The following is a 112,006-nucleotide window of genomic DNA, read 5'->3' on the forward strand; positions in this document are numbered from 1 at the left end:
GAAACGGTCGAGCCGTTCGAATACGCCAAGGGCGATCTCATCCGCCGCGTACAGCAGCATGGCTTCGTCTCCATTCTTGGCCGCACCATGCGTTTGTGCAGGGCCTTCACAGGAAAATCCGTCGCCTTCAGGCCCACCGCCACAGACGGTGTCTTCGACGCCTGGTTCAGACATCAGAAAATAGAAACCATCGACCTCAATGTCCTGGCGCGATAGCATGCAAAACTGTTCGCGATGTCCTCGCACATCTGTTCGCGATGTCCCCAGTCCAAACACCCTTGTGGGAGAAGGTGGCCGAGCGAAGCTCGGTCGGATGAGGGGTGTTCCAGGGAACGCCAGCCTCTCACTCCGCTGGAACACCCCTCATCCGTCTCGGCGCTGCGCGCCGATCCACCTTCTCCCACAAGGGGAGAAGGGAAGACGCGCCAAGGCTATGCCAACTCCTCGCTGTGGCTGATCTCGACGCCATACTCGGCGGCAGCGTCCAGCATCGTATGCCACAGGCTTTCCGCGAAGGTGGCGAACACCAGAAGATTGAACACCGCCTGTCCGTCCGGCCGGTCATTGCCGCGCCAGAGATTGATGCTGGTGTGATCGACCGAGGTCGCCGCAGCGGTGCCGGCCGGGAACGCCGCGGGGTGCAGGTCTAGCGACGACAGTTTGGCCAGCATCGCGCGCGCCTTTTCTCCGGAAACGCTGATCAGCGCGCGGGCATGCGACTGGTCGGACAACGAGGCGGATTGCGCAAACGCCTGGCTCAGCGGTTCGCTCGCGTGCTTGCCGCCATTGGACAGGACCAGGAACTGATCCGGGCCCGACCAGATCAGCGTAGCGTCGGGAGTTCGGGTCGCCTTGGGCGTTTCCGGGGCGGCAACGCCGAAGCGGGTTTCGGCGGCCTTCGCCAGTTCTGCCGCTTTGCCGCGCCGCGCCATCACCTGGATCAGGTCGAAATTGCGGATCTCGGTGAGCGATACGCCGGCCGCCGTGCCGCGCGCGCCATAGGCGCCGACAACAAGCGCTTTCTCCAGCGGACTACGGGCAATCCAGGAAAACTCAGCCACGCTGGCGCCCTCCATCCGGATCGTAGAAGACCGGGCTGCACAGCTCGACATCGTAGTCTTCGCCGCGCAGCGGGTCTTGCGCATGGACGATTTCGCCGATGCGCTCGCGCCCGCGCTCAACCAGTGCCAACCCAATCCACTGGTCGAGCGTCGGCGAGAAGCAGACCGAGGTGACGTAGCCCTGGTCGTTATCGGGACCGGGCGTCTCGCCCTTCGGGATGATATGCGCGCCGGAACGCAGGCGGCGCGTCTTGTCGACCGGCTTGATGCCGACCACGACCTGGCGGTCCGGCGCAATCAGCGCCTCGCGCCCGGCCATGACGCGGCCGATGAAATCTTTCTTGCTGGACATCATCTTGCCCAACCCGAGGTCGGCGGCGGTCGTCGTGCCGTTCAGCTCCGGGCCGGCGACATGGCCCTTTTCGATGCGCATGACGCCGAGCGCCTCGGTACCGTAGGGCGTAACGCCGAACGGCTTGCCGGCCAGCATCAAATTGCGCACCAGCGCCTCGCCATAGCGGGCGGGAACCGAAATTTCGAACGCCATTTCGCCCGAAAACGAGATGCGGAACAGCCGCGCCTTGATGCCACCGCGAAGCGCGACTTCCCGCGCCCCCATGAAGGGAAAGCCCTCGTTCGATAAATCCTCCGCCGGATCGACCATTTCCCGAAGCAGGTCCCGGGTCTTCGGCCCGGCGATCGAGAACTGCGCCCATTGATCGGAGACGGATGTCAGCTGCACGTCGAATTCGGGGAACAGCACCTGCCGGCAGAATTCGAGATGCTGCATCACCAGCCCGGCCTTGGCGGTGGTGGTGGTCAGGAAATAGTGGTCCTCGGCCAGCCGTGACGTCGTGCCGTCGTCATAGACGATGCCGTCCTCGCGCAGCATCAGCCCGTAGCGGGCTTTGCCGACGGCTAGACTGGAGAAGGTGTTGATGTAGACACGGTCGAGGAAGGCGCCGGCGTCCGGGCCGTGCACGTCGATCTTGCCGAGCGTCGAGACATCGCAGAAGCCGACGCCGGAGCGCACCGCCTTGACCTCGCGGGTGACCGATTCCAGCCAGTCCTTTTCGCCGGCGCGCGGATACCATTGCGCCCGCTTCCACAGGCCGGTGTCGACGAACACCGCGCCCTGTTCGGCTGCCCAGTGATGCGACGGCGTCAGTCGTGTCGCATGAAAATTCTCGTCGCGATGATGGCCAGCGAAAGCGCCGATGGCGACCGGCACATAGGGCGGCCGGTAGATCGTCGTGCCGGTTTCGGGGATCGATTTGCCGCTGATTGCCGCCATGATGGCGAGACCGGCGACGTTCGAGGTCTTGCCCTGGTCGGTGGCCATGCCGAGCGTCGTATAGCGCTTGAGATGCTCGACCGATTCGAAACCTTCGCGCTGCGCCAGTTCGATGTCGGACGCAGTCACGTCATGCTGGTAATCGACGAAGGCTTTCCCTTTGCCGGCCACATACCAAAGCGGCGTCAGCGAAAACGCCTCTCTGTCGGCGACCGGCGATGTGCCGGCATTGCCGCTGCGTCCAGCACTCTGCGCTGCCGCAGCACCCGCGGCAAAGCCCTGGCGCAGGCAGTCGCCCAGCCCGAAGGCGCCGTTGGCGGCGCCGACGGCCACCATGCCGGGCGGCGCACCATCCGGTACGAAGGCTGCGATATCGTCCTGCCATTTCGGCCGGCCGCGATGATAGGAGGTCAGCCCGACCGCCGGATTCCAGCCGCCGGACAAGGCAAGCCCGTCGGCTTCGACTTCCGCCCGTGCGCCGCCGGTCAGCGACACCACGATTTTCCGGACCCCGTCCTTGCCGCTTTCGACCCCGCTGACCGAGCCGTTGAGCACGGCAAAGCCGCCTTTGGCGGCAAGCGCGCGATGCGCGGCGGAGACGTCCGGGCGCGCATCGACGACCGCCGCGATCTGCAAACCGGCGCCAAGCGCGGTCTCGACCGTGCGCCAGCCATCCTCATTGTTGGTGAACAGCGCGATCCTCTTGGCAGGGGTAACCGCGTAGCGCGCGACATAGGTCCGCATAGCCGAAGCCATCATCACGCCCGGCGTGTCGTTACCGGCAAAGACGATCGGCCGCTCGATGGCGCCGGCGGCGACGACGCAGCGCTTGGCCACGATCCGCCACAGCCGCTGGCGCACCTGGTGCTCGGGCGGCGAGGGCAGGTGGTCGTTGACCCGCTCGATGGCGCCATAGGTGCCGCCATCATAGACGCCGAACAATGTCGTGCGGGTCATGATGCGGACATCGGGCAGTGCGGCGAGTTCGGCCAGCGCGCGCGTAATCCATTCGGCCGCCGGCGCGCCGTCGATCATGCCGCCGTCGGCAAGCAGGCGGCCGCCAAGCGCGAAATCTTCCTCGCACAAGATGACGCGGGCGCCGCCGCGCCCGGCCGCCAATGCCGCCGCAAGCCCGGCCGGGCCGGAGCCGGCGATCAGCACGTCGCAATGCGCCCACGCCTTGTCATAGTGGTCGGGGTCGGCGACGCCAGCAGCGCGGCCGAGTCCGGCGGCGCGGCGAATCGTTGGCTCGTAGATCGTTTCCCAGAATTTCGCCGGCCACATGAAGGTCTTGTAGTAGAAGCCGGCGACGAAGATCGGCGCGAACAGCTGGTTGACCGCCATCAGATCGTGGCGCAGCGACGGCCAGCGGTTCTGGCTGGCGGCTTCGAGCCCGTCATAGAGTTCGGCCGTGGTCGCCTTGGTGTTCGGCTCGCGCCGCGCTCCGCTGCGCAGTTCGACCAGCGCGTTGGGCTCCTCCGAACCAGCGGTCAGGATGCCGCGCGGCCGATGGTATTTGAAAGAGCGGCCGACCAGCTTGACGCCATTGGCGATCAGCGCCGAGGCCAGCGTGTCGCCTTGGAAGCCGGCAAAGCTCTTGCCGTCGAAGCGGAAGGCCAGCGGCGCGGCGCGATCGATGAGACCGCCTGATACGAGACGATAGGGCTGGCTGGAGGTCACGTTTGCTGGCCCTTAAGCAGGAGCGCCGCGCTGCCCCTCATCGCCCTGCCGGGCACTTCTCCCCGTATAGTGACGGGGAGAAGGGGGCTGGCCGCAACCTCGGCGCCTTTCAGGGAACGTCGATGATTGGCGAAACAATCGATGACGGCGCCCCTCTCCCCGTCTCTATACGGGGAGAGGAGGCCGGCAGGCAGGTGAGGGGCGGCGCTAACCTGGACAGAATTCATCTTGCAGCCTGCCTTGCACCAACGCCTGCAGCCGGTTCGACCGCCGAAATCTCATGCGTCAGCGTGTTGCGGGCGACCTTCAGCCAGGCCCGGCAGCCGCCGCCATGATACCAGAATTCGCTCATCGGCCCGGCGACATTGTCGCGCAGATAGACGTAGTCGAAGATCTCGTCTTCGGTGGCGCCGGCCGCCGGACGCACCGGCTTGGCGTCGCCCAGATAGGTGAACTCGCCGAGTTCGCGTTCGCCGCAGAAGGGACAGACAATGCGCATGCTTCTTCAGCCAGCCTTCAATGCAGGTTCGGTTGGGCGCCCTGGCCCTTTTCGTCGATCATCGCACCTCGCCGGAAGCGGTCGAGGCGAAAGCGGATAGCCTCCTTGTGCGGCTCGTCGCGCGCCAGAAGATGGGCAAAGACCAGGCCGGAGCCGGGCGTCGCCTTGAAGCCGCCATAGCACCAGCCGGCGTTGAGATAGAGCCCGTCGACCGGTGTTTTGTCGATGATCGGCGAGCCGTCCATCGACATGTCCATGATGCCGCCCCACTGACGCAGCAGCCGTATCCGGCCGATCATCGGCATCAGCGCCATGCCGCCTTCGCAGACGTCTTCCATGACAGGCAGATTGCCGCGCTGGGCGTAGGAATTGTAGCCGTCTATATCGCCGCCGAAGACCAGGCCGCCCTTGTCGGACTGGCTGACGTAGAAATGCCCGGCGCCGAACGTCATGACATGGGGGATCAGCGGCTTGATCGCCTCGGAGACGAAGGCCTGCAGCACATGGCTTTCGATCGGCAGCCGCATGCCGGCCATCGCCGCGACGCGCGACGAGGAGCCGGCGACCGCCATGCCGACCTTGGCCGCGCCGATCCTGCCGCGGCTCGTCTCGACGCCGGTCACCTTGCCGCTGCCATCGCGGACAAAGCCGGTCACTTCGCAATTCTGGATGATGTCGACGCCGAGCGCGCTCGCCGCATGCGCGTAGCCCCAGACCACGGCATCGTGTCGTGCCGTGCCGCCGCGTCGCTGCAAGAGGCCGCCCTGCACCGGGAAACGTGCGTTGTCGAAGTTCAGGAACGGCATCATCTTCCTGACCGCCGCCAGATCGAGCAGTTCGGCATCGATGCCGTTGATGCGCATGGTGTTGCCGCGCCGCGCATAGGCGTCGCGCTGCGCGTCGGAATGGTAGAGGTTGATGACACCGCGCTGGCTGACCATGGTGTTGTAGTTGAGGTCCTGCTCCATCCGCTCCCACAGCTTCATCGAAAGCTCGTAGAAACCGGTATTGCCGGGCAGCCCGTAATTGGAGCGGATGATGGTGGTGTTGCGGCCGGCATTGCCGGAGCCGATCCAGCCTTTTTCCAGCACGGCGACATTCCTGATGCCGTATTCGCTGGCGAGGAACCACGCCGTCGCCAGGCCATGGCCGCCGCCGCCGATGATCACCACGTCGTAGTGGATCTTCGGGCTGGCGTCGCGCCAGGTGCGCTGCCAGTTCTTGTGGCCGGAAAATGCCGCCCGGGCGAGGGAGAAGATCGAGTATTTCATGAACCTGTTTCGCGCCGGGCGTGCAACAATTCCGGATCAGATGTCGAGCGTGTGGTCGCGCTCCCACTGGGTGAAGTGGGAAGCATAGGAATTCCATTCCTGCTGCTTGAGCTTTAGATAGGCCGACGAGAATTCCTCACCCAGCGCCGCCTTGAGCGATTTGTCGTTGTCAAACTCGCGCAACGCGTCGAGCAGGTTGAGCGGCAGCTTCGGCGCGCCCTCGACCGTATGGCCGAACTGGTACATGTCGATATCGTAGCGCCTGCCGGGGTCGGCCTTCGAGCGGACGCCGTCAAGGCCGGCGGCGATGATCACCGCCTGCAGCAGATAGGGGTTTGCCGCGCCGTCCGGCAGGCGCAGCTCGAAGCGGCCGGGGCCGGGCACGCGCACCATGTGGGTGCGGTTGTTGCCGGTCCAGGTCACCGTGTTCGGCGCCCAGGTGGCGCCGGAGATGGTGCGAGGTGCGTTGATGCGCTTGTAGGAATTGACCGTCGGGTTGGTGATGGCGGCAAGCGCGGACGCATGTTTCATGATGCCGCCGAGGAAATTCCTGCCCTTGGCCGACAGGCCGAGCTCCATCGCATTATCGGCAAAGACATTGGTCTTGCCATCTTTGTCCCACACCGAGATGTGCGCATGGCAGCCATTGCCGGTCAGGCCCTGGAAGGGTTTAGGCATGAAGGTTGCGCGCAGGCCGTGCTTTTCGGCGACCGATTTCACCATGAATTTGAAGAAGGAATGCTTGTCGGCGGTCGCCAGCGCATCGTCGAAGGCCCAGTTCATCTCGAACTGGCCGTTGGCGTCCTCGTGGTCGTTCTGGTAGGCGCCCCAGCCGAGCGCCAGCATGTGGTCGCAGATCTCGGCGATCACATCGTAGCGGCGCATCACCGCCTGCTGGTCGTAGCAGGGCTTCGACGCCGTGTCATATTCGTCGGAAATCGTCTTGCCATCCGGCGAGATCAGGAAGAATTCGGCCTCGACGCCGGTCTTGATGTGCATGCCGTCGCCAGCGGCCTCCGCGATCAACCGCTTCAGCGTGTTGCGCGGCGCCTGCTCGACCGATTTGTCGTCCATGATGCAGTTGGCGGCGACCCAGGCGACCTCCGGCTTCCAAGGCAACTGGATCACCGAGGCCGGATCCGGCACCGCCAGCATGTCGGGATGCGCCGGCGTCAGGTCGAGCCAGGTGGCAAAGCCGGCAAAGCCGGCACCGTCCCGCTGCATGTCGGCGATCGCCTGCGCCGGCACCAGCTTGGCGCGTTGCCCACCGAACAGGTCGGTGTAGGATATCATGAAATATTTGACGCCCTTCTCCTTGGCGAAGGCGGCGAGATCGTTCCCCATTATAGTTCCTCGCTTACTGGCATTTGGTTTGTTTTAGAAGCCGTTCTTGCCCGGTATCCAGTTGGTGCCGGCCAGCGGCACGCCGGCCATGGCGGCGGCTTCGATCGTCAAGGCGACAAGATCCTCGGGCTCGAGATTGTGCAGGCTGTTCTTGCCGCAGGCGCGTGCGATTGTCTGAGCCTCAAGTGTCATCACCTTAAGATAATTCGCCAGCCGTCGGCCGGCCGCAATCGGATCGACCCGTTTCATTAGCTCGGGATCCTGCGTGGTGATGCCGGCCGGGTCGCGACCCTCATGCCAGTCGTCATAGGCGCCGGCGGTGGTGCCGAGCTCGTTGTATTCCGCCTCCCAGCGCGGGTCGTTGTCGCCGAGCGCGACAAGCGCTGCCGTGCCGATCGACACCGCATCGACGCCGAGCGCCAGCGCCTTGGCGACGTCGGCCCCGTTGCGTATGCCGCCCGAGACGATCAGCTGCACCTTGCGGTGCATGCCGAGATCCTGCAGCGCCTGCACCGCCGGCCTGATACAGGCAAGCGTCGGCTGGCCGACATTTTCAATGAACACTTCCTGGGTCGCCGCAGTGCCGCCCTGCATGCCGTCGACGACGACGACATCGGCGCCCGATTTCACCGCAAGCGCGGTATCGTAATAGGGCCGCGCGCCGCCGACCTTGACGTAGATCGGCTTTTCCCAGTCGGTGATTTCGCGCAGTTCGAGGATCTTGATCTCGAGGTCGTCCGGCCCGGTCCAGTCGGGGTGGCGCGAGGCCGAGCGCTGGTCGATGCCTTTCGGCAGCGTGCGCATTTCGGCGACGCGGTCGGAGATCTTCTGGCCGAGCAACATGCCGCCGCCGCCGGGTTTGGCGCCCTGGCCGACGACCACTTCGATCGCGTCGGCGCGGCGCAGGTCGCGCGGGTTCATGCCATAGCGTGACGGCAGATACTGGTAGACCAGCGTTTTTGAATGGCCGCGCTCTTCCTCGGTCATGCCGCCGTCGCCGGTGGTCGTCGAGGTGCCGGACAGCGTCGCGCCGCGGCCGAGCGCTTCCTTCGCCGGGCCGGACAGCGAGCCGAAGCTCATGCCGGCAATGGTAATCGGGATTTTCAATTCGATCGGTTTCTTCGCATAGCGCGAACCGAGCACGACGCTGGTGTCGCAGCGCTCGCGATAGCCTTCGAGCGGGTAGCGCGAGATCGAGGCGCCGAGGAACAGAAGATCGTCGAAATGCGGCAGCTTGCGCTTGGCGCCGGCGCCGCGGATGTCATAGATGCCGGTCGCCGCGGCGCGGCGGATCTCGGAAAGCGTGTAGTCGTCGAAGGTCGCGGATTTGCGCGGCGTCGTCGGCGGGTTGCGATAGGTCATTGAGCCTCAATACGCGTCGGCGTTGTCGATATTGAAATTGTAGAGGGTACGAGCCGAGCCATAACGCTTGAACTCCGCCGCCTTGACGCCGGTCACACCGGCGCGGTCGAGCAAGCCTTGCAGCAATTCGAGATGCTCGGGCCGCATCTCCTTGGCGATGCAGTCGGCGCCGAGGCTTTCGACCTTGCCGCGCACGAAAAGCCGCGCCTCGTAGATGGAATCGCCGAGCGCATCGCCGGCGTCGCCCAGCACCACGAGGTTGCCGGACTGCGCCATGAAAGCCGACATGTGGCCGATATTGCCGTGGACGACGATGTCGATGCCTTTCATCGAGATGCCGCAGCGCGACGATGCGTTGCCTTCGATGACGAGCAACCCGCCCCGGCCGGTGGCGCCGGCATACTGGCTGGCATCGCCTTTGACGACGATCTGGCCGGACATCATGTTCTCGCCGACGCCGGGCCCGGCCGAGCCATGCACGGTGATGGTGCCGCCGTCGTTCATGCCGCCGCAATAATAGCCGACGCTGCCGCGCACATCGATGGCGACCGGCTGGTCGACGCCGACGGCGACCGAATGGCTGCCTCGCGGGTGGAGCACCTCCCAGGCGGTCTCGTTCGAACCGGGCGCCAGATCGTGCAGCGCCTGGTTGAGCTCGCGCAGCGACATTTCGGCCAGATCGAAGACCCGTGACGCATGGCCCGGCTCGCGAGCCGCCTTGGAGAGGTTAATTGCCGGCATTGGTTCAATGCTCCCAGAAATAGACGGTTGCGGGCTCGGGTTCCCAGACCTTCGCATTGTCTATGCCGGGCAGTTTGGTGAGCGCACGATATTCCGAGCCGAAGGCGACATACTGGTCGGTTTCGGCCATTACTGCGGGCTTGCAGGCGATCGGGTCGCGCACCACGCCGAAGCCGTTCTTGGTGCCGACGACGAAGGTGAAAAACCCGTCGAGATCACTCAGCGTGCCTTCCAGCGCCTCGCCGAGGTTCTTGCCATGCGCCATCTGCGAGGAGAGATAGGCGGCAGCGACCTCGGTGTCGTTCTCGGTCTCGAATGTCATGCCTTCGCGGATCAGCTCGCGGCGGACATTGTTGTGGTTGGACAGCGAGCCATTATGCACCAGGCACTGGTCGGCGCCGGTCGAGAACGGATGCGCGCCCATCGTCGTCACCGCCGATTCGGTCGCCATGCGGGTATGGCCGATGCCGTGGGTGCCGGTCATCTCGCGGACGCCGAAACGGTCGACGACCGCTTCCGGCAGCCCGACTTCCTTGTAGATTTCGACGACGTCGCCGGCGCCCATGATGCGGATGTCGGGGCGCAGCGTCTGGATCGCCTCGCGCGCTTCGTCGATCTTGGCAGGCATCGTCCGGACCACGGCATGCGTCGACTTCGCAGCAATGCTCACCGGCGCGCCGATCGCCTCGGCGAGTTCGGCGTCGAGGCCGCGGAAATCGCGCTCCGGCTTGGCCGACTGGATGGTGATCTTGGCTTCATTGGAGGACGCGCCATAGATGGCGATGCCGGCACTGTCGGGACCGCGATCGCTGAGCGAGATCAGCATCTCCGACAGCATCGCGCCAAGCTGGGGCTCGAGCGACTTGTCCTTCAAAAACAGTCCGACGATTCCGCACATGTCAGCCTCCGCGAGTTTGTTCCCTCCGAGATGTATCGAATGAGTCCCGGGAATTCAATTGGTATGAAAAAAATTTTCCTGTCGTTATATATCGGCTGAGGCGCTGCCGGCCGCACTGTCGCTGCGCTGGCCGCCATTGTGGACCCATTTGGCATAGCGGATGCGGGCGATCTTGTAGGCATCCAGGATCGACAGGGCATAGATCAGGAAGCCGCCGGCATGGCGTCCGACGAAGCTGGCGTCTGGCGGCGCGATCTTGGCGGTGACCCAGGCGAGGATCACCATGAAGAACAGGAATTGCAGGCCGCGCACCGGCACCCCGAGCACGACATGCCCGCTCGCCGGCAAGACAATCGCAGCGCCCAGAACCAGATAGGGGCTCGGTGGTGCGGGGGAGGTGGTGATCTGGCTGGTCATGCCGCTTGCCGTTCGCTTTGATTGATGGCATCGCGCAGCGCCGAAGCCGACGACAGCAGCCTCTCGATCAGCACCGGATCGAGCCTGACCGTGCCGAATTCGGCTTGCCGGAATACGCCGTAGCGCGCCCGCTCGGCCTCGGCCAGAAGCCAGACGATGCGCACGCCGTTCGGCGTGATCAACAATTCCTTGGCGCGCTCCTCAGCAAAGACATCGAGGTGGCCGGCGATGACGGTTTCGGGGAAGCGCACGCCCTTGCGGTCGCTCCGCAGCACCGCCTCGGCCGGAAATCCCGCCGCCTTCGGCAGCGTATGGTCGAGATGATCGAAATTGGAAAAGGTCGTCGGCGATCCCGGCCGCATCATCATATCGAAAGTGCCTGGTATCGCGACCTTTTCGGTGATCGAAACGCTCAGCCAGCGCGCCGGCAGCTTCCTGATCGCCAGCGTGTCGACGATGGTCCGCACCTGCACCCGCCGGCCGTTCCACGAGCCGGCGAAGGTGACGACGCCGGCAGTGCCGTCCGAGACGTTGGCCGCGTCGGGGACGACGGCGCGGACGCCGGCTTCGTCGGCGGCAAGCCCGGTCGAAGCCTTGGCGCGGCTGGCCCGCGCAAGCCAGGCTACGTGGAGGACGAGAGCCAGGGCAACCGCCCCGGCGAGCAATGCTGAGATCATTTCAGATATCTCGTCATGCACAGGCGCGCCCCATCCTGGGGCAGGGCTCTTCTATAGGAAGTCCCCCTTATCCGGCCGCGGAGCCTGTCCTCGGGCTTGCCGGAGGCAAGACCCGTGGGCGGCCACCTTCTCCCCGCTGGGGAGAAGAGGCTGGCATCAACGCCGGCGATCTCCTCTCCCCTCGGGGAGAGGTCGGATTGCCCCGAATTTCCCTTCGCAAATCGGTTTGGAATACCGGTGAGGGGGGACTTTCCCATATTCGATTGCGCTGCGTTTTGGGGGGAGCCTCCTTTACTCCTGTCAGTAGCCCTGCGGTTTCGGCCACGGCATGGTGAACTGGGCACCACGGCGCACGAATTTGTAGCGGTAGAAGTGGAACCATAGCGAGATCAGGAAGTAGAAGGCGACCATGGCGATCAGCTGCGAGCCGAAGCCGAGGAAGATCGCAAAGAAGGTGACCACGCAAAGGCAGAACAAGACGATAGCCGGCAGCGGATGGAACGGATGGGTGTAGCCGCGGCGGATCGAGCCGAGCGGCCACTTTTTCCTGAACATGATGATGTTGATGCTCATGAAGGTGTATTGCAGCACGCCCGACAGGATCGAGAAGGTGATCGCCTGGTTGAGGTCGGCGATGAAGGCGAAGGCGAGCGCGATCGGCAGCAGAAACAGGATCGAGCGATAGGGCGTGCGGTATTTCGGATGCACCGCCGAGAACCAGGTCGGCAGATAGCGGTCGCGGCCGAGCGAAAACCAGGCGCGCGCGGCGTCGTTGATGCAGCCATTGGCGGAGGCGAGTGCGGCAAGCAGCGTCGCGATGAACAACAGGTTTTCCAGCAGCGCACTGCCGGTCAGTTTGCCCGCGTCCCACAGCGGATAATAGGTGATGCCGAGATATTCCCAGGGCATCAGCGAGGCGCAGACATACCAGGTCATGGCGGCGGCGATCAGAAGCGTGATCATGCCGGCCATCGTGCCGTAGGGCAGCGAGCGCGCCGGCGAGCGAACTTCCTCGGCGGCCTGGGTGGTGCCCTCGATGCCGAGATAATACCAGATGCCGAACTGGAAGGCGGCGATGACGCCGATCCAGCCATAGGGCAGGGCGTTGCCCGGGGTCACCAACTCGTTCAGCTTGAGCACGGCGCCTTGCGTCCACGGGCTGACCGAGAAGAACAGGATGACGATCGAGACATAGGCTATGGCGGTGATGACGAAATTGACGTTGAGCGTCATCAGCACGCCGCGATAGTTCAGCCATGCCAGCACGACGATGGTCGCGGCGATGAAGGAATTGTGGTTGAGGCCCTCGACGCCGGCCTTGGCGACGATGGTGTCGCCGAGCAGGATCGCGTCCGACACTTCGAGCATGGTGTAGGCAAAGACCAGGAACAGCGCGACGTTGAAGGCCATCAGCGGCCCGACAATGTGCTTGGCCTGCGCATATTGGCCGCCGGCGGCGGCAACCGTCGAGGTAACTTCGGAATCGATCATCGCGACCGAGGTGTAGAGCAGCCCGACGATCCAGCAGACGATCAGCGCCGCCAGCGCGCCGCCCTTGTCCGCCGCGAAATTCCAGCCGGTGAATTCGCCGACCAGAACGATGCCGACGCCGAGCGCCCAGACATGGGCGGGGCCGAGCACCCTGAGCAGTGAAACCCTGTCGCCTTGCACTTGCACCGCTGGTTCAGCCGTGATCGTCATCGTTCAATCCCCCACTCAGATCCGGTGTTTTTCGGACACGGCTTCAAGTTCGCCTTCCCTGGACGAGGTCAGCATCTCTTCGGCATAGGTCGTGTCGATCTTGAACCAGTCGTAGAGCATCCACAGCGCGAGCACGATCGAGATGCCCCAGCATGCGTAAGAGAGTGCCACCCACATGACGATGCTTCCTATCTATTTGTCGCCGAACTTTTCGTCGATGACGTCGCGGTATTCGCGGTCCGATGCGCGGAACAGAAAGATGAAATAGCCGATCAGCACTGCCGCCATGATGATCAGCGTCGGCCAGTCGATGATGTAGTGGAACCGGTTCTGGATGACGTCGTGCGCGGTTTCCGGCGTGTAGCCGAGCTTTTCCCAGATCGAGGCCATGGTCGGGTTTTGGCCGAGCGCTTCCCACGTCTTGGCGTCGAGCGCGTCGATGGATTTTGCCGCCCCTGCCAGCCCTAGTTTCAGCGGCAGCCACAGCGCGACGAAAATCGCGACCACGACGACGGCGATATCGAAAACCTGTCCGGCCTTGCTCTGTTCGGGCGGTGTATAGCGGGCCATGCGTCTCCCCTCAGGACTTGCGGTTGCGGTAGGCGTCGGCATTCTTGATGTCGAGGCCGTAGATGAAGTCCTTGTCTTCCTTGTAGTGGTTGACCATCGCCAGGATCGCGGCCGTGTTGAAGATCAGCACGGCGGCGGCGGCGACCGCGACGACGAGCTTGATGCCTGCGTCGGGGACGTATGGCCATGTCATGAACAGGACAAAGAGGATCGTCGCCCACAGGCAGACGATCAGGAGCATGGATCCACGCACGTCGGAACGGTACAACGCTTCCACGCGCTGTTGCAGGTCGGACATCGGCTTTCCCCTTTTTCAACGCCGGTCCGGATTGGCCGGTCATTGCCCTCTTTCAAGAGAGTGAAATTTTTTTCATAAAATCCAGCCGAATTCTGGAATTGTCAAGACGATTTTACGCGACGTTAACCGTTTGTTTGGGCCCGCCGGATTTGCCTGACAATGAAATTATTTGCTTACGGGTATTGCAGGCTCCCGGCGTTTGCGATCAATATTCAAGGCAACGCTCCCGCCTGTGTGCAGGGAGCAGGGGAAAGCAAAAACGTTTCTTTCGAACGGAGGACAGCGGATGACGGCATCCTGGAGATTTTCGACGCTTGCGGATCGCCATCGCGCGCTCGGCTCGAAGCTCGAGGACTGGAGCGGCATGGGCACCGCCTGGACCTACGACAAGGACGCCGACGAAGAGTATATCGCCATCCGCACCAAGGCCGGCCTGATGGACGTGTCCGGCTTGAAGAAGGTCCACATCACCGGGCCGCACGCCTCGCACCTGATCGATCTGGCGACGACGCGCGACGTCGAAAAGATCTATCCCGGCAAGTCGGCCTATGCCTGCATGCTTAACGAGGCCGGCAAGTTCACCGACGACTGCATTCTCTACCGCACCGGCCCGAATTCCTGGATGGTCGTGCATGGCTCGGGCACCGGCCATGAAGAGCTGCAGCGCGCTTCCGTCGGTCGCGACGTGTCGCTGCGCTTCGATGACAATCTGCACGACCTTTCGCTGCAGGGGCCGCTAGCCGTGGATTATCTGGCAAAGCATGTGCCCGGCATTCGCGACCTCAACTATTTCCATCACATGCAGACGCAGTTGTTCGGCTTTCCGGTGATGATCTCGCGCACCGGCTACACCGGCGAGCGCGGCTACGAGACCTTCTGCCGTGGCCAGGACGCCGGAACGATCTGGGACAGGATCCTCGACGAGGGCAAGAGCGCCGGCATCATCCCGTGCCGCTTCACCACGCTCGACATGCTGCGCGTCGAGAGCTACCTGCTGTTTTACCCGTACGACAATTCGCAGAAATACCCGTTTGAGAACGAAGGCCCGGGCGACACGCTGTGGGAACTTGGTCTCGACTTCACCGTCAGCCCCGGCAAGACGGGCTTTCGCGGCGCCGAGGAGCATTACCGCCTCAAGGGCAAGGAGCGCTTCAAGATCTTCGGCGTGCTGCTCGAAGGCAAGGAGCCGGCCGACGAGGGCGCACCGGTCTATCGCGACGGCAAAAAGGTCGGCGTGGTGACCTGCGCCATGTATTCGCCGCTGGTCAAAAAATCGATGGGCATTGCCCGGCTCGACGTCGACTGCGCGGTGCAGGGCACCAGACTCGAGATCCGCAACAAGAGCGGCGCCATCAGCGCAATCGCCGAGCCGCTTCCTTTCGACGATCCGAAGAAGACCAAGCGCACGGCGAAAGGCTGAGGCATACTGCGGGTATGGCAGCGAAAAGCATCATCAGCCGGCCGGTCTATGGGACCCTGTCTCCGCAGCCCGGCAAGCATCATCTTTTCATAGCGGATGCAGAAGGAGCGCTGGCGATTGCCGATCTGGCCGCCAAGGCACCGGCGGATTTCTTCGGCGGCGCCCACATCATCTTCATTCCCGGCCGCGACGGCAAATACGCCGATGCGCTCGAAGCCCTGAAGCCGGCGCAGTTCTACCTCGGCCATTCCTTTGCCAGCGCCCTGCCGCGGCTGAAGCAGACGCTGGCCAACGCGCATATGGGCCTCAGGCTCTATCTCGCCGGCACCGAGGGGCTGATCGGCCAGGCCATGCAGGCGGCGCTCGAAGCCGGCATCGACCACACCTCGATCCAGACCGAGCATCGCGGCTCGCAGGCGCGCCGCATGCAGTGCGTCCATTGCAAGGGCATCACCGAGAACGTGACGACGCAGCCGGCAACCTGTTCGCATTGCGGCCTCTTGCTTCTGGTGCGCGACCACTATTCGCGGCGCCTCGCCGCCTTCCAGGGCGTCTGCATCAATGCCGAGGACCGCAGCGAAATTCCTCCGATCGAGGAGGTCTTTCGATGAGCACCGGCACCACCAAGCTCGATGTCGTCGTCAGCGATGTCGTCCCGGTCAACGAGCTGGTGACGCGCTTTCATTTCCGCAGGCGCGACGGCGAGCTTTTGCCGACCTTTTCCGGCGGCGCCCATGTCGTCGTCGAGATGCGCGATGGCGAACGCACCAGGCTCAATCCCTATTCGCTGATGGGCTCGCCGCTCGACACCCGCGAATACACCATCTCGGTGCGCCGCGACGACGCCGGCCGCGGCGGCTCGCTGTTCATGCACAGGCAGGTCAGGCCGGGCACGGAGATGGTGGTCAGCTATCCCGTCAACCTGTTCTCGCTCGATCTGCGCGCCAGGAAACATCTGATGCTGGCCGGCGGCATCGGCATCACCCCGTTCATGGCGCAGACCGCGCAGCTGGCGGCGGAAGGCGGCAATTTCGAATTGCATTACACCTGCCGCACCGCCTCGCTCGGCACCTATGCCGACCTGCTGAGAGAGCGCTACGACCGCCGGGTCAGGCTCTATCACGACGACCGCGACGAGCGCGTCGATCTCGGCCGGCTGCTGTCGTCGCAGCCGCTCGGCACGCATCTCTATGTCTGCGGCCCGTCCGGCATGATCGGCTGGGTGCGCGAGCGTGCCGCCGCCCTCGGCTGGCCTCCGGAGACCGTGCATTTCGAGCATTTCGCGGCCCCGCAGCCCGGCGCCCCCTTCGACGTGACGCTGGCGCTCAGCGGCAAGACCATCCGTGTCGACGAGCAGCAGAGCCTGCTCGAGGCGATCGAGGCGGCCGGCGTCGATCCGCCCTATCTCTGCCGCGGCGGCGTCTGCGGCCAGTGCGAGACCAACGTCATTTCGCATGACGGCAAATTCATCCACAACGACCACTGGCTGAGCGAGGAAGACCACCGTTCGGGCTGCAAGATCATGCCCTGCGTCTCGCGCTTCGAGGGCAGGTCGCTGGTGCTGGAAAGATAGGAGGCGAGCTTGGGCATCACCTTTCGCAAGGAAACGTTCCGCGACGACTTTACCTTCAGGAACAGCCCCGAGCACATCAGGCGGTTCCCGTTCCCGTTCCATGAAGACAGCTACATGTATGCCGTCAACATCGAGCCGCATGTCGTCGGGCCGAAGGGCAGCGTGCTGGAGAATTTGATCGACGTCGACGAGCACTATGTCGCCGAGATGCAGGACCGCGCTTTGGTGCTGGCCGAGGATCCGCTGCGCTGCCAGTCGCTGCCGCACATGACGCTGGCCGGCTGGGATCTGCTCGAGCTTTTGATGGAGCAGCAGGCGCTGGGCTATCCCGAGCATTTCACGCTGACGCGCGATGGCGACCGCTGGCGCTGGATCAACCGGCCGCTTGGCATCGACGACAGCTTCACCTTTGGCGATGTCTCGACGCTGCCCTATGGGCCGATGGAATACATCACCCGCCAGAGCCAGGGCGATTTCTGCATCCTCGACCAGCGCGACGGCAACCTGTGGATGGATGCCGGCATGGTCACCACCCAGGCCGACTGGTCGCTCGATTTCGACATCGGCATGAACTTCTTCGAATGGCACGCGCCGGTGCCGCTGGCGCATGAGAAGGGCATATTTGTCCGGGCGCTGAAATTCCTCACCAACATCCAGCAGGGCAAACCCGCACGCCGGCTGAACTGGACGATGACCATCAATCCGCGCCTCGATACCAGCCCGGAAAATTACCACAAATGGGGTCCGGACCGCGCCACGGTGACGCCGGAAAACGTCGGCGACAAGGTTCATCTGCGCGTCGAGCTGCAGAGCTTCTGGCGGCTGCCGCGCTCGAATGCGATCGTCTTCCCGATCCGCTGCTATCTGATCAAGATGGACGAGCTGGTGACGCAGCCGAAATGGGCAAGGCGGCTGCACCGCGTCATCCGCGACCTGCCAGACGAGCTCGCCGCCTACAAGGGCCTGACGCGCTACCGCGCGACGCTGGTCGAGTGGCTGTCGAAGTTGGATGACGGCAGTGCGACGTCGGTCGATTTTGGGCCTGATTGAGTTTTTCCTGCTGATATTTGCGCTGCCCTCTCAAGCTGCCAATCTCCCCCCAAGAGGGGGAGATGCCCGGCAGGGCAGAGGGGGGCGCCGTAGAGCGCCGGCCTTCCCACAATGCCCACTCCACCGCTTCGGCGAAGATCACGACGCGCCAGCCAGCCCAGCCACAATCACGATATGCTGGCAGACATTGTCGATAATCGCGAATGACGTCGCGGTTCGCCCCCTCTGTCCTGCCGGACATCTCCCCCTCAAGGGGGGAGATTGGATTTCACTTCGGCTTTCGCCAATCGCCAACGCTGCAAAAGAGGCGTCGTCGGCGAAGCTGCCGATCTCCCCCCACGAGGTCCCACGAGGGGGAGATCGAACTCTCACCCCGCGCTTTGCGGGTAGCAGATGATCGACAGATAGCGCATCGGCAGAACGCTCAGCACTTCCGGTCCGTGCGGCGCATCGGCGTCGAAGAACAGGCTGTCGCCGGGCTTCATCGGGTAGAGATTGCTGCCGTGCCGGTAAACCACCTCGCCCTCGAGCATATAGAGGAATTCCATGCCCTCGTGCTGGAAGGTCGGAAACACGTCGGAATCCTCGGTCAGCGTGATCAGATAGGGTTCCACGACGACGCCGCTGGTGTTGGAGCCGATATGGCCGAGCAGATTGTACTGGTGGCCGGCGCGCGTGCCGCGGCGTTCGACGTCGAGGCCTTCGCCGGCCTTGACGAAGACGGCACTGCGCTCTTCCTCGAAGCGGCGGAAGAATGCGGTGACGGGAACGCCGAGTGCCCGCGACAGCGCCTGCAACGTGGTCAGCGACGGCGAGGTGATGCCGTTCTCGATCTTCGACAGCATGCCAAGCGAAATGTCGGTGGCGGCAGCCAGATCGGCGACGGTGATGCCGAGCTTCTTGCGGAATGCCCGCACCTCGCGGCCGATCGCGACCTCCAGCACTTTTTCGCGGGTGTCGCGAATGGCGTGCGGGTTCTGGGTGAGCGGCGCGCGTATCTTGCGCGGATCGATTGCAGCGACCGACGGCTTGGCTTTGGCGGCGACGACGGCCGCAGCGGGCTTTAGACTGGATGCTTTTTTCGCCATGTTGCCACCCCGGACCTTGCCGATTCATTTCACTCACGGTGAACATATTCGGTGCCGATACAGAAGCGCAACTGCCACGGCAAGCCACCCGTGTCGAATTGCGCAATGTCCGGATTTCGCCCGAGCTACTGCGTCGCTTGGAAATCCAGCTGGGCGAAGCGCGGTTTCGCGACAAGCCCTGTTGACAGCATCGAAGGGGCAATTACTGTCCTGTCAGTGAAATTTGTTTCGTTAGGGAAATGAGATCGGGAGGCCCGCAATGAAAGATCGTGTTGCCGTCATCGGAGCCGGGCCGTCCGGCATGGCCCAGCTCAGGGCCTTCAAGTCGGCCGCCGACAAGGGCGCCGATATTCCCGAGATCGTCTGCTTCGAAAAGCAGTCCGACTGGGGCGGCCTGTGGAACTACACCTGGCGCACCGGCCTCGACGAGCACGGCGATCCGGTGCACGGCTCGATGTACCGCTATCTCTGGTCGAACGGGCCGAAGGAATGCCTCGAATTCGCCGACTATACCTTCGAGGAGCATTTCGGCCGGCCGATCGGCTCCTATCCGCCACGCGCCGTGCTGTGGGACTACATCAAGGGCCGCGTCGAAAAATCCGGCGTGCGCCAATGGGTGCGCTTCAACAGCCCGGTGCGCATGGTCACCTTCTCCGAAACAACAAAAAAATTCACCGTCACCGCGCATGACCGCACCAGCGACGTCACCTATTCGGAAGAGTTCGACAATGTCGTCGTCGCTTCGGGGCATTTCTCCGTGCCCAACGTTCCCTATTTCGAGGGCTTTTCGACCTTCAACGGCCGTATCCTGCACAGCCACGATTTCCGCGACGCGATGGAATTCAAGGGCAAGGACATTTTGATCATCGGCCGTTCCTATTCGGCCGAGGACATCGGCTCGCAATGCTACAAATACGGCGCCAGATCGATCACCTCCAGCTACCGCTCGAAGCCGATGGGCTTCAAATGGCCGGAGAACTGGAAGGAAGTGCCGCTGCTGCAGAGGGTCGTCGGCAAGACGGCGCATTTCAAGGACGGCAGCACCAAAGACGTCGACGCCATCATCCTGTGCACCGGCTACCTCCATTCCTTCCCGTTCCTCACCGAGGATTTGAAGCTGAAGACCGCCAACCGTATGTGGCCGGACGGGCTCTACGAGGGCGTCGTCTGGGAGAAAAACCCGAAGCTGTCCTATATCGGCATGCAGGACCAGTTCTACACCTTCAACATGTTCGACGCGCAGGCCTGGTTCGCCCGCGACGTCATCATGGGCCGCATCAAGCTGCCATCGGCCGAAGCGATGGCCGAGCACGGCCGGAAATGGCGGGCACGTGAAGAAACACTTGAAGACGCCGAGCAGATGATCTGGTTCCAGGGCGACTACACCGGGGAGCTGATGGAGCAGACCGATTATCCGGGCTTCGATGTCGAGGCTGTCAATCAGACCTTCATGGAGTGGGAGCACCACAAGGCGCAAGACATTATGGGCTTCCGTGACCATTCCTATCGCTCGCTGATGACCGGCACGATGGCGCCGCTGCACCATACGCCCTGGCTGCAGGCGATGGACGATTCAATGGAGAGCTATCTCGAGGTGAAGGGCGTCGCGGCGGAGTAGGCAGTCCGAACGGCGATTGACTTGCCTCAGACAATTTCCCGCGCCGGGTCGGCTGCCAGCGCCAGGGAATTTGCGACGTGCTCGAGGTGCTCCTCGTCCAGAATGCTGGTCGCGACGCGGACAGCGTTCGTTTTTCCCGTCGAAAACTTCGCTCCGGCATGGACCGCGATGCCGTGTGCGGCCAGCTGGGCGTCGACCGAAAACATTATCCCGACAACTGTTGTCGACGGGGGGCCGATCGGCACTCCCGCCGCAACAAGCCTCATGTGGTTTTCTCGCGGCCGGGCCGATTTAGGGTGCTCGCGTATGTGTGAATCTTCGCGATATGGGCGAGCACCTCGGCCTTGCTTGGCCCGCGAGCTATGACAGCCCAGTCGGTTGAGGACGGGCGGGTATCCTTTCCAAATGAACGAGACATGGTCTGATCTCCTGTGGTTTCGGTTGCGAAGCGTTCTCGGCGCTTACGGGAGATCGCACCGCGCGAGGAAGCAAAGCGTTTGAAGGCCCGCCGTTTCGCTGATTGCGGATCTGGCGCTGTTCACGACTGGTTGACGCAAAAAAACCTCTCGTTTTCCCACTGTTGTTCCCACTGCACGTCAAACGCTGCCGGCCGAGGTTTAGCCGTCCGGGGCGATCCCGGTCGCGCAATATCCGAACCCAGGAGTGAATGACATGCAGGACGATACAATGGTCATGGAAAAGGCTTCCGTTAAGAAGGCGTCGCGAGAGCCGAGGAACGGCGTCAATACGCCCACCCTTCTGGCCACCATCAATGCCGTCGCGGGCCAGCCGGAGCTTGCCAAGTTCCAGTTCCGGGCCAAGAGCCGCTGGATCACCGGCACGCACAGCCGCAGCACGATGGCCAACTTCTTCGGCGCCGGCGCCGAGCAGCCGCATGTGACGGCATACCAGGCCGACAGCGATCATCCGGCGGTCCTGTGCGGCACAGATAACGGCCCGACGCCGGTCGAATACCTCCTCCACGCGCTTGCTTCCTGCCTCACCGCGGGCATCGCGAATATCGCGGCCGCGCGCGGCGTGACGCTGCATGAGGTGGAATCGACCGTCGAAGGCGACATCGACCTTCGCGGCATCCTCGGCATCTCTAACGAAGTCCGCAACGGCTACCAGGGCATCCGTATCTCCTTCAAGATCAAGGGCGATGCTCCGGCTGAGAAGCTCGAGGAAATCGTGATGCAGTCGCGCGCCCGTTCCGCGGTGTTCGACGTACTGACCAACGGCGTGCCGGTCTCGGTTGCCGTGAAAGGCTGACTTCGGTCCGCAAGAGCAATATCGCCGGCCTCGTCCTGAAAAGGATGGCGCCGGCGATCTGTTGCCCCTGCTTACAAGGCGCGGATTCCATGCAGCATACAGACGTGGCCATTATCGGCGCCGGACAGGCGGGTCTCGCCATGAGCCGGTGCCTGTCCGAGCGCGGGGTCTACCACGTCGTGCTGGAGCGCGGCCGCATCGCCGAGCGCTGGCGCAGCGAACGGTGGGATTCGCTGCGCCTGCTGACGCCCAACTGGATGACGCGCCTGCCCGGCGGCGGTTATCGCGGAGCCAATCCCGACGGCTTCATGACAATGGCCGAGACCGTCGGGTTCCTGAAGGATTACGCGTGCTCGATCACCGCGCCCGTAGCAAACGGCGTTGAGGTGCTTTCGGCCGAAAGGGTCGATGGAGGTTTCCGGCTGCTGACCGATCGCGGCCAATGGAGCGTGCGTGCGATCGTGGTCGGGACCGGATACAGCGACCGGCCACACATTCCGACAATGGCAAAGCAGATCTCCTCTCGGATCAGGCAGGTCGTGCCGCGGGACTATCGCAATCCTCAGCAACTGCCCCAGGGTGGCGTTCTCGTGGCCGGGGCCTCGGCGACCGGCATACAACTTGCGGAGGAGATCAATCGCTCCGGGCGCCCGGTGACCCTGTCGGTCGGCAGTCATACACGCCTACCGAGGCTTTACCGCGGGCACGACATCCTGTGGTGGCTCGACCGGCTGGGAATGCTTGCCAAGCCTGTCGCTGAAGTTCCGGATCTCACCGCGGCACGGCGGCAGCCCTCCCTGCAGCTGATAGGCACACCCGAGCGCAGGACGCTCGACCTTGCCGGTCTTCGGGAGCAAGGCATTCGTCTTGTCGGTCGAGCGGCTGCCGCCTGCGATACACGCATTCGGTTCAACGGCGATCTCGCCGAAACGACCATGGCGGCGGAACGCAGGCTGAGGCGCGTGCTGGCCAATATCGACCGCGCGGCCGCCGGCGATGGCCTCTACTCGATCGATCCCGGTTCCATTCCGAGCCTGATTCTGAGCGCCGAGGCGACCGAAATCGACCTCATCGACCAGGGTATCCAGACGATCATATGGGCTACCGGCTATCGCCGGGAATACCCATGGCTGAAGCTGGATGTGTTCGACGCCCGGGGCGAAATACTGAACGATGGCGGCGTCTGCGCGTATCCGGGACTCTACGTGCTCGGCCTCAATTTCATGCGCCATCGAAGCTCCAGCTTCCTCGACGGCGTCGGCCGCGATGCGGAGGCGCTGGCGGCTCACCTGGCAATGTTTCTCGACGTCTCCCGCCGAGCAGCGGCCTGACCGCCGAATACAACGCTAGCGCGGCAAAAATCGACGTTGCCTTCAACGATGAAGCTCACGGCGGACAACGACAAGGGCTCCACTGGCGCCGTAGTCAGCGCCCGCAACCATGGAGAAAATCAAAATGAGTGCAATGGTGAACCCATCCCTGTGCCTCACCAGAACGCGAGGTTTGCGCTGGGCTGGCGGAACAATGTTGGCCGCAGTCTGGCGTTTCATTCGTATCCAACGGGACCGTAGACAGCTTTATGAGTTGCCGGACTACATCTTGCGCGACATCGGCATCACCCGCTTCGAGATCAACTGGATCACTTCGTTTGCCGGGCGTGATCCCAGCCGCCGCACGCGTTTTTTGAGGGGGGAGGAGGGCGGGGCTCGATGATTGCCGCATCGACGTCCCACGTCTCGCATAGGGCGTGCCAGGCACCGCTTGTGATCGCCCTGCACTGCTCAGGCGGCAGCGGACGGCAATGGCGCAGCCTGGCGGAGCGGCTCGATGACAGCTACCGGCTCATCGCACCCGATCTGATCGGGGCGCCGGGCGGCGGCACCTGGACTGGTACCGGCGCTTTCCGTCTGGCCGACGAAGCCGCCGGTATCCTGGAGATGATCGACCACCATGACGGGCCTGTGCATCTTGTTGGCCATTCCTATGGTGGTGGATTGGCCCTGCATATAGCGGCGATGCGTCCAGACCGGCTGGCCAGCCTCTCCCTTTATGAGCCGTCTGCCTTTCACCTGCTGCGCGAGCTGGACTGTGAGGGCCACGAGGCGCTCGGCGATGTCTTGGCGATCGCAGGCACCGTCCATGACGGCCTGATCAATGGCAGTTACCTGACCGCGACAGCTCATTTCATCGACTACTGGGGTGGGGCCGGCATCTTCGCCGCGATGAAGCCGGAACTTCAGGCTGCACTCGTGCGGTTTCTGCCGAAGGCCAGCCTGGACTTCCACGCATTGATCCATGAATCGACGCCAGCAAGCGAATATGCCCGATTTGGCTTTCCGGTCTTGGTATTGCGCGGCGAATTTGCACCAGTTCCGACGCGGCTCATCGCCCGCGAACTCGTTTCCCGCGTTCCGGCCGCAATCGGGGTGATTGTTCCTGGCGCCGGACATATGGGACCGCTGACCCACGCAGACGTGGTGGCGGATCGTTTGGTCCGGCAGATATCGTTCCATGACACCGCAGCATCGCGAGCTGCGTGACCGCGGCTTGCTTGCCCTACAGGCAGCGCAAACCTTCGAAGCAGATCCCTGGATGCTGAGGGATCACGCGGTGACGGCCATGGGAACGCGATCGGGCAGGACACTTCCGGCCGGCTCTTCCGTGCCGGAGAAATCCTCCCGCATCTTCATTTCTGTGTAGAGCTTGGCCGCTTGCGCGAGAGTGGCATCCGCGCCAGCGATCTTGCCGCGCCGCTTCGCAAGCCCGAGAGCTAGCAAGGAGCGGGCAAGCTCTGGCCGCAGCTCAACCCGCCTGGCAAGGCTGCAGGCCTGTTCGAGCCAGCTAATGGCCGATCTGGAAGGCTTCAGCTCGGCAAGGCCACGCAGTACGATGATCTCGCTCCACGGGTCGCCGCGTCCCCGCGCAAGCTCGAGCGCATGGCCGAGATTGGCCGCAGCTTCCGGCTCACAGAGGCGCGCACGCACGCATGCGAGCACCGCGCGCGCGTGACATTCGAACTGGGCAAGATCGAGCCGCTCAGACTCGGTCACCGCCATTTCCAAGGTGGCGCCCGCGTCGTGGTTGCGGCCTAGCAGGAATTCCGCATGCCCGAGCACCGTCAAAAGCCATGGCCGGAGTAGGATAGATGCGCTGGTCGCGGCTTCGGAGGACCACAATTGCAGCGCCTCGACAAGCGCCGGCTCGGGCCCGCGCAGGACGCCCACCACACCGGTGAAATAGGCGGCCGCGCAGCTGTCGATCGGGCGCGCCACTTCGGCGGCGACCTTCTGCAGCTCGGCAAGCGAACGTTCCGCATCGTCGAACCGGCCAAGGCGCGCTTCCGCCTGCGCGCGGTGCCCCAGGTACCAAACCGCACGCGCACCGAGCTGTCCGAAACGTTCCAGACGCCAAGCTTTGGTGAATCTCTCCTCATGCGGAACAAGCCGCTCCAGCACCTGCCGCGCCTCGCTGCGGATCAGAAGCGCCTGTGAGGCGGCCAGATCCGACTCGCTTATGCAGCGCTGCACGCCATTTGCCGTCGCGCCGCGCTTGAGTGTGTCGGCCGGTTCCAGCGCCTCCTCGTAGCGGCCATGGGAGCTGTTGAGATAGCTCAAGTGAAGCAACACGTCGGAGATGAGTTGCGGATCGCCCAGTTCCATGGCCAGTTCGCGCGCTTCCAATAGCTGCGGCAGCGCCTTCCGATAGGCACCCAGGGCGCCGTAGGCGGGCCGCATCCGCACCCGCAGGTTGATCGCCTGGGCGAGGGTTTTCGGATTTCGGGGCAGCGCGGCGACTGCTTTGCGGGCGTTTTCGAGGAACTGGACCGCGGCGGAATAAGCCGAGCGTTCCTCAGCCCGACCCGCCGCTTGCAGCAGATAATCCGCGGCCGGTTCCCATGCCTCGGCACGAAGCGCGTGTTCGGCCAGTTCCTCGATATGGTGGTTCAGCGATCCGGCATAGAGTCTGTCCATCGCAACCAATGCAGCCCGATGCAGCCTTTTTCGGTCCTCCGCCAGGAGGGATTCGTAGGTCACCTTGAGCGTCAACGCGTGCTTGAACGTATACTCCACGTGAGGATAGCTCTGGACCTCGAACAGGAATTCCAAACTCTGCAGTTTGGCCAGGCATACCCCCAGCTCCGCCTCCGAGAGCGGCGAGAGCGCCCTCAGCAGGGGATACGGAACATTCTTGCCGATAACCGAAGCGAGTTGGAGTGCCTGCCTTTCCGAGTCACCCAGCTGCTGGATACGTGCGGCGATGAGCGATTGAACCGTCGACGGGATGGTGATGGAATCCACTGGCCTCTTGAGCTCGTAGCGGCCGGACTGGCCGGCAAGTGCACCGTCCGCAACCAGTCCGCGCACCATTTCTTCCAGGAATAGCGGCGTGCCCTCGGCCCGCTCGGCAAGCGATTGCCGCAGTTCCCCCAAGCTGGGATCGGATCCCAGCAATTCGGTGAGGAACTGCTCCATTTCGTCCCGCGCGAACCGCTCCAACCTTATCTGCTGGAAATAGCCGCGGCGGTTCCATTCGTGCCGGTACTGCGGCCTGTAGGTGGCGAGCAGCATGATGCGGTTGGCGCCCATGACCTCGACCAGCCTGTTCATTACGGCCTCGCTCTCGGCATCGATCCAGTGCAGATCCTCGATAAGCACGGCTACGGGCGCGGCTCGGCTCAAGGCAACGAGAAAAGCGCTCATCGCCTCCGATACCCGTGAGGTCCGCTCCCGCGCATCGAGATGCCACCAGCAAGAATCGTCGACCGGCAGGTCCGCGAGGAAGGAAAGCGGCGCCGTATGACTTGGATCCAGGTCCAGTTCAGCCCGTTTGAAGGCAAACAGGCGCTGGGCTTCCGCCAAGCCGTCTTCGCCACGAATGCCACAAGCCGAGAGCAGCAGCTTCTTTACAGCACCCAGAGTAACTGATGAATCAAACTCCAGACCGCCACATTCAAGCACAGTAAAACCGGCCACCTCGTCGAGGGAGAGAAATTCATGGGCGAGCCTCGACTTGCCCATGCCGGCGTCGGCGACGATCCCGGCGACCTGGCCGTGGCCCTCCCTGACCCGGCGCCAGGTTGCAAGCAGGATTTTCAGCTCGAGCTCGCGCGCCACCAGTCCGGTGAGGCCGCGGTTGGCCCTCAGGTGCCAGCGCGACAAAGCGTGATTTTCGCCCAACAGCTCGTAAATGCGTTCCTCGTGGCCAAGTTGCGGATGCTCCGAATGCGCTAAGCGGTGCATCTGCACATAGCCCCCGGCGGCTGCGCGCGCCCGGCCTGTCGCGGCGATCGTCGCACGGTGCAAGGCACGCATCAGCCGGTTGGCCGCACGCGGCGCGGCTCCGGCCAGTTCAACCTTGCTGGCTTTGGTCGTCCATTGCTGCCGCACGATCACCTCGCCGGTGTCTATTCCGGCCCTCAACTGGATCCCGCCCTGAGAAAGCTCCTCCACTGCCAGCTTGGCCGCGAGCGCGGCGCGGCATGCAAGATAAGCGTGATCCTCGGTGGCGCGAGCGAGACCGAATGCTGCGGTGATTGTCCCGTCAGCAGCCGACGTGACGACGCCGCCATGGCTCTCCACGACTTCTATCACCCGATCCTCGACGGGCTGGAATTCGCGGATCGCCACTTCCGGATCCTCCGTTTCGAGGAGATGCATGGGACTGACCACTTCCGCGGCCAGCACTGTTATGTATTGCCGAGAGCGGTTGATTCCCAAGGACGCCGGAGGGCCTGCCAGTTGCTGCGTCTGTTCGGGGTCGGCAAGGAAACGACGCGTTTCGTCGACGAAGGTCGCGAATGCCGGTTCGTGGCCAAGCAGCACGTGGTTGACGCTGTCTAGCGCAACGAAACGCGCGCCGGGGATTTTGCCGGCCATCGCCTGGCCATGATCGAATGGAATGACCGCGTCCCCCGTGGCATGCATCACCAGGGTCGGGACGCGGACCCGCGGTAACAGCTCGTCCACGTCGATGACGGCGCCTTCCTCGAAAATGCGATGGGCAATTTCCGGCGAGACGGTATTGCGTTGCAGCTCGTTGTACCAATTCCTCTGTTCCGGCGTTGCTTCCGGAATGAAGAGGGAGGTGAACATTTGCCGGAACACCGGGTCGTCTTGGCCCCAGCCTTCCTGTATCAGCGCTCCCATCGCTTCGCGGCGCGCTATTTCGCGCTGATTGCCCCGTTTGCGCCAACCTTTGGTAAATCCGCCATACAGCACCATCCCCGCCACGCGCTCTGGATGCCGGACGGCGTAGGCTATCGAAACGGCGCACCCCTGGGAAATGCCAAGCAGGGAAACGCGGCGCAGACCAGCGGCATCGATGATGCTCTCCAGGTCGGCAACCATGGCCTCGAAGGACAGGTCGGCGGGATACCGGTCCGACAGGCCGTTGCCGCGCTGGTCGTAACGTATCAGCTGGTAGTGCGCGGAGAGGCCCTCGATCCAATGCTTCCAGACCGGACTGTCCCATTCGAGCTCGAGATGGGACATCCAGTGGGCGGCCCTTACCAAAGGCGGGCCTTGACCACTCAAGGAATAGGCCAGGCGCGCGCCATCGGGCGTCGTGCACCGGCGAATCTCCTGCGCAAGGATTCGCTCCGGCGGAGAGGCAAGCTGTATCTCCGACGCAGGCAAAACACGCGTCGGAGGGACGGTCTCAGCGGCGGGAGCGACCTCGATGTCGGTTCTCGAAGCGCGGCTTTGGACCATGGCGGATTGCCGTGCTGCCTCGCTCAGTCGGCGGATGTCCGCTCGAAGAGCCTCGTCCCCAGGCTCCAACCCGTCCAGGACATGCGCGTACGGAAGTGCCCGCGCCGGCTCAAGCCGGTCGACGAGCACCCGAAGGATGCGCAGATGCGTCACGTGCAGTTCGTCGGCGGTCGCAATGCGCCAGGCTTCGAATTCCGGACAGCGCGGCAGTGAAAGATCATCCAGGAAACGGCCGCGGAACGCTCCGGCGAGAGCCTCTAGTTTCTCCGGTTCGAGAGCCTCTATGTCACGACCGCCGAGGCCCCGGAGCGGCGCAATGTCCAGCACGACTTCGCTGGTGTTCAGACGAACTGCGTTCCGGTCGGCTTGCAGGATCTCGCCGTTCCCGAGGTCGACGACCTGTCGGATCTTCGAGAGACTCCAGCGCAGGGCGCCGCGAGGATCGTCCGGTACCTCCCAGAACATTTCGCAAAGCCGCTCGCGCCGCTGCGGGCGCTCTACGAGCGCAAGATAGGCCAGCAGCGCCCGCGTCTTTTTCGAAGGCGGCAAGGAAACGACCTCGCCAAGGCGAAGGACGGTCAGATCTCCGAGAACGCGAATTTCGAGCGACACTTTGCCAATCCCAGTCGCTGCTAAATTAGCCATGGATTGTATCAAGTCCGTGCCGTTGCCGAAAGCTTTCGTTTCCGGAAGCGTGAGGTTTCCGCCTGCGCTCTGATTTGCCTTCGCTTTGTGGGAAGGCCGACACGGACAAGTCCACATGAATGCCGAGCCGGAACGGGATCACGCCCGTTCCGGCTCGCTTTGATGGTGGCGACGGCACTCTGAAAAGACCGGAGGCGGGATCTCACGCTGCCGCGCGCACCCATCGGGGCAGCAGGCTCTCGGGATTTGCGCATGCGCCGGGTGTGTAGTTTGCGCCAACGAACTCCAGCCGGGCGGCGAGCGTGCCGTCCCGCCAGGCCGCAAGCGTATCCAAGCAGCCGCCGATATGCTCGCCGCCGACAAAGACCTGCGGAATTGTAGGCGAACCGATCCGGGCCCTCAGAGCCTTGCGGATTTCCCCGTCCCGGCCGTTCTTCTGGAATTCCGGAGCATCGATGTCGATGGACCTGTAGGCGATTCCGGCACGGTCGAAAAGCTTTCTTACCGTCCAGCAGAATTCGCACCATGTCAGGGCGAATATGACCACCGAATGCTCCGGATCATAGATCGCCTCATCGACAAACGCATGCGCCGACTGATCGATTTGGATTTCGTTCACGGGCGCCGATGAAAGGGCGAAGGACGGCGGCCGGTCGAAGCGGTAGCCGGGTGTGGAGCGAGAGATCGCCTCTTCGGCCGGCGACATTTCCTCGCTGATGTGATCGAACAGGATCGTGCTGAGATACCGCTCGCCCGTGTCAGGCAACATACAGAGCACGTTCCGCTCCGGTCCGACGCGTCCAGCGATTTCCAGTGCCCCGCTCAAGGTAGCCCCGCCGGAGATCCCCGCCAGTATTCCTTCTTCCGTCGCAAGCCGGCGCGCAGCTTCCAAAGCGCTGGCGCCTGAAACCGGCAAGATTTCGTCCACAAGATCGTCAGCCATCGCGTTGCCGACGATCTGCGGAATGAAATCAGGGCTCCAGCCCTGCATCGGGTGTGGCCGGAAGCGAGTGTGCGCCCGAGTGGGCAGTCCGTGTTCGTCGAAAGTTTGGGGAATGCCACTCGACAGCAGCGCCGAATTGTCGGGCTCGCAGACGATGATCCGCGTTTGCGGGCGCTCGCGCTTGAGTACTCGCGCCACACCGGCCAGCGTTCCGCCGGTCCCGGTGCCGGTGACCCAGTAGTCGAGTGGACGGTCCTGGAACGCCGCGAGGATTTCGAGCGCTGTCGTGCGGGCATGGACATCGGCGTTGACGGGCGTCTCGAATTGCCGGCAGAGGAACCAGCCGTGCGCTCCGGCCAGCTCGACCGCCTTGGCGAGCATGCCGCTGCCGCGCTCGACGGCAGGGGTCAGCACGACCTTGGCACCGAAGAAACGCATCAGCTTGCGGCGTTCGAGGCTGGCGTTCTCCGGCATTACGATGACGAGAGGATAGCCTTTCCGCGCGCAAACCATGGCAAGTCCGATGCCCGTGTTGCCGCTCGTCGCCTCGATCACCGTCTGGCCAGGCCGAAGTGCACCCGAACTCTCCGCTTCTTCGATGATCGCGGCGGCAAGACGGTCCTTGATCGAGCCGCCAGGATTGAACGCCTCGATCTTGGCATAGAGCGAAGCGGCACCATTGTTGATGCGGGAAAGGCGGACGACCGGCGTGTCGCCGATCGTGTCGAGAATGCTGTCGTAGATACTGCTCATCTCAGCTGTCCTTGCCTGGTGATGACGGTGCTCCGCCCTCTTCGATCTCTGAGGTTGGCAGGAAGGGCGTGGTTTGCAGCGTTCGAACCAACGTGGAATTAAGCGGAGTTTCGACGTTTGAATCAGCGGCTCATCGCAGGGTCCGGAAGGCGGCCGCATGGGACCTGCGCTCTCGCGCCGGATGACGCCGCCAATACGCCCAGAACCACGAGATTGGCCGCGCCTGCGACAGATGCCACCAGGAAAGCAGGCCCATAGCTGCCGAAGCTGTCATAGACGAAACCGCCGAAATAGCCGGCCACGCCCATGCCCACCCAGGCGATCAGCATGACGATGCCGAGTGACTGGCCAAAGCGTTCGGCTGGCGCAAACTGGCGCACGCAAAGGATCAGGCACGTCATGTTCCCGGCAAAGCCGAAGCCGAAAACCGCCGACAGCGACAGCAGGCTCAATTGCTGGTCAAGCGCGGGAAAAATCGCAACGCATGCCGTCTGAATAAACGACGCCAGGGCATAGGCGGCAAGATTGCTTGCCCGGTCGGCGAGGAGCCCGAACGCGATCCGCCCGACGGCGCCGAACAGCATGGCGGTCAGCAGGCTGAGCGATCCGACATCCGAAGACCCGCACACAGCCGTGACGAAGCTCGTGAGGTGCATCAGCGGGACGCCCATGCAGGCGCAGCAGAGGAAGGCTGCGGCAGATAGCAGCGTCACCGGGGAAAGGCGGCCACCTTGGAAACTTGGTTTCGCTGAAAAATGCACCGATGCGACAACGGTCCGATCGACGGGCGGCGTCTGAACCGCTGGCATGGAAATCGCCAGCGCAGCCATCGTCGCCACAGCCATAATCGCGTATGCGAGGCGCCAGCCGACGCCGTCGATCAAGGCATTTGCGGCGTAGGGCATTATGCCCTGGCCCAGGGCTCCGCCTGCTGTGACGATCCCTATCGCCAGGCCGCGGCGGCGGTCGAACCAGAGTCCGGTCACTGCAAGTACCGGCGCGTACAGACAGGCAAAGCCTAGCCCGCCCAAAGCGAAGTTGGCCGCATAGATCTGCCAGAGCGAAGTGGCGGAGGAAAGCGCGGCGATCGCGATCACCATGCCAGCTGAGCCGATGAATAGCAGGCTTTTGACATTCAGGCGGTCCGACAGCCGGCCCCAGAACAGCCCGCCCAACGCCATGCCGACGCTTGATAACGTGTAGGCAAGGCTGATGTCGGCTCGCGACCAGCCAAACTCCGCCTCAAGCGGTCTGATGAAGACGGATGTCAGCGCCAGGCTGCCAAATCCGAACGCCATGGCGGTTGTGGCACCGGCCGCAGCCAACAGGCCGCGCAGCCGTATTGCGCTGTCCCGAACCTCCCTGCCTCCAGTTGGTGATACCTGACAATTCGACATGTTTCTGCCCTCGAAGGACCTCTTCGAAGCTGTCATCGGCCAGCGGTATGGAAGCAGGCGTGTGCGTCAGCGTGGAAACTCCAACGCGGGCCGTGGAAACGCCCCGCCTAAACCTGCAGCCTCCTCTCGGTGAACGGCGGATCAGGGAGATCTTATGATCATCGCCAGCGCCACCATGACGGACTGGTTGACGCCGAGCATGATCTCGGGACCGGCCAGCGGCAGTTGAACGCGAAAGAAGACAGGGTCTGTATATGGCCAGTCGCCAACTTTCCGTCGGAGCAGCTGACCCTTTAGCTAACCTCCCGCGCCGGGTCGGCTGCCAGCGCCAGGGAATCCGCGACGTGCTCGAGGTGCTCCTCGTCCAGAATGCTGGTCGCGACGCGGACAGCGCTGGTCTTTCCGGTCGAAAACTTCGCTCCGGCATGGACTGCGATGCCGTGGGCGGCCAGCGTGACCATCGCGTAAGGTTCCGAGGCAACGGGAATGAGGACGCTGAGCCCATGTCCGGCGTCGATCGCGACGTTGCGTTTCGCCAGTTCGCCGGCGAGCCGTTCGCGACGGCCGCGGTATACCTCCTTCGCCTGCTCCACCAGGGCGGCCGTGGCCGGGTCTTGCAGCAGCCAGGCGGTGGCTGCCTGCAGGATGCGGCTGGTCCATCCCGAGCTGAAGCTGCGGTAGGACTGGATCTGCTCGACGATCGTCGCCGATCCGGACAGCACGGCGAGCCGCAGATCCGGGCCGTGGGTCTTGGAATAGGACAGGATATGGACGACGCGATCTGGAAAACGCCGGCCAAGCGAAATGCGCGGTGCCGAGGCAATATCGCCGACGCCGTCATCTTCGACAATCAGCACGTCGGTGCCGGCGAGCAGGTCGCCGATGACTTCCAGCCGCGTCGACGACATGCAGGCGCCGGTAACCGAATGGACGCGCGGCTGGAACAGGAACGCGACGGGCCGCTGCCGCAGAGCGTTGGCAAGTGCATCCGGTAAGGGACCGTCGCTGTCGCAGTCTACCGGGATGATCGGCACGTCGAGATCCTCGAGGATGTCGAGCAGGCGAAGCGCCGTCGGGTTCTCGATGACCACCGGCGCCCCCGGCGGGACCAGCGCATGCAGCAAGGTGTAGATGGCGTTGTAACCGCCATTGGTGGCCAGGAACGCGCCGGGATCGTACGGCCATGACGGGCGCACTGCGGCCTCCAGCTCGGGCAGGATGCGCACCCGCTCGTAGCTGTTGAGCTTTTCGGCGCGCGCACCATGCGCCAGCGCGATGTCGAGCGGCGGCAAGAGCCTCACATCGGGCTCCGCGATCGCCAGGTTCAGAACATCCTGTCCGTAATTGCCGCCGCTCATGTGGCGCTCGGGCCGGGCGGCAAAGCGGTTGCCCATGATCCAGGTGCCGTTGCGTCCGCGGCCGCCGATGATCTTGTAGCGCCGCAACTCGCTCCACGCTTGCGAGACCGTCGCCGGGCTGACGCCAAGCACATAGGCCAGATCGCGCACCGGCGGAAGCTTTGCGCCGACAGGCAGCGCGCCGCTTCTGATCAGCGCACTGGTCTCGCGCGCGATGCCGCGCATCGTGCGGTCGCCAAGGCGATCAGCGAACCATCCTGCATCGAAATCCATCGGCACCCGCGACCATTAAAGCTAATGTTCAATAACATAATAACATTTGATCGGCCAAAAATAAACATTTACCAATCGCCGGTCAAACATAGCGTTGAAGTTCATGCCGATGCCCGTTTCCATCACTGTAGCCACCCGCGATTGGGACTATCTCACCCCTTTGGTGCTGGGTGACGTCACTTCGAGCCGCTTGTCGGTGAAGGTTGATCGCGTCGCCACGCTCATTCCGGACCTCGGTACCGATCCGAACTACGATGCGGCGGAGGTCTCATTCAGCCGTTATGTGTCGGCCATGGCTTCGGGCGTCGATACGGTGGTTGGACTACCGTGCTTCATCATGCGCGGCTTTCGCCATCGCTGCATCATAACGGTCGAGACCAGCCCGCTGGAACGGCTTTCCGACCTTGCCGGCAAACGCATCGGCGTGACCGGCTGGCGCGATTCCGGCAACACATGGACGCGCGCAGCACTTCGCCGGGAAGGCGTCGGCGTCGAGGATGCCTATTGGTTCGCCGGCAGGCTGACATCGGGGCACCCGATCGCCGACCGCCTCGACGGATTCGGCAGGCCGGGGCGCATCGAAGCAGCACCGGGCGAGCGCCCGATGATGGAGCTGCTGTCGCAAGGCGAGCTCGACGCCGTTTTCACGCCCTTCATGCCGGACGGCTTTTTCGGCCCGGCTTCCGGCTTCCGGCAAGTGCTGCGCGATTTTCGCGCGGCCGAACGCGCCTATTTCGCCGACGTCGGTTATGTCCCGGGCATGCATCTGGTCGCCGTCAAGGCCGCCCTAGTCAGGGAGCACCCCTGGCTGCCGCAGGAACTCGCCAGGCTGATCAACGAAAGCCAGCGCGTCTGGACGGCAAAGCGCCGAAAATATGCCGATACCTCGCCCTGGATCCTCGAGGAGCTGCTTCATGCGGGGCGCGACCTGCCTGCCTCCTGGAACGGCAGCGGCCTGCCGGCCAACCGGCGCATGATCGAGGATTTCGTGACCGAGCTCCATGCCCAGGGCATTCTGGCGGAACCGATTTCCGCCGAAGCCTTGTTTCCTTTCGAGGCCAGATCGCGGGCCACCGCAGCCTGACAACGCACAACGAAGAACACGAAGGAGAATGCCATGAGGACAATCAGCTTCATATTCGCCTCGCTCGTCACCATGCTGGCGCAGGCCAGCTTTGCCCAGGATATCCAGAAGCAATCGGTGAACGAGGATTTGCGGGCCCGGCTGCCGGAAGAGATCCGCACGGCGGGAAAGATCACAGCCGTCAACAACGGCTCGTTCCCGCCCTATGAGATCGTCACCGGCACCGAACTGTCGGGGGCGACCAGGGACATTTCCGACGCCATCGGCCAGCTGCTCGGCGTCGAGATCGATCATGCCTCGGTCGCCGGCCTGCCGGCTTTGCTGAGCGGCATCAATGCCGGCCGTTATCAGTTCGCGATGGGGCCTGTCGGCGACTATCCCGACCGGCAGAAATCCAACGACTTCATCGATTGGGTGCGCGAATACGTCGTCTTCGCCGTCGAGAAGGGCAACCCGCAAGGCATCACCTCGCTCGACACCGCGTGCGGCAAGCGCATCGCCGTCATGTCGGGTGGCTCGGCCGAAAAGGTCATCAAGCAGCAGGCGCAGAAATGCACCGAGGGGGGCAAGCCGGCCGTCGAGGTGCAATCCTTCACCGACCAGCCGAGCTCGATACTGGCCGTCCGGTCGAAACGCTCCGACGCATTCTTCTCCTCGCAGGCGCCGCTGACCTATTTCGTCGAGCAGGCGAAGGGCCAGCTGGAACTCGCCGGGGTCGGCCAGGCCAACGGCTTCAAGGACATCTATCAGGGCGCCGTCGTCAAGAAGGGCTCGCCGCTGGGCGGCGTGCTGCTCGACGCGTTCAAGATCCTGATGAAGAACGGCACCTACGCCGTGGTCATGAAGAAGTGGGGTCTCGAGAAGAACATGATCGATGCGCCAGGCATCAACCAGGGCCGGTAGAGGCTGCCATGACCGACGCCACCGCTGCCTACGCGGCCGGGCTGCCGCGACATCCCGACGACGCGCTGCGCGACGTCAAACGAGCCCACCGGCCGTTTCCGCTCGTCCGGCTGGCGCTCTGGGCGTTCACCGTCGCCGTGGCGGCCGGCTTCGCCTATATCGTTGCGGTCAACCCGAATTTCGGCTGGCCGGTCGTCGCCCAGTATTTCTTCGATCCGACGGTCATGCAGGGGCTTTCCGTAACGCTCGGCCTGACGGTCGTGGCGATGATCCTGGGTATCGTGCTCGGCCTGCTGCTCGCCATCGCGCGCATGTCGAACGATAGGCTGGCATCCCTTCTCTCCGGCCTGTTCATCTGGTTCTTCCGGGGAACGCCGCTGCTGGTGCAATTGATCCTGTGGTACAACCTTTCGACGCTGTTTCCGCGCATTTCCATTGGCTTCGCCAGCTGGAACACCAACGACCTGATCACGCCTTTGACGGCCGCCGTTCTTGGTCTGGCACTGAACGAGGCCGCCTACATGGCCGAGATCATCCGTGGCGGGCTGCTGTCGGTGGACAAGGGACAGGCCGAAACGGCTGAAGCCTTCGGCATGACCCGCGCCCGGTCCTTGCGGCGCATCATCATCCCGCAGGCGATGCGGTCGATCGTGCCGCCGACCGGCAATCAGCTGATCAGCATGATCAAGGCGACGTCGCTTGTCAGCGTCATCGCCATGGCCGACCTGCTCTACTCGGTGCAGTCGATCTACAACCGCACCTTCGAAATCATTCCGCTGCTGATGGTTGCAGTGCTGTGGTACCTGCTGATCACCTCGGTCCTCAATGTCGCGCAAGGCGCGATCGAACGCCACTACAGCCGCGGCGACCGCGGCGCCCGCGAGAAGACGGCGACCGCCACCCTGGAGGCCGCCAATGAGCGCGCATGACACGCCCCTGGTCCGGGCGCGCAACGTTCACAAGGCCTTCGGCCCGCTCGAGGTGCTCAAGGGCATTGATCTGGACGTCGCGCCTGGCGAGGTGGTGGTCATTCTCGGACCGTCCGGCTCCGGAAAGTCGACCTTCCTGCGATGCATTAATCATCTCGAGGCGATCGACCAGGGGTCGATCGAGGTGGACGGCGAGCAGATCGGTTACCGGTTGCACGACGGCCGCCTCGACAAGCTTTCCGACCGCGCGATCGCCGCGCAGCGGCGCAAGATCGGCATGGTGTTCCAGCAGTTCAATCTCTATCCGCACATGACGACGCTGCAGAACGTCATCGAGGCTCCGGTCGGCGTTCACCGGGAGAACCGCAAGGAGGCGATCGGCTACGCCCGCGAACTGCTGACCCGTGTCGGTCTTGCCGACAAGATCGACGCCTATCCGCGCCAGCTTTCAGGCGGCCAGCAGCAGCGCGTCGCCATCGCCCGTGCGCTCGCCATCCGCCCGAAATTGATGCTCTTCGACGAGCCGACGTCGGCGCTCGATCCGGAGCTGGTCGGCGAGGTGCTCGCCACCATGCGCGATCTCGCCAGGCAGGGCTTGACCATGATCGTGGTCACGCATGAGATCGGCTTCGCCCGCGAAGCGGCGGATCGGGTGGTGTTCATGGACGATGGCAATGTGATCGAGGCCGGGCCTCCTGATGAGGTTCTCGCCAAACCCAGGCACCCGCGCACGCGGGCTTTCTTAAGCCGTTTCATCTAAAAGCAAAGCCGGCGCGGCACCTGCTCGGCCGGCAAAGGACCTCCCATGCCAAAGACCTCCAACCAGTTCGCCGACATTTCCGACTTCGCCGACAAGGCCGCCGAGCTTGCAGCGGCCCGCCAGCACCTGCACGCGCATCCCGAGCTTTCATTCCAGGAGCACGAAACGGCTGCATACGTTGCCGAACGGCTCGAAAGCTGGGGCTATGAGGTGACGCGCAATGTCGGCGGGCTCGGGGTCGTCGGCCGCCTGCGCCAGGGCAGCGGCCGCAGCATCGCCATCCGTGCCGACATGGACGCACTGCCGATCACCGAAGCGACCAATCTCCCTTATGCCAGCCAGGCCAGCGGCAAGATGCACGCCTGCGGCCATGACGGCCACACGACGATGCTGCTCGGCGCGGCCGAATACCTGGCGCGCACACGGCATTTCAACGGCACGGTGAACCTCATCTTCCAGCCGGCCGAGGAAGCCGGCAAGGGAAGCGGGGCGCAGGCGATGATCGCCGACGGCCTGTTCGAGCGCTTTCCCTGCGATGCGATATTCGGGCTGCACAACCACCCGGGCGCGCCGACGGGTTCGTTCCTGATGCGCGCCGGGCCGCTGATGGCGGCGAGCGATACCGTCACCATCAGGATCGCCGGGCGTGGCGGCCACGCCTCGCGTCCGCACCTGACGGTCGACCCGATCGTCGCTGCCGCCAACATCGTCATGACCCTGCAGACGGTTGTGTCGCGCAACGTCAACCCGATCGAGACGGCTGTCGTCACCGTCGGCACGATTCACGGAGGCACGGCCTCCAACGTCATCCCGGAACACGCCGAAATCACGCTGAGCGTCCGCTCCTTCTCGGCCGAGATCCGCGACACGCTCGAGCAGCGTATTCGCAATATCGCAGCACTTGTGGCGCAGGCGCATGGCGCAACGGTCGAGATCGATTACGAGCGCGGCTACCCGGTGGTGGTCAATTCCGAGCGCGAGACGTCCTTTGCGACAGACATCGTTGTCGAACTCCTCGGTCAGGACAAGGTGTCCGTCTGCCCGTTGATCCCCGGCAGCGAAGATTTTTCTTATTTCCTCGAACACAAACCCGGTTGCTTCCTGCGCCTCGGAAACGGCGAGGATTCAGCCATCCTGCACAGCTCGAAATATGATTTCAACGACGGCAATCTGACCGTCGGCGCAGCGCTCTGGGCTCGTTTGACCGAGAGATTCCTGGCCGCTTGATCCATGACTGCGGCTGGGATTGTCGATCGGCCGGTCGAGCATTATTGGGGCGACCGGCCGCGCGACGATGCGAAACAAATTCTCACGCATTCCCCCTCTTGGAATGCGATAAGAGCTTCGCTTTCAGACAAACAAAAAGTCACTCGTCGTCAGCGGGCTTGTAAAGTTTGCGAGAGTAACTTGATCGACTCCTGCGGTAATGATGGTGTCGGTTCCACTTTGCGCAATTGTGAGATCATCGAACGATTGCACGCCCTCCACGCCACTAAATACAATGGTGTCGCCTTGGGTCTGGCTGAAGTCGTAGATGGTGTTTTGGGTTCCGACCGTCATTGAACCATCGTCCTTGAATATGAATTGATCTCTGCTGCCCTGAGCCAGTTCGCTCAGTTGCCCGTCACCCCACATATCGTTGATGACGGTGCAGCCGGGTGCCGCGCTCCCGGCGTACAGGGTATCGTTTCCGCCCAGAGCCGAACCGGACATTTGTAGAGCGTCGCCGCACAGGAAGTTGCGGACCTGGCCGCTTTCGCTGTTGTGGCCCCGGTAAGAATGTCGTTGCCGCCCCTGGCGGAACCGGACATAGCGAGGGCGTCGCCGTACAACTCGCTTAGAACATCCGGACCGGAGTTCCTCTCGCCACCAGTCAGGGAATCATTGCCGCCCACAGCGCTGCCGAGCATCGTGACCGCATCGCCATACCCTAAATTATGAGTGCCTTGCAGCACGGCCACGTCGTCGCCACCGCGAGCGTGGTCGGACATGTTGGCGCCCGCGTCACCGTAGAAACTTATCTGGGAGCCACCAGCGCTCGTGAAGTTGTCGTTGCCGCCTTTGGCAAAACCGGAAAGATCACCGCCCGCATCGCCAAAGAGGGTTTTGTTCGGGATCGCCCCACCCAGATCCGTGTAATGGTCGTCGCCGCCCTGAGCATGGTCCGACATATCGCCGCCGGCATCGCCGAAGAAAGTGTTGGTGGAAAAGAAGCTACCCGTGAAGGTATCGTTGCCACCCTTGCTGTAGTCCGACATATCGCCGCCGGCATCGCCGTAGAAAGTGTTGAAGGAGTCGGTCCTGGTCGTGAAACTGTCGTCGCCGCCCTGCGCATTGCCTGACAAGTTGCTGCCGGCGTCACCGAAGAAAATATTGTTGGCCTCTTTGGAGCCCTGGAAGGTGTCGTTGCCCCCCTTGCTGTGATCCGACATTTCGCCGCCCGCATCACCGTAGAAGGTGTGGTCAGCTCCTTGTACAGTGCTGGTCACGAAAGCGTCGTCACCGCCCTGGGCATAGCCGAACATGTTGCCGCCGGCGTCACCGTAGAAAGTGTTGTCTACCCGTCTACCCACTTCACTGCTGAAGGTATCGTTGCCGCCCTTGCTGTGGTCCGACATGTCGCCGCCGGCGTCGCCGTAAAAAGTGTTGAAGGAGTCGCCCTCGGCCCTAAAACTGTCGTCGCCGCCCTGGGCGTGACCGAACATGTTGCCGCCAGCGTCACCGTAGAAAATGTAGGTGCCTAGCGAGGCGCCCGTGAAAGTGTCGTTGCCGCCCTTGCTGTGGTCCGACATATCGTCGCCAGCATCACCGTAGGCAGTAGTGGTTGTGGAGATTGGCAGCGCCGTGAAGGTGTCGTTGCCGCCCTTAGAAAAATCGAACATGCTGCCGCCAGCGTCGCCGATTAAGATAGCTGTAGCCAGGTCGCTAGTGAGGATGTCATCGGTACCCCATTGACGATCCACCAGATCGCCGGGAGTAAAAGGAACGCGTTTAGACATTGTACCCTCCTGCTGAGCCTACCCCACCCATCACAGCCCTATGCTGTTAGGCAAGAGCGAGCAATAATCACAAAGGGCTATGTCTCTGGGCATAAGGGGGTCGGTAGCTCATCACCGCCGCGCCCTTGGCGACAGCCAGCTGATTGAGTTTTGATTTTGGCTAGCCCAGCCTCGCTCTTGCCTTCGCCGTCCAGGCGTTGAACAGCCGGTCGGCGACGATGCCGATGAAGGCAATGGCCAGGCCGGCGACGATGCCGCGGCCGGAATCGGCCTTGGACAGCGCGATGAACACCTCCTGGCCGAGATCGCGGGTGCCGACCATGGCGCAGATGATGATCATCGCCAGCGCCATCAGGATGGTCTGGTTGACGCCCAGCATGATCTCCGGCAACGCCAGCGGCAGTTGCACGCGAAAGAACGTCTGGCGCTTGGTGCAGCCGGACACTTTCGCCGCCTCGATCAGCGCCGGCGGCACCTGCCTGATGCCGTGATTGGTGTAGCGGATGGCCGGGACCACGGCAAAGGCGACGGTGGCGATCATCGCGGTGACGTCGCCGACCCGAAACAGCATCACCACAGGGATGATGAAGCAGAACGACGGCAGCACCTGCAGCGTGTCGATGACCGGCGTGACGATCTTTTCGAAGCGGTCGCTGCGCGATGCCATCAGCCCGATCGGGATGCCGATCAGGCAAGCGATGAAGGCCGAGATGCCGCAGAGATAGACCGTCGCCATGGTCTTTTCCCACAGGCCGGTGACGGCGCAGAACCCGGTCAATGCCGCGACCAGGGCGGCCAGGCGCAGGCCGCCGAGCTGGTATCCGGCAAGGCCGAGCAGGAACACCGCGCCCAGCCACGGAAAGCCCTCGCAGAAGGCGCGCACCGGGTTCAGTACATTGAGGATAAGCGCCACGCGGAAGGCTTCGATCGTGTCGAAGAAGTTGATGGTGATCCAGTTCACCGCCGCCTTCCACACAGGCGCGGTGGTGAAGGTGATCACCTTCGGCACTGCCGCGAAGGCCGGCACGAACAGGCCAAGCAGCGTCGTGGCCGCAACGATGACGATGGCCAGTGTCAGATTGGGATAGCGACGCCAGAAGCTCGGGCTCACGTCCTGATAGACATGGCCTTTGGCGTGATTGTGGGCGATCGCCTGGCTCAGCCGGTCGAGCGCAATGGCCAGCGCGACGATGGCGAGGCCGGCCTCCATCGCCTCGCCGACCTTCAGCGCGCGCAACGCCAGCAGCACGTCGTAGCCGAGGCCGCCGGCACCGATCATCGACGCGATGATCACCATGTTGAGCGCCAGCATGATCACCTGGTTGACGCCGACCATCAGCGTCGGCCGCGCCGACGGCAACTGCACGCGCCATAGTTTCTGCCGTGCCGTGCAGCCGGCCATCTCGCTGAAATCGTCGATCTCCGACGGCACCCGCGACAATCCCAGCATCGTCGCCCGCACCATTGGCGGCGTCGCGAAAATTGCCGTCGCGATCATCGCCGAAACCGGGCTGTTGCCGAACAGGAGCAGCATCGGGATGAGATAGGCGAAGGTTGGGATCGTCTGCATCAAATCGAGGGCAGGGGAGATCAATAACCTCTCGGCCCAAGGCTTGCGCCATGCCCAGATGCCGGCGAACAGGCCGGTGACGATGCAGAACGGCACGGCGATCGAGATCAAGCCCAGCGTCAGCATGGCGCTGGTCCACTGCCCGAACAGCGCGATGTAGACAAAGCAGCCGCCGACCAGCGCACCCAGCTTCCAGCCGCCGGCGGCGCGCCCGGCAAGGTAGGCGGCAGCGCAGACGCCGATCCAGGATAAGCGCGGCAAGACGATCATATCCGCGCCATGGCCGATCTTGAAATTCTTGGCCAGAAGATTGAGCGCGAAATCGAGCGGCACGCCAAGCACGGCGGTGATCGAGCGCGTCAGCCAAGAGAAGTTCGATTTCACCCAGGTCATCAGCGCACTGACCCAGTCGGCGACGGGAACGACCGCATCGGCCGGGTAATTGACCGCCCACGGCAGGCTTTCCTGCAGCAGGAACACGACAAGCACGGCGGCAAGCGCGCAGCCCCAGATCGCCAGCCAGGTCTGAACCTGCCGGGGCCTCGCTGCGCTGGCGCTTGCCGTGACCGTCATGCGCCGGCTCCCGGGCGCTCTATGCCGGCAAGAAGATCGATCACCGCTTGCGGCGTGACCTCGCCGATCGGCTTGCCGGTGCCGTTGACCACCGCGAATGGCTTGCCAGCCGAAACGATGCTTGCCGAGAAACTGGCGATCTTGGCATCCGGCGCGACCGTGCCGCCATGCTCAGCGCCGTCGCAGGCGCGCATCAGGCTTTTGGCCGAGATCACCTTGGCGCGGTCGACGTCTCGGGTGAATTCGGCGACATAGTCGGTCGCCGGGTTAACCACCAGCTCTTCCGGCGTGCCGATCTGGATGACCTCGCCGTCCTTCATGATGGCGATACGATCGGCCAGCCGGATGGCCTCGTCGAAATCATGGGTGATGAAAACGATGGTCTTGTGCAGCATGGTCTGCAGCCGCATCAGCTCGTCCTGCATCTCGCGGCGGATCAGCGGATCGAGCGCCGAGAACGGCTCGTCGAGGAACCAGATTTCCGGCTTGGTGGCGAGGCTGCGGGCGATGCCGACACGCTGCTGCTGGCCGCCGGAAAGCTCGCGCGGATAGAAATGCTCGCGGCCGCGCAGGCCGACCAGTTCGATGACTTCGCGGGCCCGCTTCTCGCGCGTCGGCCGGTCCTGCCCCTGGATGCCCAAGGGAAAGGCAATGTTCTCCAGCACGTTCAGATGCGGCAGCAAGGCAAAATTCTGGAACACCATGCCCATGCGATGGCGTCGCAGCTCGATCAGCGCGGCATCCGAAATCTTGAGCAGATCCTTGCCCTCGAATTCGACCTTGCCATGGGTCGGCTCGATCAGCCGCGACATGCAGCGCACCAGCGTCGACTTGCCTGACCCCGAAAGTCCCATGATGATGAAGATCTCGCCTTGGCGGATTTCGAGATCGACGGCGCGCACCGCACCAACCAGCCCGGCCGCAGCGATGTCCGCCATGCTGGCTTTGCCGTCGCGCTGGCGAATGAAATTGGCCGCGTCCGCGCCGAACAGCTTCCAGACGTTGCGGCAGGCAAGCTTTATCGGGCGGGCATCCTTGCCCGCTGCTTTCGCCGCCTGTTCAATCGTATCGCTCATGCAATCGTCCTTCTGGAATAAGGGATCGAGACCCGGCCATGAATGGCCGGGTCGTCGCATTTCCAGTCAGACGGTCACTCAGCCCAGGCTTTCCAGTCGGCTTCGTGGGCGGCGATCCAGGCGGCGGCGACGTCTTCCGGCGTCTTGCCTTCGAGATCGATCTCGCCGCTCATCTTGTTGAGCTCGTCGGTATCGACGGTGTAGTTCTTCGCGACCTTGTAGGCGACCGGCCATTTGTCCTTCATGCCGGCCCAGGAATATTTCCAGATCTCGCCATGCGGTTTGCCGCAGTCATATTTCGCATCGGGGTTCACACCCCATTTCGGGTCGTTGTAGCATTCTGTCGTATAATCGGGGAATTCGACCCATTCGCCCTTGTATTTGGCCGGCGCCCAATGCGGCGAATAGATCCACAGCATGATCGGCGCCTTGCGCTGATAGGCCGATTCCAGCTCGGCGAACATCGCCGCATCGGTGCCGGCATGGATGACGGTGAAGGGCAGTTTCAGCGCCTCGACGCGTTCGTCGTCAAAACCTTCCCATGTCACGGGGCCGCCGAGATAGCGCCCCTTCGGCGCGGTTTCGGCGGTGGAGAAGGCCTCGGCACATTTCGGGTCTTTCAGCGCTTCCCAGTTAGGCAGGCCGGGGCATTTCTCCTTCATATACTCGGGAAACCACCATTCTTCCTTGGCCTTGGGCCCGAGCTTGCCGAGGCGTTCGGTCTGCCCGGTTGCATCCGAGGCCTTCATAGCCTCGCCGGCCGTCGTGTCCCAGAACTCCATGCCCACATCGATGTCGCCATTGGTGAGACCGGTGGTCAGGCTGGAGAGATAGTCGGCGGTCGGATATTCGACGGTGTAGCCGAGCTTTTCGAGAATGCCGCCGAGGATCTTGGCGTTCAGATTGACGCTGGTCCAGTCGAACAGCGCGATCTTGATCGGGTCGTTGGATTCCGGCGCCGCCGCCTGGGCCGGAGGGGTCAGCGCGCTTGCCGCGGTAAGTATCAAGGCTCCCATTGAGAAATTCGAAATCATGTTCCGAAGTGACATGCTTGTTCTCCTGTCAAGCTCTAGTGAAGTTATCGTTCGTTCCCTTCTTGCGTCTTTTTTGATTGTGTTGGAAAAGCTGGTCGTTGCGCAAGACCGTCGGCGCCACAATGCTGCCGAAGCGGATGCCGGCGCAAAACGGGGGTGGTGCCAAAATTGGTGAAGATGTGGCGCGGGACCGGCCGCGTCATGACTGCCGAAGGATTGCTGCCGCAGCTGTGATCCACGGATCGATCGCCGGTCTTGAGATGCAAACCATCAGAGTCCCATGATCTCAGCTGTCGGCTCGGCAACTCGCCAGAGCCACTTTCATGGGATGAAATTATATATACCAACGTTCATGTCGCGCAACGAATAACGCCGGTGCCAATTTCACGGCCCGTCTTTTTACATGGACCCGCAGATCGGTTCGAAAAAAGCCAAGGTTGCCGGTCATCCCGTATGCGAGCCGCGAGGACAGGGTACCGATACAATGCAGCAGACCAAAATGCCTTACTTCTTCGCCAACCGCGGGATCGCCGCCGGCTTGTGACCTTTCAACACCAGATCATATCCGAGGCTTTCATGACCTCTTCCTTGAACAGACTGCGAATTGCCGTGCTCTTTGGCGGACGTTCCGCCGAACATGACGTTTCGGTGCTTTCAGCAACCAATGTCATGCGTGCGCTGCTGTCCGCCAAATACGATGCCCTCCCAATCTTCGTCACGAGCGAAGGACAGTGGCTGCTGAGCAGCTTCCAGGATGGTACGCTCGCAAAACCTGCGGCCGGCACGGAAGTTTGCCTGGTTCCGGGTGGGCGCGGACGGATGATGGCGATCCCGGCCGACGGCACGCCCTATGATCTGCCGAAGATCGACATCCTGTTTCCTGTCCTGCACGGCCCTCATGGCGAAGACGGCTCGGTACAGGGGGTGGCCGAGGTGGCTCGGGTGCCGCTCGCTGGCTGCGGCATCCTGGGTTCGGCAACCGCGCTGGACAAGGACATCGCCAAACGGCTCCTGGAAGCGGCGGGGCTGCCAATCGCGCGCTCAGTGACGATCCATGAAGGTGCGGCGCCCGCCCTCGCTGCACTGGAAAGCGAACTCGGCCTGCCGTTCTTCATCAAACCGGTGCGTCAGGGATCATCTGTCGGCGTCGGAAAAGTCCATGCCAGCCAGGAATTCGATGGAGCGCTTGCTGAAGCCTTCCGGCACGATTGCAAGCTGTTGGCCGAGGAATTCATTCGTGGGCGCGAGATCGAATATAGCGTGTTGGAGGACCCGGCAGGCGACCTGTTCGTCTCGCGGCCAGGCGAGATCGTGCCGGCCGAAAGCCACGATTTCTACAGCTACGATGCCAAATACATCGACGAGAACGGCGCGGCACTTAAAGTGCCGGCCGAACTGCCGCCGGAGGTCGAGGCAGCCATGCGGGACGTGGCCGCAAGGGCTTTCAGAGCCGTCGGCTGTGACGGGATGGCGCGCGTCGACTTTTTCCTGACACCGGACATGCAATTCTTGGTCAATGAAATCAACACCATCCCTGGCTTCACCGATATCAGCATGTATTCCAAGGCAATGGCGGCGAGCGGCGTCAGCTATTCCGAAATCATCGACCGGCTCGTGGAGCATGGATTGGCACGGGCCGGCCGACCAGTCTGAACGCAGCGAAGGGGCTTTCAGATCCCGGTGGATGGTACGTTGGCCCGCGCCGCCGCTCACGACATGATCAGGCCGCCATCGACATTGATGGTCTGGCCGGTGATGTAGGCTGCATCGTCGCTGGCCAGAAAGCTGACCAGGCCGGAGACATCTTCGCCGCTGCCGGCGCGGCCCATCGGGATGTTCTTCACCCATTCGGCCATCAGCTCGCCGGGCTTGTAGTCGCCCATCAACTTGCCCCATGCGGCGTCGTTATAGGCCCACATATCGGTGTCGATGATGCCGGGGCAGATCGCGTTGACGGTGATCTTCTCCTTGGCCACTTCCTTGGCCAGGCTCTGGGTGACGCCGACGACGCCGAATTTCGAGGCCGCATAATGCGGCGTGTAGATAAAGCCCTGCCGCGCCTGGCCGGATGCGGTGTTGATCAGCCGGCCGCCATCGCCATGCTTGCGGATGCGCGCGATCGCCTCCTGGCAGCACAGGAACACTCCCTTGGTGTTGACCGCCATCACCTTGTCCCATTCGGCCTCGGTCATCGCCTCTATCCTGGCGATTGTGATGACACCGGCATTCTGCACGGAGATATCGACGCGGCCGAACTCCTGCTCGGCCAGATCGTAGAGGGCGACGACTTCGTCCTTCTTCGTCACATCCATGCGCATCGGTGCGACCCTGGCGCCCGCAGCCTTGAGATCGGCGGCGACCTCTTCGACGCGCGCGTCGATGGCGCTGACGACGACCGCGGCACCTTCCGCCGCGAAGCGCCTGGCCATTGCCGCACCAATGCCGCCGCTGGCGCCGGTGATGACCGCCGTTTTTCCGAGGAATCGCTTCTGCATCTTTTCTCCTACCAGCAGACGAAGCCGCCATCGACGATCAGGTCGATGCCGGTGACGAAACTCGAGGCGCGGCTGGCCAGGAACACGGTCGGGCCGACCATCTCTTCCGTCGCCGCCATGCGGCCCATCGGCGTGTCGCGCTCAAAGATCCTGACCTGGTCGGCGACCTCCGGCCGCTTGTTCATCGGCGTCAGCGTGTAGCCGGGGCTGACGACATTGACGCGCAGGCCGCGATCGGCCCATTCCATGGCGAGGCTCTTCGACATGTGGATCACCGCGGCCTTCGACGAATTGTAGTGCGCCTGGGTCAGGCCGCGATTGACGATCGAGCCCGACATCGACGCGATGTTGATGATCGAGCCCTTGCGCCGCGTCAGCATGGCGCGGGCCTCGGCCTGGCAGGACAGGAACACGCCGCTGACATTGACGTCATAGAGCTTCTGCCATTTCTCCAGCGACAGCGTCTCTGCCGGCTCAGCTCCGGCGACGCCGGCATTGTTGACGGCGATGGTCAACGCGCCGAGTTCCATCTCCGTACGCTCGATCGCGGCCGCGAGATCGGCCTCTGAAGTCACCGTGCCGTTCAGCACCAGCGCCTTGCGGCCGAGTGCGGTGATCCGGTGCGCGGTCTCCTCCAGCCCGCCTTTCGAGGCGTGGCCGAAGCAGGCGATGTCGGCGCCGGCCTCGGCCAGCCCAATGGCGATTGCCTGCCCGATGCCGCTGCCGGCGCCCGTCACAAGTGCCACGTCACCATGAAGGTCGAATAATTTCATCGTCGGTCCCTCTCCTCCAACCGCCGTCCTCCGGAAATAAAGGGGCGCCAACTCTGTTGCTGGCGCCCCGCGCGGTCTGGTGCCCGGGAGGATACCACCTGCTGCGCTTTGTTTCGATGGGCTGTTCCTAGCTCGTGGCGAGTTCCATCACGGCGATATTGCTTGCTTCGCTGCGGTCGAGAATGCCGCGTTGCCGGCCGCGGCTCAGCACCAGCACGCGATGCGACAGGCCGAGAACTTCCTCGAGGTCGGAGCTCACCACCACCACCGCCATGCCGGAGCGGGCAAGGTCGGCGATGACATCATAGATCGCGGCGCGTGCACCGACGTCGATGCCGCGCGTCGGCTCGTCCAGGATGAATACCTTGGGCGGGCGCGACACCCATTTTGCGATGATCACTTTCTGCTGGTTGCCGCCGGAGAGCTTGCTGACCGCCTGGTTCGGCCGGCCCTTGACCCCGAGCCGGCGAATGCCGGCCTCGGCGAATTTCTGCACCGCCTTCGGCAACACCCAGCCATTCGGCGCGACATGGTCGAAATTGCCGATCGCCAGGTTCTCGCCGATCGTCTGGTCGAGCACCACGCCCTGCGCCTTGCGGTCTTCCGGTACCAGGACGACGCCGGCCTTGATCGCCGCCGCCGGGCCATTGAGATGCACCGGCTTGCCGGCGACGCGCACCGATCCCGATGAGATCGGATCGGCACCGGCGATCGCCCGCACCAGCTCCGTGCGTCCGGCGCCGATCAGCCCGGCAATGCCGAGGATTTCGCCGGCCCGCACTGAAAAGCTGACATTTTGAAAGCTGCGTTCCGGCGAGGACAGGTTCTCGACCTCGAGCAGCGTGTCGTTGCCCGGCGCCGATACCGTAGGGAACATCCGCTCGACACTGCGGCCGACCATTTGCTCGACGACAGTGCGCACCGGAATGTCGGCGCGCTCGTGCCGGGCGACGATGCGCCCGTCGCGCATCACCACCACGCGATCGGCGATCTGGGCGATCTCGTCCAGCCGGTGGCTGATATAGATGAAGGACATGCCTTCCGCCTTGAGCTTGCGGATCTGCTGGAACAGGAGCTCCGTTTCCTCGCCGCCAAGGGCTGCCGTTGGTTCGTCGAAGATCAGCAGCTCGGCATTGAGCGTCAGCGCCTTGGCGATCTCGACCTGCTGCTGGGCGGCGATACGCAGCGTGCGCACCTTGCGCTCGGGCGAGACATCGAGGCCGAGGCGCTTCAACTGGGCCGATGCCCGTGCATTCATTGCCGCGCGGTCGATGCGGCCGCCACGCATCGGCAGGCGCCCGACATAGACGTTTTCGGCGACCGACAGATCGGGCAAGAGCTTCAGCTCCTGGTGGATCATGCCGATGCCGGCGTCGATCGCCGCGGCAGGATTGGCGGGGGAATAAGCGTTCCCCCGCCAGGTGATGGTGCCGGCATCGGGTTTCGTCGACCCGGCGATGATGTTCGAGACAGTCGACTTGCCGGCGCCGTTTTCGCCAAGCAGCGCCACGACCTCGCCCGGCCGCACCTCGAAGCTCGCATCGGCCAGGACCTGCACCGGCCCGTAGCTTTTGCAGAGGCCGCTGACGACGAGCCCGTTATGGGGGCTGTGCGTGTGGCGAGGATCGGTGGACATCGTTGCGCTCGTCGATTGCCGGACTGGTCTCAATCAGGGATGCTTGGCGATGAACTGCTCGACATTGTCCTTGGTGGTCAGCGTCGCATCCTGCAGCTGTTCGGCGGGAATGGTCTCGCCGGCCACCAGCTTGATTGCTGCATCGACGGCGAGCCGGCCCATGCCCTGGGTTTGCTGCGTCGCGGTCACGTCGAAGACGCCGTCCTTCAGTGCCTTGAGCGCCGCCACGTCGCCGTCGAAGCCGGCAACCCAGACCTTGTGGCCGGGATTGGCGACCTTGACGGCCTGCGCCGCACCGAGCGCCAGCGCGTCGGCCTGGCCGATGACGATCGACACGTCGGGGTGCGACTGCAACAGATCCTGCGTCAGCTTGAAGCCTTCGTCCTGGTGCCAGCCTTCGCTCCACAATTCTCCGACAACCTTGATGTCGGGATAGCCTTTCAGCGCTTCGCCGCAGCCCTTCGAGCGGTCGACTTCGGGCGTCGTGCCCTTCTGGCCGTGGATGATGATCAGCTCGCCCTTGCCGCCGGCCTGCTTGGCGATGTAGTCGCAAACCGCCTTGGCCGATGCCACGCTGTTGGTGGCGATGAAGGTGTCGCCGGGCGCGCCGTCGGCGTTGCGGTCGACATTGACGACTGGGATGCCGGCAGCCTTGGCGGTCTTGGTCGGCACGGTGGCGGCGGTGGCGCCGGCTGGAATATAGATCAGCGCATCGATGTTCTGCGTGATCAGGTCCTGCACCTGGCTGACCTGGGTCGCCGAATCGCCCTTGGCGTCGACGGTAACGACCTCGATGCCCTTTTCCTTGCCGTAGGCTTCGACGGACTGCTTGATCTGGTTGAAGAAGTCGGCCTGCAGATTGGCGACGGCGAGGCCGAGCTTTTTGGCCTCCTTGGCCGAGGCCATGTCGGACAGGCCAAGCAGCGGGATGACGGCCGCGGCGGCAAGCAGCAATGAACGTTTGGTCAGCATGTTTATTCCTCCGTTGATGTTCAATCTGTCCTGCCCGCGCATCGCGGCGCCCCTTGGCCGAACAACTCCCAGTTTCGGATCACCGATCCGTTTTCGCCCGAATATCGGGGCGAATCTCATTGAGCCCAATTCTTCATTGTGCCCCATTCTTCATTGTGCTCGGCGCCGCCACGTGTCGGTGGCCACCGCCAGCGCGATCACCACGCCGATAACCACTTGCTGGATGAAGGGCGAGACACCGAGCAGGTTCAGCCCGTTGCGCAGCACGCCGATGATGAGGACGCCGATGGCTGTGCCGCCGATCGAACCGACGCCGCCCGACAGGCTGGCGCCGCCGATCACCACCGCCGCGATGGTGTCGAGTTCGTAGCCAAGGCCGGAGCTCGGCTGGACGGAATCGAGCCGGGCGGCAAGCACGATGCCGGCGAGACCGGCCAGCACGGCGCAGATCGCATAGACCCAGTTCGTCAGCGACTTGACCGGTATGCCGGACAGCCGGGCGACTTCGGCGCTGCCGCCGATTGCGTACAGGCTACGGCCGGTAGCGCGATAATTCAGGAAGATCGCGAAAATGACGGCAAGCACGATCATCAGCCCGACGGTGACCGAGAGGAAGCCGAAATGGCGGATGATCGACAGGCTGGTGAACCAGTCGGGAAAGCCGACGATCTGCGAGCCGTCGGTGATCATGTTGGCGAGGCCGCGCGCCACCGACATCATCGCCAACGTGGCGATGAAGGGCGGCAGCTTGGTGACCGTCACCAGCAGGCCCGAAACCAGCCCGCAAAGGCCGGCGACGACGAGGGCTGCGGCGATGCCGGCCGGCAGGCCGAGATTGAGATAGTCCGGATGGGCGACGAAGCCCATCACCATGGAAGCCAGCGCCAGTACCGAGCCGACGGACAGGTCGATGCCGCCGATCAGGATGACCAGCGTCATGCCGATCGCCATGATGCCGAGCACGGTGACCTGGTCGAGAACGTTGAGGATGTTGCGGACAGTCAGGAAGGTGTCGGTGGTTAGCGAGAGCGCCAGGCACAGCAGAACCAGCCCGATCAGCGGGCCCATGGTTCCGGCAAAGACAGCCGAAAACCTTGCGCCCGCCGTAGCCTGCGCGCCAGAGCCTGCCTTCAACTCGCCTGCCTTCAAATTGCTTGCGTCGTTGCTCACAGCCACTTTGTCTCCTCCACAGCAATCCGGCGCTGCATCACCGGGCCACTTTGTTCACCAGGCCCCTCCCTGTGAACAATTTATCTTTAACATGCAATTTTGTTCAGCTAAACTGTTCGTCGGAAAATTGTCAAGACCTGCCCGCTTCATTCGAGCACGGTTTGCGCTGTTCGCCGGTTTGCCTTACGCAATGTCTCGGAAATCTTGGGCATTTCGAAGTCGCCGGATTGGAATATCATGAGCAGAGCCGGCGACTGCGGCAAGGCAAACAGATGACGATCATAGAGAACGAAAGAGCCTCGCGCTTCCCCGACGCCGAACTCAAGGCCCGCGCCGCCTGGCACTATTATGTCGAGGGTCTTACACAGGAGCGGATTTCCGAAATTCTCGGCGTCGGCCGCATCAAGGTGCATCGCATTCTCTCCGCCGCCCGCGAAGAGGGTGTCGTCCAGTTTCGCATCCGCGACAGCGTCGTCGAATGCGTGATTTTGGAGGAAAGCCTCAAGCAGCGGTTCGGGCTCAGCCAGGCTGTTGTGGTGCCGTCGGCGGCCGACCGAAGCAACGCGCCGCTGATGATCGGCCACGCCGCCGCCGCCTACCTGGCCGACCATGTGAATGCCGGCGATGTCATCGCACTGGGCTGGGGGCGGACACTGAAATTCGCCATCAATGAATTGCCGCGGCGGCCCATCGCCAGGACGACGGTGGTTTCGATGCTTGGCGGCCTCACCCATGCCCAGCCGCTCAACCCGACAGAAAGCGCCTGGGATTTCGCCGAAAAGATCGGTGCGGAGTGCTTCCTGCTGCCGGTGCCGGTCTATGCCGACAGGCCGGAGCAGCGCGACGCTTTCATGAGCCAGCGCAGCGTTCAGGACGTCGTCTTCCGTGCACGCCGGGCAAACATCGCCGTGCTCAGCGTCGGCTCGTTTTCCAACGACAGCCCGATCGCCAATTACGGCTTCATCAAGCCAAGCGAACTCGAGGAATTGCAGGCGGCCGGTGCCGTCGGCGATATTCTGTGTCATTTCATCGACGCCGAGGGCCGCCCGGTCGACCACGAGGTCAACCGCCGCGTCTGCGCCTATCCGCTGCAGGATCTGTCGGATATCCCGAGCATCATCCTGGTGTCGGGAGGCAGCGAGAAGGTAGCGGTAATGCGGGCTGCGCTCGCCAACACCAAGGTATCGGTTCTGATCACCGACGAAGACGCGGCCAAGGGCCTGCTCAACCGCTAGATTTCGCCGAGAGCGCTGAGGCGGGTGTGGATGTCGCGCGTCGCCTGATAAAGGTCGCGGTAGATTTCCTTGCGGCTGCGATAGGCGGCGACAAGCCCGTCGACCGGATCGACATGCCTGGTGGGAGCGACAGCCATTACCTCTGCTGCGGCTTCCGGCGAGGCAAACCAGCCGACAGCCGCTGCCGCCAGCATGGCAGCGCCGAGTGCGGCGGCTTCGTTGACCGGCGAAACCGAGAGCGGCCGCTCGAGCACGCTTGCCATGATCTGCATTAGCAGCGCGCAATTGGTGCCGCCGCCGGCGGCAATCATCGCCGCCGGTCCGCCGGCCTGGGCTTCCATGGCCTCGGTGGCGACGGCCTGCTCGAAGGCGATGCCTTCCAGGACAGCGCGGAAGAGATGCTCCGGCCGGTGATCGAGCGATAGGCCGACAATGGCGCCGCGCGCCGCACCGTCCCAATATGGGCTCATGACGCCGGCCCAATAGGGCATGATGAGCAGGCCCTCGCTGCCCGCGGCAACATCCAGCGCCACTTTCTCCAGCGCTGCCGCCGAGGGCGAACCGGTGGTTCGCACGATCCAGTCGACCAGCTGCATGCCCGAGCGCAGCACGGTCTCCAGCATGAAACCGGAGCCGGTCGGCGAGACCAGCGTACGAAAGGCGTCCGAGGTTTTCACCTTGCCGGAATAGCAGCCGCTGACCACGCCGGAGCCGAGCGAGAGATAGCTCTTGCCCTCGCCGTAGACGCCCATGCCGAGGCCCATCGCCTGGCCGTCCCCAGCGCCGGCAACGACCGGCGTGCCGGCCCTCAGGCCGGTCAGCTGCGCTATGCTTGCGGAAAGACTGCCGCAGACCACGCCTGGCGCGACCAGCTCGGGCAATTGCTCCATCTGCAGTCCGGCGGCCGCAACGAGGCGGGGATGCCAGGTACCTTTCTCGACGTCGAGCAGCCCGAGCGGATCCGCACTTGCGGTGCTGGTGACCAATCGCCCGGTCAGCCGCTGGACGAAGAAACCGTGCACGTCGACCAGTGCCGCTGCCCGGCGAAGCACTTGCGGCTGGTGCTCGGCAAGCCAGGCAATGGCGTAGAGCGCCGGCGTCGGGTCCGGCGGCTTGCCGCTCCAGTCGCGGATCGCCTCGCGGCCGAGTTCGGCCGAAAGCCTGATAACCTGCGGTCGGGCGCGTTCGTCGAGCCACAGGATCGCCGGCATGAGTGCTTTGCCGGCGCTGTCGACCAGCGTGAAGGTCTCTCGCTGATGGGCGATGCAGATCGCCGCCACCCGCGCAGCGCCGACCGCCTCGGTGACCTGCCTCAATGCGCCAAGCAGCGCCGTCCACCACTGTTCGGCGTCCTGCTCGAAATGGCCGGGCTTCGGATTTGAAAGCGGGTACGGCTCGCGCGCCTGGAACAGCTCCTCGCCGTCGTGCGCGAAGGCAATTGCCTTCACGGCCGTGGTCGAGGCGTCGATCCCGATTACGACATCGTCCATCAGGCGGAGATCCGGCGGGGTCAGGCTGCGTTTGTAACGAACCGTCCGTCCGACTGGTCGAGACGGCGGCGGATCTGGGTTATCACCATCGAATCGTCGGGTACACAATTTTCATAGGTCAGGAAGTCGCCGGTCTTGAGCGGCTTAACCACCTTGGCGCGTTCGGCAAGGCCGAGCGGCAGGGCGCCGCGGGCGCGCGCATCCCCCCAGGTCATGGCGAAGCCGCGATAGTCGTTCTCGCCGATCATGCCGAGCGACTGGCCAACGCCAAGATCGCTCTTGGCGACCGCCACCGCCTCGGCCACAGGATGGTCGAGCGGCTCCATGTCGGCCCGCTTGTAGACCACGGCGCGCGCCGCCGACAGCGGCACTTCCAGGCTGGTCAGATGATAGGGCCGGAAGATCGTGAAATAGGGGCCTTTGCCGACCTTGAGGTCGATCATGCGCTCCAGCACACGCGGATGCCGGGTCTCGATGATGCAGAACACGCCGGGCGCCACGCCCTTGCCGATCGAGTAATCGACAACGCCCTTGCGGTGCAGCACGCCGCCATCCTCGCGCGGGCAGAGCACGCTGGCCAACTCCTCCAGCGTCGCGGTCGGGCCGTGCATGCCCGGCACATCGGGCACTAGGCCGGTCGCATTGGCGATCGCCACCATCTCGATCGCCGTCTTCGAGCCGTCGACGAATTCGACCAGCATGCGCGCATTCATGTTGCGCTCGGCCGCCTCCTTCTCGTAGTCCGCCGGCATGGCGTCGATCTTCAGCGGATTGTTCTTGCCCTTGCCGGCGGCGATGATGTTGAAGCCGAGGCTTTTGGCAAAGCCGATGATCTCCAGCGTGCAGGCGGGCTCGTCGCCGGCGGCACCGGTATAGACGACGCCAGCCTTGCGTGCCTCCTCCTTGAGGAAGCGGCCGATGGTGATGTCGGCCTCGACATTGAGCATGACGATGTGCTTGCCGTTCTTCATCACTTCCAGCGCGAACAGCGTGCCGATATTGGGATTGCCCGTCGCGTCGATGATGACGTCGATCCGGCCGGCCGCCGCCAGCGCATGCAAATCTTCGGTCACCGCGATCTTGCCGGCCTCGATGGCGCGGTCGATCGCGGCCGCATTGCCGGCATGGACGATGTCGGAACGGTCATGGCCAGCGAGCAGCGCCGCGTCGATCGCTGCCTGCGGCCTGACTTCGGAAATGGCGCCGATCCGCATGCCCGGCATCAGCGCGACCTGGACGACGATGTCGGTGCCCATCTGTCCGGCGCCGGCAAGCCCGATGGTGATCGGCCCCTGCTGTTCAGCGCGCTGCAGAAGTTCCGCTGCAAATTGCGGATGGGACATGTCGCTTCCTCCAGTTCCTGACGCGCCGCAGCGTCCAAATCAACGTTTTGAACATTTCTATTTGCAAATGAAAAATATTTCAACCGGCAATTGGGCATTGTCGCTCTGCAATCGGCCGATCACGATTTGGATGGGCGGTCGGTCCACGCGACTGTCCGTGCAGAAGGCAAGCGCTTACTTATCGGCGGATTGCGTGAGGCCGGTCACGCCTAAGCAAAAGAGGGCGAAGGCTTATCGCTTTGAGGAAGAGGAAGGCGAAGCCTTAGCGGGCTTCACCTTTTCCTTTTTATCCTGACTCTTTTCAGCCTTGTCGCTATCGTGCGCCTTTGGGGGCGTCCGAAGCATTCGCTTCAGCGTTTCGTTGAATTCTGATTTTCGTCTTTGGGGTCAGGCATGCCGCATATTCCTGAGATTCACGACAGATTTGAATTTGATGCGGAACAAGGTGTCCCAGAAGAGTTCGCTGGGGCGGTTCCTGTTGAGCGCTTCAATCGATTTCTCACTTGGTTCGACGGTACGTTTTATTTCGGCCTTCTAGGCAAAGATGGGGTCACTCGCTATTTCCACGCTGACATTCACGCAATGGAGGACATTACCCATAATCTGAATGGGTTGCTCGAATTAACCAAGCCAATTTCAGCTCGTCCAATGACCCCAGTAGCGCCAGACACTACGTTCATTGAGACCCAGATGGCCTTCACTGTGACCTATCAAGGAGGCAAAGCAGCGGGTAATTCTGAACTGATACTGATTGCCAAGGGAGGCAAGCGATACCAGACAGTCCTCGGCCCTCAACTTACGGCGCAAATCATTTCGTCTATGTACAGAACGCTGTCAGCAATGCCTTCCCCTCCGCCGTTTGATTTCAACACTCTGACAGCGAAGATACCTGGCGGGCAGCACCAAGGCTCAAAGACAGTCACGTATTTTGGACAGGACTACCGTTCTGACATTCTCCAGGTCGTCGGGGTGTTGATTATCCGTGCCAGCGTCTTGGAGACCGCTTTGGTCAATCTGCTATCTGCGCTCGCCGATCTAACGATCGAACGCGCACAGGCCCTATTCTATTCCAGCCAAAACAATAAGGCGCGGCTCGATTTAATCGCATCTCTGATACCTGCGTCTGGCGCTAGCGACCAGATGCGCGACGAGGCGAAACGTATGCTGGAAAAGATTGCCAAGCTATCACAACGCCGGAATACACTTGTCCATGGCATATGGGAATTCAAAAAAGACAAATTCGTAGTAAAGGAAGCCAAGCCGCTCGCCTCGGGGAAACAAGACCCCATACATTCCTATAGATCTATTGAGGAGCTTGCTTCTAGCTATCACTCAACTTCAGTCATGACTGAAGTTCTTGCTGGGCAAGTTCGCGCTCAAAGAGTCACATTCGTCGAAAAATCTCCTGAGCCGTAAACTCGGCATCTCCGTTTAGCTGATAGCCTTGGCAGTCGTGCAGCGCACGCACTCCCGCCTCTATATTCCCCACGACCCTTCGATTTGTGAACAACGAACCGAAGTCGGTCCGTCCTCGGCACGGACGACAGCAGGCGAGAGCCCGTCAGCCCGTCGAACACCATTCGTGGGGCGCCTCCAGCCGCAGGTTTATCGGCGTCGCCGGATGCGGCGGATATTCATCTCAGCTGCCGATTTCGAAGAAGGGCGCACCAAGCAGGCCGGGAACGACATCGATGCCGAGGCCCGGCCCGTCCGGAATGCCCATGCGGCTGCCCGAAACCGGCGGCATGTTGGATGCGGTGCGCACTGTCACCCATTCGTGGAAGGCAATGGCGTGCAGCCGGCGCTCCTCCGGCGTCGACAGCGACAGATGCGCCATCGCCGATGTGTCGATCTCGGCGCCGCCAGTGTCTTCGACCGTGATCATGAAGCCGAGGTCGACGGCAAGGTCGCGGATCTGGCGCGTCTTGGTGACGCCGCCCAGCCGCGAGATCTTCAGCGTCAGCCCGTCAGCGGCGCCCTTGCGGTGGATATCGAGCATGTCGTCCAGCGAGGCGACGGATTCGTCGAGCACCATCGGCTTGTCGAGCGAGCGGCGCACCGACAGGCATTCGTCGATCGTCGTGCAGGGCTGCTCGAACGTATAGTCGATCTTGCGCGTCGCATCGGCGAACTGGCGCGCCTGGTAAGGCGTCCAACCGGCATTGGCGTCGCAGAAGATGACGGTGCCCTTCGGCACCGCGGCGGCAACGGCTGTGACGCGTTCGATGTCGTCATGGACGTTGCCGCCGACCTTGACCTGCAGCCGGTGAAATCCTTCCCCGATGATGTGCTTGGCGAGCGCGGCCATCGCGTCGACCGTGCCGTGGGTGACGACCTTGTAGAGTTCCGCCGTCTCGCTCTCGCGGCCGCCAAGCAACGTGACCAGCGGCACGTCGGCGGCGCGCGCCGCGAGATCCGAGCATGCCATATCGAGCGCCGACTTGATGTAGGGATGGCCCTTGAACACCGTGTCCATCAGCCTGTTGATACTGGCAAGCCCGCGTGGATCATGGCCGATGAGATGCGGCGCGATTTCGATGACGCCGGCGCGAGTACCTGCAGCGAAGGCGGGGGAGTAAAAATTGCCGAGCGGCGCCATCTCGCCCCAGCCGGTGAGGCCGCTGTCGGAGGTGATGGCGACGATCACCGCGTCGAACGCATCGGCGACACGCCCCTTGGACATGCGGTAAGGCCCGTCCACGAAGGGCTGCACGACATGGTAGGCCTTGATGGTTTTGATCTGCACGTTTTCTGTCCGTTGTCTGTGTTCCGGGATGTCCGTCAAATTTGTCGGGCTCAGCCGCCTTTAGGTCGGCCGGCACGATCGGCGCCGGCGCCCTTTGAGCCGCGCTGTTCCAGCCCGCGCGCATAGGCGAGCAGTTCCTCGAAATCCAAATCGATATGCTCCTTGGCATGGCGCTGGGCGGCGGGCATGTCGGTGCCCTTGAGCAGCCGCACATAGGTCTCGTGGACATCTTCGGCAGGCACCGGCTCGTTGCGCGCCCGCTGGTGCAACGCGAAATACATCTGCAGCCGGCTGGTCAGCCGCTGCCAGGTCTCCAGCAGCACCGAATTGTCGGCCCATTCGTGGATCAGACCATGCAGTTGCAGCGCCGTTTCGATCTGCCGCGTCGTGTCCACCTCGCGCGTCGCCTGCTTCACCGACGCATGGCGCCGGTCGAGTTCGTCGAAGAAGCGCTGGTCGCGAAGCGGCCAGGTCCGAGCGATGGCGAATTCGTCCAGCACCTTGTTGAGCGAATAGGCATCATCGATGTCCTTGGCGGTAACGTCGATGACGAAGGTTCCGGCGTAGGGGATGCTGGTCAGGATGCCTTCCTGCACCAATTCGCGCATCGCCTCGCGCAGCGGCGCGCGGCTCACCCGCATCTGCTCGGAAATCCTGAGTTCGTTGAGCTTCTGCCCCGGTTCCAACTGGCCGGTCAGGATCGCCCGCCGGAGCAGCCCCACGATCTCGGCCCTGCGTGTCGTATCCGCGATCGGACTGAAATCCAGCTTTGCCATTCGGCTGCTCCAGGGAACCGAAAGCAAGACAAGCAGATTGTCGACAATCTAACAAGAGCTGGATTCTCGATCCTGGAGACATTGGCGCCCTTCCGGCCTCAGCCAGCCTGACCATGCAAGCCGACCAGGTCCCGGCCGCTGAGCGTCAGCTGGCTTCTCGCAGCGGGAAACGGGCTGGTGCGTAGCCTTCGCAATGTCCATTGACGACTGGGAAGGTTTGTGTCACTAGCAGTGACATGAATTCACAAACGATGACTCAGAAATACGAGAGCCCGCTGCGGGTAGAGCAGGCGCAGGCCACGCGCGAGCGCATCCTCGCGTCCATTCGAACGATTCTGGAGCAAAATCCGTACAGCCTCCTTGGCTTCGATGAGGTTGCCGAGGTTTCGGGCGTAAACCGACGGACCATCTTCCGCCATTTCCCGACGAAGGAAGCGCTTTTGGAAGCCTTTTGGGCCAGCACCAATGCCTCTCTGGGAGTGCGGTTCTGGCCTGAGCGGGAGCAGGATCTGATCGATCTTCCTCCCGACCTTTTCGCCTCGTTGGACGCAATCGAAGGCGTAGTCAGAGCCTCGCATGCGAGCGCTACCGGGCGCGAGATGCGCCTGCAAGCCAATGGTGAGCGGCAACGTGCCTTTCAGAGCAGCCTTTCGCAAGTCGCAAACGGAATGGACCCGAAGGCGGCGCGCCAGCTTGAGGCCGTGATCCAGCTCCTGTTCAGCGCCACTGCCTGGCAGACGATGAAAGACTACTGGGGTCTTACCGGCCGTGAGGCCGGAGAGGCAGCCGCCTGGGCAATTCGCGCCTTGCTCAATGCGGCAAAATCGCAGCAAGGCGCTGTTCGAAAGGAAAAAGCAAGTGACTTGGCATAAGACCAAAGCGACGGTCCATCCGGCCGATTCGGTTCAAGGCTTCTGGGTGATGGGCGATCAGGTCGCTGTCCGGGCAAAGCTCGCTGGGACGGCACTCAACGTGATCGACGTCACGGTACCTCCTGGAAGCGGCACGCCGCCCCACACGCATCCTTCCGCGGAAATTTTCCGCATTCTCGAGGGCACCCTCACGATATGGACAATGATCGATGGGGTCGCGCAAGAATATGAGGTGGAACCCGGTGATGTCGTCACCATTCCGGGCAACGCGCCCCATGGCTATCGCAATGCTGGTCCCGTGCCGGTTATTTTCATGGCGATCGTCGACGACGAGATGATCGCATTCTTCGAAGAGGCTGCATCCAAGGACGCGCCCTCCGGCCCGCCGACCGCTGGCATGATTAACCGCGTGATCGAGCTTACCGGACGCCACGGGATCCGGATCCTGCAGGCGGCCTGACCAGCGAAACCGTTGCGCCAGGATTTGACCTGGAAGACGGTGCCTTATGCCGCCTAAATCCAGCAGTCCATCCCTCCAGGTCGAAGCGGGCGTTCGCGCGATAGCCGCGACAAGCCGTCGGCTGGATGGATGTCTCGTTTGCTGATCCACACACTGCCTTCACAGTTGGAGAGCGCCTCTATGCTGCCATCGTCGCCAGAGCCGCCGTTCGCACTACGGCTTGAATCGGCCGTGTCGAAAACATCAGCAAAAACGGCGCCCTTGGCGTGGGAGCCGAGGGCGCCGCGGGACCGGAACCTGATGGGGGTTATCAGGTGGCCGGTTTCTCGGGCAGCGGCGAGATCGGCATTCCCGGGCCGATCTTCTGCAGATTGCCGGTAATCACCCGGTCGCCTTCGGCCACACCGCTCAAGATGGCGACCTGATCGCCATTGGTCGGTCCGAGCGAAACGATACGCTGGTCGACCGTGTTGTCCTTGCCGACGACATAGAGATATTTGCCGAGCTGGCCTGAGCCGAGTGCCGTCTGCGGTACCATCAGCGCATCGGGCTGCTCTTTGACGTGCAGCCGGACGCGGACATATTGGCCGGGGAGCAGCGTGAACTTGCCGTTACCGATCGTCGCCCGTGCCGTGATCGTGCCGGTCGAGCGATCGATCGTGTTGTCTATGAAGGTAAGATCGCCCTTCTGGCGCGGTTCCGTTTCACCGGGAAGCAGGACGTCGACACTGATCGGTCCCGCGGCCCGGGCTTCCTCGATCTGTGTCAGGTCCGTTTCGCTCGGATTGAAGGTGACGTAGATCGGATCGAGCTGCACCAGCGAATTGAGCACCGTGCCGGCAACGCTGACCAGCGTTCCAACGGATGCCTGGCTGCGTCCGATGCGTCCCGCGAACGGGGCACGGATTTCGGTATAGCTCAAATTGAGCTCGGCGGTCCGCAAGGCGGCCTGGTTCACGGCGAGCGAGGCCTGAGCCTCACGCAAGGTGCTGGTGCGCTGGTCGAACACGTCCTTGGCGAGATAGCCGCTCTTGGCGAGCTCGCTGCCGCGCCCGAGATTGGAGCGCGCATAGTCGAGTGTTGCCGTGTCGCGCTGGATAAGCGCCTTCGCCTGCTCGAGGGCAGCCTGGAAATCCTCCGGCGCGATCTTGTAGAGAAGGTCGCCCTTCGCAACGTCGCTGCCGTCGGTGGCGACCTGCTCCTGCAGATAGCCCGGCACGCGCGCCTGCAGCGTGATGCTGCGGATCGGCTCCACCCGGGCGGCGTAGTCGAGATAGATCGGGATCGTCTTCTTGACGACGCTCACCACCGGCACGGGCATGACAAAGGCTTCCGGCTTGGGTGTCGCCGCCCCGGCTGTGCCGGCGTTGAGGCTGAGGCTGCCCATGTCGAGCAGGTGAACGCTCGCCACCGAAATCGCCCCAAGGGCGACGGCCGTTCCCAGCGCGATTTTCCATTTACGCATGATCAATTCTCCAGTCCTATTCAGCCGCTTCGGCCAATGGCTCGAAGGCGGGTTCGGCAGTTGGTTGTTCGGTCGCTTCGGAAACCGGTTCGCTCTCGCTGCGGCGCTCGCGCAGCTGCTCGATCACCGCATAGAAGACCGGCACGAACACCAGCGACAGGATCGTCGCCGCGACCATGCCGCCAAAGACGGTGGTGCCGATCGACTGCCGGCTCGCCGCACCCGCACCCGTGGCGAACATCAGCGGCAGCACGCCGAGGATGAAGGCGAAGGCGGTCATCAGGATCGGCCGCAGCCGCAGCCGCGCGGCTTCCATTGCGGCGTCGACGATGCTGAGGCCTTCTTCGCGCCGGCGCCGGGCAAACTCGACGATCAGAATCGCGTTCTTGGCCGCCAGTCCGATCAGCATGACGAAGCCTATCTGCGAATAGACGTCGATCTGCATGCCGCGCAGCCACAGCACGACGAATGCACCGAACAGTGCGAGCGGCACCGCCAGCAGCACCATGAACGGCATCGCCCAGCTCTCATATTGCGCGGCGAGGATCAGGAAAACGAAGACGATCGCGAGACCAAAGACGACGGATGCGATCGATCCCGCCTTGAGCTCCTGATAGGTGATGCCGGTCCATTCGTAGCCGAAGTCTCTCGGCAGCGCCGTGGCAGCGGCACGTTCCATTGCCGCCACCGCCTGGCCGGACGAAAAGCCGGGGGCGGCGCCGCCATTGATCAGGGCCGACGCATTGTTGTTGTAATGCGGCACGGTCTCGGGGCCGACGATCGGCACAAGCTTGCCCAGCGTGCTCAGCGGCACCATCCCACCCGACGCATTGCGGACATAGAGCCGCGATATGTCGGCCGGACCGGCGCGAGAGTCCTTGTCGGCCTGGATCGTCACCCGGAAGGTGCGGCCGAACAGGTTGAAATCGTTCACATAGAGCGAGCCGAGATAGATCTGCAGCGTATTGAACACGTCCGGCAGGTTGAGCCCGAGCAGCTTCGCCTTGGCGCGATCGAGATCGTAGTTGAACTGCGGCGTCGAGGTCGAGAATGACGAGAACAATTGCTGCGGGTTGAGCTCGGGCTGCTTGCGCGCCTCGGCAATCACCGCTTGCGTCGCATCGTTGAGCGCCACGCTGCCGCGGCCGGTCAGGTCCTCGACCTGGAACTCGAAGCCACCGGTGGTGCCGATGCCCGGGATCGACGGCGGGTCGAAACTCAGCGCAAAAGCCTCCGGAATTTGCAGCAGCTTGTTGCGCACGTCGGCGACGAGCTTCGAGGCGCTCTGGTCGGGGCCGCGTTCGTCCCATGGCTTCAGGATGGCGAATTCGACCGCCGAGTTCGACTGCGCGGCGCTGGTCAGGAAGTTCAAGCCGCTGATCGAGCCGACGATGTCGACGCCGGGCGTGTTCTGCAGGATGTCGCGTGCCTTTTGCGCCACCGCGTCTGTGCGTTCCAGCGAGGCCCCGTCGGGGAGCTGGATGACGACGAAGAAATAGCCCTGGTCCTCGACCGGAAGGAAGGTCGAGGGCAGGCGCTGCCAGACGAAATAGGTCGCGACAAGTCCGGCCGCGAACACGCCGAGCATGATCCAGCGCAGGCGGATGAGAATGCGCACACCATTCGCATAGGCATGCGCCAGCCGTTCGAAGCCCATGTTGAACCAGCGGAACAGCACGAACTGCGTTTCCGGCCGGTGGCGCAGGAAGGCGGCGCTGAGCGACGGGGTAAGCGTCAGCGAGACGAAGGCCGAGATGCCGAAGGAGATCGCCACCGTCAGGGCGAACTGGTTGTAGAGCCGGCCGGACACGCCGGGAATGAAGGCAACCGGCACGAACACAGCCATCAGCACGGCGGTCGTGGCGATGATCGGGCCGGTAACCTCCGCCATCGCGGTACGCGTGGCAGCCAGCGGTTTGAGGCCGGCCTCAAGTTGGCGTTCGACATTCTCGACGACGACGATGGCGTCGTCGACGACGAGGCCGATCGCCAGCACCATGCCGAGCAGGCTGAGCATGTTCAGCGAGAAGCCAAGCATATGCATGACGGCCAGCGTCGCCACCAGCGACACCGGAATTGCGATCGTCGGGATGATCGTGGTGCGCCAGCTTTGCAGGAAGATGAACACCACGGCGACGACCAGGACCAGAGCCTCGCCGAGCGTGATCAGCACGTCGTGCATCGAGGCCGAAACGAAACGTGTCGTATCGTAATGCATGGCGTAGCTGACGCCCTTCGGGAAACGGGCCGACAGCTCCTGCATCTTGTCCTTGACGCGCTGCTGCAGATCGAGCGCGTTGGAGCCCGGCATCTGGTAGACCGCGAGCACCACCGTCGGGTCCTTGCCGAAGAAGGCCGACGACGAATATTGCAGCGCGCCGAGCTCGATGCGCGCAACGTCGCGCAGCCTGACCAGCGAGCCGTTGGCGGTATTGGCCCGCACGACGATGTCGCCGAACTCCTTGGGATCGCTCAGCCTGCCGACGGCGTTGACCTGCATCTCGAAGGCAGTGCCGGCCGGAGCCGGTGATTGCCCGATCTTGCCGGCCGCCACCTGGACGTTCTGCTCGGCGACGGCGTTCTGCACGTCGACGGCAGTAATGCCGAGATTGGCGAGCTTGTCGGGGTCGAGCCAAATGCGCATCGAATAGCGCCGCTCGCCGAAGATCTGCACGTCGCCGACGCCGGGCAGGCGCTTCAGCGGATCGACCACCTGCAGATAGGCGAGATTGCTCAGCGCGACCGGGTTGATGGAACCGTCCGGCGAGGTGAGGTCGACGATCAGGACGAAGTTCGGGTTCTGCTTCTTGATCGTCACGCCGCCCTGATTGACGATGGCCGGCAACGAGGAAGCCGCCTGCGAAACGCGGTTCTGGACATCGACGGCCGCCGTGCTCAGATCGTAGCCGACGTCGAAGGTGATGGTGATCGTCGAGGAGCCGTCATTGGAGCTCGACGACGACATATAGGTCATCCCCTGGACGCCGTTGATCTGCTGTTCGAGCGGCGTCGTCACCGTGTCGGCGACGACCTGCGCGCTGGCGCCCGGGTAATGGGCGCTGACCACGACCTGGGGCGGAGTGATGTCGGGAAACTGCGAGACGGGCAGGAGGAAATAACAGATCGCTCCGGCGAGCACCATGATGATGGCGATCGCCGACGCAAAGATCGGACGATGAATGAAGAAGTTTACCATGATATGCACGCCTCGCCCGATGCTCTGGCCCGGCCAAACGCCCTGGCTACCCTGGAAAGCCGCCGGCTGCGTGTTGAGCCGGAATCTTCGAGAAAGCCGAAATCTTCAAGGCGGCGCGGCGCATTGCGGCGCTCGGCCTGTTCGTCCGCCAGCGCACGCAGCATCGCCTCGAAAGACCGCGGGTCGACGCGGTCGGCCTTCATCAGCATGCGGATCATCGGATCCCTTACGACTTCATCGATCGTCAGATCATTGCGCTGCGACATCGAAGCGGCTCCTGGTTTTTGGTGATCCGCGGCAAGCCGCGGATCTGGTGTTTTCTTGCTCGCCGGCCGAGGCCGTGAGGTGCGGTTCGTCCCCTTGCCGATCGGGGCGGGGCTGATGGCTGGCACTTGCGAGTTTGACATGATGCAATGCGGGTGTTACAGGTAAGTAACATCTCTAACGTTACAGACCGGTAACACCCTAGTCAAGAGGTGCACCGAGGGAATTTCGGGAAACGCAATCACGGAGGTTTTGATGACAGACGGTGTTGTGGAGCGTGTTCGCCCCCGGGACAGGATCCTGGAGACGGCACGGGACATGTTTCACAAGCATGGCATTCGCGGCGTCGGCATCGACGCCATTACCGAGGCCGCCGGCACCAACAAGATGACGCTCTACCGACATTTCGAGTCCAAGGACGACCTGATCATCGAATGTCTGCGGGCGACCGCTTGCAGCGCCAACGCGATGTGGGAAAAGTTCGAGGCCGAGAATCCGGGCGACAAGCTGGCGCAGCTGCACGCCTGGGTCCGGATGGCGGCCGATTGCCTGATGTCGGATCGTCGCGGTTGCGACATGGCCAACGCCGCCATCGAGCTGAGCGAGGCCGATCATCCGGCAAGGCAAGTGATCAAGGAACTCAAGGAAGCCCAGCGCGAGCGGCTGGTCTCGCTGTGTCGCGATGCCGGCATCGGACAGGCCGAGCTTCTCGCCGATACGCTGTCGCTGTTGCTCGAGGGCGCCCGCGTCAGCCTGCAAAGCGTTGGCGCCGAGGGCCCGAGCGCGCAGTTCGTCCGCATGGCGGAAGGCCTGATCACGTCTTTCAGGGCCAGATAGTCTCGCAAGCGGCGAAACGATACGTGGCGTTTCGATTGCGGGCCGCGCCGCCGGGTGATGTCTCGTCCCATCGCGATGTGCCATCTCGCGTCTCCTGTGCCGATCCTCCGCACCATGGCCGGCGCGGCGTTGTTTGCTGGTCGTGAGGCAGGATAGGGCCGCCGGCGAACCGGTGAGAGTGACAAGTGTGACAGGATTCTGCCCGACAAAGCCGCGGCGGTCGCAGCGAAGCTCATCGATCCGCGGATCACCAAACGTGTCCGGTGCTGTCCCGACCGCAAGCATTGGCCGCTATCCCGGAGCCGGAACAAAAAAAGCCCGCTGCCGGGAGGAGGTGGCAGCGGGCTCGATTTCGAATACGGCACGGGAGGAGGTGTACCGCACTCAGCGTCGGCATCGCATCTGGGAGGAGTAGATGGCCGACACCTGCGAAACTATCGATTGCCCAATGATTCGGCAACCACAAAAGTTGCATAGGTGATGTGCAGATTTGCGGTATCAACCGAATTTTAACGATCGAGGCCCGAGCGACCATCGCCTCGCGCGACATCACTGCACCGGGACATTTTCCTTGAAGATCAGGCGCGGCTCGATGAATTTCCGCGTCAGATAGGGCGCCGACGAGGCGATCGAGCCGAGCAGGCGAATGACCGACTGTTCGGCGATCAGCCGCGCATTCTGGTCGATGACGACGTCGAGCAGATCGTCGACGAGATAGCCGCGCGTCTCGCGCGTCAGATCATGGCAGATGAACACCGGCTTCGTCTGCGGCCTGACTTCGAGCAATGCTTTTGCCACGCCCGAGCGCCCGGCGCCGATACAATAGATGCCGAGCAGCTCCGGCTCGTTGTGCAGCGCCTTCATGGTCGCGGTATAACTGACCTCCGGCTCGTCGTTGATCTCCACGGCGCTGGTGACGGTTAGGTTGGGGAACTCCTCGCCGAGCACGGAGCGAAAGCCCATCTCGCGTTCCTCGTGGCCGCGGTAGGAGCGTGAACCGACGACCATCGCCAGATGGCCCTGGCGGCCGCCGAGGAACCGTCCCATCAGCAGCGCCGCGGTGCGGCCGGCCACCCGGTTGTCGATGCCGACATAGGCCGAGCGGGGCGCGCCCGGAACATCGGACACCAGTGTGACCAGGCGGATGCCGGCCTCGACGATCTCGCGCAAGATGTTGCGCGTTCTCGGATGATCGATGGCGATGACGCCGACGCCGTTCGCCTTGAGCGAGAGGTTTTCGACGGCCGCCTGCAAGGCGCTCGGCGAGATGCCGGCGAGCTTGTGGATGCGGCAGGAGGCGACCAGCGGCAGGCGCGCCGCATAATCCTCGATGTGTCTGGCCAGATCGGCCATGAAGGCATTGCTGCCGATCGGCAGGAAGAATTCGAGATGCGCCGGCCGCGAGGGCAACGCGACCTGGTCGACGACCGGCAGATAGCCGAGCTGCTTGGCCGCCTCCATCACGCGCTGCCGGTTGGCGGCACTGGCTCCCGCCCGGTTGTTGAGCACACGGTCGACCGTCGCGGTCGACAGGCCGCAGCTCCTGGCAATATCCGAAACGGTGGCTTTCATGTCGCAACCATGTGGCGATGCGATCCAGTGCCTCGACGATCAGGCCGACCCCCGGCTGCTCAGCTGGGCCGTTGCGTGCCCTCGACCAGCGCGTCATGGATCTCCTTGTCCGACATGCCGGTGATGACGCGTTCGACTTCGGCGACGCTGGTCTTCTTCGGGTCGATATCGTCGGCAACCACCTTGCCGCGTCGCATGACGACGATGCGGTCGACCACCTGGAAGACATGATGGATGTTGTGGGCGATGAAGATGCAGGAATGGCCGGAATCGCGGGCACTGCGCACGAAGCTCAGCACGCCTTGCGTTTCGGCGACGCCGAGATTGTTGGTCGGCTCGTCGAGGATGATGAGATCGCTGTCGAAATGCATGGCGCGCGCAATCGCCACCGCCTGCCGCTCGCCGCCGGAGAGCGAGCCGATCGGCGTCGTCGGCGGGATGTTCTTCGAGATGCCGACCTGCTTGAGCAGGTCACGGGCAACCACGTTCATCGCCTCCTGGTCCATGCGGTTGAGGAAACGCGGCGGCTTGATCGGCTCGCGTCCGAGGAACAGGTTGCGGGCGATCGACAGCTGCGTCACCAGCGCCGAGTCCTGGTAGATCGTCTCGATGCCATGGGCGATGGCGTCGCTGGTACTGCGCAAATTCACCTTCTTGCCGCGGATGAAGATGTCGCCGCTGGTCAGCGGGACCGCGCCCGACAGCACTTTGATCAGCGTCGACTTGCCGGCGCCGTTGTCGCCGAGCAGGCCGACGATCTCCCTTTCGTTGACATGGAAATTGGCATCAACCAGCGCCTGCACGCGGCCATAGGACTTGCGGATATTTTCCATACGGACAAGCGGTTCGGCCATGGTTCAAGTCCCTGCCTGATGCCGGCGTTCCAGCCATGAATGGAGCGCCATCATGCCGAGGATGATGGCGCCGATGAAAATATTATAGGCAAGGCCCGGCACACCGATCAGCACGATGCCGTTGCGCATCACGCGCAGGATCAGGATACCGAGCACCGTGCCGATGATTGTGCCGCGCCCGCCGGTCAGCGCCGTGCCGCCGATCACCACCATGGCGATGACTTCGAGCTCGTAGCCGGTGCCGCTGTTGGGGTTGGCCGCCGAGGTGCGCAGCGAACTGATGACGCCGGCAAGCGAGGCCAGGAGCGACGACAGGATGAACAGGCCGATCTTGACACCGCTGACATTGACGCCGCGCGCCCTTGCAGCACTCGGGTTGCCGCCGGCCGCCTGGATCCAGTTGCCGGTCCGGCTCTGCGTCAGCACGTAACCGAGCGCGATTGCGGCGGCGATGAACCAGAACAGCGACATGTAGATACGGAACGGCCCGATGAAGAAATCGCCGACCAGGGCTTCCGCCAGCCAGCTGCCCTCGGCGCTCCAGGTCCGCTGCGGAAACCCGTTGGTGACGAACAAAGCGGTGCCGCGCACCACCAGCAGCATGCCCAGCGTCACCAGGAAGGACGGGATCTTGAGCTGCGTCACGAACCAGCCATTGACCAGTCCAATGAACGCAGCGACCACCAGCGCAATGACGAAGGCGGCTTCCAGCGAGGCGACGCCGCTGTTGAACAACGTCCACATCAGGACCGGCGAGAAGCCGAACACCGAGCCGACCGAGAGATCGAATTCGCCTGATGTCATCAACAGCGTCATCGCCAGCGCGATCAGCCCGAGCTCGACCGTGAAGGCCAGCGTGTTCGAGATGTTTTGCGGCGACAGGAAGTCGTGGTTGATGCCCCAGAACACGGCGATCTCGACGACGAGCAGCACAAACGGCCCGAACTCGGGCCGCGCGATCGAGCGTTGGATAAGAGAACGATTTTCCACCTTGGACCCGCGATAGGATTGGATTTGGCCGCGACCGCAACCGGCTTCGGCGGAATGATGAGACAGTCACGGCCGCCGAAGCGGCCGTGACCAACTCGATCGCGGATTTATTTGCCGGACAGGATCTTGTCGTAGACTGCCGCGGTGTCCTTCTCGTAGAGCGCGCCGGTGATCACGTCGAAGCCGGGCGGAATACCGCTCGCCGCCATGTTGGCGAGCGAGAGCGCGACGTAGCTGGTCGCCTGCGGATCCTGCCACTGCGCGGCATTGACGTAGCCGTTCAGCACTTCCTGGGTGGTGTCGAGCGAGTTGCCCCAGCCGACGACCGGGATTTCGCCCGGCTTGACGCCGACCTGGTCGAACACCCGCTTGATCGAACCGGTGACAAGGTCGCCGAGGCCGATAACCGCCTTGACCTTGGCCCTGTTGGCGGTGAGGTAATCGACCATGCGGTTGATCACTTCGGCCTGGTCGAGCGTCGCTTCGGTGATTTCATAGGTGATGCCGAGCGGCTCGAACACGCTCTTGATGCCTTCCTCTTCCTGGACGCCATAGGTGGCGCCGGGAATCTCGACCGGCATCCAGACGAAGTCGCCCTTCTTCACAAGGCCCTTGTCGACCAGATACTGCGCCCAGTGTTTGCCGAAGGTGACGTTGTCGCCGCCGACATAGGCGTTGAAGTCCGCCTTCGGGTCGGGCGTGTTGAAGTTGATGATCGGAATGTTCGCCGCCCGCGCTTCCTTGGCGATCTCGACAAGGCTGCCCGGATCAGGGCTGGTCGTGGTGATGCCGTCGGCCTTGGCGGAAATCGCGGCGCGAACAGCCTCCTGCTGCGACGCCACGTCGCCATTGTGGAACGACGTGTTGACGGTGTTGCCGGTGTCCGCCGCCCATTGCTTGGCGCCGGCAAGGAAGTATGTCCAGACCGGATCGGCCGGGCCGCCATGCGAAATCCAGTAGAACGTCTTGGCCTGTGCCGCGGCCGGAATGGCCAGCGCCACCACCAAGCCAAGTACAAGCAGTCTTAGCCTCGTCAGCATTTGATTTCCTCCCATTTGAACCGAACTCCTCCTCCGACGACGATCGCGGCCAAAAACCGTGCGCGGCCAAAGCCGTGATCGCATTTGCCAGCGTCGACCTGGGCGCATTAGAGCATTCCCTTTTTCGGTCGATGGCAAGCCTCGATTGCCAATGGACGTTGGCGCAAGGCACCGCGCCATCAGCAATCCCATCAGATTGCATCAGTTTGGCTGATATTTTCCAGGCGGCCGACGATCGGCCTTGCGACCGTCATGCAATGCTGCGCGGCGGCGCGCCGAGCACGTATTGCTCTAGGTCGATAAGCGTCCCGGTCATCAGCCCGGAGGCGTCGCTGAGCAGGAACAGCGTTAGCTGGGCGACTTCGTCCATGGTCAGCAATCGACCAAGCGGCAGGCCGGAGGCGGCAATCTTTGCCCAGTTTTCGCCCTTGCCCAGCCTGCGCGCCTGCATCTCTTGTTCGGCCGGCGTCGCTACCCAGCCCATGTTGATGCCGTTGACGCGGATGCGATCGGAAAGATGCGCGTTGGCAATGTTTCTGGTCAGCGTCGAAAGCGCGCCCTTGGTTGCGGAATAGATGGCAAGGTCCGGCGCACCGCAATGCGCATTCACCGACAGTATGTTGACGATGGCGCCCGCCGCCCGCCGTGTCTTCATGTCGGCTACGGCCGCCTGCATGAGGAAGAACGGCGCGCGCGCATTGACGGAAAACAACCTGTCCCAGTCGTCGATTGTGCCAGTTTCCAGCGAGGCCCGGTCGGTGAGGGCCGCGGCGTTCACCAGACAATCGATGCGGCCGAGTCTTTTGATCGCTTCCGCCATGACAGCTGCAGGCGCGGCCGGATCTCCAAGGTCGGCCTGGATGAAGACGACGGGCCGGCTTGGTCGTGAAAGCTCTTCGGCGATGCGTCTGCCACGCTCGGCATTGCGGCCGACAATGGCGATCCCTTCGCCGCCGTCGGCTGAGGCCAGCCGGGCGATGGTCTCGCCAAGCCCTTGCGTTCCGCCGGTAACGACAAGGGTCTTGCCCTCAAGAGCGACGATCAATGGACTCTCCCGAATGCCGACGAGCAGGTAATTTCCAATCAGAGAATTCTAGAATCTATCGGATGTTAGGCTGGGGGACTAGATGAGGTCGGCCCTGGCGAGGTCGCGCATCAGGTGGCTGGCGCCGTAGGTCCAGTGTGGGCAGTCGGGCGACAGCCGCACGCGGTTGACCAAGGCGCCGAATTTCTCCGACGAGATGGTGACGATGTCGCCGACCTTGTGGGTAAAGCCCTTGCCTGTTTCGCCGCGATCCTTCGACGGCACGAACATGGTGCCGAGATAGAGCGCCAGCCCGTCCGGGTATTGATGATGCGGCCCCATGGCGGCGGCGACCAACTCTTCCGGCGAGCGGCTGATCTCGGCCATCGAACTGGCGCCCTCCAGCGAGAACCCATCCTCGCCTTCGACTTTCAACCGTACGATCGCCTGCTTCACGTCGCCGATGGAAAACGTCTCGTCGAACAGCCGGATAAAGGGGCCAAGTGCTGCCGAGGCGTTGTTGTCCTTAGCTTTGCCGAGCAGCAGCGCCGAGCGCCCCTCGACGTCGCGCAGATTGACGTCGTTGCCGATCGTCGCCCCGACAATCCTGCGGCTGCTGGCGGCAATCATGGCGATCTCCGGCTCCGGATTGTTCCATGTCGAAACCGGATGCAGGCCGACATCGGCGCCGAAGCCGACCGAGGCCATCGGCTGGCACTTGGTGAAGATCTCGGCATCGGGGCCGATGCCGACTTCCAGATATTGCGACCAGGCGCCGCGCGCAATCAGCTTGGCCTTGATCTCCATCGCTTCCGGCGAGCCGGGCTTGAGCTTCGACAGATCGTGGCCGATCAGCCCGGCAATGTCGGCGCGAATGGCGTCGGCCTTTTCCGCCGAACCGCGCGCCTGCTCCTCAATAACGCGCTCGAGCAGGCTGACGACAAAGGTGACGCCAGATGCCTTGATCGCCTGCAGGTCGACGGGGGACAGCAGGTACGGTTTCCCCGGATCTCGCGCTGTCTCGAAACTGTTGGCGGCAATGGCATCGAACGGGCCAATCGGCCGCCCCTTGGCCGAGCGGACGTGCCCCGCCGGATCCGGCAATTCGCAAACGTCGCGTACGGTCGGTGCCACATTTGATGTGATGTCGAAGACCGTGCCGTCACGCACCGTGACCACCAGCGGATGGGAAGCATCGCTCGCCCGGGCGCGGCCCACGAAGAGGCCTTCGGCGGGCAAATGTGTGGCGTTCGTCATGGCTTACATTTCCTGTTGTCTTGTCCTTCGGCCGCGGCACTTTCAACAAATTCCCGCCAAAGGTCTATCCCGCTTGCAGGGCGAGCTTTGTCAATTCTTTCAAGCGGTCTTCGCATCGCTGGACCTTGATCGAGCCCGACGTGCGCCAACGGCGACGGAAAACGCTCTTTCAAAATAATGAAACCGTCGCTAGGGTTTTCACCTACTGAAATCTCCAGGTGACGCTTGCTCTTACGGTTTTCCGATCCAATCTGGCAGAAGCCGCGGACAGCCACCGCGTTCCAGTCGCTTTTTCCAGCCGGCCAATGCGTCGATGTCGTTATCGTCGGCGGCGGCATTCTGGGTCTGTCAACGGCCTTGCACGCTGCCCGGCTCGGCCTTGCCGTCCAGGTGCTGGAGGCCGGCGAAATTGGCAATGGCGCATCCGGCCTGAACGGCGGTCAGGTCATTCCCGGCCTGAAATACGATCCGGACTGGCTGCTGGAGCATTTTGGTCTCGAACGCGGCGAAGCGCTCGTCAACTTTGCCGCCTCGACCGCTGACACCGTCTTCGAATTGATCCGCGACGAAAGACTGGCGGTGCCGTTCGTCCGCAATGGCTGGATCCAGGCGGCGCATACCGAGACCGCGCTAAAAGCGGCGGCGAACCGGGATCGGCAGTGGCGCGCCCGCGGCGCCGATGTCCGGCTGCTGAGCGCGACGGAGATCGCGACGATGACCGGCACGCAAGGCTATCTCGGCGGCTGGCTCGATCGCCGCGCCGGTGTCATCGATCCGCTCGCCTACACGTCGGAACTGGCGCGCGTCGCTGCAGCGGCGGGCGTAAAGATCGCCGAACGCCAGAACGTGATGCAGATCAGCAAGAATGCTGGCATTTGGCACGTTTCGGCGGAAAGCGGCGCCGAACTCAAGGCCAAGGCGGTCGTTCTGGCGACCAACGCCTATACCGGCGGCCTGCTCCCCGGCCTCGCCGAGACGATCGTTCCGCTGCATTCCTTCCAGATCGCGACAGCGCCGCTATCGTCCAATCTCGCGGCGGCGATCCTGCCGGACGGGCAGGCGGTGTCGGATTCGCGCCGCATCCTCGTCTATTACCGCAAGAGTGCCGACGGCCGGCTGGTGCTTGGTGGGCGCGGCCGCATGGCCTTGCCGAACGGCCCGGCCGACTGGGCGCATCTGGAACGCGCGCTGCTGCGGCTCTACCCGGCGCTGTCCGATGTGGCCATTGAAAAGCGCTGGTTCGGCCGGGTGGCAATGACGCCGGACCATCTCCCGCATATCCACGAGCCAGAGAAGGGTCTGCTGGCGGTCGTCGGTTGCCAGGGCCGCGGCATCGGCCTGATGACCGCGCTTGGCGAGCGCATCGCCTCCTATTTGTCGAGCGGCGACACCAGGCAATTGCCGTTCCCGATATCGCCGATCCGGCCGATCCCGTTTCACGCCTTTCGGCAGATCGGCGTTGCCGCGACCATCGCCTGGTACCGGATGCTGGACGCCTTCGAACGCTGACGTTCATGCTCAAGCGTGAAACAGCTTGACAATTTCACAAATATGAAAAAAGCTTAATCGATTTCAAATTTCGATGGACAGCCGATGTCGACCATCGCCGCAACGCAGCCGCTGCCGGAAACCCGGTCCTCGCCGGGTTTTCGCTTCGCCATGCTGCTGCCCGGCGGGTTGGTCACCTTCTTGCTGATCCTTTTCGCCCTCGGCCTGGTGTTCTTTCTCGCCTTTCGCGGCAATGACGGCTCGCTGCTGGGGGCTGGTTTCACCCTTGCGAATTTCGTCACTGTGGCCACCGATCCGCTGTACTGGACGGTGACGCTGCGCTCGCTGGGCATCGCCGGCCTGGTGACGCTGGCAACCGTCGTCACCGCCTATCCCGTTGCCTACTATCTGGCTTTCCATGCCGGGCGGCGGCGCGGGCTGCTGCTGTTCCTGCTGACCCTGCCGTTCTGGACCAGCTATCTGCTGCGCGTCTTCGCCTGGAAGATCGTGCTTGCCTATAATGGCGTGCTGAACTCGGCGCTGATCGAAAGCGGCATCTGGTCGGAGCCGACATTGGCGTTCTTGAATACGCCGGCAGCGGTCGTCGTCACGCTCGCCCACGCTTATGGGCCGTTCGCTATCCTGCCCATCTATGTGGCGCTGGACACCATCCCGAAATCGCTGCTCGAGGCCGCTTCCGATCTCGGCGCAAAACCATTCACCAGCTTCCGCCGCATCGTGCTGCCCAATTCGATGCCGGGCGTGCTGGCGGCTGCTCTCGTCGTCTTCGTGCCGACCGTCGGCGATTATGTGACGCCGGCGCTGGTCGGCGGCCCTGCCAGTACAATGATCGGCACACTGATCCAGGCCGAGTTCGGCAAGGCCAATGACTGGCCGTTCGGCGCCGCACTCGCCGTCGCCGTCATGCTGGTCATTCTCGCCGTGGTGCTGGTGGTGCGCTTCGCCGACCGCCGATACGGCAGCCGCACATGAACACGGCGCGCCTGGACGCAAAGCAAGGCGGCGGCTGGCTCGGAGCCTACGTCCTTGCCTATCTGGTGTTCCTGTATCTGCCGATACTACTGATCCCGCTGTTTTCATTCAACAATTCAATCCAGGCGGCATTTCCGCTGCAAGGCTTCACGCTGGAGTGGTACGGCACACTTTACGGCAATTCGGCGCTGTCCGGTGCGCTTGCCACCAGCCTCGTCATCGGCGCCATTGCCGCCACCGGCGCAACACTCTGCGGCATCACCGTGTCCTATATGGACCTTTACGGCCGCTCGCCGCTGGCCGCCACGATCAGTGCCATTGCGCGGCTGCCGATCCTGATCCCCGGCGTCATCGTCGGCATCTCGCTGTTGATCCTGGTCAATCTCGCCGGTTTCGGGCCGTCGCGCATTGCCATTGTGCTCGGCCATGTATTGGTGGCGCTGCCGACGACGGTGGTGGTCATGCGCAGCCGCTTCGCCGCCATTCCGAAGACCATCCGCGAGGCAGCGCTCGACCTCGGCGCCTCGGACTGGACGACCTTCAGACGGGTGATGCTGCCGCTCAGCCTGCCCGCCATTATTTCGGCGTTCATGCTGGCCTTCCTGACCTCGTTCGACGAGTTCATCGTCGCCTTCTTCCTTGCCGGCACCGAGCCGACGCTGCCGCTTTATATCTGGAGCCAGCTGCGCTTCCCGAAATCGCTGCCGACCGTCATGGCGCTCGGCACGGCGATCCTGGCCGTGTCGTTCGTCATCGCCGCACTCGCCGAAATCCTGCGCCATCGCGGGCTTGCCGCCGCTCAGCGGTCAGCGCCCGCCAGCCTGTCAAAACCAGAAGAAACCGAAAGAGGAGAACTGCAATGGCATTCGACTTGAAATCGATAACGACACAGACAGCGAAAACCGGATTGGCCGCCTTCGCGCTGGCGCTTGCATCGACTGTCGCCTTTGCCGGCGACAAGCTGCAATATTTCACCTGGTCGGGTTACGAGCTGCCCGACTTCAACAAGAGCTTCCTCGCCGCGCACCCTGATGGCGTCGAAGCCTCGATGTTTGGGGACGACGATGACGCCTTCACCAAGGTCAAGGCCGGCTTCCGCCCCGATGTCGCGCACCCTTGCTATGACAAGGTGGCGCGCTGGAACAAGGAAGGCCTGCTGCAGCCGATCGACACCAAGCGCATCAAGAACTGGGATTCGATCTTCCCGGTCTTCAAGAACCTGCCCGACCTGCAGGCCGGCGACGGCAAGGTCTGGATGGTGCCGTGGGACTGGGGCAATACCTCGATCCTCTACCGCACCGATCTGGTGAAGAACCCCGAAGCCAGCTGGAACCTGCTCTGGGACAAGCAATATGCCGGGCGCATGGCGACCATCGATGCCGTCCACGACACACCGGTGGTGGCGGCCCTTCTGGCCGGCGTCAATCCATTCGACATGACACCGGAACAGATGGACAAGGTGGCGGAAAAACTGCGCGAGCAGCGCCCGCTGCTCTCGAACTACACCACCGACATGACCTCGGTCGAACAGGCGCTGGCGAGCGGCCAGCTGGTCGCGGCCATGACCTGGAACGCCTCGGCCACCTCGCTGAAGAAGCAGGGCGTGCCTGTAGAGTTCATGAAGCCGAAGGAAGGCATGCTGACCTGGGCTTGCGGTTTCGTCATGCTCAAGGACGCCAAGAACGTCGATCTTGCTTATGACTTCATCAACAGCCGGCTGGAAACGGATTCCGGAAAGTATCTGATCCAGGCCTACGGCTATGGCAGCTCGACCAGCTCGGCTTTCGCCGCCGTGCCGAAGGAGGAGTTGGAGAAACTGCAGCTGCCTTCCGATCCCGAGGTGATGCTGAAGACCACGATCTTCACCGGGCCGATGAAACAGAATGACGAACTCGCCAAGATGTTCGAGAAGGTCAAGGCAGGCGGCTGAGCTCGCTCTTCCTTCTCCCCTTGTGGGAGAAGGTGGATTGGCGCGCAGCGCCAAGACGGTTGAGGGGTGTTGGAAGGAATGAGGCGTTGGTGTTTTCTGGAACACCCCTCATCCGACCGAGCTTCGCTCGGCCACCTTCTCCCACAAGGGGGAGAAGGGAAGACCGCGCGGCGCCGGCCAAAATTACTGTAACAAGGACGAACGAATGGACATGCTGGACGAAGCGGCTGAGAAGCCGAAGGACGACGCCGACGTCAGGGTCGGCCGGCGCGTGCGGGCGCTCAGGCTGGAGCGCAATCTCTCGCTGGCCGAACTTGCCGCCAAAGCCGGTGTCTCGATAGGTGCGCTAAGCCAGATCGAGCGCGGCATGTCGTCATTGCGGGTCCGCGTGATTTGGCCGCTCGCCGCCGCACTCGACATCGAGCCGTCGGCGCTGATCGCCGACGGCAATGATGTCGGCAACGACCTCTATTGCGTGCGCGCCAACAGCCGGCGGCAGATCCCGGTAAAATCGGAAGGCATCGCCAAGGCACTGCTGTCGCCGCCGGCCGCCACGCTAACCGGCATGCTGGTGACCGTTGAGGCCGGTGGCGGCACCGCCGAAGCTTACGCCCATGCCGGCCATGAATTCGGCTTCGTCCTGTCCGGCGAGGTCGAGCTGGTGGTCGATTCGACCAGATACGGGCTGAAGGCCGGCGACAGCTTCGCCTTCAAGAGCACGTTGCTGCATGCCTTCCGCAATCCGGGCAGCGAGCGCTGCCAGATCCTGTGGGTCAACACCACCAAATCGTCCGAGGTTCGCGATGGCGCCTGATCCGCTCGTCCGGCTGGACAAGGTCTCCAAGATTTTCCCCGGCGGCATCATCGGGCTCGACGCCGTCGATCTTGACATTGCCCGCGGCGAGTTCCTGACCTTGCTCGGACCGTCCGGCTGCGGCAAGACCACCAGCCTGCGTGTCATCGCCGGCTTCGAGAGCCCGTCGAACGGCAGGGTCCTGCTCGAAGGCCGCGACATCACGGCGCTCAGGCCCTTCGGCCGTCCCGTCAATACCGTGTTCCAGGACTACGCGCTGTTCCCACACATGAACGTTGCCGAAAATGTCTGCTTCGGCCTGTCGCTGCGCAAGCTCTCCGGTGCCGAACAGGCAAAGCGCGTCGGCGCAGCGCTCGACATGGTCGGCCTTGCTGAAAAGCTCGGCGCCCGCGTGTCGGAATTGTCGGGTGGCCAGCGCCAGCGCGTCGCGCTTGCCCGCGCGATCGTCTGCGAGCCGCGTGTGCTGCTGCTCGACGAGCCGCTGTCGGCGCTCGACGCGCATCTGCGCGAGCAGATGCAGGTCGAACTGAAGCGACTGCAGTCGCGGCTTGGCACCACTTTCGTCATGGTCACGCACGACCAGACCGAGGCGCTGTCGATCTCAGACCGCATTGTCGTCATGAACAAGGGCCGCATAGAGCAGATTGCGCCGCCGGCGACCCTTTACGATCGACCCGCCACCAAATTCGTCGCCAGCTTCATCGGCACCATGAACCTTCTGCAGTCGCGCTTTGTCGGCCGTGACGGCGAGCGCTTGCGGTTCATCGCCGGCGCTCTGCCGCTGGAAGCGATTTCGGATAAAGGCGAGCTGCCTGGCGAGGGCACGGTGCGCACCATTGGCGTGCGTCCGGAGGACCTTTTGGCCACGACCGAGGCGGCGGCCGGTACTGCACCGGTGCGGGTGAACAGCATCGTCTTTCACGGCCGCACCTTGCGCCTTCATGCAGAGTTGGGGCAGGGGACACAGGTGGTGATCGACGCGCCGCGCCGGACAGAGGGTTTTCAATTCAGCGTCGGCGACGTGGCGCATATCAGCCTGCGCCGTGGTGCCAACTGCCCTATGCTGCCTAGCTAGTCTCACTCATTTCCAGAAAACCGGAGCACGGCCCATGAGCAATCATCTCAATTTTTTCATCGGCGGCAAATGGGTCGGCCCCGTGGTTCCGGCAACGCTGGATGTGATCGATCCGTCCACTGAAGAGGCCTACACCAAAATCTCGGTCGGCTCGAAAGCCGATGTCGACAAGGCCGTGGCTGCAGCCAAGGCGGCATTCCCGGCCTTTTCGCAAACGACCAAGGCCGAGCGCCTGAAGCTGCTGAAGCGTATCCTCGAAGTCTACAATGAGCGCTACGAGGACATCGCCCAGGCGGTCAGCCAGGAAATGGGTGCGCCGATCAGGTGGGCGCGCGAGGCGCAGGCCTGGGCGGGCAGGGCGCACATGGAAGCCACTATCAAGGCGCTGGAGGATTACGAGTTCAGCGAGAAGCGCGGCACCACCATGGTGGTCAAGGAGCCGATCGGCGTCTGCGCGCTGATTACACCGTGGAACTGGCCGCTCAACCAGATAGTCTGCAAGGTGGCGCCGGCCATCGCCGCCGGCTGCACCGTCGTTTTAAAGCCTTCCGAAATCGCGCCGATCAGCGGCATCATCTTTTCCGAGGTGATGGACGCCGCCGGCACGCCGAAGGGCGTCTACAATATGGTGAATGGCACCGGTCCGGATGTCGGCCAGGTCATGGCTGGCCATCCCGACGTCGACATGGTCTCGTTCACCGGGTCGACCCGGGCCGGCATCATCGTCGCCAAGACGGCGGCCGAGACCGTCAAGCGCGTGGCGCTGGAGCTGGGCGGCAAATCGGCCAACATCGTGTTGCCCGACGCTGACTTCGAGACGGCGGTGCGCAAGGGTGTCAACGCCTGCTTCGGCAATAGCGGCCAGTCCTGCGATGCGCCGACCCGCATGCTGGTGCCGGCCGCCCGTCACGACGAGGCGCTGACGATCGCCAGGAAGGCCGCCGAACGGCACAAGGTCGGCGACCCGCGCTCGGAGGAGACCAAGCTCGGGCCGGTGGTCAGCAACATCCAGTTCGACAAGATCCAGCGGTTGATCGAGGCCGGTATCGCCGAGGGTGCGACGCTGGTCACCGGCGGCCCCGGCCGGCCGGAGCACCTCAACCGTGGCTACTATGTGCGACCGACCGTTTTCGGCCACGTCAGGCCTGGCATGACCATCGAGAAGGAGGAGATTTTCGGGCCGGTCCTGTCGGTCATCTCCTACGATGACGATGATGATGCGGTGAAGATCGCCAACGACACCGTCTATGGCCTGGCTGCCTATGTGCAGTCCGGGGATATCGACCACGCCCGCAAGATTGCCAGCCGGCTGCGCGCCGGGCAGGTGTCGATCAACTATCCGGAATGGGATACGTTCGCGCCCTTCGGCGGCTACAAGCAGTCCGGCAACGGCCGCGAATACGCCGACTGGGCGATCCACGACTTCCTCGAGATCAAGGGCATCATCGGCTACGGCGCCTGAGCCTTCGACATCTGGCATTGCGCCAACCATCGAAATTTGTTCCGAGCGTTGGTGCCTTCGGCACCGGCGTTCGGCTGAACGGCCACAACGATTGCGTGGCCGCAATGTGAGTGCGAAGCAGGGTCGCCTCAGATCGTCTTGAGATAGCCGGCCAACTGATCCGCCACCGTGCCCCAGCCGTCGTAGAAGCCCATCTCCTCGTGGCTGTTGCGCGTGGCTTCGTCGCGGTGGATGGCGGTGGCGGTGTAGCGCGTCGTCTCGCCATGCGATTGCAGCGCTATGACGGCTGTGATGAATGGGTCGCCTGACGGCCGGTAGCCGGGCAGCAGCGCATCGGTCCACACCAGCCGCTCGTCCTGGACGATCTCGAGGTAGCAGCAACGCCTATCGTTGACCTCCTTGCCGTCGGGCGACTGCATGCGGGTGCGGAACAGGCCGCCGGGCCGCAGGTCGATCTCGCAATCGGTGATGATCCACGGCTTCGGCGTGAACCATTGGCTGACATGCTCGGGTCTCGTCAGGGCCATCCACAGCAGTTCTCGCGGCGCCTCGATCGTCCGTTGGAGCACGAGGTCGAGCTTCGGATCGGGTTGGAACAACGGGACCATATTCATCTGTCTGTCTCCTTGAGTTTCAGCACGTAGTCGTCGAACTGGTCGAGACGGCGCTCCCACAGCGCACGCTGCTCGGCCAACCAGTTTTCCGCGAGCTTCAACGGCTCCGGCGCGAGCCGGTAGGTCCTGACGCGGCCGGCCTTTTCCGAATGCACCAGCCCGCAGCCTTCCAGAACCCTGAGGTGCTCGATGAAGGATGGCAGGGCCATCTCGAACGGCCGGGCAAGCTCGCTGACCGAGGCGGGGCTTCGGTTCAGTCGCTCGACCACGCGTCGCCGGGTCGGATCGGCGAGCGCCCGGAAAATGCCGTCAATGGGCGGGGGGCTTTCGGTCTGCAGGCCCGTCATGTCGTTTCCTTGCCTCGGCTATTTCGTGAGAAAATTAGCTCGGGAAATAGTTAGGAAGATTCCTTACTATTGGCAAGCGCGAAAATCGCAGACGGCCGGCGAGGCCGCTGGAAAAGTGAGAGGCGCGGTTTTAGGGTGCCGTCAGATTCGACTGGTCCGAGGACGCGTTTTGACGATCACCATGTACGGCATCACCAATTGCGATACGGTCAAGAAGGCGCGTTCCTGGCTGGCGAGCCACGATGTTGCCTATCGCTTTCACGACTACAGGGCAGACGGCCTTGACGCGGATCGGCTGAACGGCTGGTCAGGCAAGGTCGGCTGGGAAATTCTGCTCAACAAGGCGAGCACAACGTTCCGTGAACTGTCGGACGAGGACAGACTGGGCCTGGACGAGAAGAAGGCCAAGGCGCTGATGCTGGCCAAACCGACGATGATCAAGCGTCCGGTGCTGGAACTTGGCGACAGGGTTCTCGTCGGGTTCAAGCCCGATGTTTATCAGCAGGCGGTGAGTGGGAAGTAGAACCGACCCGCCGCGATCCGTCGCGCCCCCCTCTGTCCTGCCGGACATCTCCCCCTCTGGTGGGGAGATTGGATGTCACTTCGGCTTTTGCTAGTCTCCAAAGAAGGGCGCTTTCGGCGAAGCTGCCAATCTCCCCCCTTGAGGGGGAGATGGCCGGCAGGCCAGAGGGGGGCGCTGTCCCGCCGGCGTGGCTAATTGATCCCACGTAAATAGCTCGCCAGTGCCACCGCATTGTTGTGCGCCTCGTCATGGGCGCCGTAGAGCAGCGTCACCTTGCCTTCACGGAGCAAGGCACGTAGTTCCGCCACCGCCTCGCCGTTCCGGTCGAGCTCATCGCGGTATCGCCGCTGGAACTCCGCCCAGCGCGCCGGCTCATGGCCGAACCATTTGCGCAACCCATTGCTTGGCGCGATGTCCTTTAGCCAGAGCGTCAGCGCCGCGTCCTCTTTGCGGACGCCGCGAGGCCATATGCGGTCGACGAGCACCCGCTGCCCGTCATCGGGCGCCGGCGGCTCATAGATGCGCTTGACCGCGAGCTCCATTGCCAACTCCGCATGGGCCAGCAGGCGCCGCTGCTTGCTGGCCTTCGTTTAGAGATCCCGGGCCTAAACCCACTCGCCCTTGCGCATCACCGGCACGCGGCTGCCGTCCTTATGGACACCGTCTGTGTCGATCTTGTCCGAGCCGATCATCCAGTCGATGTGGATGAAACTCTTGTTGCCGCCGCGCGCCGCGATCTCGTCCTGGCTGAGCGAGGCGCCGTCGACGAAGCACTTCGAATAGCACTGGCCGAGCGCGATGTGGCAGGCGGCGTTCTCGTCGAACAGCGTGTTGAAAAACAGCAGCCCGCTCTTGGCGATCGGCGAGGAATGCGGCACCAGCGCCACCTCGCCGAGACGGCGCGAGCCTTCGTCGGTATCGAGCACCTTTTGCAGCACATCCTCGCCCTTCGTGGCCTTGGCCTCGACAATGCGGCCCGCCTCGAAACGCACCGCAATGCCGTCGATCAGGGTACCCTGATAGGACAGCGGCTTGGTGCTGGTGACATGGCCTTCGACGCGCCTTGCATGCGGCGTGGTGAAAACCTCTTCGGTCGGGATGTTGGGGTTGCAGGTGATGCCGTTCTTGGCGGTCGAGGCGCCGCCCATCCACTCGTGGCCGTCGGCCAGCCCGACGGTCAGGTCGGTGCCGGGGCCGGTGAAATGCAGTGCGTGGAAATTGTGGCCGTTCAGCCATTCGGTGCGGCTCTTCAACGCCGCATTGTGCGCCGTCCAGTTGCCGATCGGGTCTTCGACATCCACGCGCGAGGCGGCAAAGATAGCGTCGGCGAGCTTGGCCACGGCGACGTCTTCGGCATCGTCCGGAAATACCTGCTTGGCCCAGGCCTCATCGGGATAAGCGACGATGTTCCAGTTGATGTCGAAGCCGGTGATCTTCTCCAGCGCCGGCTGGTAAGCCATCGAATTCGCCTTGTTGGCACGCGCCACCTTTGCCGGGTCCTGCGCCGAAAGCAGCGACGGATCCTCGCCGCGCACGGCAAGCCTCGCCGCATTGTTGGCGAAGGCTTTTGTCATGCCTTCATAGAGCCAGCCGGCGGCGCGGTCGAAGCCGGCGTCGGCGCCGTAGCGGAAGCGCGCGAGAGTGATCTCATCGTCGTTGAAGATCGGCGTCACCAGGCCCGCGCCTGCCTTGTAGGCGTGCTCGACGATCCGCCGCGTCAAAGGCAGCGCGGCAATAGACGAGGTCAGCACCAGATCCTGCCCCGGCTGCAATTGCAGCCCGACCTTGACGGCGACCTCCGCCAGCCTGTCGAGCTTCACCGGGTCGATGCTTGCGGAAACGCCGCGCGAATGTGTGGTCATGATCCTGCCTGCCGTGATTGGGGACTGTTTCTTACATAGACCGGCGCTGCCGACCTTTCCACTGTGATGTGCCGGCAGGTTTAGCGCGTGCTCTCGAGCGACCTGAACTGCGCCATCGTCGCCTCGATCTCTTCGCGGATCCAGGTCTTGAAATCCCTGACCTTACGGCTTTCGCTCTTGATGGCCGAGGTCACCAGCCAATAGCCGAGCCCGCTCTGGGCGCGTATGCCGAACGGCGCAACGAGACGGCCGTCGGCCAGCGCGTCGGCGGCCAGCAACTGCCAGCCGAGCATGACGCCGTGGCCGGCAATCGCCGATTCCAGGCACAGCATCGGATCGGTGAAGCGCGCGCCCTTCATGAAGGTGACAGGCTCCACTCCGGCCGCTTCGAACCAGCTCTCCCAACTGATCATCGATCTTTCGTCCGTGATCGCACAGGTCAAAGCAAGGTCCTCGATCGATTTCAGCTTGCTGGCGATCACCGGTGCACAGACCGGAAACACCTCCTGCGCCAGCAGCAATTCGGCCCGCCCGCCCGGCCATTTGCCGTCGCCGAGCCGAATGGCGACGTCGATGTCCGAACGATCGAGATCGGCAAGCCGCACCGAGGCATCGATGCGCAGAAGCACGTTCGGATGCCGGGCGAAATGCCGCGACAGCCGCGGCAGCAGCCATTTCGAGGCGAAAGCCGGCGCCACCGAAACCACCAGCGTGCACTCCGAGCTTTCATCGGCAAGCGCCACCGCCTGTGCGAGTTCGCGGAAGCCTGCGCTGAGCCGCGCGGTAAAGACGGTGCCGAATTCCGTCGCCACCAGGCCAGCTGGCGTTCGTTCGAATAGCGCCCGGCCGAGCTGCTTTTCTGTTCGGTTGATCTGCTGGCTGACGGCGCTGACCGAGACGTTGAGCTCGCCGGCCGCCGCCGCGAGCGAGCCCAGGCGGGCAACAGTTTCCACGGCGCGCAAGCCGTTGAGATGGACGCGGTTCAGAGTAGCCATACAGTTTTTCTAAACTGGAGCGGCTGAAATCTCAATTGCCAGACGCTAAGGAACGGCGGATTCTAAGTGGGCTACTCAGAGTGAGGAGGCAAATCCGATGAAGATTTTGTCATGGCTTGGCGCCTTTTCCCCGATCGGGGCGCAGCCGCACCGGGATGACAGCCAGGCCACCAGCTGGGTGACCGATCCGCTGTCGCATCCGGTGCTCGACACCATGTCGGAGCGCGAACTCGCCGACATGCCATTCAGGCTGACCGCGTGTCGTACCCGCTTCGAGACGGCGCCAAGGACCTGCTGCGGCTGAACAAGGATTTGCTGGCACTTCAGGTGAGCCGGCCGCCGACGCGGCTGCGCAACCCTTCTGGCCCAACAAAGGCGGATTGTCTCGCCGGCAGGCGCACCTATGGTGCACCGCGATGAACATCGCTTCGCCCTTGCGCCTCGCAATCGCCGGCATGATTGCCCTGGCCGTCGCCATGGGCATCGGCCGCTTCGTCTATACGCCGATCCTGCCCGGCATGATGGAAGAGCTCGGCCTGTCGCCGGCTGATGCCGGCTGGATCGCATCGGCCAATTATCTCGGCTACCTCGTCGGCGCGCTTGCCGCCACCGGCGGCTGGGCGCAAGGCCGCGAGCGCCAGCTGATGCTGGCCGGTCTTGCCGCCACCGCGATACTCGCCGGGCTGATGGGCCTGACCGGTACCATGCCCGGCTTTCTCCTCATCCGCTTTCTTGCCGGCCTCGCCAGTGCCTTCGTGCTGGTCTTCATGACCAGCATCGTTTTCGGCCACCTCGCCGCGGCCGGTAGAAACGACCTGCAGGCGCTGTATTTCGGCGGTGTCGGCCTCGGCATCGCGGCGTCCTCGGCGCTGTTGGCGCTCCTCGTCGCCGAACATGCCGGCTGGGCGGCGGGCTGGCTGTTGTCAGCGGTGATTTCGGCCTGCGGCTTTGCCGTCGTCGCCTTGCTGGCTGGCGGCACCTCGACCGCGAACAGCGTTGCCGGCCGCGAGCCGGCGCTGCCAAAAAACTCGTCATTGGTGAAGATCATTGTCGCCTACGGCCTGTTCGGCTTCGGCTACATCGTCACGGCAACGTTCCTGGTCGCGATCGTCCGGGAGGGCGGCGGCGGCCGCGTCTTCGAGGCTGTGGTCTGGATGGTCACCGGCCTTGCCGGTTTCCCATCGGTCTGGCTGTGGCAGAAGCTTACGGCCAGGATCGGGCTCTATGCCACCTATGCCCTGGGATGCCTCGTCGAAGTGATCGGCGTCAGCGCCAGCGTCGCCATGGGCGGGCGCACCGGGCCGCTGCTCGGCGGCCTTCTTGTCGGCGGCACCTTCATAGCCATCACCGCGCTTGGCCTGCAGGCCGGCAGGCAGCTTGCTCCGCAAGCACCACGCCGGATGCTGGCGGTAATGACGGCCGCCTTTGGCCTTGGCCAGATCATCGGCCCGATCGTCGCCGGGCTGCTTGCGCAGGCCTCGGGTAACTTTTTCCTTGCCTCGATCGTGGCCGCCGCCGTCCTGCTCGCTTCCGGCGCGATCGCCTGGTCGGCTGCGCCAAAATCGCCATGATTATGGTCTTGCTCGGCGCCGGGCGTTGGGCACGGGCATTTTCTTTCCCGCTAATGTGTGACTTTATGCCCGCTGAACCCGCTGATTTGCGCATCGACCGAGGATTTCGCCACAGTGTTCGTATCGTTTTTTCCGCAGCCGAAGCTCTTTTTCACCTCGGCCGCCGTCTGGAGTGCGGTCATGGTGGCCGTGTGGTTTCTCGGCGGCGACCAGCTAGGCGCTTTGGTCGGATTTCCCCTCCCTGCAGCGGACGCGGCGCCGATCATTGGCGTTTCCGTTTTCTGGTCGCCTCCGTTCCTTTGGTTCTACATCTATTTTACACTTGGTGTGCTGCTCTTTTACGCCTTCTGGCATTGGTATTCCCCGCACCCGTGGGACCGCTGGTCGATCCTTGGCAGCTCGCTGATCTTGTTCACGACCTATTTTCAGGTTCAGGTGAGTGTAGCGATCAATGCCTGGTACGGGCCGTTCTGGGATCTGATCCAGGGCATTGTGAGCAAAAGTGTGAAGGCCACAGAGTATGATGTTTATGCGCAGTTAATAACTTTCCTCGGCATCGCTCTGGTGGCTGTTACTGTTTACGTTCTGACAAATTTCTTTGTAAGCCATTGGGTGTTTCGCTGGCGGACAGCGATGAACGACTACTACATGTCCTATTGGCCTAGGGTGCGGAGCATCGAGGGAGCTTCCCAGCGCGTGCAGGAAGACACGATGCGCTTTTCAAAGATCATGGAAGATCTTGGGACCAGCTTTATTGATTCGATAATGACTTTGATCGCCTTCATGCCGATTTTGCTTGCCTACTCAAAGCACATTACGGCATTGCCTTTCATCGGTCAGGTGCCGCAGCCGTTGGTTTTGGCTGCGATCTTCTGGGCGATGTTTGGGACGGTATGCATTGCCACCGCCGGCATAAAGCTGCCCGGCTTGCAGTTTCGCAACCAGCGCGTCGAAGCCGCTTACCGCAAGGAACTTGTTTATGGTGAGGACGATCAGTCCCGAGCGCAGCCGCCGACCGTTTCCGAATTGTTCGGAAATGTGCGCCAGAACTACTTCCGGCTCTATTTCCACTACGTCTATTTCAATGTGGTCCGCTATCTCTACTTGCAACTAAATACCATATTCCCTCTTTTTTTGATGACTCCTTCGTTGGTCGCCGGAACCTTGACGTTGGGTCTCGTCAACCAGGTCAATTCCGCGTTCAGCCAAGTGACCAGCTCGTTCCAATATCTTGTTAATTCCTGGTCAACGATCGTTGAGCTCTTGTCAGTCCACAAGCGGCTGCGAGCGTTCGAAGCCACGATCAAGGGCGAGCCGCTGCCGGTGATCGATCAGCACTATCTAGAACGGGAACAAGCCGGGCTGCGTCCTGAGGACCAGCCGGCAAGCTAAGACTGGCGGGCGGCGGGCGCTTGCGGCTCAGCCGCCCACCGCCGCCTGCCTTTCTCCGCGCCGCGAAAGATAATCGCGAAAACTGATGCACTCGACGTCCGCCTGGACGCAGACCTCGCCGGCAAAGCGTTCCAGCGCGTTCCAGTAGGCGCCGTCATTCATCAGCGTGAAGTGGAAGCCGAGCTCAAGCGGAATGCGCTTGCCCTGGTATTGCGCATCGAAGGCGGCGCGGAACGCGTTATAGGTCCGGTCAGCGAACTCTTCTGCCATGCTCGGCCGCTCGAAGCCGCCGGAATGTCTGACATAGAGATTGTAATCCATGGCGATCACGCGCCTTGAGCTCGGCCCTTCCGGGATCTGCGGCAGCGAAAAGCGCGTGATGCCGTTGACGGTCGGCGGCTCGACCGGCCCACGCGAGACGCCGCTTGCGTCGAGCAGGAAACCGGCCGCGGGCAGCGCCTCGTAGAGCGCCTTGTTTGCCGACAGGTAGGGCGCGCGAAACCCGACCACCGATTTGCGGGCGAAATCGCGCCAGTCCTTCGGTTCAGGAGCAATGCCGTTGATCGAATAGGCGTTTTGGAGAATGTGCTTGAACGAGCCGAACTCGCTCAGCCAGTCGGCCTTGCTCCAGTCCTTGCCGTCGAAGTGCCCACAGCCATGGCTGCCGATGTCGTGGCCTTCCAACGCCGCAAGGTTGATCTGCTCGAGCCGCTCGGCGACTTCCTGTTTGGAAGCGGCGAAGCCGATATTCGATTTGCCTTCTGTCTTGCCGGGCGCGGTGTATTCCTTGCGTGTCTCGGGCGACAACAGGAACACGCAGGAGACGAAATAGGTGAAATGCGCACCTGTGCGTGCGGCCAGCGCCCGGCTGCGCTGCCACTGCGAAATGTCGCGGGCGCTGTCGAATGAGATGATGACGATCTGCTTCGGTTTTGCCGGCGGCGCCGGCGGGTCGGCAAAAGCCGCGCCGGTAGCAAACACGGCAATGGAAAACGCAACAACGCGGGACAAACGGGGCAAAGGCATCTGACCGGATCAAGGAATGTAGAAGCGACGCCTACCGGTGAAATATGGCACGGGTAGGATCGACCTGTACGGCCGCCGTTGGCCGCGACTGCCTCGTGAATAGGCGATTTTCCTGCCGAACCCCTTCCATGCCGGCAAAATTTCGCTAAAACGCGGGCTCATCAACCGCCCCGGCCGGGGCATGAATGGTTTTGATCCATGTCGGACGACAGTTTTATCCGCGAAGTCAACGAAGAGATTCGTCGCGAACAGGCGCATGCGCTGTGGGATCGTTTCGGTCCCGCCTTGCTCGTGCTGGCCGTGCTGGTGGTGCTCGGCACTGCCGCTGTCGTCGGCTACCGCTATTGGGACGAAACTCGCGCCAACCGCTCGGGCGATGCTTTTTCGCAGGCGCTCAAGCTTGCCAATGACGGGAAGAACGACGAGGCGCTTGCCGCTCTGGAGGCGTTGGAGAAGGACGGCTACGGCGCCTATCCGCTGCTCGCCCGCATGCGCGCGGCAACCGTCAAGGCGGACAAGGGTGACGTCGACGCCGCCGTCAAGGATTTCGACGAGGTCGCCGCCGACACCAAGATCCCCTCCGGCATTCGCGACATGGCTCGTCTCAGGGCAGCGCTGCTTCTGGTCGACCACGGCTCTTTCGCCGATGTCTCCAGCCGCGTCGAGGCGCTCACCGCCGACACCAACACGCTGCGCCATACGGCGCGCGAGGCGCTTGGCCTTGCCGCCTGGAAGGAAGGCAAGGCGGCGGATGCATTGAAGCTGTTCGACCAGATCGCCGCGGATGATGGCGCCCCGCGCAACACGCGCGAGCGGGCAACTTTGATGTCCGAGCTGATCCGCGGCTCGGGCGGCGTGTCGTGATAGTCCATGACCTTCAAAGTCGCCATCATCGGCCGGCCTAACGTCGGCAAATCGACCCTTTTCAATCGGCTGGTGGGAAGGAAGCTGGCGCTTGTCGACGACACGCCCGGCGTCACTCGCGATCGCCGCGTCCATGCCGCAAAGCTCTACGACCTGCATTTCGACGTCATCGACACCGCCGGCTTCGAGGATGCGGCTGCCTCGACGCTGCCCGGCCGCATGCGCGCCCAGACCGAGATCGCCATCCGCGAGGCCGACCTGATCTTTTTTACGATCGATGCCAAGTCCGGGCTGATGCCCGACGACAAGACGTTCGCCGAGATCGTGCGCAAGTCCGGCAAGCCGGTTGTCGTCGTTGCCAACAAGGCTGAGGCGCGCGGCGCCCAGGGCGGCATGCTGGAGGCCTGGGAGCTCGGCCTTGGCGAACCGATCCCGGTCTCGGCCGAACACGGCCAGGGGCTGCCCGATTTGCGCGACGCGGTGATCGCGGCACTTGGCGAGGCGCGCGCCTTCGGCGAGGACGAAGAGGCCGGCGAGGATGAGGTCGCCGCCAGCGAGGTGCTGATCGGCGAGGACATCACCGACCCGGACGCCGAGCCGAGCTATGACGACACCAAGCCGATGCGCATCGCCGTCGTCGGCCGCCCCAACGCCGGCAAGTCGACGCTGATCAACGCACTAATCGGCGAGGAGCGGCTGTTGACCGGCCCTGAGGCCGGCATCACTCGCGATTCCATCTCGGTCGACTGGGACTGGCATGGCCGCCGCTTAAAATTGTTCGACACCGCCGGCATGCGCCGCAAGGCCAGGATCCACGAAAAGCTCGAAGTGATGTCGGTGCAGGACGGCTTGCGCGCCATCCGCTTTGCCGAAATCGTCATCATCGTGCTCGACGCCACCATTCCCTTCGAGAAGCAGGATCTGCAGATCGCCGACCTGATCATCCGCGAGGGCCGTGCCCCGGTGATCGCCTTCAACAAATGGGACCTTGTCGATCATCCCCAGGAGTTGCTGGCCGAGCTGCGCGAAAAAACCGAGCGGCTGCTGCCGCAGGCGCGCGGCATGCAGGCGGTGCCGGTGTCGGCCGAGACCGGGCGTGGCCTCGACAAGCTGATGGATGCCGTCATCCGGACGCATCGAGTTTGGAACAGCCGTGTGTCGACCGGCAAGCTCAACCGCTGGCTGGAAGGCATCCTGGCGCATCATCCGCCGCCCGCCGTCGCCGGGCGTCGGCTGAAGATCAAATATGTCACGCAGGCCAAGACGCGGCCGCCGGGCTTCGTCGTCTCCTGCTCACGGCCGGATGCGATGCCGCAATCCTACGTCCGCTATCTCTCGAACAGCCTGCGCGAGGCTTTCGACATGCCCGGCGTGCCGATCCGCATCGCCTTGCGCACCTCGGACAATCCTTTCGCCGGCAAGGCAAAGAAGCGCCACTAGATCATCATTGGCGGAACCTTGCGAGACGTCGGCGGGACAGCGCCCCCCTCTGCCCTGCCGGGCATCTCCCCCACTTGGGGGGAGATTGGCCGTCCTCTCCGCTTTCGCCAATCTCCAACATTGAAAGAGGGGCGGGACGGCGAAGCTGCCAATCTCCCCCTCGTGGGGGAGATGTCCGGCAGGACAGAGGGGGGCGCGAAGGATCGCCAGCATTACTGGATTCTTCAACTGACGAAGTCATGGTTGCCTACAGCCAATCGCAAATGTTGATGGTCTGAGAACCCTGTTGGCAAACAATAAGATGGAGCGCCCTGCGGCCCTTTCGGCTCGTCGGCGTTAAGCTACGCTCCTTAGCTTTTCATAGGCTGGCGCATCTTTCGGCAACGCCTCCAACGCTGCCTGCAGCAGGATGTCGCCAAGCCGCGCTGCCACAGGGTCGGGCTCGGCCTCCTTGCGATGCAGGAATAGCGCCATCTTGGGCAAGGCGGGCAGCCCCGCGATCTCCGGCGTCATCGCCCTGACGGTGGCCGGCAGGCCGATATCGGTGCGGATCGTCAGTCCGAGCCCGGCGGCGACGGCTGCCCAGATGCCGCCAAGGCTCGGACTGGAGAAGGCCATCCGCCATGCCAGGCCGGCGCGGTCGAGCGTTTCGGTCGCCACGCTGCGCAGCAGGCACGGCGCTTCGAGCGCGACCAGCGGCAACGCCTCGCCATCGCGCAGGCTGGTCTCGATCTGTTTTGCCGGGCCGATCCAGCGCATCTGGACGTCGGCGACATGCCGGCTGTAGGGCAGCGTCGCGCCATTGTGCCAGGCAAGCGCGATATCGAGGCTGCCCGAAATGATCCGTTCGGCAAGCTCATGGCTGCGTGCGATCCTGGCCTCGATCTTGACCTTGGGATGGGCGCGGGCGAAGCGCCCGAGCACCTCCGGCAGCACCGCCTCGCCGAAATCCTCCTGTAGCCCAAGCCGCACCCAACCCTCCAGCTCGACATCGTGGATGGCGGAGGCGGCCTCGTCATTGAGCTCGATCAGCCGCCGCGCGTAGCCGAGCATGGTCTCGCCCGCGTCCGTCAGCGCCAGGCTACGCCCAGATTTGCGGAAGATCGGCGTCGCCGCCTGGTCCTCCAGCTTCTTCAATTGCGCACTGATTGCCGAGGTCGAGCGGCCGAGCCGGTCGGCGGCCTTGGCGAAGCTGCCCAGCTCCATGCCGGTGACGAAGCTGCGCAGGACTTCGAGATCGAATGTCACGCGTCGCATGCCAATAATCCTGATATTCGGGACATTACGTCAAAAACTTCCTGATATTCAGTACGAAGCTATGGCGGTAGAGAGAGAGCGCGTCAAGACCGAATGCAGCCGACCCATGCAGGAGCTGAACCATGTCCGCTGTCGCCACACGAGCAGATTGCAAACCGCTTCGCCCGGCCGCCGTTGCCGCCCCGTCAGAAGCGGCGGCACTTCGACCCAATCATCGCTGGAAGGTGCTGGGCATCGGCGTCGCCGCCAATGCCTGCTTTTCCGCGACCTTCTCCGGCATTCCGGCGACGGCGGTGTTCCTGCGCTCGGGCTACCATCTCTCCAATGGCGAACTCGGCCTGGCGCTTGGCCTTCTCGGCCTGGGCGTGGCGCTGAGCGAATTGCCGTGGGGGCTGCTGACCGATCGCTGGGGCGACCGCCGCGTGCTGCTGACGGGGCTCGGCGCAACCGCGGTTTGGCTGCTTGTCATGGCCGCGCTCGTCGTGCCGTCACCGGCCCATATTCCCGGCATCGCGCTTCTCGCCGCTGCCCTGCTGGTCACCGGATTGCTCGGCGGCAGCGTCAACGGCTCCAGCGGCCGCGCCATCATGGCCTGGTTCGGCGAAGGCGAGCGCGGCTTTGCCATGAGCATCAGGCAGACGGCGGTGCCGCTTGGCGGCGGGCTTGGCGCGCTCGTGCTGCCATCGCTCGCTTCAGCCCATGGCTTCACGGCAGTCTTCGGACTTCTGGCGGCTGCATCCGCGGTCTCGACCTCGCTCGCCTGGCGCTGGCTGCATCAGCCGCCGGCGCATGACGATGCCAATTCGGGCAGCTTGGCATTGTCGGCCGGCCCGGCGCCGCTGCGCAACCCGGCCGTCTGGCGCATCGCAACAGCCATCGGCCTGCTTTGCTTTCCGCAGGTGGCGGTGCTTACCTTTGCTCCCGTGTTCCTGCATGATTTCGCCGGCATGGGAACAGCCGTGATCAGCGCCAGCCTGGCTGCCGTGCAGGTCGGCGCCATGGTCATGCGCGTCTGGAGCGGCCGCTACACCGACCGTCACGGCAACCGCCGGTCGTTCCTGCGTCTGTGCAGCATGCTGAGCGTGGCCGCCTTCACCGTGCTTGCGGCGCTCGTCTTGTTTTCGGCCCAATTCTTGTCAGGCCAAGCGCCGATGCTGTCGCCGGCGATCGTTGCGGTGCTGGTCGTGGCCGGTATCTGCGTCTCCTCCTGGCATGGCGTCGCCTACACCGAGCTTGCGATGCTGGCCGGCGCCAGCCAGGCCGGAACGGCGCTCGGCCTCGCCAACAGCCTGGTCTTCATTGCCTTCTTCCTGGTGCCGATCGCCATTCCCGGGCTTCTCGTGCTCTGCTCGTGGGCAGGCGTCTGGTTGGGTGCGGCTATTTGCGCGCTGATCGCCTGGCCGATCTTTCTTCCGCCAACGGATAGCCGCAAAAGCGCCTGACTTCGACACGAGATGGGAAAACAACGTTCTAAGCTGTTAACGCCCCATCAAGGTTAATGCATCATTGTAGCTCTCCAGTGGGGTCCGTTGCGTTTCTGGAGAGTTCCGTGCATCGACGTGTTTTGACGCGGCTTATCGCCGCCGCCGGTGAGAAAAAGCGTTCCTTCCTCTCTCCCCTCGTTATTGGCCTTGGCATCTGGATCGGCTTTCCGACGGTCGCTGCCTATCAGGACATGACAAGCCTAGTCTCCGGCCTGGAGGCGCCGAGCGTCCGCTGGAACGCCTATGTCGAGAAATCCGTCGCCGGCTCCGTTCACGCCGCCGAAATGCCCTTCCTCGATTCCAGCAGCACCGGCTCGCTCTCCGGCTCCGGCGTCCAGTTGCCCGGCATCGGCGCCGTCTCGTTTCGCGGCAAGGGCGGCATCGCCGCCACGACGCCGGACGAGAACCGCATCACGCGTGCCGAAAAGAAGGGCCGCATCATCCAGGTCTCGCCCGTCTCGCCGCCGAAGAACTTCAACGCCGGCTCTATCTTCGAGCGCACCTCCTCGCTGCTCCGCCCAAGCATGGACAGCGGCCTGAGGATGGCCTTCGCCAAGCCCGAGATCAAAGGCAAGGAAATCCAGATCGCCGCCGCCTTCCACACGCGCGTCGACAAGAAGCCGGATCCCGGCGTGCCGGCGATGCTTGCCGCGCTGGTCAACAACGATCATCCCGACGTGCTGGCGACCGCCTACGCCTCGTCCGCTCCCGATTATGCACAGGCATCGCCTTTCGAGGCCTTGCTGCAGGACGAGGACCCGAACGATGGCCGCTTCATTCCGCCGCTGAGCAAGGGCGATCATTCCTGGATGCAGACGCCGCTGCCCGCGAGCGTCTTTTCCAAACCGGAGCAGGCCTGTCTCGCCAACGGCATCTATTTCGAGGCGCGCGGCGAAGCCGTGCGTGGCCAGGCCGCCGTCGCCCAGGTCATCCTCAACCGCGTCCGCAACCCGGCCTATCCGAACTCGATCTGCGGCGTCGTCTACCAGAACGACAACTGGTTCAACCGCTGCCAGTTTTCCTTCGCCTGCGACGGCCGGAAGAAGCGGATCGACAACGCCGCCGCCTACCAGACCGCACAGGATGTTGCCATGGCCGTTACAGCCGGTAAGATCTTCATTCCGGAAGTCGGCTCGTCGACCCATTATTATGCCAACTACGTCCATCCGGGCTGGGCGCGGACGATGCAGAAAATGACCAGGATCGGCCTGCACATCTTCTACCGCACCTATGGTGGCGGCTGGAGCTAAGTGCTCGGGCAGCCCTTGCATCTTTCGCGCGAGAGCGGCCGATCGAAGGCCCGTCGCCGTAGGGATTCGGGCGCAGCCCGCCAGCGACCGCGTCGGGCACGATGTCGCACCCAGGCAAGTAGCTGATTTATAACAAAAAAATACTTGAGCTTGAACGTCTGCCCGTGGCTTGACGGGCGCGGACCCTCTAACTATGTTGCCGGCGACTTTAAGAAGCGGACGGACGGTGACGGTCTGACCGGGCAGGGGGGTTGCGTGGCCGACAAGAATGGGCCAGACGGAACCGGCAAAACCGGCCGCGGCAAGCAGCATGAAGCCGACATCCGCGACGAGGATCTTGAGCGCCGCCGGCGCGAGCTTGAAGCATCGCTTGCGGCAAGACGACCGGACCGGCTCGAGGGGAAAGACGACGTGAAAGCGGGCAGTGCGGCCGGGTACGGCCAGGCGCTCAAGCTGTCCAGCGAGTTCATCGCCGGGATAGTGGTCGGTGCGGCTCTCGGCTGGTTTATCGATCGCGTGGCGGGGACATCGCCATGGGGTCTGATAGTCGGGCTGCTGCTGGGTTTTGGCGCCGGCGTGCTCAACGTCCTGCGTTCAGCCGGGCTTGTGTCGGAATTCGGAACGGGCGACAAGCCGCGCGATCCGAAAGAATGAATTGAGGCGCCGCATGCCGGCGCATTGAACAGGATACTGAAGCCGTCTGCGGCTTTGATGGGGATTTAAAGTGGCTGCTGACAAGGTCGATCCGATCCACCAATTCCAGATCCATCCGATCATTCCGATTCACATCGGCGGCTACGACTTGTCTTTCACCAATTCGGCTCTGTTCATGCTTGCGACGGTTGCTGTCGCATCGGCGTTTCTCTACCTCAGCACGTCGAGCCGCAGCCTCGTCCCGGGCCGCCTTCAGTCGGTCTCGGAAATGGCCTATGAATTTGTCGGCAATATGCTGAGGGACGCCGCGGGCACGCAAGGCATGAAGTTCTTCCCCTTCGTGTTCTCGCTGTTCATGTTCGTGCTTGTCGCCAACCTGCTTGGCCTGTTCCCGTATTTCTTCACCGTCACCAGCCACATCATCGTCACCTTCGGCCTCGCTGCGCTGGTGATCGGAACCGTGATCGTCTACGGCTTCATGAAGCACGGTCTCGGCTTCCTGAAGCTGTTCGTGCCGAAAGGCGTGCCCATTGTGATGATGTTGCTTGTCGTTCCGATCGAAGTGATTTCCTTCGTCTCGCGCCCGGTCAGCCTCTCGGTTCGTCTCTTCGCCAATATGTTGGCCGGCCACATCACGCTGAAGGTGTTTTCGGGATTCGTCGTCAGCCTCAGCGCTCTCGGCACGCTTGGCATTGCGGGTTCGGTCCTGCCGCTGGCGATGGCCGTGGCTTTGACGGCTCTGGAGTTGCTCGTGGCGCTTTTGCAGGCCTACGTCTTCGCCGTGCTGACCTGCATGTATCTTAACGACGCCCTGCACCCTTCGCACTGATTTAGAGTTTCCGGCATTGCCGCCGGATGGAATCGCAACGGAATTTTAGATCCAAAGGAGTTGAATAAATGGACGCAGAAGCAGCAAAGTACATCGGCGCCGGCATCGCATGCCTCGGCATGGGCGGCGCGGGCATTGGCCTCGGCAACATCTTCGGCAGCTATCTGGCGGGCGCGCTGCGCAACCCGTCGGCCGCCGACGGCCAGTTCGGCCGCCTGATCTTCGGCTTCGCCGTGACCGAGGCGCTGGGTATTTTCTCGCTTCTCATCGCGCTTCTCGCCCTGTTCGGCTGAATGCTTGTTCGGCTGAACATTGGCAAGAATTGAACAGGCCGGCCGCGATCCTGCGGCGGGCCTGAATTTCGGGGATAGCCCATGTTCGTGACATCTGCCTTTGCGCAAGAGTCCGCGCCCGCCGTCGAAGGCGGCAGCGCTGGGACCGGCGTGCCCGCCGAGGCGCACGGCACGTTTCCGCCATTCAATCCGGCGACGTACCCGTCACAGCTACTGTGGCTGGCAATCACCTTCGGGCTGTTTTATCTCTTCTTGAAACGGGTGGTGATGCCGCGCGTTGGCGGCATCATCGACGTGCGCAACGACCGCATCACGCAGGATCTCGATCATGCTGCCCGGCTGAAAGGCGAGGCCGATGCCGCCGTTGCCGCTTATGAGCAGGAATTGGCGGAAGCCAAGGGCAAGGCCAATGCGATCGGCCAGCAGGCCAACGATGCGGCCAAGGCGGAAGCCGAAGCTGCCCGCAAGACGATCGAGGCAGCGCTTGACCAGAAGCTTGGCGAGGCCGAGGCGCGCATATCTTCCATCAAGGCCAATGCCATGAAGGAAGTCGGCACGATCGCCGAGGACACCGCTTCGGCCATCGTCGAGGCGCTTGTCGGCGGCAAGGCCAGCAAGGCCGAAATCGCGGCCGCGGTCAAATCCGTGGCCGGGTGAGGAGCGCATCATGGACGCCACATCTCTCGCGACGCTTTGGGCAACGGTTGCCCTCGTAATCTTCCTCGGCATCGCCATCTACATCAAGGTGCCGGGCATGATCGCCAAGGCGCTCGATGCGCGTGCCGACAAGATCAGCAGCGAGCTCGAGGAAGCGCGCCGGTTGCGCGAGGAGGCCCAGCAGCTGCTTGGCCAATACCAGCGCAAGCGCAAGGAAGCCGAGCAGGAGGCCGCGGCCATCGTCGCCGCCGCCAAGCGTGAAGCCGACATGCTTGCCGCCGAGGCGCACAAGAAGACCGAGGACTATGTCGCCCGGCGTACCGCCTTGGCCGAGCAGAAGATCGGCCAGGCGGAGCGCGAAGCAATCGGCGAAGTGCGCGCCAGCGCCGTCGATATCGCGGTGGAAGCCGCGCGCGCGCTGCTGGCCGGCAAGATCGACGCCAAGGCCGGCGCCGACCTGTTCAACGCCTCCCTGCAGGATTTGAAGTCGAAGCTGAACTGAACGGCTACATCGACAAGTCATCGAAAGCCGCCTGGGAAACCTGGCGGCTTTTTCTGTGGGCGAAAGCGGCTGAGCGCGTAATCTCCCCCCTCGAGGGGGAGATGGCCGGCAGGCCAGAGGGGGTCGCCGCGCGTGAAGCGCCAGCCTTCTCTTTCGTCCCGCATGGCGTCGCGCCAGGACGTACCGACCCCCTCTGTCGCCTTTGGCGACATCTCCCCCTCGAGGGGGGAGATCACACCTAGCCGAATCGCTCAATCCAAACCCGAGAAACCCTCTTCCTCCAGCACCTCGGTGCCGCCGAACCGGAACGGCGCGAAGGAGGCGCGGTGCAGCCGCGCCACCGGCCCGTGCAGATCGATCGCCGTGCGATGGCGCACAGTGGCGTAGCCCATATGCAGTTCGAAGCCGTAACGCGCATGATGGCTGCCGCAGCCGCACATCATGCGGTCGCGGATCACCTTGGCGACGATCGAGGCTGCGGCGATCGACTGCGAGCGCTGGTCGCCCTTGATCAGTGCTTTGCCCTCGCAGGGCAGGCCGGGCGGCACGTCGCGGCCGTCGGCCAGCGCCAGCTTCGGCCGGATTGACAGGCCGGCCACGGCACGGCGCATCGCCTCCAGGCTGGCCTTGAGGATGTTGGAGGCATCGATGCCTTCGGCACTGACCGATGCCATCGATACGGCGAGTGCGGAGCCGAGGATTTTCAGGAACAGCGCCTCACGCTGCAAATGCGTCAGCCGCTTGGAATCGTCGAGGCCGTCGGGGATGTTGGCGGGATCGAGCACCACCGCTGCCGCCACCACCGGCCCGGCGAGCGGGCCGCGGCCGGCCTCGTCCATCCCCGCCACCGGCCACAGGCCTTCGGCCATCGCCCTCGTCTCGAACGAGAAGTCGGGTTTCTCGACGATTTCGAAGAGAAGCGGAGAATCGGAACGCGGGCGAGCCATGGTGCGGCGAGGTTCGCATCGGCTCCGATTCTCCGCAAGTCCCCTCCGGGTCGGGCGGGGCACCGGACCAGGAGGGGGCTACCGTCTGCAAGCCCGGGGACAGGACAGGCCGGACGGGATTTTTCGCCTGCTGCGGCCGCTTCAAGCGGCTGGCGCGAGACGCTTTGTCACAGCAGCATCAGCTGCTCGGTTGCCTTGGCAGCGGGGACGAACTGGTCGGTCCTCAGCGAGCGCCGCTCGGCATTGAGGCCGAGCCGTTTGGCGGCGATCTCGAAGCGCCGGCCAATCTGCCAGGCATACGGGCCGGAGCCTTTCATGCGCTTGCCCCATTCCGAATCGTAGTCCTTGCCGTCGCGCATCGACCGGATCAGCGACATGACGTGGCGATAGCGGTCGGGATAGTGGCGCAGCAGCCAGTCCTTGAAGATTGGCGCGACCTCCAGCGGCAGGCGCAGCAGCACATAGCCGGCCTCGCGTGCGCCCGCTGCCTGTGCCGAATCGAGGATGCGCTCCATTTCCGGGTCGGTCAGTCCGGGGATGATCGGCGCGACCATCACCGAGGCCGGAATGCCGGCGTCCGAAAGCTGCCTGATCGCCTCCAGCCGCTTGGTCGGCGTCGACGCGCGTGGCTCCATGGTGCGCGCCAGCATGCGGTCGAGCGTCGTCACCGACAATGCCACCTTGGCCAGCCCGCGTTCGGCCATGCGTGACAGAATGTCGATATCGCGTGTCACCAGCGCCGATTTGGTGACGATGCCGACCGGATGGCCGCGCGCCTCCAGCACTTCGAGGATCTCGCGCATGATCCGGTATTGCTTCTCGATCGGCTGATAAGGATCGGTGTTGGTGCCGATGGCGATGGTGCGCGGCTGGTAATTATCCCTGGACAATTCCTTGTCGAGCAGCCGGGCCGCATCCGGCTTGGCAAACAGCTTTGATTCGAAATCCAGCCCCGGCGACAGGCCCATGAAGCTGTGCGTCGGCCGCGCGAAACAATAGACGCAGCCATGTTCGCAGCCACGATAGGGGTTGATCGAGCGGTCGAAGGAGATGTCGGGCGATTCGTTGCGGGTGATGATGGTGCGCGGCTTCTCGACCTGTACCTCGGTCTTGAACGGCGGCAGCTCCTCCAGCGAATTCCAGCCGTCGTCGAACACATGCCGGCTGACCGGCTCGAAACGGCCTGACGGATTGATGCCCGCCGACCTGCCGCGATTGCGGTCGGGACGGACGCGCATGCCGCTCTGCTCGATCATCGCATTCGCCATCTCGGCCCTGCCAGCGCCGAAGGCTGCAATATCGGCACGCACGATCTGTTCCATCTTGGCCCTTTCCCAGGGACTGTCCGCCCGCTGTCGAATCGCTCTGCTCATGAATGTATTCCTATCGCATTGATGAGAACAAAGCAAGAACTTTCTCGCGGCGCGCCGCAAAAACTGGCGCTGCCCACCGCTTTCCGCTATTCGGCTAAACATGCTCAGCGTCCTGATCGAAACCCTGAATGACGAGGAGGGCCTTGCCCGCACGCTCGCCTCGCTGATCGGCGGCGCGGTCGAAGGCGTGGTGCGCGACGTTCTCGTCTGCGACACCGGCTCGACCGATCAGACGCACCGCGTCGCCGAACATGCCGGGTGCCACTATGTCAGCGGCGGCATCGCCGCCGGCATCAGGCAGGCCAAGGGCGACTGGCTGCTTTTGCTGGAACCGGGCGCGCGGCTGGGAGAGGGCTGGATCGACGAGGTCGTCGCCCATACCGCCAGGCAAACCATGGCGGCGCGGTTCTCGCGGGCACGCGGCAGCCGCGCGCCGTTCCTGTCGCGCGTCTTTGCCGGAAATCGCGCTCTCGCCGAAGGCTTGGTGATCAGCAAGCGTCAGGCCGCCGCGCTGTCGAAGAATGCCCGCAGCGCCGAAGCGATCGCCCGCGGCCTGGCGACCAGGAGGCTCCACGCCGAGATCTGGGTCGCGCCGCGGAAGTGACGGCTTACCGTGCCGGTTCAGGGAACCCCGCCCAAACAAATTTTCTGGCGGGTCGTCGTTTATTGTGCATTGCACAAAATCTGGCCGGGGGTTACCATTCCCAGCGATATGGGCGAATAGGGTTTGGGGTGTGCCGGAGCGGCGACGACTAACGTCGATGCTGTTCCCTCGACATTTTGAGGACCCCGATGACCCTTTCAAGCCCTGACAAGTCCGGCGCTGCAAGCCTCGAGGCGATCGCACGAAACGGCGGCACGCTGCGCCGCATCGCCGCCCGCATCCCGACCTATCTTTCCGACCTTCGCGAGAATCCGGCATGGCTGCCGATGTTCATGCTGGCCCGCACCATGCCGGCGCGGCGGCTGCACTGGCGCGGTGCAAAGCCCGTTCGGCCGGCGCGCAACGTCGGTGAAACGATGTTCGCCGGCGTCGATCGCGATGCCGTCGTCGGCGCGCTGCGCACCGAGGGGCTCTATTCGGGCCTGATGCTGCCGGCCGCCATCCATGAGGAGATCGCCCGCTTCGCCGAGCGCACGCCATGCTTCGGCAATTTCGACCGCCGGCTGGAATTCCTGCCCGAAAAACACGCCGATGCCGAAAAGCATTTCGGCCGTCCGCTGCTCAGCGGCCATTATTTCGAGCGGGTCCTCGACTGCAGCGCTGCGGTCGCCGTGCAGCGCGATCCGCTGCTTCTCGATATCGCAGCGCACTATCTCGGCAGTCAGGCCAAGCTGATCACCACCCGCGTCTGGTGGAGCTTTCCGACCGGTGGCGTCTCGGACGCCGACAAGAACATGGCCTCGCTCGGCAAATACCATTTCGACCTCGACGACTGGCGCATGCTGAAGTTTTTCTTCTACCTGGTGCCGGTCGACAACGACACCGGGCCGCATGTCTATGTCCGCGGCTCCCACAACCGCCGCATCCTGAAGCACCAGCTGACGCTGCTGGTCGGCCATTCGGCGGAAGAGGTGCTGGGCGTCTACGGCGAGCAGAGCCCGGTCACGCTGACCGGGCAGGCCGGCCTCGGCTTTGTCGAGGATCCGTTCGGCTTCCATATGGGGACCGTGCCGACGCGCACACCGCGGCTGATGATGGAAGTCGGCTTCGGCGTGTCGCCGCCGTCGCGCCGGCGTTTTCACGGCGAGCCGGTCATTCGCTAAACCGAGGTCGCTTGGCTGATACCTCGGTTCGTCTCAGCCGCGCCGCAAATGCTCGTCCAGCCGCGGCATGATCTCGACGAAGTTGCAGGGCATGTGCCGATAGTCGAGCTGCGGCTTCAAGATGCCGTCCCAGGCGTCCTTGCAGGCGCCGGGCGAGCCCGGCAGCACGAAAACGAAGGTGGCGTTGACGACGCCGCCGGTTGCCCGGCTCTGGATCGTCGAAGTGCCGATCTTGTCGTAGGAGATGCGGTGGAACACTTCGGAAAAGCCGTCCATGCGCTTTTCGAAGATCGGCTCCAGCGCTTCCGGCGTCACATCGCGGCCGGTGAAGCCGGTGCCGCCGGTGGTGATGACGACATCAATCGCTTCGTCCTTCGACCAGCCCAGGACCTTGTCGCGAATCTTATCGCGGTCGTCGGTGACGATGTCGCGGGCGGCCAGGACATGGCCGGCCTCGGCAATGCGGTCGGCCAGCGTCTGCCCGGATTTGTCGTCGGCGAGGCTGCGCGTATCGGAAACGGTCAGTACCGCGATGCGCACGGGAACGAAGGGGCGGCTCTCGTCAATCCTGGCCATGGGCATCAACCTCCGATGTCACGCTTCGCGTCGCGGCGACAAACCAGTCGGGATGGCGGCCGCGGATATCGACGGCCGCGCGCTTGGCCACATTGCCGGTCTCGAACAGCCCGAAGCAGGTGGCGCCGGAACCGGACATCCTGGCAAAACCGGCTCCGGCCTTGTTGAGCACGGAAAGCGCCTTGCCGATGGCGGGCTGGATTGCGCGCGCCGCAGGCTCGAGATCGTTGCGGGTGATCTCCAGCCAGTTGCGGATGCTGTGGAAGTCGAGGCTGCGCGGCAGCGGCGGCAGTCCCGCATTGTCGCGGCGGCCAAGCGCCTCGAACACGTCGGCCGTCGAGACGGCAGTGCCGGGATTGACGAGCACCAGACCCAGCGCCGGGAAACCCGGCACGAGCGTCAGCTCGTCGCCGATGCCGCGGGCTATCAGCGGCTTGGCTGCGAGGCACATCGGCACGTCGGCGCCGAGTGACAGGCCGATCCGCGCCAGTTCGGCATCGCCGACATCAAGTCCCCAGGTCTGGACCAGGGCGCGCAGCACAGCCGCCGCATCGCTCGACCCGCCGCCGACACCGGACGCGACCGGCAGGTTCTTTTCGAGCCTGATCGCGACAGCCGGTGCGTGCTGGAGACCGGCCTCGCGCCGCAGTGCATCGCGCGCTCTCACCACCAGATTATTGTCGTCGACCGGCACCGCGGAGGCGTATTTGCCAGACACGGAAAACCCATCGCTGTCGGCAAGTTCCGTCTCGATGCGGTCGCCGAAGCGCGTGAACACAGCCAGGCTTTCGATCGTGTGATAACCGTCGGCGCGCTGGCCGGTGACGTGCAGCGCGAGATTTATCTTGGCGTGCGCATGCGATGCCCGGATGCTGGCCTCGGCGTTCACTGGCTCGGCCGCGAGGGGGACGACGGTCAATCCTTGGCCAGACGGTATTCGCCGGTCTTGGGATCCTTGACCAGCGTTCCCATCGTACCGTTGGCGGCCTGCTTTTCGGTACGCCGCACCTTGGCGGTCACACGCTCGGCTTCCCTGACGAAGGAGCGGTAGCCGAAATAGGCGGCAATGCCGACGACGGCGAAGAAAATGATCTGCGGCATGTCAAACTCCTCCCTCGCAAGGCCGGCAAGGCGGCCGGTCGGGTCGGTTGATGATTTATGCTAGACGCTTTCACCAGCTTTTCAAAGCCCGAAGCGCGCCCACAGCGCGCGCTCTTCCGCCGCATCGATGACGCCGCTTGCCGCGGCGGCGGCGATATCGGGCGCCGAAAAGCTCGAGCCGAACAGGCCGAAGCGGCCGAACAGGCCGCGCGGCGCGGTGATCAGCTTGAGCTGGGTCTTCGGCCCGAATCGGCTCTTCAGCACGCTGCGCATGTCGCCGAGCGCATCGACCAGCCCGAGCTCCAGCCCCTTTTTGGCCGTCCAGAACAGGCCAGTGAACAGGTCGGGATCGTCCTTGAGCTTGTTGCCGCGCCTGTCCTTGACGAGGTCGATGAAGGTCTCGTGGACCTCGAGCTGCAGCGCCTTCAGGCGCTCGACGTCTTCCTTCTTTTCCGGCTTGAACGGGTCGAGCACCGCCTTGTTCTGGCCGGCGGTGTGGACGCGGCGCTCGACGCCGATCTTCTTCAACAGCTCCGGAAAGCCGAACGAGGCCGAGACCACGCCGATCGAGCCGACGATGGAGGACGGGTCGGCAAAGATCTCGTCGCCGGCGACCGCGATCATGTAGCCGCCCGATGCCGCCACGTCCTCGACGAAAACCAGGACTTTCTTGTTCTTCTCGCTCGCCAGGTCGCGGATGCGCCTGAAGATCAGCCGCGACTGCACCGGCGAACCGCCTGGCGAATTGATCGAGATGGCGACCGCCGGCGCGTCGAAGGAAAACAGCTTTTCGAGAAGGCCGGCGGTGGAAGCGAGCGACAGGCTCGGCCGGAACTGGCCGCCGCCGGGCATGATCGTGCCGTGCAGCCGGATGACCGGAATGGTGACGACGGTGGAGCGCCAGGATTTCGGCAGCAGGCGGTTGAAAAGGCGTTTCACGAGGGGGCGGTCTCCGGTCGATTTGCTTGAGGCATGTAGGAATTCGCCGGCCAACGGCAATGCCGTCACCCCGGCAATCAGAATGGATCAGTCTCCGAACAGCGACGCCAGCCCGTTATTGATCAGCTCCGCCCGCTCCGAAGGGCCATTGCCTGAATAGGCATGCAGCATCAGCGGTGGCTGGATCGACAGTTTGCCGCGTGCGCCGAGTGCTGCCCGGACAACGATGCGGATCGCCGCCGCTTCGGGGCGAGGGTGGACGGCCAGCATCTCGGCATCGCCGAAGCGGCCGGCGATGGCATCGAGGATGGCGCCGAGCTGTTCCGGCCGGGCGATGACGGCCAGCCCGCCGCCCGGTCTGACCACCGCGGCCGCGCTGCGGATCCAGCTGTCGAACAGCCCATCCTCCGAGACATGCGCGGCCTTTCTCAGCGGATCGGGCGTCGCGCGATCCTCGGCGGCATTGAACGGCGGGTTCATGATGACGAAATCGAAGCTGTTGTCCTCGAGGCCGGCGGCCGTTCGCGCCCGGCCCGACAGCGCGACATCGGCGACGAGCACCGAAGCGCGGTTGCTGAGATGCGCATTGCCGGGATGGGCAAGCGTGGTGGTGGCGAAGGCCGCCATTTCCGGGGAACGCTCGACAAGCACGGCCGCGGCACCGGGGCAGCGCGACAGGACCGCCAGGCCGGCGGCACCGGCACCCGCGCCAAAGTCGGCAAGCCGCCCGGCGAACGAGGACGGCACGGCAGCCGCCAGCATCATCGCATCCATGCCGGCGCGGTGGCCTGCCTTTCTCGGCTGCACCAGCCAGAAGCGACCGCGATGAAAGGCATCGACCGTATGAGCCGGCATGTCCGGGACAAGGGCAGCGGGCGACGCGGACATTATTTTTGGCGGATCTCGTTGGCGATGCCGGCATCCGTCAGGATGCGCCGCGCCGCATCGGCCTTGTCGGCGTCCACCATGACACGGCGGGGCAGGATGCCGATCGAGCCGTCGAGGACGCTCATATTCTGGTCGGCGACGAAACAGCCGATGCCGGCATCGCGCATCAGCGATTCGACAAACGAAATGATGACGGCGTCGTTGGTGCGGATGAGCTCTATCATCGGGTGAAACTCGCAGTTTGCGGCGTTGATGTAAACGTAGGCGTGATCATGTACCAGAGCCGGCGCGCCAATTCGCCTCTTGCCGCGCCGGTGGGTGACACCCTAGAGTCTGTCCAGGGACCATGTTGCCGTCGTGCATATCGAGGTTGGGAGTTTTGCCGTGGGTGTCGTTCTCAACATTGAAAACGGGAAGCGCGAAGCCGCCTCGATAAAGGACCTCATCGACCTGACCGCGGCCGACATGGGGCGCGTCAACAAATTGATCCTGTCGAAGGCCGGCTCCGATGTCGAGATGATTCCGGAGATAGCCAACCATCTGATCTCGTCGGGCGGCAAACGGCTGCGGCCGATGCTGACGCTCGCCGCCGCCCAGATGTTCGGCTATTCCGGCGACGGCCATGTCAAGCTCGCCACATCGGTCGAATTCATGCATACCGCGACACTTCTCCACGACGACGTCGTCGACGAAAGCGGCATGCGGCGCGGCAAGAAGACGGCGCGTATGATCTGGGGCAACCAGGCCAGTGTTCTGGTCGGTGATTTCCTGCTCGGCCAAGCCTTCCGCATGATGGTCGATGTCGGCTCGCTTGAAGCGCTCGATATCCTGTCGAGCGCCGCTTCGGTCATCGCCGAAGGCGAGGTGATGCAGCTTGCCGCCGCCAAGAACCTCGAGACCACCGAGGATGAGCATTTCGCGGTGATCAAGGCCAAGACCGCGGCGCTGTTCTCCGCTGCCGCCGAGGTCGGCCCGGTCATCGCTCAGGCGACGCGCAATGATCGCGCAGCACTCCGCTCCTACGGCATGAATCTCGGCCTTGCCTTCCAGCTGATCGATGACGCGCTGGATTACGGCGGCACCAGCAAGGACCTCGGCAAGAATGTCGGCGACGATTTCCGCGAGGGCAAGGTCACGCTGCCGGTGATCCTCGCCTATCGGCGCGGCACCAAGGCCGAGCGCAGCTTCTGGAAACGCGCCATCGAGGACAATGCCGCCGACGATGCCGGGCTGGAAAAGGCAATCGGCCTGATGCTCCGCCACGGCGCAATTGCCGACACCATCGGGCGCGCCCGCCATTTCGGCGAAATCGCCCGCGACGCGCTGGCGCCGCTCGAGGCGACGCCGCAGAAATCGGCGCTGATCGACGTCATCGATTTCTGCATCAGCCGGGTGAATTGACAGGCGTCGCGGCGCGAGGCCGGGACGCCGCTTGTTCTCATCGAGCCTTTGCCGGAAGAACCATTGCTGCCAGCAGGCTAGCGACGATGCCCGCCGCCGCGAGCCGGAAGGCGACCTGGATGCCGTCGGCGACGGCAATTTTCAACGCATTGCCGGACAATTCGCCGATTTGGCTGTTCGCAATCGCAATCAGCACGGCCATGCCGATGGCGTTGCCGACATTGAGCGTCGTCGAAGCCATCCCCGAGGCGACGCCTTGCTGGTCATGGGCAACGCCGGAAGCGGCGGCAATCCACATTGCGGTCCAGACGATGCCGTGTCCGACGCCGGAGACGATCAGGCCGGGTACGAGGGACAGATAGCTGCTGTCGGCAGTCGCGCCTGATACCATCAATGCTGTGCCGACCCCGCCGACGATCATGCCGCCGACCAGGGTGCTGCGCGTCGAAAAGCGCGTTGCCAGACGCTCGCCGAGTTGCGTACCGGTGGCGATGGCGACCGACGGCACGAGAAAGGCGAGGCCCGTCTGCAAGGCAGTGAAGCCGTGCACGTTCTGCAGCAGCACGGTGAGGAAGTAAGGCAGCGCGCCGAAAGTGGCCATGTAGAGAAAGGTTATCGTCATGCCGGCGACAAGGCTGCGGTTGTGGAACAGGCGCAGCGGCATCAGCGGGTCGGCGCTGTTGGCCTCGATCACGGTGAAGGCAATCAGAAACAATGCCGCCAGCAGCGCGCTGGCGATGATTGCGCCAGAGCCCCAGCCATATTCAGACCCCTGAACCAGGGTGAAGACAAGCAGCGTCGCGCCGGCGGTGACGGTCAGCGCGCCAGGCAGATCGAAGCTGCGCTGCTCGTGCCGCGTGCTGTCACGTGGAATGATGGCGAAAGCCGAGATGATGGCGATCCCGGCCAACAGCACGTTGACGTAGAAGACCGACGGCCAGCCGAAGGCGCTGGTCAGAAACCCGCCGGCAAGCGAACCGAGCGTCAGGCCGCTGGCGCCCGCGCCGCCCCAGACGGCGAGCGCCCGGTTGCGTTCCGGTCCCTCGGCGAACAGGCGGTTGATCAGCGACAGCGTTGCAGGAAACAGGAACGCGGCGCCGATGCCTTGTACGGCGCGGGCCGCGATGATGATTTCCGGCGACCAGGCGAGGCCGCCGACCAGAGATGAGAGCGCGTAGAGCCAGAGCGCGAAGATGAAGACGCGGCGCTGGCCGATCAGGTCGGCGGCCCGGCCGCCGAACAGCAGGAAGCCGCCGGTGAACACGGCGTAGGCGCTGACCACCCACTGCAGTGTCTGGCCTGAAAATCCGAGGCCGGCGCCGATCTTCGGCAACGCCACGAAGACGATGTTGAGGTCGAGCGAGATGATGAGCTGCGCGAAGGCGAGCAGCGCCAGCGTTGCGCCATGTTTCGCCCTGCTTGCTCCCTGCGTTATCGCCCCGAGCGGCGCGCCTTGACCCAGTGAACTCATGCCGGACTCCGTGTCGACAATTATTTAATGATCGACAAAGAATTGAGATTTGCAATCCGAAGTCAAGCGGATTATTTGTTGATCGACAAAAATTGGAGACCGCCATGGCAGGCAGGCCAAGGGAATTCGACCGCGACCAGGCGCTGGAGAAAGCCCGCGACGCTTTCTGGAGGCGCGGCTACGAGGGCACCTCGATGGCCGATCTCGTATCGGCGCTTGGCCTCGCATCGGCGCGCATCTATGCCGCCTTCGGCTCGAAGGAGGATCTGTTTCGCGAAGCGGTGGCGCTTTACGAGGCCAATGAGGGCGGCTTTGCCACGCGCGCGCTAGAGCAAGAACCAAATGTCCGGCGCGTCATCGAGCGCATGCTTCGCGACGCCGTAGAAATTTATACGAGGCGGGGGCGGCCGCAGGGCTGCATGGTGGTGACGGCTGCGACCAATTGCGCCGTCGAAAATGACGCCGTGCTGCAATGGCTGGCGGAGCATCGGCTGGCGCGTACCGCGTCGATCGTCGAGCGATTGAAAAAGGCCGTGCGCGATGGCGAATTGAAGCCGGATACCGATGCCGAGACGCTGGGTGACTATTACGCCACGCTGATGCACGGCCTTTCGGTGCAGGCACGCGACGGCGTGCCGAAAAAGCGGCTGCACGATCTTGTCACCGTCGCCATGCAGGCGCTGGACGCAAGCCTTTCGCAAGCGTCCTGAGTTTCTTCAGGGCCGTGACGCCGGTTTCCCATTGCCGGATTGCCGCAATGCGGTCGTGCGACCTCTTTCGGCATGGTTTATTAATTGCTTGACCCGATTGTGAATTCGGGCCGGGTTGAAGCACGACCCCAAAAAGGCCATGCTTTACCTGTAAAGATCGAGTCTACGGCGATCCCGCTGACGCGGAGATGGCGTTTGGCTGAAAGGGATATGATGCGGCAAGGATATGCGCGCTGGCTGACGGGGCTGGCAATCGCGACGGGCATGGCGATCTCGGCTTTGCCGGCGCATGCCAAACAGACCGCCGAGCCGGTCAGGATCACATCCTTCTCGGGGGCCTATCTCGCCGCCAGGATTGCCGACGGCGACAACGACCTCGACAGCGCCATTTCCTATTACAAGCAGGCGCTTGCGTTCGATCCGAACGATACGGGACTGCAGCAGAGCCTGATGCTGTCGCTGATCGCGCAGGGGCGCTTCGATGAATCCCTGGTCTATGCCGACAAGCTCAAGGCGGTTCCCGATGTCGAGCGCTTCTCGCGCCTGGCGCTGGCCATCGATTCCTTCCACAAGAAAGATTTCCCCAAGGCCGAATACTGGCTCAAGCTGTCGCTCGAATCCGATCTCGACCGCCTGATCTCCGGCGTCATAACCGGCTGGGCCAAGCAGGGTGCGGGTGACGCCGGCGAGGCCATGGCTTCCATCGACAAGCTGCAGGGCCCCGACTGGTTCAGCCTGTTCAAGTCCTTCCACCGTGCCTTGATTGCCGACGCCTCCGGCCTGCCCGACAGGGCGGATGCGCTCTACACCGCCACCGTGCAGGACACGGCGGCAGGCGGTGCGGCCCCCGAAACATGGATGCGCAACGCGCAGGCCTACGCCTCTTTCCTCGCCCGCAAAGGCGACAAGGCCAAGGCGCTGTCGGTGCTCGACAAGGCCGAGGCGTTCGCCCCCGGCAAGGTCGAGATTGCGGCCCTTCGCGACAAGATCAACAAGGGCGAAAAGATCGAGCCCTTCGTTGCCGGTCCGTCGGACGGCGCCTCGGAAATCCTGCTCGATCTCGCCACCGCGCTCAACCGCGGCGGCGGCGAGCCGTTCGTGCGGCTTTATCTGCAATATGCCCTGGCGTTGCGGCCCGACAACGACGCGGCGCTCGTTCAGCTTGCCGCCGTTGCCGAGCAGTTGAAAGATGGCGAGGGCGCCATCGCGCTCTATCGCCGCATTCCCGCTGGCTCGCCGCTGAAGGAGCTTTCGGACCTGCAGCTTGGCCTCAACCTTGCCGATCTCGACCGCAACGACGAGGCGATCGCTCACCTCAAGGCCATCGTCGATGCGCATCCAGACGACATGCGCGCCTATCTGGCGCTCGGCGGCGTCTATTCCTCGAAGGAGGATTTCCGCTCCGCCGCCAATCTCTACGACAAGGCAGTCGAGGTGCTGAAGACGCCGACCGCCGCCAACTGGAACATTTTCTACCAGCGCGGCATCGCCTATGAGCGACTGAAGGAATGGCCGAAGGCCGAGCCGAATTTCCGCAAGGCGCTGGAGCTCTACCCCGACCAGCCGCAGGTTCTGAACTATCTCGGCTATTCCTGGGTCGACAAGAACATGAACCTCAAGGAAGGCCTCGCGATGATCCAGAAGGCCGTCGACCTGAGGCCGAGCGACGGCTACATCGTCGATTCGCTGGGCTGGGCCTATTACCGCCTTGGCCAGTTCGACGATGCGGTGCGCGAAATGGAACGCGCCGTTTCGTTGAAGCCCGAGGATCCGGTGCTCAACGATCACCTCGGCGACGTCTACTGGCGCGTCGGCCGCAAGCTGGAAGCCACCTTCCAGTGGAACCAGGCCCGCGACCTGAAGCCGGACCCGGACGTGCTTGCCGCCTTGCAGCAAAAGCTGATGAAGGGCCTGCCGCCGATCGAATCCAACACGGCGCAGGAAACCCCGAACGTAAAGCCCGTGCCGGCGCCCGCGCCCAAGGGGTGACCCTTCTTTCCTTCTCCCCTTGTGGGAGAAGGTGGATCGGCGCGCAGCGCCGAGACGGTTGAGGGGTGTCGGACGGATTGCCGTCGGTGCCAAGCTGGAACACCCCTCATCCGACCGAGCTTCGCTCGGCCACCTTCTCCCACAAGGAGGGCTTTGCACGGGGAAGCGAAATCCTGGTTGGTGAGTTAATGGGGCTTTTTTGATGGCCGGGAAA

At 63.4% G+C, this 112,006-nt stretch carries 105 protein-coding genes and 1 pseudogene; 47 read left to right on the forward strand and 59 right to left on the reverse strand.

The window, feature by feature from the left end; translation table 11 throughout:
• A pseudogene (locus NKJ23_RS23395) lies at positions 1 to 216 on the forward strand (IS481 family transposase); the annotation flags it as partial.
• A 215-nt stretch (positions 217 to 431) separates the two neighbouring features.
• On the opposite strand, the gene NKJ23_RS23400 reads toward NKJ23_RS23395, so the two are convergent.
• The 14 genes from NKJ23_RS23400 to NKJ23_RS23465 all read right to left on the reverse strand — a co-directional run bounded on the left by NKJ23_RS23400 (position 432) and on the right by NKJ23_RS23465 (position 13,813).
• Positions 432 to 1,061 carry a sarcosine oxidase subunit gamma gene (locus NKJ23_RS23400; protein ID WP_352682688.1) on the reverse strand — a complete coding sequence of 210 codons (630 nt, stop codon included), beginning with the start codon at positions 1,059 to 1,061 and terminating at the stop codon, positions 432 to 434.
• Positions 1,054 to 4,035, reverse strand: a complete 2,982-nt coding sequence (locus tag NKJ23_RS23405; protein ID WP_352682690.1) for a sarcosine oxidase subunit alpha — start codon at positions 4,033 to 4,035, stop codon at positions 1,054 to 1,056. The genes NKJ23_RS23400 and NKJ23_RS23405 overlap by 8 nt, the downstream gene beginning before the upstream one ends.
• Positions 4,036 to 4,258: 223 nt before the next feature.
• Positions 4,259 to 4,534: a sarcosine oxidase subunit delta gene (locus tag NKJ23_RS23410; RefSeq protein ID WP_352682692.1), complete on the reverse strand. Its 276-nt coding sequence runs from the start codon at positions 4,532 to 4,534 to the stop codon at positions 4,259 to 4,261.
• Between the two features lie 17 nt (positions 4,535 to 4,551).
• Positions 4,552 to 5,805, reverse strand: coding sequence for a sarcosine oxidase subunit beta family protein (locus NKJ23_RS23415; RefSeq protein WP_352682694.1), 1,254 nt, complete (start codon positions 5,803 to 5,805; stop codon positions 4,552 to 4,554).
• A 36-nt stretch (positions 5,806 to 5,841) separates the two neighbouring features.
• The gene (gene glnT / locus NKJ23_RS23420; protein ID WP_023673983.1) at positions 5,842 to 7,149 is read right to left on the reverse strand and encodes a type III glutamate--ammonia ligase; all 1,308 of its coding nucleotides are present in this window, start codon (positions 7,147 to 7,149) and stop codon (positions 5,842 to 5,844) included.
• Positions 7,150 to 7,182: 33 nt separating this feature from the next.
• Positions 7,183 to 8,511 (reverse strand): FMN-binding glutamate synthase family protein, encoded by a 1,329-nt coding sequence (locus NKJ23_RS23425; protein WP_023673984.1) that lies wholly within the window; start codon positions 8,509 to 8,511, stop codon positions 7,183 to 7,185.
• Between the two features lie 6 nt (positions 8,512 to 8,517).
• Complete coding sequence (locus tag NKJ23_RS23430) at positions 8,518 to 9,252, reverse strand: GltB/FmdC/FwdC-like GXGXG domain-containing protein (RefSeq protein WP_352453795.1); 735 nt, start codon at positions 9,250 to 9,252, stop codon at positions 8,518 to 8,520.
• 4 nt (positions 9,253 to 9,256) lie between these two features.
• Complete coding sequence (locus NKJ23_RS23435) at positions 9,257 to 10,150, reverse strand: class II glutamine amidotransferase (RefSeq protein ID WP_352682696.1); 894 nt, start codon at positions 10,148 to 10,150, stop codon at positions 9,257 to 9,259.
• An 84-nt stretch (positions 10,151 to 10,234) separates the two neighbouring features.
• Entirely contained in the window at positions 10,235 to 10,567 is a 333-nt protein-coding gene (locus NKJ23_RS23440) for a hypothetical protein (RefSeq protein ID WP_352453793.1), read from the reverse strand.
• Complete coding sequence (locus NKJ23_RS23445; protein ID WP_352682812.1) at positions 10,564 to 11,253, reverse strand: hypothetical protein; 690 nt, start codon at positions 11,251 to 11,253, stop codon at positions 10,564 to 10,566. The genes NKJ23_RS23440 and NKJ23_RS23445 overlap by 4 nt, the downstream gene beginning before the upstream one ends.
• A 291-nt stretch (positions 11,254 to 11,544) precedes the next feature.
• Positions 11,545 to 12,945: an APC family permease gene (locus NKJ23_RS23450; protein ID WP_292653875.1), complete on the reverse strand. Its 1,401-nt coding sequence runs from the start codon at positions 12,943 to 12,945 to the stop codon at positions 11,545 to 11,547.
• A gap of 15 nt (positions 12,946 to 12,960) precedes the next feature.
• On the reverse strand, positions 12,961 to 13,122 hold the full coding sequence (locus NKJ23_RS23455) for a hypothetical protein (protein WP_352452522.1): 162 nt from the start codon (positions 13,120 to 13,122) through the stop codon (positions 12,961 to 12,963).
• 15 nt (positions 13,123 to 13,137) lie between these two features.
• Positions 13,138 to 13,515 carry a hypothetical protein gene (locus tag NKJ23_RS23460; RefSeq protein ID WP_352452523.1) on the reverse strand — a complete coding sequence of 126 codons (378 nt, stop codon included), beginning with the start codon at positions 13,513 to 13,515 and terminating at the stop codon, positions 13,138 to 13,140.
• Positions 13,516 to 13,525: 10 nt separating this feature from the next.
• Entirely contained in the window at positions 13,526 to 13,813 is a 288-nt protein-coding gene (locus NKJ23_RS23465) for a hypothetical protein (RefSeq protein WP_023673993.1), read from the reverse strand.
• Between the two features lie 286 nt (positions 13,814 to 14,099).
• Between NKJ23_RS23465 and NKJ23_RS23470 the strand changes: the two genes are divergently transcribed.
• Genes NKJ23_RS23470 through NKJ23_RS23485 form a run of 4 tightly spaced genes read left to right on the forward strand, consistent with a single transcriptional unit; the run spans position 14,100 to position 17,856 of the window.
• Entirely contained in the window at positions 14,100 to 15,233 is a 1,134-nt protein-coding gene (locus NKJ23_RS23470; protein WP_352682699.1) for an aminomethyl transferase family protein, read from the forward strand.
• 14 nt (positions 15,234 to 15,247) lie between these two features.
• Positions 15,248 to 15,844 carry a dimethylamine monooxygenase subunit DmmA family protein gene (locus NKJ23_RS23475; protein WP_352682701.1) on the forward strand — a complete coding sequence of 199 codons (597 nt, stop codon included), beginning with the start codon at positions 15,248 to 15,250 and terminating at the stop codon, positions 15,842 to 15,844.
• On the forward strand, positions 15,841 to 16,806 hold the full coding sequence (locus tag NKJ23_RS23480; RefSeq protein WP_352682702.1) for a PDR/VanB family oxidoreductase: 966 nt from the start codon (positions 15,841 to 15,843) through the stop codon (positions 16,804 to 16,806). The genes NKJ23_RS23475 and NKJ23_RS23480 overlap by 4 nt, the downstream gene beginning before the upstream one ends.
• A 9-nt stretch (positions 16,807 to 16,815) precedes the next feature.
• Positions 16,816 to 17,856, forward strand: a complete 1,041-nt coding sequence (locus tag NKJ23_RS23485; RefSeq protein WP_352682704.1) for a heme-dependent oxidative N-demethylase family protein — start codon at positions 16,816 to 16,818, stop codon at positions 17,854 to 17,856.
• A gap of 368 nt (positions 17,857 to 18,224) precedes the next feature.
• On the opposite strand, the gene NKJ23_RS23490 is transcribed toward NKJ23_RS23485, so the two are convergent.
• On the reverse strand, positions 18,225 to 18,944 hold the full coding sequence (locus NKJ23_RS23490; protein WP_352452528.1) for a helix-turn-helix domain-containing protein: 720 nt from the start codon (positions 18,942 to 18,944) through the stop codon (positions 18,225 to 18,227).
• Positions 18,945 to 19,203: 259 nt separating this feature from the next.
• Here NKJ23_RS23490 and NKJ23_RS23495 point away from each other — a divergent pair, with 259 nt between their 5' ends.
• Positions 19,204 to 20,562, forward strand: a complete 1,359-nt coding sequence (locus NKJ23_RS23495; RefSeq protein WP_352569371.1) for a trimethylamine monooxygenase — start codon at positions 19,204 to 19,206, stop codon at positions 20,560 to 20,562.
• Between the two features lie 26 nt (positions 20,563 to 20,588).
• Here the strand turns inward: NKJ23_RS23495 and NKJ23_RS23500 are convergent, their stop codons facing one another.
• The gene (locus NKJ23_RS23500; RefSeq protein WP_352569372.1) at positions 20,589 to 20,768 is read right to left on the reverse strand and encodes a hypothetical protein; all 180 of its coding nucleotides are present in this window, start codon (positions 20,766 to 20,768) and stop codon (positions 20,589 to 20,591) included.
• A 481-nt stretch (positions 20,769 to 21,249) separates the two neighbouring features.
• Between NKJ23_RS23500 and NKJ23_RS23505 the strand changes: the two genes are divergently transcribed.
• From NKJ23_RS23505 to NKJ23_RS23520, 4 genes are all read left to right on the forward strand, one after another.
• Complete coding sequence (locus tag NKJ23_RS23505; RefSeq protein ID WP_352590188.1) at positions 21,250 to 21,834, forward strand: OsmC family protein; 585 nt, start codon at positions 21,250 to 21,252, stop codon at positions 21,832 to 21,834.
• A gap of 89 nt (positions 21,835 to 21,923) precedes the next feature.
• On the forward strand, positions 21,924 to 23,165 hold the full coding sequence (locus NKJ23_RS23510; RefSeq protein ID WP_352682706.1) for an NAD(P)-binding domain-containing protein: 1,242 nt from the start codon (positions 21,924 to 21,926) through the stop codon (positions 23,163 to 23,165).
• A 124-nt stretch (positions 23,166 to 23,289) separates the two neighbouring features.
• Entirely contained in the window at positions 23,290 to 23,547 is a 258-nt protein-coding gene (locus NKJ23_RS23515) for a YjiS-like domain-containing protein (RefSeq protein ID WP_352682708.1), read from the forward strand.
• On the forward strand, positions 23,544 to 24,374 hold the full coding sequence (locus NKJ23_RS23520; RefSeq protein WP_352682710.1) for an alpha/beta fold hydrolase: 831 nt from the start codon (positions 23,544 to 23,546) through the stop codon (positions 24,372 to 24,374). The genes NKJ23_RS23515 and NKJ23_RS23520 overlap by 4 nt, the downstream gene beginning before the upstream one ends.
• Positions 24,375 to 24,437: 63 nt before the next feature.
• Here NKJ23_RS23520 and NKJ23_RS23525 read toward each other — a convergent pair whose 3' ends face one another.
• The 4 genes from NKJ23_RS23525 to NKJ23_RS23540 form a co-directional block, all read right to left on the reverse strand.
• Positions 24,438 to 29,093: an alpha/beta fold hydrolase gene (locus NKJ23_RS23525; protein WP_352682712.1), complete on the reverse strand. Its 4,656-nt coding sequence runs from the start codon at positions 29,091 to 29,093 to the stop codon at positions 24,438 to 24,440.
• 298 nt (positions 29,094 to 29,391) lie between these two features.
• Positions 29,392 to 30,885 (reverse strand): cysteine synthase A, encoded by a 1,494-nt coding sequence (gene cysK / locus NKJ23_RS23530; RefSeq protein WP_352682714.1) that lies wholly within the window; start codon positions 30,883 to 30,885, stop codon positions 29,392 to 29,394.
• Between the two features lie 122 nt (positions 30,886 to 31,007).
• Positions 31,008 to 32,318 carry an MFS transporter gene (locus NKJ23_RS23535; protein WP_352682716.1) on the reverse strand — a complete coding sequence of 437 codons (1,311 nt, stop codon included), beginning with the start codon at positions 32,316 to 32,318 and terminating at the stop codon, positions 31,008 to 31,010.
• A 257-nt stretch (positions 32,319 to 32,575) separates the two neighbouring features.
• Entirely contained in the window at positions 32,576 to 33,913 is a 1,338-nt protein-coding gene (locus NKJ23_RS23540; protein ID WP_352682719.1) for an aminotransferase-like domain-containing protein, read from the reverse strand.
• 109 nt (positions 33,914 to 34,022) lie between these two features.
• Here NKJ23_RS23540 and NKJ23_RS23545 point away from each other — a divergent pair, with 109 nt between their 5' ends.
• The 5 genes from NKJ23_RS23545 to NKJ23_RS23565 all read left to right on the forward strand — a co-directional run bounded on the left by NKJ23_RS23545 (position 34,023) and on the right by NKJ23_RS23565 (position 38,816).
• Complete coding sequence (locus tag NKJ23_RS23545) at positions 34,023 to 34,997, forward strand: substrate-binding domain-containing protein (RefSeq protein ID WP_352682721.1); 975 nt, start codon at positions 34,023 to 34,025, stop codon at positions 34,995 to 34,997.
• 72 nt (positions 34,998 to 35,069) lie between these two features.
• Positions 35,070 to 35,900, forward strand: coding sequence for an ABC transporter substrate-binding protein (locus NKJ23_RS23550; protein WP_502902564.1), 831 nt, complete (start codon positions 35,070 to 35,072; stop codon positions 35,898 to 35,900).
• A gap of 8 nt (positions 35,901 to 35,908) precedes the next feature.
• Positions 35,909 to 36,829, forward strand: a complete 921-nt coding sequence (locus NKJ23_RS23555) for an amino acid ABC transporter permease (protein ID WP_352682725.1) — start codon at positions 35,909 to 35,911, stop codon at positions 36,827 to 36,829.
• Entirely contained in the window at positions 36,816 to 37,589 is a 774-nt protein-coding gene (locus tag NKJ23_RS23560; RefSeq protein ID WP_023674014.1) for an amino acid ABC transporter ATP-binding protein, read from the forward strand. The genes NKJ23_RS23555 and NKJ23_RS23560 overlap by 14 nt, the downstream gene beginning before the upstream one ends.
• Before the next feature lie 45 nt (positions 37,590 to 37,634).
• Positions 37,635 to 38,816: a M20 aminoacylase family protein gene (locus NKJ23_RS23565; RefSeq protein WP_352682727.1), complete on the forward strand. Its 1,182-nt coding sequence runs from the start codon at positions 37,635 to 37,637 to the stop codon at positions 38,814 to 38,816.
• Between the two features lie 123 nt (positions 38,817 to 38,939).
• On the opposite strand, the gene NKJ23_RS23570 is transcribed toward NKJ23_RS23565, so the two are convergent.
• From NKJ23_RS23570 to NKJ23_RS23590, 5 genes are all read right to left on the reverse strand, one after another.
• On the reverse strand, positions 38,940 to 39,149 hold the full coding sequence (locus NKJ23_RS23570) for a hypothetical protein (RefSeq protein ID WP_352682729.1): 210 nt from the start codon (positions 39,147 to 39,149) through the stop codon (positions 38,940 to 38,942).
• A gap of 53 nt (positions 39,150 to 39,202) precedes the next feature.
• Positions 39,203 to 40,588 carry an autotransporter outer membrane beta-barrel domain-containing protein gene (locus NKJ23_RS23575; protein ID WP_352682731.1) on the reverse strand — a complete coding sequence of 462 codons (1,386 nt, stop codon included), beginning with the start codon at positions 40,586 to 40,588 and terminating at the stop codon, positions 39,203 to 39,205.
• 160 nt (positions 40,589 to 40,748) lie between these two features.
• A complete protein-coding gene (locus NKJ23_RS23580; protein WP_352682733.1) occupies positions 40,749 to 42,731 on the reverse strand; it encodes an ABC transporter permease in 1,983 nt (660 codons plus the stop codon).
• Complete coding sequence (locus NKJ23_RS23585; RefSeq protein ID WP_352527741.1) at positions 42,728 to 43,807, reverse strand: quaternary amine ABC transporter ATP-binding protein; 1,080 nt, start codon at positions 43,805 to 43,807, stop codon at positions 42,728 to 42,730. Before NKJ23_RS23585 ends, NKJ23_RS23580 begins: the two co-directional genes overlap by 4 nt.
• 74 nt (positions 43,808 to 43,881) lie before the next feature.
• Positions 43,882 to 44,856 carry an ABC transporter substrate-binding protein gene (locus tag NKJ23_RS23590; RefSeq protein WP_352527739.1) on the reverse strand — a complete coding sequence of 325 codons (975 nt, stop codon included), beginning with the start codon at positions 44,854 to 44,856 and terminating at the stop codon, positions 43,882 to 43,884.
• A gap of 561 nt (positions 44,857 to 45,417) precedes the next feature.
• Here NKJ23_RS23590 and NKJ23_RS23595 point away from each other — a divergent pair.
• Positions 45,418 to 46,494: a D-alanine--D-alanine ligase family protein gene (locus NKJ23_RS23595; RefSeq protein ID WP_352682813.1), complete on the forward strand. Its 1,077-nt coding sequence runs from the start codon at positions 45,418 to 45,420 to the stop codon at positions 46,492 to 46,494.
• Between the two features lie 56 nt (positions 46,495 to 46,550).
• Here NKJ23_RS23595 and NKJ23_RS23600 read toward each other — a convergent pair whose 3' ends face one another.
• The 5 genes from NKJ23_RS23600 to NKJ23_RS23620 form a co-directional block, all read right to left on the reverse strand.
• Complete coding sequence (locus NKJ23_RS23600; RefSeq protein WP_352682735.1) at positions 46,551 to 47,336, reverse strand: SDR family oxidoreductase; 786 nt, start codon at positions 47,334 to 47,336, stop codon at positions 46,551 to 46,553.
• An 8-nt stretch (positions 47,337 to 47,344) separates the two neighbouring features.
• On the reverse strand, positions 47,345 to 48,109 hold the full coding sequence (locus NKJ23_RS23605) for an SDR family oxidoreductase (protein ID WP_352682737.1): 765 nt from the start codon (positions 48,107 to 48,109) through the stop codon (positions 47,345 to 47,347).
• 127 nt (positions 48,110 to 48,236) lie between these two features.
• Positions 48,237 to 49,745, reverse strand: a complete 1,509-nt coding sequence (locus tag NKJ23_RS23610) for a sugar ABC transporter ATP-binding protein (protein ID WP_352682739.1) — start codon at positions 49,743 to 49,745, stop codon at positions 48,237 to 48,239.
• Between the two features lie 33 nt (positions 49,746 to 49,778).
• Positions 49,779 to 50,717, reverse strand: coding sequence for a sugar ABC transporter substrate-binding protein (locus NKJ23_RS23615; RefSeq protein ID WP_023674026.1), 939 nt, complete (start codon positions 50,715 to 50,717; stop codon positions 49,779 to 49,781).
• A 150-nt stretch (positions 50,718 to 50,867) separates the two neighbouring features.
• Positions 50,868 to 51,851, reverse strand: a complete 984-nt coding sequence (locus NKJ23_RS23620; RefSeq protein ID WP_502902565.1) for an ABC transporter permease — start codon at positions 51,849 to 51,851, stop codon at positions 50,868 to 50,870.
• 308 nt (positions 51,852 to 52,159) lie between these two features.
• On the opposite strand from NKJ23_RS23620, the gene NKJ23_RS23625 reads away from it, so the two are divergent.
• Positions 52,160 to 53,122, forward strand: coding sequence for a sugar-binding transcriptional regulator (locus tag NKJ23_RS23625; protein ID WP_352682744.1), 963 nt, complete (start codon positions 52,160 to 52,162; stop codon positions 53,120 to 53,122).
• On the opposite strand, the gene NKJ23_RS23630 is transcribed toward NKJ23_RS23625, so the two are convergent.
• Together NKJ23_RS23630 and NKJ23_RS23635 are read right to left on the reverse strand one after the other, a co-directional pair.
• Positions 53,119 to 54,612: a xylulokinase gene (locus NKJ23_RS23630; protein ID WP_352682746.1), complete on the reverse strand. Its 1,494-nt coding sequence runs from the start codon at positions 54,610 to 54,612 to the stop codon at positions 53,119 to 53,121. The genes NKJ23_RS23625 and NKJ23_RS23630 overlap by 4 nt on opposite strands.
• Before the next feature lie 20 nt (positions 54,613 to 54,632).
• Complete coding sequence (locus NKJ23_RS23635; protein WP_352590126.1) at positions 54,633 to 55,955, reverse strand: NAD(P)H-dependent oxidoreductase; 1,323 nt, start codon at positions 55,953 to 55,955, stop codon at positions 54,633 to 54,635.
• Between NKJ23_RS23635 and NKJ23_RS23640 the strand changes: the two genes are divergently transcribed.
• A complete protein-coding gene (locus NKJ23_RS23640) occupies positions 55,954 to 56,250 on the forward strand; it encodes a hypothetical protein (RefSeq protein ID WP_352682749.1) in 297 nt (98 codons plus the stop codon). The two genes, NKJ23_RS23635 and NKJ23_RS23640, sit on opposite strands and share 2 nt — an antisense overlap.
• Positions 56,251 to 56,348: 98 nt before the next feature.
• Positions 56,349 to 57,371, forward strand: a complete 1,023-nt coding sequence (locus NKJ23_RS23645) for a hypothetical protein (RefSeq protein ID WP_352682752.1) — start codon at positions 56,349 to 56,351, stop codon at positions 57,369 to 57,371.
• A 223-nt stretch (positions 57,372 to 57,594) separates the two neighbouring features.
• Here NKJ23_RS23645 and NKJ23_RS23650 read toward each other — a convergent pair whose 3' ends face one another.
• Positions 57,595 to 58,701 carry a mandelate racemase/muconate lactonizing enzyme family protein gene (locus NKJ23_RS23650; protein WP_352682753.1) on the reverse strand — a complete coding sequence of 369 codons (1,107 nt, stop codon included), beginning with the start codon at positions 58,699 to 58,701 and terminating at the stop codon, positions 57,595 to 57,597.
• 50 nt (positions 58,702 to 58,751) lie between these two features.
• On the reverse strand, positions 58,752 to 59,477 hold the full coding sequence (locus NKJ23_RS23655) for a GntR family transcriptional regulator (RefSeq protein ID WP_352682755.1): 726 nt from the start codon (positions 59,475 to 59,477) through the stop codon (positions 58,752 to 58,754).
• A 251-nt stretch (positions 59,478 to 59,728) separates the two neighbouring features.
• Here NKJ23_RS23655 and NKJ23_RS23660 point away from each other — a divergent pair, with 251 nt between their 5' ends.
• Positions 59,729 to 60,349: a TetR/AcrR family transcriptional regulator gene (locus NKJ23_RS23660; protein ID WP_352682757.1), complete on the forward strand. Its 621-nt coding sequence runs from the start codon at positions 59,729 to 59,731 to the stop codon at positions 60,347 to 60,349.
• Positions 60,291 to 60,809 carry a cupin domain-containing protein gene (locus tag NKJ23_RS23665; RefSeq protein WP_352682760.1) on the forward strand — a complete coding sequence of 173 codons (519 nt, stop codon included), beginning with the start codon at positions 60,291 to 60,293 and terminating at the stop codon, positions 60,807 to 60,809. The genes NKJ23_RS23660 and NKJ23_RS23665 overlap by 59 nt, the downstream gene beginning before the upstream one ends.
• 310 nt (positions 60,810 to 61,119) lie before the next feature.
• Here NKJ23_RS23665 and NKJ23_RS23670 read toward each other — a convergent pair whose 3' ends face one another.
• The 3 genes from NKJ23_RS23670 to NKJ23_RS23680 are packed head-to-tail and all read right to left on the reverse strand — an operon-like array spanning position 61,120 to position 65,736.
• The gene (locus NKJ23_RS23670; RefSeq protein ID WP_352660823.1) at positions 61,120 to 62,274 is read right to left on the reverse strand and encodes an efflux RND transporter periplasmic adaptor subunit; all 1,155 of its coding nucleotides are present in this window, start codon (positions 62,272 to 62,274) and stop codon (positions 61,120 to 61,122) included.
• A 16-nt stretch (positions 62,275 to 62,290) separates the two neighbouring features.
• Positions 62,291 to 65,470 carry an efflux RND transporter permease subunit gene (locus NKJ23_RS23675; RefSeq protein ID WP_352682762.1) on the reverse strand — a complete coding sequence of 1,060 codons (3,180 nt, stop codon included), beginning with the start codon at positions 65,468 to 65,470 and terminating at the stop codon, positions 62,291 to 62,293.
• A complete protein-coding gene (locus NKJ23_RS23680) occupies positions 65,464 to 65,736 on the reverse strand; it encodes a hypothetical protein (RefSeq protein ID WP_031211028.1) in 273 nt (90 codons plus the stop codon). The genes NKJ23_RS23675 and NKJ23_RS23680 overlap by 7 nt, the downstream gene beginning before the upstream one ends.
• Before the next feature lie 253 nt (positions 65,737 to 65,989).
• On the opposite strand from NKJ23_RS23680, the gene NKJ23_RS23685 reads away from it, so the two are divergent.
• Positions 65,990 to 66,571 carry a TetR/AcrR family transcriptional regulator gene (locus tag NKJ23_RS23685; protein WP_031211029.1) on the forward strand — a complete coding sequence of 194 codons (582 nt, stop codon included), beginning with the start codon at positions 65,990 to 65,992 and terminating at the stop codon, positions 66,569 to 66,571.
• A 549-nt stretch (positions 66,572 to 67,120) separates the two neighbouring features.
• Here the strand turns inward: NKJ23_RS23685 and NKJ23_RS23690 are convergent.
• The 6 genes from NKJ23_RS23690 to NKJ23_RS23715 all read right to left on the reverse strand — a co-directional run bounded on the left by NKJ23_RS23690 (position 67,121) and on the right by NKJ23_RS23715 (position 73,308).
• Positions 67,121 to 68,143 carry a LacI family DNA-binding transcriptional regulator gene (locus NKJ23_RS23690; RefSeq protein WP_023674039.1) on the reverse strand — a complete coding sequence of 341 codons (1,023 nt, stop codon included), beginning with the start codon at positions 68,141 to 68,143 and terminating at the stop codon, positions 67,121 to 67,123.
• A gap of 59 nt (positions 68,144 to 68,202) precedes the next feature.
• The gene (locus NKJ23_RS23695) at positions 68,203 to 68,997 is read right to left on the reverse strand and encodes an ATP-binding cassette domain-containing protein (RefSeq protein ID WP_352569415.1); all 795 of its coding nucleotides are present in this window, start codon (positions 68,995 to 68,997) and stop codon (positions 68,203 to 68,205) included.
• Between the two features lie 3 nt (positions 68,998 to 69,000).
• Positions 69,001 to 69,987: an ABC transporter permease gene (locus NKJ23_RS23700; protein ID WP_352682764.1), complete on the reverse strand. Its 987-nt coding sequence runs from the start codon at positions 69,985 to 69,987 to the stop codon at positions 69,001 to 69,003.
• 107 nt (positions 69,988 to 70,094) lie between these two features.
• Positions 70,095 to 71,027 (reverse strand): substrate-binding domain-containing protein, encoded by a 933-nt coding sequence (locus NKJ23_RS23705; RefSeq protein ID WP_352473388.1) that lies wholly within the window; start codon positions 71,025 to 71,027, stop codon positions 70,095 to 70,097.
• Positions 71,028 to 71,277: 250 nt separating this feature from the next.
• Positions 71,278 to 72,072 (reverse strand): SDR family oxidoreductase, encoded by a 795-nt coding sequence (locus NKJ23_RS23710; RefSeq protein ID WP_352682766.1) that lies wholly within the window; start codon positions 72,070 to 72,072, stop codon positions 71,278 to 71,280.
• 78 nt (positions 72,073 to 72,150) lie between these two features.
• The gene (locus tag NKJ23_RS23715; RefSeq protein WP_352682768.1) at positions 72,151 to 73,308 is read right to left on the reverse strand and encodes a fumarylacetoacetate hydrolase family protein; all 1,158 of its coding nucleotides are present in this window, start codon (positions 73,306 to 73,308) and stop codon (positions 72,151 to 72,153) included.
• Positions 73,309 to 73,533: 225 nt separating this feature from the next.
• Here NKJ23_RS23715 and NKJ23_RS23720 point away from each other — a divergent pair, with 225 nt between their 5' ends.
• The 7 genes from NKJ23_RS23720 (at position 73,534) to NKJ23_RS23750 (ending at position 81,070) form a co-directional block, all read left to right on the forward strand.
• Positions 73,534 to 74,817: an NAD(P)/FAD-dependent oxidoreductase gene (locus NKJ23_RS23720; RefSeq protein ID WP_352682770.1), complete on the forward strand. Its 1,284-nt coding sequence runs from the start codon at positions 73,534 to 73,536 to the stop codon at positions 74,815 to 74,817.
• A gap of 84 nt (positions 74,818 to 74,901) precedes the next feature.
• The gene (locus tag NKJ23_RS23725; RefSeq protein WP_352682772.1) at positions 74,902 to 75,789 is read left to right on the forward strand and encodes an ABC transporter permease; all 888 of its coding nucleotides are present in this window, start codon (positions 74,902 to 74,904) and stop codon (positions 75,787 to 75,789) included.
• The gene (locus NKJ23_RS23730) at positions 75,786 to 76,664 is read left to right on the forward strand and encodes an ABC transporter permease (RefSeq protein WP_352682774.1); all 879 of its coding nucleotides are present in this window, start codon (positions 75,786 to 75,788) and stop codon (positions 76,662 to 76,664) included. The genes NKJ23_RS23725 and NKJ23_RS23730 overlap by 4 nt, the downstream gene beginning before the upstream one ends.
• Positions 76,649 to 77,719, forward strand: a complete 1,071-nt coding sequence (locus NKJ23_RS23735) for an ABC transporter substrate-binding protein (RefSeq protein WP_352682776.1) — start codon at positions 76,649 to 76,651, stop codon at positions 77,717 to 77,719. Before NKJ23_RS23730 ends, NKJ23_RS23735 begins: the two co-directional genes overlap by 16 nt.
• Before the next feature lie 205 nt (positions 77,720 to 77,924).
• Positions 77,925 to 78,533, forward strand: coding sequence for a cupin domain-containing protein (locus NKJ23_RS23740; protein WP_352682777.1), 609 nt, complete (start codon positions 77,925 to 77,927; stop codon positions 78,531 to 78,533).
• Positions 78,523 to 79,608, forward strand: coding sequence for an ABC transporter ATP-binding protein (locus NKJ23_RS23745; RefSeq protein ID WP_352569426.1), 1,086 nt, complete (start codon positions 78,523 to 78,525; stop codon positions 79,606 to 79,608). Before NKJ23_RS23740 ends, NKJ23_RS23745 begins: the two co-directional genes overlap by 11 nt.
• A gap of 34 nt (positions 79,609 to 79,642) precedes the next feature.
• The gene (locus tag NKJ23_RS23750) at positions 79,643 to 81,070 is read left to right on the forward strand and encodes an aldehyde dehydrogenase family protein (protein ID WP_352682779.1); all 1,428 of its coding nucleotides are present in this window, start codon (positions 79,643 to 79,645) and stop codon (positions 81,068 to 81,070) included.
• Between the two features lie 128 nt (positions 81,071 to 81,198).
• Here NKJ23_RS23750 and NKJ23_RS23755 read toward each other — a convergent pair whose 3' ends face one another.
• Both NKJ23_RS23755 and NKJ23_RS23760 read right to left on the reverse strand, forming a co-directional pair.
• Positions 81,199 to 81,684 carry an SRPBCC family protein gene (locus NKJ23_RS23755; RefSeq protein ID WP_502896663.1) on the reverse strand — a complete coding sequence of 162 codons (486 nt, stop codon included), beginning with the start codon at positions 81,682 to 81,684 and terminating at the stop codon, positions 81,199 to 81,201.
• A complete protein-coding gene (locus tag NKJ23_RS23760; protein WP_352569429.1) occupies positions 81,681 to 82,031 on the reverse strand; it encodes an ArsR/SmtB family transcription factor in 351 nt (116 codons plus the stop codon). Before NKJ23_RS23760 ends, NKJ23_RS23755 begins: the two co-directional genes overlap by 4 nt.
• 169 nt (positions 82,032 to 82,200) lie before the next feature.
• Between NKJ23_RS23760 and NKJ23_RS23765 the strand changes: the two genes are divergently transcribed.
• Entirely contained in the window at positions 82,201 to 82,554 is a 354-nt protein-coding gene (locus NKJ23_RS23765) for an ArsC family reductase (protein ID WP_352569430.1), read from the forward strand.
• A gap of 191 nt (positions 82,555 to 82,745) precedes the next feature.
• Here the strand turns inward: NKJ23_RS23765 and NKJ23_RS23770 are convergent, their stop codons facing one another.
• From NKJ23_RS23770 to NKJ23_RS23780, 3 genes are all read right to left on the reverse strand, one after another.
• Positions 82,746 to 83,102 (reverse strand): DUF488 domain-containing protein, encoded by a 357-nt coding sequence (locus tag NKJ23_RS23770; protein WP_352569431.1) that lies wholly within the window; start codon positions 83,100 to 83,102, stop codon positions 82,746 to 82,748.
• Positions 83,103 to 83,159: 57 nt separating this feature from the next.
• A complete protein-coding gene (locus tag NKJ23_RS23775; RefSeq protein WP_352682781.1) occupies positions 83,160 to 84,416 on the reverse strand; it encodes an aminopeptidase in 1,257 nt (418 codons plus the stop codon).
• 80 nt (positions 84,417 to 84,496) lie between these two features.
• Positions 84,497 to 85,411: a LysR substrate-binding domain-containing protein gene (locus tag NKJ23_RS23780; RefSeq protein ID WP_352569433.1), complete on the reverse strand. Its 915-nt coding sequence runs from the start codon at positions 85,409 to 85,411 to the stop codon at positions 84,497 to 84,499.
• A 97-nt stretch (positions 85,412 to 85,508) separates the two neighbouring features.
• Between NKJ23_RS23780 and NKJ23_RS23785 the strand changes: the two genes are divergently transcribed.
• From NKJ23_RS23785 to sbmA, 3 genes are all read left to right on the forward strand, one after another.
• Positions 85,509 to 85,715: a hypothetical protein gene (locus NKJ23_RS23785; protein WP_023674059.1), complete on the forward strand. Its 207-nt coding sequence runs from the start codon at positions 85,509 to 85,511 to the stop codon at positions 85,713 to 85,715.
• A 112-nt stretch (positions 85,716 to 85,827) separates the two neighbouring features.
• A complete protein-coding gene (locus NKJ23_RS23790; RefSeq protein WP_352682783.1) occupies positions 85,828 to 86,982 on the forward strand; it encodes a YbfB/YjiJ family MFS transporter in 1,155 nt (384 codons plus the stop codon).
• A 114-nt stretch (positions 86,983 to 87,096) separates the two neighbouring features.
• Positions 87,097 to 88,374, forward strand: a complete 1,278-nt coding sequence (gene sbmA / locus NKJ23_RS23795) for a peptide antibiotic transporter SbmA (RefSeq protein WP_352449943.1) — start codon at positions 87,097 to 87,099, stop codon at positions 88,372 to 88,374.
• Between the two features lie 27 nt (positions 88,375 to 88,401).
• Here sbmA and NKJ23_RS23800 read toward each other — a convergent pair whose 3' ends face one another.
• Complete coding sequence (locus NKJ23_RS23800; protein WP_352682814.1) at positions 88,402 to 89,394, reverse strand: polysaccharide deacetylase family protein; 993 nt, start codon at positions 89,392 to 89,394, stop codon at positions 88,402 to 88,404.
• Positions 89,395 to 89,598: 204 nt separating this feature from the next.
• On the opposite strand from NKJ23_RS23800, the gene NKJ23_RS23805 reads away from it, so the two are divergent.
• Together NKJ23_RS23805 and der are read left to right on the forward strand one after the other, a co-directional pair.
• Positions 89,599 to 90,264, forward strand: coding sequence for a tetratricopeptide repeat protein (locus tag NKJ23_RS23805; RefSeq protein ID WP_352682785.1), 666 nt, complete (start codon positions 89,599 to 89,601; stop codon positions 90,262 to 90,264).
• Positions 90,265 to 90,270: 6 nt separating this feature from the next.
• Positions 90,271 to 91,704 carry a ribosome biogenesis GTPase Der gene (der, locus tag NKJ23_RS23810; RefSeq protein WP_352682787.1) on the forward strand — a complete coding sequence of 478 codons (1,434 nt, stop codon included), beginning with the start codon at positions 90,271 to 90,273 and terminating at the stop codon, positions 91,702 to 91,704.
• Between the two features lie 336 nt (positions 91,705 to 92,040).
• Here the strand turns inward: der and NKJ23_RS23815 are convergent, their stop codons facing one another.
• Positions 92,041 to 92,961 (reverse strand): LysR substrate-binding domain-containing protein, encoded by a 921-nt coding sequence (locus NKJ23_RS23815; protein ID WP_352682790.1) that lies wholly within the window; start codon positions 92,959 to 92,961, stop codon positions 92,041 to 92,043.
• 122 nt (positions 92,962 to 93,083) lie between these two features.
• Between NKJ23_RS23815 and NKJ23_RS23820 the strand changes: the two genes are divergently transcribed.
• The 7 genes from NKJ23_RS23820 (at position 93,084) to NKJ23_RS23850 (ending at position 98,630) form a co-directional block, all read left to right on the forward strand.
• Positions 93,084 to 94,403, forward strand: a complete 1,320-nt coding sequence (locus NKJ23_RS23820; protein WP_352682792.1) for an MFS transporter — start codon at positions 93,084 to 93,086, stop codon at positions 94,401 to 94,403.
• A 107-nt stretch (positions 94,404 to 94,510) separates the two neighbouring features.
• Positions 94,511 to 95,695, forward strand: coding sequence for a cell wall hydrolase (locus NKJ23_RS23825; RefSeq protein ID WP_352682794.1), 1,185 nt, complete (start codon positions 94,511 to 94,513; stop codon positions 95,693 to 95,695).
• A 255-nt stretch (positions 95,696 to 95,950) separates the two neighbouring features.
• The gene (locus NKJ23_RS23830) at positions 95,951 to 96,349 is read left to right on the forward strand and encodes an AtpZ/AtpI family protein (protein ID WP_352682796.1); all 399 of its coding nucleotides are present in this window, start codon (positions 95,951 to 95,953) and stop codon (positions 96,347 to 96,349) included.
• Between the two features lie 70 nt (positions 96,350 to 96,419).
• Positions 96,420 to 97,178, forward strand: a complete 759-nt coding sequence (locus NKJ23_RS23835; RefSeq protein WP_352449933.1) for a F0F1 ATP synthase subunit A — start codon at positions 96,420 to 96,422, stop codon at positions 97,176 to 97,178.
• Between the two features lie 68 nt (positions 97,179 to 97,246).
• Positions 97,247 to 97,471, forward strand: a complete 225-nt coding sequence (locus NKJ23_RS23840; RefSeq protein WP_006206606.1) for a F0F1 ATP synthase subunit C — start codon at positions 97,247 to 97,249, stop codon at positions 97,469 to 97,471.
• An 81-nt stretch (positions 97,472 to 97,552) separates the two neighbouring features.
• On the forward strand, positions 97,553 to 98,128 hold the full coding sequence (locus tag NKJ23_RS23845) for a F0F1 ATP synthase subunit B (RefSeq protein WP_352579869.1): 576 nt from the start codon (positions 97,553 to 97,555) through the stop codon (positions 98,126 to 98,128).
• A gap of 10 nt (positions 98,129 to 98,138) precedes the next feature.
• Complete coding sequence (locus NKJ23_RS23850) at positions 98,139 to 98,630, forward strand: F0F1 ATP synthase subunit B (protein ID WP_023674071.1); 492 nt, start codon at positions 98,139 to 98,141, stop codon at positions 98,628 to 98,630.
• Positions 98,631 to 98,881: 251 nt separating this feature from the next.
• Here NKJ23_RS23850 and rnhB read toward each other — a convergent pair whose 3' ends face one another.
• Together rnhB and NKJ23_RS23860 are read right to left on the reverse strand one after the other, a co-directional pair.
• Entirely contained in the window at positions 98,882 to 99,577 is a 696-nt protein-coding gene (gene rnhB, locus NKJ23_RS23855) for a ribonuclease HII (protein WP_352682799.1), read from the reverse strand.
• Between the two features lie 167 nt (positions 99,578 to 99,744).
• Positions 99,745 to 100,899, reverse strand: a complete 1,155-nt coding sequence (locus NKJ23_RS23860) for a PA0069 family radical SAM protein (protein WP_254818651.1) — start codon at positions 100,897 to 100,899, stop codon at positions 99,745 to 99,747.
• 151 nt (positions 100,900 to 101,050) lie between these two features.
• On the opposite strand from NKJ23_RS23860, the gene NKJ23_RS23865 reads away from it, so the two are divergent.
• Together NKJ23_RS23865 and NKJ23_RS23870 are read left to right on the forward strand one after the other, a co-directional pair.
• Complete coding sequence (locus NKJ23_RS23865; RefSeq protein WP_292664385.1) at positions 101,051 to 101,554, forward strand: glycosyltransferase; 504 nt, start codon at positions 101,051 to 101,053, stop codon at positions 101,552 to 101,554.
• Between the two features lie 188 nt (positions 101,555 to 101,742).
• Entirely contained in the window at positions 101,743 to 102,717 is a 975-nt protein-coding gene (locus tag NKJ23_RS23870) for a phytanoyl-CoA dioxygenase family protein (RefSeq protein ID WP_352682801.1), read from the forward strand.
• A gap of 33 nt (positions 102,718 to 102,750) precedes the next feature.
• Here NKJ23_RS23870 and moaB read toward each other — a convergent pair whose 3' ends face one another.
• From moaB to NKJ23_RS23900, 6 genes are all read right to left on the reverse strand, one after another.
• Complete coding sequence (gene moaB, locus NKJ23_RS23875; protein WP_352682803.1) at positions 102,751 to 103,293, reverse strand: molybdenum cofactor biosynthesis protein B; 543 nt, start codon at positions 103,291 to 103,293, stop codon at positions 102,751 to 102,753.
• Entirely contained in the window at positions 103,280 to 104,182 is a 903-nt protein-coding gene (locus tag NKJ23_RS23880; protein WP_352682815.1) for a 4-(cytidine 5'-diphospho)-2-C-methyl-D-erythritol kinase, read from the reverse strand. Before NKJ23_RS23880 ends, moaB begins: the two co-directional genes overlap by 14 nt.
• 26 nt (positions 104,183 to 104,208) lie before the next feature.
• The gene (locus tag NKJ23_RS23885) at positions 104,209 to 104,394 is read right to left on the reverse strand and encodes a membrane protein (protein WP_023674078.1); all 186 of its coding nucleotides are present in this window, start codon (positions 104,392 to 104,394) and stop codon (positions 104,209 to 104,211) included.
• 81 nt (positions 104,395 to 104,475) lie between these two features.
• Complete coding sequence (locus NKJ23_RS23890; protein ID WP_352682805.1) at positions 104,476 to 105,333, reverse strand: S49 family peptidase; 858 nt, start codon at positions 105,331 to 105,333, stop codon at positions 104,476 to 104,478.
• Between the two features lie 87 nt (positions 105,334 to 105,420).
• A complete protein-coding gene (locus NKJ23_RS23895; RefSeq protein ID WP_352682806.1) occupies positions 105,421 to 106,221 on the reverse strand; it encodes a tRNA1(Val) (adenine(37)-N6)-methyltransferase in 801 nt (266 codons plus the stop codon).
• Positions 106,221 to 106,445, reverse strand: coding sequence for a putative signal transducing protein (locus NKJ23_RS23900; RefSeq protein ID WP_023674082.1), 225 nt, complete (start codon positions 106,443 to 106,445; stop codon positions 106,221 to 106,223). Before NKJ23_RS23900 ends, NKJ23_RS23895 begins: the two co-directional genes overlap by 1 nt.
• 160 nt (positions 106,446 to 106,605) lie before the next feature.
• Here NKJ23_RS23900 and NKJ23_RS23905 point away from each other — a divergent pair, with 160 nt between their 5' ends.
• Complete coding sequence (locus tag NKJ23_RS23905) at positions 106,606 to 107,622, forward strand: polyprenyl synthetase family protein (protein ID WP_292663011.1); 1,017 nt, start codon at positions 106,606 to 106,608, stop codon at positions 107,620 to 107,622.
• A gap of 37 nt (positions 107,623 to 107,659) precedes the next feature.
• Here the strand turns inward: NKJ23_RS23905 and NKJ23_RS23910 are convergent, their stop codons facing one another.
• A complete protein-coding gene (locus tag NKJ23_RS23910) occupies positions 107,660 to 109,093 on the reverse strand; it encodes an MFS transporter (protein ID WP_352682808.1) in 1,434 nt (477 codons plus the stop codon).
• A gap of 104 nt (positions 109,094 to 109,197) precedes the next feature.
• On the opposite strand from NKJ23_RS23910, the gene NKJ23_RS23915 reads away from it, so the two are divergent.
• Positions 109,198 to 109,803, forward strand: coding sequence for a TetR/AcrR family transcriptional regulator (locus NKJ23_RS23915; RefSeq protein ID WP_352682810.1), 606 nt, complete (start codon positions 109,198 to 109,200; stop codon positions 109,801 to 109,803).
• A 213-nt stretch (positions 109,804 to 110,016) separates the two neighbouring features.
• Positions 110,017 to 111,792, forward strand: a complete 1,776-nt coding sequence (locus NKJ23_RS23920; protein ID WP_352682818.1) for a tetratricopeptide repeat protein — start codon at positions 110,017 to 110,019, stop codon at positions 111,790 to 111,792.
• The last annotated feature ends 214 nt before the right edge of the window (positions 111,793 to 112,006 follow it).

It is taken from the genome of Mesorhizobium sp. M0184 (assembly GCF_040322215.1).
Lineage (GTDB): Bacteria > Pseudomonadota > Alphaproteobacteria > Rhizobiales > Rhizobiaceae > Mesorhizobium.

Excerpts from the sequence above, each read along its gene's own strand:
- NKJ23_RS23410 (WP_352682692.1), bottom strand. The coding sequence starts at position 4,534 with ATGCGCATTGTCTGTCCCTTCTGCGGCGAACGCGAACTCGGCGAGTTC.
- NKJ23_RS23415 (WP_352682694.1), bottom strand. The coding sequence starts at position 5,805 with ATGAAATACTCGATCTTCTCCCTCGCCCGGGCGGCATTTTCCGGCCAC.
- glnT (WP_023673983.1), bottom strand. The coding sequence starts at position 7,149 with ATGGGGAACGATCTCGCCGCCTTCGCCAAGGAGAAGGGCGTCAAATAT.
- NKJ23_RS23425 (WP_023673984.1), bottom strand. The coding sequence starts at position 8,511 with ATGACCTATCGCAACCCGCCGACGACGCCGCGCAAATCCGCGACCTTC.
- NKJ23_RS23430 (WP_352453795.1), bottom strand. The coding sequence starts at position 9,252 with ATGCCGGCAATTAACCTCTCCAAGGCGGCTCGCGAGCCGGGCCATGCG.
- NKJ23_RS23435 (WP_352682696.1), bottom strand. The coding sequence starts at position 10,150 with ATGTGCGGAATCGTCGGACTGTTTTTGAAGGACAAGTCGCTCGAGCCC.
- NKJ23_RS23440 (WP_352453793.1), bottom strand. The coding sequence starts at position 10,567 with ATGACCAGCCAGATCACCACCTCCCCCGCACCACCGAGCCCCTATCTG.
- NKJ23_RS23450 (WP_292653875.1), bottom strand. The coding sequence starts at position 12,945 with ATGACGATCACGGCTGAACCAGCGGTGCAAGTGCAAGGCGACAGGGTT.
- NKJ23_RS23455 (WP_352452522.1), bottom strand. The coding sequence starts at position 13,122 with ATGTGGGTGGCACTCTCTTACGCATGCTGGGGCATCTCGATCGTGCTC.
- NKJ23_RS23460 (WP_352452523.1), bottom strand. The coding sequence starts at position 13,515 with ATGGCCCGCTATACACCGCCCGAACAGAGCAAGGCCGGACAGGTTTTC.
- NKJ23_RS23465 (WP_023673993.1), bottom strand. The coding sequence starts at position 13,813 with ATGTCCGACCTGCAACAGCGCGTGGAAGCGTTGTACCGTTCCGACGTG.
- NKJ23_RS23470 (WP_352682699.1), top strand. The coding sequence starts at position 14,100 with ATGACGGCATCCTGGAGATTTTCGACGCTTGCGGATCGCCATCGCGCG.
- NKJ23_RS23475 (WP_352682701.1), top strand. The coding sequence starts at position 15,248 with ATGGCAGCGAAAAGCATCATCAGCCGGCCGGTCTATGGGACCCTGTCT.
- NKJ23_RS23480 (WP_352682702.1), top strand. The coding sequence starts at position 15,841 with ATGAGCACCGGCACCACCAAGCTCGATGTCGTCGTCAGCGATGTCGTC.
- NKJ23_RS23490 (WP_352452528.1), bottom strand. The coding sequence starts at position 18,944 with ATGGCGAAAAAAGCATCCAGTCTAAAGCCCGCTGCGGCCGTCGTCGCC.
- NKJ23_RS23495 (WP_352569371.1), top strand. The coding sequence starts at position 19,204 with ATGAAAGATCGTGTTGCCGTCATCGGAGCCGGGCCGTCCGGCATGGCC.
- NKJ23_RS23500 (WP_352569372.1), bottom strand. The coding sequence starts at position 20,768 with ATGTTTTCGGTCGACGCCCAGCTGGCCGCACACGGCATCGCGGTCCAT.
- NKJ23_RS23505 (WP_352590188.1), top strand. The coding sequence starts at position 21,250 with ATGGTCATGGAAAAGGCTTCCGTTAAGAAGGCGTCGCGAGAGCCGAGG.
- NKJ23_RS23510 (WP_352682706.1), top strand. The coding sequence starts at position 21,924 with ATGCAGCATACAGACGTGGCCATTATCGGCGCCGGACAGGCGGGTCTC.
- NKJ23_RS23515 (WP_352682708.1), top strand. The coding sequence starts at position 23,290 with ATGAGTGCAATGGTGAACCCATCCCTGTGCCTCACCAGAACGCGAGGT.
- NKJ23_RS23520 (WP_352682710.1), top strand. The coding sequence starts at position 23,544 with ATGATTGCCGCATCGACGTCCCACGTCTCGCATAGGGCGTGCCAGGCA.
- cysK (WP_352682714.1), bottom strand. The coding sequence starts at position 30,885 with ATGAGCAGTATCTACGACAGCATTCTCGACACGATCGGCGACACGCCG.
- NKJ23_RS23535 (WP_352682716.1), bottom strand. The coding sequence starts at position 32,318 with ATGACAGCTTCGAAGAGGTCCTTCGAGGGCAGAAACATGTCGAATTGT.
- NKJ23_RS23540 (WP_352682719.1), bottom strand. The coding sequence starts at position 33,913 with ATGGATTTCGATGCAGGATGGTTCGCTGATCGCCTTGGCGACCGCACG.
- NKJ23_RS23545 (WP_352682721.1), top strand. The coding sequence starts at position 34,023 with ATGCCCGTTTCCATCACTGTAGCCACCCGCGATTGGGACTATCTCACC.
- NKJ23_RS23550 (WP_502902564.1), top strand. The coding sequence starts at position 35,070 with ATGCTGGCGCAGGCCAGCTTTGCCCAGGATATCCAGAAGCAATCGGTG.
- NKJ23_RS23555 (WP_352682725.1), top strand. The coding sequence starts at position 35,909 with ATGACCGACGCCACCGCTGCCTACGCGGCCGGGCTGCCGCGACATCCC.
- NKJ23_RS23560 (WP_023674014.1), top strand. The coding sequence starts at position 36,816 with ATGAGCGCGCATGACACGCCCCTGGTCCGGGCGCGCAACGTTCACAAG.
- NKJ23_RS23565 (WP_352682727.1), top strand. The coding sequence starts at position 37,635 with ATGCCAAAGACCTCCAACCAGTTCGCCGACATTTCCGACTTCGCCGAC.
- NKJ23_RS23570 (WP_352682729.1), bottom strand. The coding sequence starts at position 39,149 with ATGACGGTCGGAACCCAAAACACCATCTACGACTTCAGCCAGACCCAA.
- NKJ23_RS23575 (WP_352682731.1), bottom strand. The coding sequence starts at position 40,588 with ATGTCTAAACGCGTTCCTTTTACTCCCGGCGATCTGGTGGATCGTCAA.
- NKJ23_RS23580 (WP_352682733.1), bottom strand. The coding sequence starts at position 42,731 with ATGACGGTCACGGCAAGCGCCAGCGCAGCGAGGCCCCGGCAGGTTCAG.
- NKJ23_RS23585 (WP_352527741.1), bottom strand. The coding sequence starts at position 43,807 with ATGAGCGATACGATTGAACAGGCGGCGAAAGCAGCGGGCAAGGATGCC.
- NKJ23_RS23590 (WP_352527739.1), bottom strand. The coding sequence starts at position 44,856 with ATGTCACTTCGGAACATGATTTCGAATTTCTCAATGGGAGCCTTGATA.
- NKJ23_RS23595 (WP_352682813.1), top strand. The coding sequence starts at position 45,418 with ATGACCTCTTCCTTGAACAGACTGCGAATTGCCGTGCTCTTTGGCGGA.
- NKJ23_RS23600 (WP_352682735.1), bottom strand. The coding sequence starts at position 47,336 with ATGCAGAAGCGATTCCTCGGAAAAACGGCGGTCATCACCGGCGCCAGC.
- NKJ23_RS23605 (WP_352682737.1), bottom strand. The coding sequence starts at position 48,109 with ATGAAATTATTCGACCTTCATGGTGACGTGGCACTTGTGACGGGCGCC.
- NKJ23_RS23610 (WP_352682739.1), bottom strand. The coding sequence starts at position 49,745 with ATGTCCACCGATCCTCGCCACACGCACAGCCCCCATAACGGGCTCGTC.
- NKJ23_RS23615 (WP_023674026.1), bottom strand. The coding sequence starts at position 50,717 with ATGCTGACCAAACGTTCATTGCTGCTTGCCGCCGCGGCCGTCATCCCG.
- NKJ23_RS23625 (WP_352682744.1), top strand. The coding sequence starts at position 52,160 with ATGACGATCATAGAGAACGAAAGAGCCTCGCGCTTCCCCGACGCCGAA.
- NKJ23_RS23630 (WP_352682746.1), bottom strand. The coding sequence starts at position 54,612 with ATGGACGATGTCGTAATCGGGATCGACGCCTCGACCACGGCCGTGAAG.
- NKJ23_RS23640 (WP_352682749.1), top strand. The coding sequence starts at position 55,954 with ATGTCGCTTCCTCCAGTTCCTGACGCGCCGCAGCGTCCAAATCAACGT.
- NKJ23_RS23635 (WP_352590126.1), bottom strand. The coding sequence starts at position 55,955 with ATGTCCCATCCGCAATTTGCAGCGGAACTTCTGCAGCGCGCTGAACAG.
- NKJ23_RS23645 (WP_352682752.1), top strand. The coding sequence starts at position 56,349 with ATGCCGCATATTCCTGAGATTCACGACAGATTTGAATTTGATGCGGAA.
- NKJ23_RS23655 (WP_352682755.1), bottom strand. The coding sequence starts at position 59,477 with ATGGCAAAGCTGGATTTCAGTCCGATCGCGGATACGACACGCAGGGCC.
- NKJ23_RS23660 (WP_352682757.1), top strand. The coding sequence starts at position 59,729 with ATGACTCAGAAATACGAGAGCCCGCTGCGGGTAGAGCAGGCGCAGGCC.
- NKJ23_RS23665 (WP_352682760.1), top strand. The coding sequence starts at position 60,291 with ATGCGGCAAAATCGCAGCAAGGCGCTGTTCGAAAGGAAAAAGCAAGTG.
- NKJ23_RS23670 (WP_352660823.1), bottom strand. The coding sequence starts at position 62,274 with ATGCGTAAATGGAAAATCGCGCTGGGAACGGCCGTCGCCCTTGGGGCG.
- NKJ23_RS23675 (WP_352682762.1), bottom strand. The coding sequence starts at position 65,470 with ATGGTAAACTTCTTCATTCATCGTCCGATCTTTGCGTCGGCGATCGCC.
- NKJ23_RS23680 (WP_031211028.1), bottom strand. The coding sequence starts at position 65,736 with ATGTCGCAGCGCAATGATCTGACGATCGATGAAGTCGTAAGGGATCCG.
- NKJ23_RS23685 (WP_031211029.1), top strand. The coding sequence starts at position 65,990 with ATGACAGACGGTGTTGTGGAGCGTGTTCGCCCCCGGGACAGGATCCTG.
- NKJ23_RS23690 (WP_023674039.1), bottom strand. The coding sequence starts at position 68,143 with ATGAAAGCCACCGTTTCGGATATTGCCAGGAGCTGCGGCCTGTCGACC.
- NKJ23_RS23695 (WP_352569415.1), bottom strand. The coding sequence starts at position 68,997 with ATGGCCGAACCGCTTGTCCGTATGGAAAATATCCGCAAGTCCTATGGC.
- NKJ23_RS23705 (WP_352473388.1), bottom strand. The coding sequence starts at position 71,027 with ATGCTGACGAGGCTAAGACTGCTTGTACTTGGCTTGGTGGTGGCGCTG.
- NKJ23_RS23715 (WP_352682768.1), bottom strand. The coding sequence starts at position 73,308 with ATGACGAACGCCACACATTTGCCCGCCGAAGGCCTCTTCGTGGGCCGC.
- NKJ23_RS23725 (WP_352682772.1), top strand. The coding sequence starts at position 74,902 with ATGTCGACCATCGCCGCAACGCAGCCGCTGCCGGAAACCCGGTCCTCG.
- NKJ23_RS23730 (WP_352682774.1), top strand. The coding sequence starts at position 75,786 with ATGAACACGGCGCGCCTGGACGCAAAGCAAGGCGGCGGCTGGCTCGGA.
- NKJ23_RS23735 (WP_352682776.1), top strand. The coding sequence starts at position 76,649 with ATGGCATTCGACTTGAAATCGATAACGACACAGACAGCGAAAACCGGA.
- NKJ23_RS23740 (WP_352682777.1), top strand. The coding sequence starts at position 77,925 with ATGGACATGCTGGACGAAGCGGCTGAGAAGCCGAAGGACGACGCCGAC.
- NKJ23_RS23745 (WP_352569426.1), top strand. The coding sequence starts at position 78,523 with ATGGCGCCTGATCCGCTCGTCCGGCTGGACAAGGTCTCCAAGATTTTC.
- NKJ23_RS23750 (WP_352682779.1), top strand. The coding sequence starts at position 79,643 with ATGAGCAATCATCTCAATTTTTTCATCGGCGGCAAATGGGTCGGCCCC.
- NKJ23_RS23755 (WP_502896663.1), bottom strand. The coding sequence starts at position 81,684 with ATGAATATGGTCCCGTTGTTCCAACCCGATCCGAAGCTCGACCTCGTG.
- NKJ23_RS23760 (WP_352569429.1), bottom strand. The coding sequence starts at position 82,031 with ATGACGGGCCTGCAGACCGAAAGCCCCCCGCCCATTGACGGCATTTTC.
- NKJ23_RS23775 (WP_352682781.1), bottom strand. The coding sequence starts at position 84,416 with ATGACCACACATTCGCGCGGCGTTTCCGCAAGCATCGACCCGGTGAAG.
- NKJ23_RS23780 (WP_352569433.1), bottom strand. The coding sequence starts at position 85,411 with ATGGCTACTCTGAACCGCGTCCATCTCAACGGCTTGCGCGCCGTGGAA.
- NKJ23_RS23785 (WP_023674059.1), top strand. The coding sequence starts at position 85,509 with ATGAAGATTTTGTCATGGCTTGGCGCCTTTTCCCCGATCGGGGCGCAG.
- NKJ23_RS23790 (WP_352682783.1), top strand. The coding sequence starts at position 85,828 with ATGAACATCGCTTCGCCCTTGCGCCTCGCAATCGCCGGCATGATTGCC.
- NKJ23_RS23805 (WP_352682785.1), top strand. The coding sequence starts at position 89,599 with ATGTCGGACGACAGTTTTATCCGCGAAGTCAACGAAGAGATTCGTCGC.
- der (WP_352682787.1), top strand. The coding sequence starts at position 90,271 with ATGACCTTCAAAGTCGCCATCATCGGCCGGCCTAACGTCGGCAAATCG.
- NKJ23_RS23815 (WP_352682790.1), bottom strand. The coding sequence starts at position 92,961 with ATGCGACGCGTGACATTCGATCTCGAAGTCCTGCGCAGCTTCGTCACC.
- NKJ23_RS23820 (WP_352682792.1), top strand. The coding sequence starts at position 93,084 with ATGTCCGCTGTCGCCACACGAGCAGATTGCAAACCGCTTCGCCCGGCC.
- NKJ23_RS23840 (WP_006206606.1), top strand. The coding sequence starts at position 97,247 with ATGGACGCAGAAGCAGCAAAGTACATCGGCGCCGGCATCGCATGCCTC.
- NKJ23_RS23845 (WP_352579869.1), top strand. The coding sequence starts at position 97,553 with ATGTTCGTGACATCTGCCTTTGCGCAAGAGTCCGCGCCCGCCGTCGAA.
- NKJ23_RS23850 (WP_023674071.1), top strand. The coding sequence starts at position 98,139 with ATGGACGCCACATCTCTCGCGACGCTTTGGGCAACGGTTGCCCTCGTA.
- rnhB (WP_352682799.1), bottom strand. The coding sequence starts at position 99,577 with ATGGCTCGCCCGCGTTCCGATTCTCCGCTTCTCTTCGAAATCGTCGAG.
- NKJ23_RS23860 (WP_254818651.1), bottom strand. The coding sequence starts at position 100,899 with ATGGAACAGATCGTGCGTGCCGATATTGCAGCCTTCGGCGCTGGCAGG.
- NKJ23_RS23865 (WP_292664385.1), top strand. The coding sequence starts at position 101,051 with ATGCTCAGCGTCCTGATCGAAACCCTGAATGACGAGGAGGGCCTTGCC.
- NKJ23_RS23870 (WP_352682801.1), top strand. The coding sequence starts at position 101,743 with ATGACCCTTTCAAGCCCTGACAAGTCCGGCGCTGCAAGCCTCGAGGCG.
- moaB (WP_352682803.1), bottom strand. The coding sequence starts at position 103,293 with ATGGCCAGGATTGACGAGAGCCGCCCCTTCGTTCCCGTGCGCATCGCG.
- NKJ23_RS23885 (WP_023674078.1), bottom strand. The coding sequence starts at position 104,394 with ATGCCGCAGATCATTTTCTTCGCCGTCGTCGGCATTGCCGCCTATTTC.
- NKJ23_RS23895 (WP_352682806.1), bottom strand. The coding sequence starts at position 106,221 with ATGTCCGCGTCGCCCGCTGCCCTTGTCCCGGACATGCCGGCTCATACG.
- NKJ23_RS23900 (WP_023674082.1), bottom strand. The coding sequence starts at position 106,445 with ATGATAGAGCTCATCCGCACCAACGACGCCGTCATCATTTCGTTTGTC.
- NKJ23_RS23910 (WP_352682808.1), bottom strand. The coding sequence starts at position 109,093 with ATGAGTTCACTGGGTCAAGGCGCGCCGCTCGGGGCGATAACGCAGGGA.
- NKJ23_RS23915 (WP_352682810.1), top strand. The coding sequence starts at position 109,198 with ATGGCAGGCAGGCCAAGGGAATTCGACCGCGACCAGGCGCTGGAGAAA.
- NKJ23_RS23920 (WP_352682818.1), top strand. The coding sequence starts at position 110,017 with ATGCGGCAAGGATATGCGCGCTGGCTGACGGGGCTGGCAATCGCGACG.